Origin of the sequence: Shewanella sp. AS16, assembly GCF_021412365.1 — a bacterium.
Taxonomy (GTDB): domain Bacteria; phylum Pseudomonadota; class Gammaproteobacteria; order Enterobacterales; family Shewanellaceae; genus Shewanella; species Shewanella salipaludis.
The window spans coordinates 519043-634385 of the sequence record NZ_JAKCLK010000002.1; the positions used below are offsets into that span (position 1 = coordinate 519043).

The window sequence follows — 115343 nt, forward strand, 5'->3', positions numbered from 1 at the left end:
AGGTGGACAGATTCAGCTTCGAGGCCAGTGCGGATCAATGGGCGCTCTACTCGGCCGCCGAAGACATGGCTCTGGATGTCAGCAAGGTCTATATCAACTATCTGCGCACCGAGCAGGTGTTGACCCTGGCGGAAAAGAACCTCAAGAGCCATCAGGATATCTATGCCCAGATCAAACAGAGAACGGATTCTGGCCTGGGTTCGGTGGCCGACTTATCCCAGATCACCGGGCGTTTGGCGCGGGCCAATGCCAATGTCATAGCGGCGCGCAATAATCTCTATGATGCCAAGGCCCAGTTCATCCGGGTCGTTGAACTGCCACCCGAGAGCCTGATCACCCCGGTACCTGATGCGGATATGCTGCCCAAAGACATAGCCGAAAGCATGCAACTGGCACAGGAAAATCATCCCATACTCAAATCGGCCGCCAGCGACATTCGCGCCGCCGAACAGGAAAAATCCTCGGCCCAGAGCAACTACTATCCCAAGGTCACCCTGGAGCTCAGCGGCAACTGGAACAACGATATCAATGGCGAGGACGGTGAGAGCCTCATCGCCAGCCAGAATGTCGGTGGCTATCACAACGATCTGCTCGCCATGGTGCGGGTGAAGTACAACCTGTTCGCCGGTGGTAAGGATCTGGCGAGGGAAAAAGAAACCGCCTACAAGCTGGGCGAAGCAAAGGAAATCCGCCAACGCGCGCAGCGCCAGGTGATCGAAGGCGTCAACCTGGCCTGGAATGCCTATGAGTTGCTGGCCCCCCAGAAAGGCTATATTCGCGAGCATGTCGTGGCGGCAAAGGACACCCAAACCGCCTATGCCCAGCAGTTCAACCTGGGGCAACGCACCCTGCTCGACTTGCTCGACACAGAGAATGAACTGTTCGAGGCCCGCAAGGATTACCTGCAGGCCGAATACGATGAAATCATCGCCAAGTATCGGGTACTCAATGCCACAGGGCGACTGCTCGACTCATTGAGAGTGACCCGGCCACAGGTCTGGCTCGGAGAACGCCACTACGAGGGAGGGGTAGCACAATGAAAACCTGCATTCTAATCTTAGGCATCATCTTGCTCTCGGCCTGCTCGATGCGCGACATGGCCTCAATGGATGAGCCAACAACCCAGCTCAAAGATCTGCAAGATCTCGACAAAGACGGCGTCATCGAAGCCAGAGAGAGATGCGCCGAGACTTACCCCGGAGCCAGTATAGATAACTATGGCTGCGGCAGGGTAAAAGAAATCAATGAACGTCAGGAGCTGAAGATACTGTTCGCCAATGACTCTTTCTACATAGACCCCAAATATCATGGGCAGATAGAAAAAATTGCCGCCTTCATGGAGCAATACCCCAATACCAAGGTCACCATAGAAGGCCATTGCAGCAAGACAGGCTCTTACGAGCACAACATGAGCCTGTCGCAGAACCGAGCCAATGCTGTCACCCAGGTACTGGCACAGAAGTTCGGCATAGATCCCGGACGGCTGACGGCGATAGGTTATGGCTATGACAGGCCGGTCGACCCGACACACACCCAATTGGCGCATACCCGCAACCGCAGGGTGATCGCCGCAGTCACAGGCAGCGACAGTGCTGCCGACATGAAATGGACCATATACACAGTCGATGGGCCAATAAAATAAGGAAGCAAGACAACAGGCCATGGAAGCCAAACTGAGTGGTCTCAATTATGTGAGGCGAGTCTGCCATCTGAGCTTGCTGGCATCGGCTCTGGCCGCCTCGTACCTGTATGGCGCACCGCTACAGCAACTCGATGCCAATAGCATAATCTCGACACTCGAAGCTCGTTATGGCGCCAGGGCCGGCAACCGGGCCAGGACCTGGTTCAAGATAGTCAACCAGGCGAAAGGCCTGGATGAAAGGTCCCAATTGCTTGAAGTGAATAATTTTTTCAATCTGTTTCATTTCATCGACGATATCAAGCTCTGGGGCGAGTCCAACTATTGGGCGACCCCCATGGAGTTTATCGGTGCCAATGGCGGGGATTGCGAGGACTTTTCCATCGCCAAGTATTTCACCCTGCTGCAATTGGGGGTGCCGGAGGACAAGATGCGGCTCACTATGGTTAAAGCCACCACTATCAACCAATACCACATGGTGCTGGCGTACTATGAGACCCCCTCCTCTGTCCCCCTGGTCCTGGACAACTTGAATCCTGTCATCCAGCCGGCGACCGCACGACGGGACTTGCTGCCGGTATACAGCTTCAATGGTAAACAATTATGGCTGAACAAAGAAAAGGGGCGCGGGGCCTTGGCCGGCTCCTCCACCAGACTCGAGAAATGGAATGATCTCAACTATAGATTAGGCCTCAAGCGACTCAAGCTGCCTAAACTAAGACAGGAGTAGCCACAAAAATGACACTGTTCAGAGAGATATACTCACTGCTATTTACCCTCTTCCTGCTCATAGTCGCCAGTTTGGGCTATGTACAGTTTACCGAAACCCAAGACTTTCTGACCAAGCAGATGGAATCGGACCTTAACAACGCCAGTAACTCACTCGGCTTGATGTTGGTCCCCGCACTCGAAACAGGCGATACGGCAGCGGCGGAAACCCTGGTGAATGTGATTTTCGAAGGCGGTTACTATCAGAACATCAAGCTGACCTGGCTGGTGGATGGCAAACAGCAGGAATGGCATAACAGCATCCGCATAGAAGATACCCCCCAGTGGTTTCTCGATCTGCACCTGTTCGACACCATAAAGAAGGAAAGCACCATCACCTCCGGCTGGCTGCAGCTGGCCAAGCTCGAAATTACCGCCCATCCCGGCTTCGGCTATCATGAACTGTGGCGCATCATCTCGAATACGCTCATCGCCTTCTCGCTGCTCTTTCTGGTCGCCATACTCTTCGCCAGGATAGGGCTGGGCTGGATATTGAAACCCTTGCATACCATCTCGGACCACGCCAGGGATGTGGCCCGGCGCCAGTTCAGCCCGGATATGCCACTGCCCAGAACCTCGGAACTCAAGGAGGTGGTACAGGCTTTTAACAGCATGTCGGCACAATTGAAGCAGGTATTCGACTCCCTCGACGATGAAATAGCCACCCTGAGGAAAAAGACCTTGGTAGATCAGGTTTCAGGTCTTCCCAACAGACAATACATGGTCAGTCGCCTGAATGGCTGGTTGAATGAACCCAGCAATGGCGCCCTGTTTCTGGCCAGGCTCGACTGCCTGGAAGAAATCCACAACAGATACGGCTACCAGATCAGGGATGAGACCATACGCCTGATGTCGATCCAATTTAAGGCGCAACTCGACGACATAGCCCCATCCCTCATCGCCAGGATCTCTGCGGTTGAATTCGCCTTCTTGGTGACCAATGTCGAGTACGAAAAACTCAATAAGTATCTGGAAACCTTGATCCGCACCATCAACCAGGAAATAACCAAAGCCGACTGTAAGCCCAATGAGCATTACGCTATCGGCATAGCCGAGCGTATCGAGCTGACGACCGTCACGGATATCATGGCCCAGGCCGACAATGCATTGCAGAATGCGCTGCAGAATAACAAGGTATATCAATGGCATTCTATTCACGAACAACAAATTTTCACCCGCGAACAGTGGCGCGCCAAGCTCAACAGCGCCATCAACGACAAACAATTTCAGTTCAGGTGGCAGCCCGTGTTGCGCACCGACACAGGCGCCATTTCCCAGCGAGAACTCTATTGCCAATTGCAGCTCGGGGATAAATTGGTCCATGCGGGGCAGTTCATGCCTTACGTGGATTTGCTCTCCCTGGGCTCGCAGCTCGATAAATGCCTGATCCAGGCCCTGGGCGAGCATGATGTCTTTGCCCACAATCCCGAACCCGTGGCCATCAACCTGACTCTGGAAAGCATCATCTCGCCCCAGTTTCATGCCTGGCTCGATGAATTTCTCCGTACCTCGGCGCATACCAAACACATCTGCTTCGAGATCCCCGAACTCGGGGTATTCAGTGATGCGGACGCCTGCCAAACCCTCTGCGACATCATCAGAAAGCATGGGGCTAAATTCGGTATAGATCACTTCGGCCGTCAGTTCGGCTCCATGTCTTATTTGCAAAAACTCAGGCCCAACTATGTCAAGCTGGATCAATCCTTCGCCTACTATGACGAGCATCAGCAAAACAGCGAGTTATGTCGGGCCTTGATTAACGTCGCCAAGGGCTTGGACATAGAAGTGATAGTCACGGGGATCCAGGAAAAAATTCAGCTCGAACGCTTCGCCGAGTTGAGAATCGACGCCTATCAAGGTTACATAGCGCCACCGATACAGCTGGAACTCGATGCCGCCGAGGACATGTACGCCAACACGGTTAACAATGGCTGACGAGGAAGCTGTCGTGAAATGGTCGGCCAGGCCGTCATGAAGAGTGAGGATTCGAACTGCTGTGGTTTGAGTCCAACTCAGGCACAAAGCCAGCAACAAAAAAGCCTTCGATTTCTCGAGGGCTTCATTGTAAAAATGGTCGGCCAGGCCGTCATTGAGAGTGAGGATTCGAACTGCTGTGGCTTGCTCACAACTCAGAAATAAAGTCAGACACAAAATCAGAGACAAAGCCAGCAACAAAAAAGCCTCCAATTTATCGAGGGCTTCATAGTAAAAATGGTCGGCCAGGCCCTCATGAAGAGTGAGGATTCGAACTGCTGTTGTTTGAGTCCAACTCAGGCACAAAATCAGAAACAAAAAAGCCTCCGATTTCTCGAGGGCTTCATAGTAAAAATGGTCGGCCAGGCCCTCATGAAGAGTGAGGATTCGAACTGCTGTTGTTTGAGTCCAACTCAGGCACAAAATCAGAAACAAAAAAGCCTCCGATTTCTCGAAGGCTTCATAGTAAAAATGGTCGGCCAGGCCCTCATAAAGAGTGAGGATTCGAACTGCTGTTGTTTGAGTCCAACTCAGGCACAAAACCAGAAACAAAAAAGCCTCCGATTTCTCGAAGGCTTTATTGTAAATAATGGTCGGTGATAGAGGATTCGAACCTCTGACCCTCTGGTCCCAAACCAGATGCGCTACCGGGCTGCGCTAATCACCGTAAATGATTCAGCTATTTATTTAGTCATGGCTAAATTCGCTAGATGAGGCGAAGAAAGTGGTCGGTGATAGAGGATTCGAACCTCTGACCCTCTGGTCCCAAACCAGATGCGCTACCGGGCTGCGCTAATCACCGAAGATATTGCTGTTGAAAAATGGGGTGACTGATGGGGCTCGAACCCACGACAACCGGAATCACAATCCGGGACTCTACCAACTGAGCTACAATCACCACTGTATTTTTCCTACCAACCAAGCCGACTAGATCCAGCTGGTGCGCCCAGAAGGATTCGAACCTTCGGCCTCACCCTCCGGAGGGGTGCGCTCTATCCAGCTGAGCTATGGGCGCTCGCCTTGGTTAGCGCCGCATATACTATGGATTATTTGCCTTTGCGTCTACAGCTATTTTGCTTTTTTTAACCGTTCGCTCAAGAATTGTCACATTTCAACACTTTAAACTTAGTCAAACATCGGACTAGCGCCAAAAAAATGGCTTGGGCTTGTGTGTTTTTTGTGCTAAATATACGTATTGCCATAAATTACTAAAATTTAACATAAATGGGCGTCATGTTTAGGGATGAAACTATCGAGCCTCTTACCTGTGAGGCTGAACGGTTACATAAAAGGATTCGCCGCTTAAAGCGTTTAGCTGGTAAGTATAAGCGTGCAGAAATCATTCAGAATGCCTTGTTGGAGATATCTAACATCGCCGCTAAGGCTTCCTCGCCAGAAGACTTTTATGCCGGAGTGCATAAGCACCTGCAGAAACTCATCCCCGCCGACAATTTCTTCATTTCGACCCTGAATCCCCACACGGGACAACTGGAAATCCCCTTCTTCGCCGACGAGAAAGATGCCCACCCGGCTCAGCTCTTTTCCGAAGAATCGCTCTCGGCAACGCTGCACCAGGGATTGACCGGGTATGTGTTCCGTACCGGCCGGCCTTTGCTATGTGACGAAGACAAGTTCAACCAGCTATTGGCTGCCGAGGAGATAGTGAGCCTGGGCTCCGCCTGCCATCAATGGCTGGGGGTGCCCATATACGAAAACGAGGCTGTCTGTGGCGTGCTGGTCGTGCAAAGCTACGACACCCAGAAAACCTATGGCGAGATAGAACTCGAGCTGATGGCCTTCATCTGCCACCATATCGCCGGGGTACAGGAACGCTTGCGTCATCAGGAGCATCTGGAGCAAGCCATAACACAGAGGACCAAAGAACTCAGTCTGGCCTATGACAAGCTGAAGCAGGAAGTTCATGAACGGCGCCGGGCCGAACGGCTCCAGCGCTCCTTATTCGAAATCGCCGCCTTGGCCACCTCCAGGATAGACAGCCTGGAGTTCTATGCCCAACTGCACCATGTGCTCAGCCACCTCTTGCCCGCCAATAACTGCTACATAGCCCTGCTCGACGAAGATAAGGCGCAGCTGACCTTTCCTTTCTATGTGTCACAACTCGGGCTCTCCGCTCCGGACAGTCGTCCCGTCAGTGATGGCCTGGCCGAATATGTACTCAAACATAAACGCCCGCTGAAACTGGAGCAGCAGGATATTCAAGCCCTGATAGCCGCGGGCGAACTCTATGCCGAGTCACCGGATCTGAATCAAACCCAGGACATGCACCAATGGATAGGGATTCCCCTGTTTATTCATGAGCAGGTGCGCGGGGCGCTGACCATTTACAGTTTTACACCGACCCAAACCTACCAGGTAAAAGATCTCGAATTGCTGACCTTTGTTTCCCAGCACATAGGCGCGGCGATAGAACGCAAGCTCTCGGCCGAATCATTGCAGCGCAGCTATCAGGAGCTGGAGGAGAAAGTCACCGCCAGAACCCAGGCCCTGGCGGCGCTGAATCAAAACCTGGTAAAAGAAATCAGCCAAAGGCGCAAGGTCGAGGCACAGCTGACCCACGACGCTAAACATGACACCCTGACCTCCCTGCCAAACAGGGCCATGTTCATGGAAAGACTCAACCAGGCGATCAAACATGTCCGCCGCCATGGATTGGATCGCTTCGCCCTGCTGTTTATCGATCTCGATCGCTTCAAGCTGATCAACGACACCCTGGGCCACGTGGAGGGGGATCGTTTCCTCATTGAAACCGCCAAACGCCTGAAGGCCTGCATAAGGGACAACGATACCCTGGCCCGCCTCGGCGGCGATGAGTTTGTCGTCTTGCTCGACAGCATACACAGCGCCGCGGACACGGAAGAAGTCGCGGAACGCATCTTGAGTGCGCTCTCCCAGCCTTACCGTCTCGGAAACCAATCATTCGGCTCGAGCGCCAGCATAGGCATAGCCCTCAGCAGCAATGGCAATCGCAGATCCGACACCAGTGAGTCCATGCTCAGCGACGCCGACGCCGCCATGTATCAAGCCAAATCCAAGGGCAAAGGCTGTTATGTTATTTTCGATGATGAGTCGCACCAGGAACTGCTCCATGAGGTCGCCCTGGAAAATGAGCTGAGGCAGGCCATAGCCGAAGACAAGCTCCAGCTCAGCTACTTGCCCATCTTTGACATGCCCAGCGGGACGGTGACCGCCATAGAACCCAGGCTCTTCTGGCAACACCCCAGGTTAGGCAAGCTCAAGCAGGCCAGGCTCAAAGATATCGCCGAGCAATGCAACATGATCATCGAGCTGGATAAATACATGCTCATGCTGCTGGCGCGGGAATACCCTGCCCTCCAGGTCCACCTTGGGTATGAACCTCAGCTGCACCTGGCCATTTCCAGCCAGCATCTGAAACATAAACACGCACTGCGCAGCCTGAAAAACACCCTCAAGCAGTGCGGCTTGCCCCTAGGTCAACTGCTGCTGTTCTTCAATGAGCAGGCCCTGGTGCAGGATACCCAAACCCATATCAATGCCTTCGAATTCCTGAAAAAACTGGAGCTTAAGCTGGGGATCAATGGCTATGGCAGCGGTTATAGTGCCAGCCACAACCTGCTCTTTCTGCCTATCGACGCCCTCAAGCTGGATGCCAACATCACCACACACCTGACCGGCGAACATCAAATCAAACTGCTCAAGATCTATTGGCAGACGGCCCAGACCCTCGACCTCAAGATCTACGCCGATGGCATTAGCTGCGAACAACAACAACGCCAGCTGACGGCGCTGGGTTACAACCAGGGACAAGGGCCCCTGCTCGGCAAGGTCTTCAGCTTACCCGTCCAGACACAGCAGGTATGCGCCTGAAGCCTGGCAACAAAAGCCATTTAGCATCAATCAATTAGAAACAATTATTTCTTGAACATGTCTCTCAGGCTGGAAATGTTTGCCTTGCCCGTCTGCATCCGCTCCTGCTCCGTCTGCTGTGGCTTGCGATTCTCCCAAATCACATCGTCCTGGGGCAGCTCCAGCAGGAAGCGGCTCGGCTCGCAGCGCATGGTCTCACCGAACTGACGCCGCTCGCGACAGAGGGTAAACCAGAGCTCACGCTGCGCCCGGGTGATGCCCACATAGGCCAGACGCCGCTCTTCATCGACATTGTCTTCATCTATGCTGGTTTGATGGGGCAAGATCCGCTCCTCTGTGCCGACCATGAACACGAAGGGGAACTCCAGCCCCTTGGAGGCGTGCAGTGTCATCAGCTGCACCTGATCGCCGCCCTCGTCTTCGCTGTTGCGCTCCATCATGTCTCTCAGGGTCAGCCGGGTGACCACCTCGGGCAAGGTCATGGGCTCATCCAGCTCATCGCCCTGCAGCATCTCTGTCACCCAGCGGTACAGCTCGGAGATATTCTTCATCCGCATCTCGGCCGCCTTGGCGCTGGTGCTGGTCTCGTAAAGATAATCTTCATAGTTGATCTTGCGGATCAGCTGCTTGACCGCTTCCACCGGCTCGCCACGCTCGGCACTCTCGCCCGTATCCACTATGAAACGCCCGAACTCATACAGGGACGCCATCGCCGCCGGCGCCAGGTAATGATTCAGCTCAGGCTCGAAGATGGCGGCGAACATGGAGATATGTTTCTCATTGGCGAAGGTGCCCAGCCGTTCCAGGGTCGCAGGCCCCAGGCCGCGCTTGGGCAGGTTGACTATCCGCAGGAAGGCGTTGTCATCGTCCGGATTCACCACCAGCTTGAGATAGCCCATGATGTCCTTGATCTCGGCGCGGGCGAAGAAGGAAGTGCCGCCGCTGAGCTTATAGGGAATACGGTTGGTCATCAGCGCCCGCTCCAGCAGCCGCGACTGATGGTTGCCGCGATAGAGGATGGCGTAATCGCCGAACTGGGTGCGACCGACAAACTTATGTCGCACTATCTCGGCCACCACACGTTCGGCCTCCTGCTCCTCGTTGGCGGCGATCAGCACCCGCAGCGGCTCACCGTAGGCCAGCTCACTGAACAGCGCCTTATCGTACACATGGGGATTGTTGGCGATCAGTATGTTGGCCGAGCGCAATATTCGCTGGCTGGAGCGATAATTCTGTTCCAGCTTGATGAGTTTCAGCCTGGGGAAATCTGTCCCCAGCAGCACCAGGTTCTGGGGTTTGGCACCGCGCCAGGAGTAGATGGACTGATCGTCATCGCCCACCACGGTAAAACGGGCACGCTCGCCCACCAGCAACTTCACCATCTCGTACTGGCTGGTGTTGGTGTCCTGATATTCATCCACCAGCAGATACTGGATGCGGGTCTGCCAGCGGGTGCGCACCTCTTCGTTATGCCTGAGCAACAGGGTCGGCAAGAGGATGAGATCGTCGAAATCGAGCGCATTATAGGCCTTCATGTGCTGGGCATAACGCTGGTACAGCATGGCAAACAGCTGCTGCTGTTCGTCTTTGGCTATCTTGCGCGCCTGCTCGGGCACCACAAGTCCGCCCTTCCAGTTGGAAATGCAACCGGCCAGGGCCTTGAGCAAGTCCTTGTCTTCATCCAGCTCGTTCTGGGTCAATTCCTTGAGCAGCGCCAAGGTATCCTGATCGTCGAACAGGGAGAAACCCGGCTTGAGTCCCAATACCTTATGCTCGCGCTTGATGATCTCCAGCCCCAGGGTGTGGAAGGTGGAGATCCACAGGCCGCGGGCCTCCTTGCGCCCCATGGACTGGGCCACCCGCTCCTTCATCTCGCGGGCCGCCTTGTTGGTGAAGGTGACGGCGGCGATATTGCGCGCCTTATAGCCACACTTCTCCACCAGGTAGGCTATTTTATTGATGATCACCCGGGTCTTGCCGCTGCCTGCACCCGCCAGCACCAGACAGGGGCCGGAAACATAGTGAACTGCATCATTTTGCGCTGGGTTAAGCTTCATCTCTAAACAACATCCACCTGAAACACGGGAAAGGCTGGATGATAACAGAAGCACCACTTCTTAGGCGATAACTCCCTGGCTTACACTCGGTCGGCGCACAGGGTTTTGGAAAACCCCGGCCCTGGAGTACAATCTAACTATTGAGCCCACCAGCCAAAAGTCATTAGCGGAGTCCACCATGATCAACCCGAAAAAAATCGAAGAAGTTGCCCGTCAACTGAGCGAAAACCTGCCAAGCGGCCTGAAGCAATTTGCCGGTGAATTCGAAGAGCGCAGCAAACAGGTGCTGCAACATCAATTGCTGAAACTGGATCTGGTCTCACGGGAAGAATTCGAAGTACAGCAACATGTGCTGCTCAAGACCCGCGAAAAATTGGAAGCCCTGCAACATCAGGTCAATGAGCTGGAAAAACGCCTGCTGGAAGACAAGTAAGCTCGGCGAGTAGCTAAGCGCAGCCCCGAATAGAGCACTCAGGCTTGCCAACGCAAGGACGAGTGCTTTTTTTAGGCCTCTCGCGCCGGGCATCTTCCCACCAAAGCCAATTTACAGAACGGCACACCATAAAAAGCCATCATTTCGCCACAATTGATCATCGGCTTGCCCCGACTTTCACCGTAGAAACTGTTTTAATAGCTCCCGTCGCCGCCACCCAGGCCTGACAGCAGGACGCCTCCTATTGACTTCTTTCTTATTCCTGCCGATGACTTGGGTGGCAGCGGCACCAACTTAGGGTTACAGACCCGCTAATCAGCATCCTCTCTGTAACCACTCGCAAAGCGTTCAGTTCACCCTTGAAGGCCCCGGCAGCAGGATTTTTGTTGCCGGGATTTTTTTATGGAATTTTTATGGAATTTGTATAAAAAAGACCCTGAGCCATTTTTTATCGAAAAGCTCAGCCTGACCCGGCTAAATCATTTACACTCTGGTGTTTTCATTATTTACCTCATCATAGCAGCAGGTTGGATTCAGTCAGGGAGAGCAGACTCTGAAACGACTCGACTTAAATTTACTGCCAGTATTGGAAATCTTACTGGAAGAGCAGAGTGTCACAGCGGCGGCATCCAGATTGCACCTGAGCCAGTCTGCCGTCAGCAAACAGCTCACCCGGTTGCGGGAGATCTTCGATGATCCCCTGTTCGAGCGCACTGCCTACGGCCTGAGGCCGACACCCAAGGCCATCGCCCTGGGACCGGAGCTGCGTTCATGCCTGCAACAACTGGCGCAATTCACCCGCCCGGACAAGTTCGAGCCGGAATTGAGCCGGCGGCAATTCCGGCTGCACTTGGTGGAAACCGCCTATTCGCTGACCTTTCCCTTCTTCATGCCCAAACTGCTGGCCCAAGCACCCGGCATCAGCCTCAACAGCCAGACCCTGGCGCTGGACAGCATGGATAAACTGCAGCGCTGCGAGATAGATCTCGCCATCGTCTGCCGCGAGTGGGATCCGCGCTCTCCCCTGCATATCAGCCATATCCCGGACGACATGAGGTACCTGGAGTTGGTGCGGGATCATCCGGTATGCCTGCTGAGACGCGATCATCCGGCGCTGGCCCAAAGCTGGAATTTGACCAGCTTCCTGCGCTACCGTCATCTGCAGGTCGCCTTCGGCGGCATAGAACATTGGTTGCTCGATGAGGTATTGCAGCTCGAGGGCTACAGGCGGGATATTGCCGTCAACATGACGGATTTCCAGAGTGCACTGACCTTATGCGAGCAGAGTGATCTCATACTCTGCGCGCCGGCCAAATATGCCACCCTGATGGCCAAGGCGTATGCCTTAACCCATTTACCCGTGCCCGTCAGCCTGGTGCCCGGCGCCTACCTCTTGATGTGGCATAGGCACTTCGAACTGGATCCCAGCCATAAATGGTTGCGGGAACTCATAGCCGCCAGTGTGCCACGCCAGACCGGGGCAGAGCTCCCGAGCTAAACTAGCCCAGCACTTCTTCCAGTGCCCGCAGGCATAGGGAAATATTCTCCCGTCTGGCGCCATAACCAAACATTTTTACCCGGTAAGAAAAGATCCTGAGCTGAGTCCATCGGTCGCTGACTCATTGTTCACCAAGATCTTGACGCACTAAAAGCACATTACTATCAAATGGTTAGTTGATAACATGCTAAAGATTTGACCTTTCCCCCAGATTTAACACCATAACGAATGTGAGATTTCCGATTACGCTAGTAACCAGGAGATCTGACAATGAAGAAGAAACGTTTTACGGAAGAGCAAATCATCTGTGCCCTCAAGGAGCATGAATCCGGCTGCAAGGTCGAAGACATTTGCCGGCGTTACGGCATTGCCCAAGGCACCTTTTATCGCTGGAAATCCAAGTACGGTGGCATGGAAGTTAGCGACGCCAAGCGCCTGAAAGAACTGGAAAGCGAAAACACTAAGCTGAAAAAACTGTTGGCTGAAGCCATGTTGGATAATGCTGTGTTGAAAGATGTCGTCTCAAAAAAGTGGTGACGCCAGCGGCTAAAAAAGCCGTGGTTAGTCTGGCGAAGACAATACACAACCTGAGTGAGAGACGGGCCTGCCTGCTGTTTTGCATCAGCAGGACGGCAGCGCGTTATGTTGGTATTTGTCGGGATGATGAGGCCGTTAAATCCCGCTTGAAAGAGTTGGCAGTGCGCTATCCGCGCTATGGTTACTTGCTGCTACATGGCTTGCTCAAGGCGGAAGGTCTGGTCGAGAACAAGAAGTGTACCTACCGGTTGTATACCGAATTGGGCCTCCAAGTTCGTACCAAGCAGCGTAAGAAGCTGATACGCCCCCGCATTCCCATATCGTTACCCAATGGTATCAACGAACGCTGGTCGATGGACTTCGTTTCAGATCAATTGGCAAGTGGCAGACGCTTCCGGGTACTCAATGTCGTCGATGACTACAGTCGTGAATGCATCGGACAGCTTGCCGACGTGTCACTCTCTGGCGAGCAGGTATCGCGTTTCTTGAAGCAACTAATAGCACAGCGTCAACGCCCGCAATCGATAGTCTGTGATAACGGCCCCGAGTTTACCAGTAAGGTGATGTTCTTCTGGTCAAAGTCGCAGGACGTAAAACTGAGCTTCATCCAGCCGGGTAAGCCAACACAAAACGCCTTCGTAGAAAGTTTTAACGGTAAGTTTCGGGATGCCTGTCTCAACCAACATTGGTTTAGGGATTTGCACGAAGCAAGGCAAGAAATAGCGCATTGGCGGACACATTACAATGAAGTGCGCCCGCACAGCTCACTGAATTATCTGCCACCAAGTGAGTTTGCAAAACGGGTGGCATAATGAAGGAATTCTCACAGGATGACTGGTACTAATACAGGGGAAAGATCAGATTGAGTGCACGAGAATCATGATAAAGACCAGTCGTCGCAAAAACGCCCCTCGTACACAGAGATTAATCACGTTACAAATTTATCTGGCATAAATTTAACCAGCTTTAGTTGCCCCCCATCTGTTAAAAAAGGGGGAGTCTCATGGATAAGACTATTTTAGAGGAGGGTTACTGAAGGGCGTGCTTTCGACATCAACCAACTGGCTGTGATCATGGCACGCCTCGACAGGCAAAAGGCGATAACTCAAAGCCTGATCGATGGTTTACGAATTTCAAAAGTTATGGCAGTCCTTATGGTTAACAAGGCCAAAGTAAACCACTGCATTATTTCTCTGACAAAATTCGGAGAACATTGGTTGTGTGAGAATTCAATCTAGTATCGCAGCTATCGCCATACCATAACCTGACTTTTCTCCCTGACAGCTGAGCCGCCATGAGTGCACTATACATTCTGTTTTTGCTATCAGCATTAGCAGCTTTAACTGCCCAACTATCGACAACACAATTCGGCGTATAAGCCGAACCTCCACTTGTGACTAAGTATATTTCATCAAAATCACCATACACATAAATTTCATTTATACTGAGGGGATTGGACCACCCGGAAGCTAACACTGTAAAAGTTGATAATGACAGCAAAAATACAAAAACTTTTATCATAATTATATTAACCTAATGACTCTTAACCAGAATGAAATCGACTTATTATCTAGTATAAAACCTTATATTTATATGGGAATTATAATAGCATCAACAACACACGAATTCAATTTAGAATTGTTACAATACCTTAGAAACACACTCGTATTAGCATTCCATGACTCGCAGTCGCCAGCGTAATTGTAAGACAGTGCCACAATATTACCGGTCATTTTCGCTGCCAATAGTGCAGGGTGTTGTTGTAAAAATACGTGAACCTTTTGCAAGCTTTGCGAACAGACTCTATAGCACTCCACTTGAACCGACACAATATGAGAAAGTCCAAACATCATATCAGCAATTGACCTGAATATAACAAAGCGTTGGCCAACCGGGGTTCAACCAATTCAAGTTGAGACTGGCTATCTTAAGCGGCAAGGTCGATTTTCAGCACCAGATGATAATTATCGTCGCGGCTGTATTGTGATGGCGTCAACCCAACTACGCTTGCCGGTTTTGGCAGGTGTATTGCCCGACTCAGCCACCACTGAACCCAGCATGTAGGTGTGCCGGTAGTAAACCGCATTCGTCGAAGCAGACCAACTGAGAACATAACTGCCATCCGCCTGCATACTCCCTATGCTGCGGCTGCCTGGCTCCAAGGGGGCTCCAGGGCCACAGATGACGAGGCGCGGGCTGCTGAAACGATGCTTAACCCAGCACTTCCTCCAGCGCCCGCAGGCATAGGGAAATATTCTCCCGCCTGGCGCCATAACCCATCAGACCTATGCGCCAGGCCTTGCCGGCGAGCGCCCCCAGGCCGGCACCTATCTCCAGGTTATAGTCGTTGAGCAGACGCTGGCGCACCAAGGCGTCGTCCACCCCTGCGGGGATATACACGGCATTGAGTTGCGGCAGGCGCGCGGCCTCCTCGACCACGAACTCTAGCCCGAGTCGCTCCAGCCCCTGACGCAGGACAGAGTGCATCTCGGCATGGCGTTGCCAGGCCTGTTGCAGCCCCTCGAGTGCCAGTAAACGTAAGGATTCATGCAGCGCATAGAGGGCATTGACCGGCGCCGTATGGTGATAGCTGCGCTTGGCGCCCATATCACTGCCCCAATAGCCCATCACCAGGCTCTGATCCAGAAACCAGCTCTGCACCTGCGTCTTGCGGCTGCGCAGTTTTGCCACCGCCGCCGGCGAGAAAGACAGGGGTGACAAGCCGGGCACGCAGGACAAACATTTCTGGCTGCCGGAATAGATGGCATCTATGCCCCAGTCATCGACCCTGAGTTCGACCCCGCCAAGGGAGGTCACGGCATCGACGATCGACAGACAGCCATGCTCCCTGGCCAAGCCACACAGGGTCTTGGCATCGGACAGGGCACCCGTGCTGGTCTCGGCATGGACGAAGGCCAGGAACTTGGCATCCGGGTGTGCCCTGAGCGCCGCCTCGACCGCCTCTGGGTCGACAGGGGTGCCCCAGTCGTTATCGACCACCACTGCCACCGCGCCGACCCGCTCGACATTCTGGCGCATGCGCTCGCCGAACACCCCGTTACGACAGACTATGACCTTCTCACCCGGCTCCACCAGGTTGACGAAACAGGCCTCCATGCCGGCACTGCCGGGGGCCGAGACCGCCAGCGTCATCTCGTTGCTGGTTTGAAAGGCGTATTGGATCAGACGCTTGAGCTCATCCATCATGCCGACAAACAGGGGATCCAGATGCCCTACCGTGGGCCTGGCCTGGGCCGCCAGCACCTGGGGGTAGACATCCGATGGTCCTGGGCCCATCAGGATGCGGCGGGGCGGATTGAAGGCGTGAACCTCAGGGGCTTGCAATAGCTGTGCTGGTAACATCATGTCTCCTTGGGCGTGCAAGTTAGCGGGTGGTTATGGTCATGGTTATGGATCATGGCTATGGCTGCTGGTTAGCTCGACTCTTGCAGCCGGGGCGAGCACGGCATTGCCGCGCTCCCGGGCGAAAATAAGAGTAAAAGCTCAAATACACTAGCATGAAAAAAGCACTATGGCGCCCGGCACTAGCTATTATCTGCGCCATGCTCCGCGCCATGGCCCGAGTTCAGGAACAATCTATAGGCCGGGCTCTGGGTTTCTTCCTGGTAGACGAACCCGAGTTCGGTGAGAAACTGCTGGAAGGCCAACGCATCCGCCGCCGGTACCTCGAAGCCGGCCAACACCCTGCCGAAGGCCGCCCCATGGTTACGGTAATGAAACAGGCTGATGTTCCACTGGCTCTGCAGCGTGGTTAAAAATTGCAGCAGCGCGCCCGGATGCTCGGGAAATTCGAAGCTGAATAAGCGCTCCTGCAATGGCTCGGGCGGATGACCGCCGACCATGTAGCGCACATGCAACTTGGCGGTCTCGTCCCTGGACAGATCCTGCACTTCGAAACCGTTGGCCTCCAAGGTGGCGATGATCTCGGCCAGCTCACCCTGGCCCCGACTCAGACGAATACCGGCGAACACCACCGCCTGCTCCCGACTGCTGAAGCGATAGTTAAACTCTGTCATTACCCGCTTATCCAGCAGCTCACAGAAACGCAGAAAACTGCCGGGACGCTCGGGCACCTTCACCGCCAGCACAGCTTCCTTATGCTCGCCCAGCTCGCAACGCTCGGATACATACCTGAGGCTATGGAAGTTGACGTTGGCACCGCTGAGGATCGCCGCCACCTTCTCGCCCTTGCCATCGGCGCCCAGATACTTCTTCAAGCCGGCCAGCGACAGGGCGCCGGCGGGTTCGGCTATGGCGCGGGTATCCTCGAAAATATCCTTCACCGCAGCGCAGATCTCATCCGAAGTGACTGTGATCACCCCATCGACAAACTCCCGCGCCAGCCTGAAGGGTTCGGCGCCTATGCGCTTGACCGCCACCCCATCGGCAAACAAGCCGACCTGAGGCAGGGTCACTGGTTCACCGGCCTCGAGTGCCGCCTGCAGACAGGCGGCATCCTCCGGCTCGACGCCGATGATCTTCACCCCGGGCAACACCGCCTTGTAATAGGCGGCAATGCCGGCGATCAGGCCACCGCCGCCGACGGGCACGAAGATCACTTCCAGATCCCGCTGTTGCTGCAGCAGCTCCTGGGCTATGGTGCCCTGGCCGGCGATCACCGCCTCGTCGTCGAACGGTGCTATATAGACCCGACCCTCGTCCCTTGCCAGCTGCATGGCATGGTCGTTGGCCTGATCGAAACCCTGACCATGCAGCAGCACATTACCCCCCAGGCGGCGCACCGCATCGACCTTGATATCCGGGGTGGTGGAGGGCATGACGATCACAGCGTCCAGACCCCGCGCCGCCGCCGACATGGCCACCCCCTGGGCATGATTACCCGCCGAGGCACACACCACCCCCAGCGCGCATTTCTCCTGACTCAGGGCGGCGATGCGATTGTAGGCGCCGCGCAGCTTGAAGGAATGCACGGGTTGCAGGTCTTCCCGCTTGAGGAACACCTGGCAACCCAGGCGCGCCGACAACTTGTTCAGGCTCGACAGGGGCGTGACCCTGGCCACCTCATACACGGAAGACAGGAGGATTTTTTGCAGATAGTACTGGGCCAAATCCAGCGCCGCCTGTGCCGTGTTTTTCTGGGGGAAGGATGCCAACATACTAGTACTCCAACTTGCTGCGATCCCGCACCGCGCCCTTGTCGGCACTGGTGGCGAGCAAGGCATAGGCTTTCAGCGCCAGCGACACATAACGCTGCCGTCCCACAGGCTTCCACGCCAGCGGCCCCAAGGCCTGCATGGCCTCACGGCGCCGAGCCAGCTCGGCGTCCGCCACCACCAGCTTGATGCTGCGGCGGGGAATGTCTATCTCTATTCGGTCGCCATTCTCTATCAGGGCTATGGTGCCTCCGGCCGCGGCTTCGGGGGACACATGGCCGATGGACAGGCCCGAAGTGCCACCGGAGAAACGCCCGTCTGTGATGAGGGCGCAGGCCTTGCCCAGGCCGCGGGACTTGAGGTAACTGGTGGGATAGAGCATTTCCTGCATCCCGGGTCCGCCCTTGGGGCCCTCGTAGCGGATCACCACCACATCGCCGGCAACCACTTCGCCGCCGAGGATGCCTGCGACTGCGTCATCCTGGCTCTCGTACACCCGCGCCCTGCCGACGAAGCTCAGGTTGTCGGCATCCACCCCGGCGGTTTTGACTATGCAGCCATTCTCGGCCAGGTTGCCGGACAACACCGCCAGCCCGCCTTCCTGACTGAAGGCGAACTCGCGGCTGCGAATACAGCCCGCCTGCCTGTCGTCATCCACCGACGGCCAACGGCAATCCTGGCTGAACGCCTTGGTGGTGGGAATGCCGGCGGGGCCGGCGCTGAAGAAGTGCCTCACAGCCGGATCTTGGCTCTGGGCTATGTCGTACCTGGCCAGCACAGATCCCAGGTTGCCGCCCTCGTCCGCCGCCACATGGTAAACATCCGTATGCAGCAGCCCGGCCCTGTCGAGCTCCCCCAGGATCCCCATCACGCCGCCGGCCCTATGCACATCCTCCATATGATACTCAGGGGTCGAGGGTGCCACCTTGCACAGGTGTGGCACCCGGCGTGACATCCTGTCTATATCCGCCATGGTGAAATCCACCTCGGCCTCCTGGGCCGCCGCCAGCAGGTGCAGCACGGTATTGGAGGAGCCGCCCATGGCGATATCCAATGCCATGGCATTCTCGAATGCCTTGAGATTGGCTATGTTGCGCGGCAATGCCGAGGCATCGTCATCCAGATAATAACGCTTGGCCAGCGCCATCACCCGGCGGCCGGCCTCGAGGAACAGCTCCCGCCGGTCGGCATGGGTCGCCAACATGGAGCCATTGCCGGGCAGAGACAGACCCAAGGCTTCGGTCAGACAGTTCATCGAGTTGGCGGTGAACATGCCGGAACAGGAGCCACAGGTGGGGCAGGCACTGCGTTCAATCTTCTCGCTGTCTTCATCCGATACCTTGTCGTCGGCGGCCGCCACCATGGCATCGACCAGATCCAACTTGATCAGCTTATCCGACAGCTTGGTCTTGCCCGCTTCCATGGGGCCACCGGAAACGAACACCACGGGAATATTCAGTCGCAGCGCCGCCATCAGCATGCCTGGGGTGATCTTGTCGCAGTTGGAGATACACACAAGCGCATCGGCACAGTGGGCATTGACCATATACTCGACGCTGTCGGCGATCAGCTCCCGCGACGGCAGGCTGTAGAGCATGCCGCCATGCCCCATGGCGATGCCGTCATCCACTGCTATGGTATTGAACTCCTTGGCGATACCGCCGGCCTCTTCGATGGCGCCGGCCACCAGGGAACCCATGTCCTTGAGGTGCACATGTCCTGGTACGAACTGGGTGAAGGAGTTGGCTATGGCTATGATGGGCTTGCCGAAATCACCATCCTTGACCCCGGTGGCACGCCACAGGGCGCGGGCACCGGCCATGTTGCGGCCTTCTGTACTGGTAGCTGAACGTAATTTAGGCATTGCGACTGTCCTTTTAATTCTGAAAATGTGAGGGCTGACCCGGGCGTTGCCTGTTACAGCGGTTCCAGCCAGCCCCATTTATCCTGGGTTTCACCGTTGAACAGGCCGAAAAAGGCGCTCTGTATCCTGCGGGTCACAGGGCCACGTTTGCCCTCACCCACCTGCAGCCTGTCCACGCTGCGCACCGGCACTATTTCCGCGGCAGTGCCTGTCATGAAAATCTCGTCGGCAACATAGAGGAACTCCCGCGCCATCGGCTCCTCGACCACCTCATAACCTAAGTCTTTCGCCAGGCTAATGATAGTGTCTCTGGTGATCCCCATGAGGATCGCCGCCGTCGCCGGCGGGGTATAGAGCTTATTCTTCTTCACCACGAACAGGTTGGCGCCGGCGCCTTCGCTGACCAGGCCATTGACATCCAGGGCTATGCCTTCATGGAAACCGTTGCGCTTGGCCTCGGTGGAGATCTGCAGCGAAGACAAATAATTTCCCCCCGCCTTGGCCCCCGTGGGTATGGTGTTGGGTGCCAGCCGTTGCCAGGAGGTCACGGCCACATCCACCCCGGCTTCCATGCTGTCCTCACCCAAGTAAGCCCCCCAGGGGAAGGCCGCCACCACCATGTCGCAATCCACGCCCTGCGGCGGGGTGATCCCCATGCCCACATCGCCGATAAACACCAGGGGGCGAACATAGGCACTGGGCAAGCCGTTATGCACAACCGCGTCACGGCAGGCCTGCATCACCTCATCGAAACTGTAGGGCAGCTGCATGCGGTAGATCTTGGCCGAGTCGAACAGGCGCTGCACATGATCGGTCAGCCGGAATCCCGCCGGCCCCAGATGGGTATCGTAGACCCTGATGCCCTCGAACACGGAAGTGCCATAATGCAGCGCGTGGGACATGACATGCACCTTGGCATCGCCCCAGGGCATGATCTCGCCGTTAAACCAAATCCACTCAGCTTGTTTTGCAGCCATACTAACCTCTTTCTATTGGACTATTGGGCACAGACGTTATGGGATAAAGCTGCGGCCGGGATGACCCGGCATTGGGTGACATCTATCAGCTTGTTCAGCTGATTGCTCAGCAATTCTATGGCGCGCTCGGCATCCACCATGATATCCAGCGACAGGCTGGCATCTTCGTTGATGCGCATCTGCAGTTGGGTGACTGTAAAGCCACGATGGCGTGTTACCCTCAGCACCCGCTCCAACACCTCGGGACGCTGCTGCATTGTTAGTTCCAGTGAGTGCCTCATGTGCGTGTCTCCTTTTGGTCCATAGTGTTGTTGCCGGCCCATTGCAGAAGCTGCAGGGGCCAGGGGGTAAGGGCATAAGCCAGTGCCTGTGAGAGCTTCATGTGCGCGTCTCCGGCTCATCCATCATCTCGCTGTTGCAAGCCCCGGGTGGTACCAAGGGCCAGACGTTGAAGGCATCGTCTATCGCCACGTGCAGCAGATAAGGCCCCTGGGCGGTCAGCATCTGCTCCAGCGCCTGTTCGACCTCATCGGCAGACGTGATGCTGCGCCCCGGGATGTCGAAGGCCGAGGCCATCAGCACGAAATCCGGGTTATCCGACAGATCTGTCTCGCTGTACCTCTCCTCGAAGAACAACTGTTGCCACTGCTTCACCATGCCGAGCTTCTGGTTGTCGAGCAGCAAGATCTTCACCGGCAGCCGGCGCCGCTTGATGGTGGTCAGCTCCTGCACATTCATCATGAAGGAGCCATCCCCTGACACCAGCACCACTGTCGCCCCTGGGCGGGCCATCTGGGCACCAATCGCCGCAGGCAAGCCGAAGCCCATGGTACCAAGCCCAGCGCTCGACAGATGATCCTCGGGGCGGCGGAACCACATATGCTGCGCCACCCACATCTGATGTTGGCCCACGTCACAGCTGACGACGCTGTCCTGGGGCAGCTTGTTGGCCAGGCGCCTTAACATGGCGGGGGCATAGATGAGCTTGCCCGGATGCCGATAGTCCCATCTATGCTTGCGCGCCAGATGTTCCACCTCGGCCTGCCAGGGCGTGATGTTCAGCGGCATGGCCAGCGCCGGCAAGATCTGCCGCAGATCGCCGGCGATGGCGACGTCCGCCCGGCGCAGCTTGCCGAGTTCGGCGGCATCTATGTCCAGATGTATGACCTTGGCCTTGGGAGCGAAGCTGGCCAGCTTGCCCGTCACCCTGTCATCGAATCTGGCGCCGACCACCAGCAAGAGATCGCAGTCCTGTACCGCCAGATTGGCCGCCTTGCCGCCGTGCATGCCGAGCATGCCGAGATACCCAGGGGTGTCGTGGGCTATGGCGCCCAGTCCCTTGAGGGTGGCCACAGACGGCAGGCCCGTCAGCCGGATCAGGTCGCGCAGCTGCTCGACTGCGCCGGCCATGCCGACCCCGCCGCCGACATAGAGGATCGGCTGGCGGGCCTGGGCCAACAAGTGCCTCGCCGCCTCGAGGTCACCCGCCTCGGCCCTGGGCTCGTTAACTATCGCCAGCAGAGGCGTGCGGTATTCCAGCTCGGCGAGCTGGATATCCTTGGGGATATCGACCAGCACAGGGCCCGGACGTCCGGAGGCGGCGATCGCGAACGCCTGGTACAAGGTGGGGATCAGCTCGTCTATCCGGGTGACCATGAAGCTATGCTTGGTACAGGACAGTGACATGCCGAGCACATCTATTTCCTGGAAGGCATCCGTGCCTATGACAGAGGTGGATACCTGGCCCGTGATGGCCACCAGGGGCACTGAGTCGAGCAGGGCATCGGCCAGTGAGGTGATGAGATTGGTGGCCCCGGGACCCGAGGTGGCGAAGCAGACCCCCGTCTTGCCACTGGCCCTGGCATAGCCCAGGGCGGCGAAGGCGGCGCCCTGCTCGTGGCGGCTCAGCAGGTGTTCGACCGGCGCACCATAGAGGGCGTCGTAGAGTGGCATGATGGCACCGCCCGGATAACCGAATACCGTGGTCACGCCATGGGCCGCCAACACCTTTATGACTGCGTCTGCGCCTCGTATCATCTGCCCTGGTTCCATATGTTTTCTCTCGTTTTCCAAAATGTTATTGCCGCTGAGTTGCCGTTGCTTGCCGTACCCAGGGCCAAGTTTCGGCCCCTGAAACGAAAGAACCCCCCGGTCCTTGCGGAGCGGGGGGTTCTTTGAAACTTCTAAACCTTTAGGTCTGTCTGTTTGCCATGCGCCGCCCCCGCTGCGATTTAATAATCACCACGGTAATAATCACGAGGAGGAGCTTGGCAGCCTGGTTAAACATGAATAACAGTGTCCTATGGGTATTGAGTTTGGGTTTGAATTCGTTGTCGTCCAGGTTAATGGCCCGGATGCGAGCTATTAGCTTTACCATGAAGCGAACAACAAACACAATCAAAATGTCTTATCGTTAAAAAAATTCAGCGTCCTTGCCGAGACAATGCAAAACAACAACAAAATCGAACCTGACGCATGCCATATAGGAGTTCATGTCGAACCGCTCCTGTGCAAACTTAATGTCTTGTCGTTAGCCTGCCGGGCAGGCCGCTGAGTTAAATCAACAAAATACGCTATCAATGATTGTCGACGATACGTTTCATGTCCGTCATATAGCCGCGTAATTCGGCGCCTATGTATTCCACCCCGGTATGACGAATGGCATCATTCACCTGGATGAGGCGCAAATTATCCACGCCGTTGCCGCTGTCCTGCAGGCCGGCACCCAGGAACTCGGGTGACATGGCGTTGACATAGTCGCGCAGCAAGGGCACGGCCGCATGGTTGAACAGGTAACAACCGTATTCCGCAGTATCTGAAATCACCACATTCATCTCGTACAAACGCTTACGGGCTATGGTGTTGGCGATCAGCGGCGTCTCGTGCAGCGACTCGTAATAGGCTGATTCTTCGACTATTCCGGCGGCAACCATGGTATCGAAGGCCAACTCGACCCCGGCCTTGATCATGGCCACCAGGAAGATGCCCTTATCGAAATAGCTCTGCTCCTCTATGTGCTCGCTCGATACCGGGGCTTGCTCGAAACCCGTCTCGGCGGTTTCGGCGCGCCAGCGCAGCAGGTTGGCATCGTCGTTGGCCCAATCGGCCATCATGGTGCGGGAAAATTCGCCGCTGATGATGTCGTCCATGTGCTTCTCGAACAGGGGCGCCAGTATGCCTTTCAAGTCTTCGGCCATGTCGAAGGCCCGGATCTTGGCCGGATTGGACAGCCTGTCCATCATGTTGGTGATGCCGCCATGTTTGAGGGCTTCCGTCACTGTTTCCCAGCCCTGCTGGATCAACTTGGCGGCATAGCCGGGTTCAACCCCATCGGCAAGCATCTTCTCGTAGCCCAGGATGGCACCCGTCTGCAACATGCCGCAGAGTATGGTCTGCTCCCCCATCAAGTCTGACTTCACTTCGGCGATGAAAGACGAGTGCAACACCCCGGCCCTGTCGCCGCCGGTGGCGCTGGCATAGGCCTTGGCGATCTCCAGGCCATCGCCGCGGGAGTCGTTCTCCGGATGCACGGCGATCAGTGTCGGCACGCCGAAGCCGCGCTTGTATTCTTCCCGCACCTCGGTGCCGGGACACTTGGGCGCCACCATAATGACTGTGATGTCTTCACGCACCTGCATGCCTTCCTCGACTATGTTGAAGCCGTGGGAATAGGCCAGGGTCGCGCCTTGTTTCATCAGCGGCATCACGGCATTGACCACATTGGAATGCTGCTTGTCCGGGGTCAGGTTGAGCACCAGATCTGCGTCCGGCACCAGGGCTTCGAAGGTGCCGACCCGAAAACCATTGTCCGTGGCCTGCCGCCATGAGGCCCGCTGCTGGGCTATGGCCTCGGGGCGCAGGGCGAAGGCGATGTTCAGCCCTGAGTCACGCATGTTCAGCCCCTGGTTCAGGCCCTGGGCACCACAGCCCAGGATGACTATGTTCCAGTCTTTGATATAGTCGCAACCCTTGGCGAATTCGCTGCGGTCCATGAAACGGCACTGTGCCAGCTGGGCTAATTGTTGACGTAAGTTCAGAGAGTTAAAATAGTTAGCCATCTGATACACCACCTTAAAGTCAGAAATTTGGGACTCAATCTACCTGGCTCATGACCGGGCTAAATTGTGATTGGACTCACTATAGTTCATGGCTTTAATTGCGGAAAATGATATATTCGGAATCTGATATTGCGTTTTTGGCAACATGTCTCGTCGGCACTCAGGCGCGAGTCATGACGGGAACTCTATGGATATTCGCTCACTCAAGCTCTACCTGCATCTCTGTGACAGCCTGCATTTCGCCCGCACCGCGGAGCAGATGCATGTCAGCCCTTCGACTCTCAGCCGGGCCCTGCAACGCCTGGAAGAGGAAGTCGGCACCCAGCTGCTGCAACGGGATAACCGCAGCGTGTCACTCACCAATGCCGGACTCGAGTTTCGCCGCTTTGCCGAGCAGACCCTGAGCCAGTGGCTGACCCTGAAGACCCGCATAGATCCGCACCAGGACTTGCTGCATGGAAAGTTGAACATCTATTGCTCGGTCACCGCCGCCTACAGCCATCTGCCCGGATTGCTGGACAGGTTTCGCCGCGAACAGCCGTTGGTGGAAATCAACCTGACGACGGGTGATGCCGCCAACGCCTTGACCCAGATACAGCAACAAAAGGCCGATATCGCCATCGCCGCCCTGCCGGATCCCTTCCCCGCCAGCCTGCACTTCGCCAAGATAGAGGAAGTGCCCCTGGTCATCATAGGCCCGACCATCCACTGCCGGGTACAGCAACAGCTGGGCGAGTCTGAGATAGACTGGGGCAACCTGCCCTTCATCATTCCGGACCATGGTCCCGGCAGGCGCAGGGCGGACAACTGGTTCAAGCAGATGGGCATAGAGGCCAAGATCTACGCCCAGGTCTCGGGCCAGGAGGCTATGACCTCCATGGTGGCCCTTGGCTGTGGTGTCAGCATCACCCCGGATGTGGTTGTGCATAACAGCCCGGTCAGGGATAGGCTGCAGCTGGTGCCTTCGCCCGTGGCCATTCCCGCCTTCGAGCTGGGTTGTTGCTGTAAGCAGAAGCGGCTGGACGACCCCATAATAGCGGCGTTCCTCGCCGTGGTCTGAGGCTCGGCTCCTGTTAACAGCTAAATCTTGCTTGCCCGCCGGACCAGGATCACTGCGCCTTATCCAGGGCATCGAGACGGGTCACCAGCAACTGATCTACCCTGTAGGCATCTATGTCCACCACCTCGAACTTGTAACCTGCATAGTTAACGAAATCTGTGCGTTTGGGGATCTTACGCAGCATATACATCATGAAACCCGCTATGGTCTCGTAGTTCTGGCTATGGGGGAACTCCTCTATGCCGAAGGCGCGCATCACGTCGGTTATCGGCGTCACCCCGTCCACCAGCCAGGAGTTGGCGTCGCGGGCGATGATCTGCTCTTCGCTCTCGTGCAGCGACCAAGCCCCCATCACGGCACGCTGCAGATCGTTGGTGGTCACTATCCCGACCACCAGGGCATACTCGTTCATCACCACGGCAAAGTCGGCGCGGCTGTTCTTGAAGTATTCCATCGACTCGGACAGGCTCAGGCTGTCGGGAATGATCAGGGTATTGTGCACCAGGCTACTGCCCTCCAGGCTGATCTGCTCGCCGTTGATCACCCGGATCAACAGCTCCTTGGCATCGACCACGCCCTTGACTGTGTCCAGCTGGCCGTCGCAGACCAGGAACTTGGTATGGGGCGCCTCGGTGATCTTGCGCCTTATGTCCTCTTCACTGTCCTGCAACAGAAAATACACCAGGCTGTCCCGCGCCGTCATGGCTGAAGTAACAGAAACCGTTTGCATTTCAAACACATTCTCCATCATCTGCTGATCGCCTCTGTCCAGCACGCCGGCCTCGGCGCCGGCATTCATCACGGCATAAATATCGTCCGAGGTGATCTCATCGTTGCGTGCTGTGGGGATATGCAGCAACTTGAACAGGCCATTGGCCAGGCCGTTGAACAACCACACCAGTGGCCTGAGCACTGTGATGCACCAGGACATGGGGGCCACCAAGCGCAGCGCCACCCACTCTGGCATCGCCATGGCGACGCGTTTGGGCATGAGATCCGCCAGCAGGATAAACAGACTGGTGACCAGCACGAAAGACAGGAGGAAGCTCAGTTGGCCGAGCCAGGGATCGGCCAGCCAAGGCTGCAACAGGGCAATGAAATGGGGCCTGAAGGCGGACTCGCCGACGATACCGCCCATGATGGCGACGGCATTGAGACCTATCTGCACCACAGTGAAGAAACTGCCGGGATGGGCCTGCAGTTGCAGCACCCGCTCGGCCCGCACGTCGCCCTCATCGGCCAACTGCCGCAAACGTATCTTGCGCGACGCCGCCAGGGCGATCTCCGACATGGAGAAGAAGCAGCTGGCACCGACCAGGCATAGGATCACCAACAGGTTATCGAACAGAGTCATGGAACACCTTATTTAACAATACAGCTGATGAGCTGACTTAAGACAGCGCTCGCCAAGGCAGCAACAGGACGGCTCCGGCCGCGCCAGTACCCAGGTTCAAGTCTAGCGGCCGACAGTCGTGGCCGGGTTATTATATCCGCTTGTTGCCATTGGGAAAGCCCCGCGGCATCTGTCATGGCCGTCAGCGCCACTATTCGCCCCCATGGCCGGGCCCAAGGCAGGAGCGCCAATAGCTGCTAGACTCAAATTATCTTCCAAAACAAAAGGATTTGTTGATGGCTATCGCCTGTGTCACCACCCGCGCCAGCGCCGGCGTCGAGGCACCGGAAGTCAAGGTGGAAGTGCATCTGAGCAATGGCCTGCCCGCCTTCAATCTGGTTGGCCTGCCCGAGGCCTCGGTCAAGGAAGCCAGGGAGCGGGTCCGCAGCGCCCTGATCAACGCAGGCTTCGAATTCCCGACACGCAGGATCACGGTCAACCTGGCACCGGCCGATCTGCCCAAACAGGGCGGCCGCTACGACTTGCCGATCGCCATAGGGATACTCGCCGCCTCGGGGCAAGTGCCGCTCCAGAGCCTGAAGGAGATGGAGTTTATCGGTGAGCTGGCGCTGTCCGGCCATATCCGCTACTGCCAAGGCCTGTTGCCGGCGATACTGGCGGCCAAGCGTCAGGGGCATGGGCTGATCATGCCCCTGGATAACCGCCATGATGCCGAACTGGTCGGCTATGGGGCGGTCCGCTTCGCCGCCCACCTGCAGAACCTGAGCGCCTGCCTGCAGGGACAGACTCGGCTGCCCGGCATCAGCAGCCGCCTGGAATGGCTGCCCCCCGAGCCACAAGCCCCCCAGCCCTGCCTGAGCGAAGTGCTGGGCCAGTACCAGGCCAAGCAAGCGCTGGAGATCGCCGCCGCCGGCAACCATAACCTGTTGATGCTGGGGCCGCCCGGTACAGGCAAGACGATGCTCGCCAGCCGCATCATGCCTCTGCTGCCGCCACTCAACTACGACGAGGCACTGGAGGTCGCGGCCCTGCATTCTGTGGCCGGACTGGACATCAAGCCCGAGGATTTCCTGCGCCGGCCCTTCCGTTCGCCCCACCACACCAGCTCGGCCATCTCCCTGGTCGGCGGCGGCAGCATCCCCAAACCGGGGGAGATCTCCCTGGCGCACAGAGGCGTGTTATTTCTCGACGAAATTGCCGAGTTCCCCCGCAAGGTGCTCGACTGCCTGCGCGAGCCGATGGAGACGGGCGAAGTGGTGATCTCCCGCGCCGCCGCCAAACTCACCTTCGCTAGCCGCTTTCAGCTGATTGCCGCCATGAACCCCAGCCCCTGCGGCGATGCCGACAGCCAGTCCAGGGCCACCCCGGAGCAGATCCAGCGCTATCTGGCCCGCCTGTCCGGGCCCTTCCTCGACCGCTTCGACCTGACCATAGAAGTGCCCAGGCTGCCCCAGGGCACCCTGACTCAGACGGCGCAGCAGGGGGAAAACAGCCAAGTGATCGCCGCCAGGGTCAAGCGGGCCAGGGACATTCAGTTAGGCCGCCAGGGGAGGCTGAACAGCGAGCTGACCGGCACTCAGCTCAAGCAATTCAGCGGCCTGTCCGGGGCGGATCTGCTGTTTCTCGAACAGAGCGTGGTGAAACTCGGGCTGTCGGTGCGCAGCTTTCACCGGCTGCAGCGCGTCGCCCGCACCATAGCAGATCTGCAACAGGAGCCCAGGGCGCAGCGCAGCCATTTGGCCCAGGCCCTGGGTTACCGGGCCATGGACAGGTTGCTGGCCCGGCTGGCACAACAATAACACCCGGATCTCCCCCTGCCGAAAAAGCGCTACAGCCTGGCGGACACTCGACTCTGTCCGCAGGGCGAGCGGACAGTCGCAACGGACAGGGCTCAGGTTTAACAGCGGACAGGAAAATATATAATCAATTGAAATTTAATAATAAATATTTTTGGCACGCTTACTGCTATCTGTACAGCGAAGGTATCACTGTGACATCCATCCGGGATATCGCCAGGGCCAGAGGGCCAAGCCAAGCTACAAGGAGTCAGTAATGAAAACATACATCACCCTGCTGCTAGTCAGCATCTTATCCGCCATGGGCACCATGGCCCATGCTACAACCGCCGAGGTTCTCCTTGCAGAACCTGCAAGGATGACACCCCCAGGTTCATTCCTGAGCGTGGCCCTGGAGCAAGCCGCATCAAACCACGACAAACAGCAACTGGAGGCAGCAATAGACGGGCTGCTGGCACAGACTGGGAAATTGAGCGACGAGATACTGAGTCAACACCAGGCCCAACTTGCCTCGGACCCGGCGCCAGATGCGCTGGCCTTTAACCTGAACTGTATCTAGGCCGCCCCGTGGCCCTGGATAAAGCCGGCTGACACTAAACAGATACACAGAAATCGCACTTTGACACAGGCATTTAGACTTAGGCATTTAGACATAGGCATTTAGACTTGGGCACTTTAATACAGGCACTTAGACTTAGGCATTTTGATACAGGCACTTTGACAAAAGCACTTTGAGTTAGACGCCTTGTTTGGCATGCTGCTCCGGTTACAGTAAGATTTTTGTTTCTGGTTGTCATGACTCAAGCGGGCAATCGAGTGGCGGCCCTTAACCTTATGCCATGTGCTGAAAATTCGGGAAAATAGATGAAGTGTAAGTTAGTGGATGTGTTCACCAATACCAGGCTCACGGGCAATGGACTGACGATTTTCTACGATTTCGATGAGCTGACGGCTGCGCAAATGCAGGCCCTGACCCGGGAGATGCGCCAATTCGAATCTATCTTTCTGACTGCTGTCGATGGCAGGTATAGGGCGAAAATCTTCACAGTGGAGGAAGAGCTCGACTTCGCAGGACACCCGCTCATAGGGTTGGCATACCATTTACATGAAGAGTTCGGAGCGGCTCCTGCCCATCAATGGTCGGTCGAGCTGAATCACACCAGCGTATTGCTCACAAGCTCGGTCACAGAGGGGGCATTTAGCGCCACCATGGCTCAGGGTCGGCCCGACTTCATCAAGACGCTCAGCCCAGAGGAAGCCTCTGTCTTGTATGGGGCGCTGAACCTGGGCGAAGCGCACAGGACCAGCCAGGCTGCCGAGGCGATCTCAACCGGCCTGCCCTACATAATACTGCCTGTGACCCATGGCCTGGAAGACATAGAGTTCAAGGTGGCGAACCTGGAACCCCTGCTGGAGAAACATGGCGCCAAGTTTCTCTATGCGCTGGATATCAATAGCCTAGAAGGCAGAACCTGGGATAACTGTGGCAAGGTTGAAGACGTAGCGACCGGCAGTGCCGCCGGCCCGGTTGCCGCTTACCTGCATAAGCACGCACTGCTCGAGAGCAATGAGCTTATCATACGCCAAGGGCGATTCGTGGGAAGACCCAGCGAAATAGCCGTCAGTCTGGAGTGTGACGCCAACGGGATCAGCAAGATTAACGTCAGCGGTAATGTGGTCAAAGTCGCCGACATGCACTTGGTCTGACAAGCTGCAACATAAGGCATTGGCTTAGGCAACTTGCACGCCTCCTCCGGCACAAGTCAGCATATGAATGCCCCAACATAGCTGAACCTGAGATTGAGCCCGGAGCCGACACCGAGTAACATAGGCCTCCCTTTTTTGTCAGGAGAGTTGCATGCGGGCATTATTAATACGAGTCAGGGGCTGGATCGCCTTCTGTGGATACGTGGTGAATACCCTGTTCTGGGTCATGCCTATCTTCGTCATCAGCCTGTTCAAACTCATTCCCGTCACGCCGCTGCGCACCGGCTGCAGTTATCTGCTGGATCATTGCGCCAGCGCCTGGATCAGCGTCAATACCCTCATTGAAAAGCTATTCCACCCGGTCGACATACGTTTCTCCGGTGACACGCATTTCTCCACCCAGGAGTGGTACATGGTGATCGCCAACCATCAGTCCTGGGTCGATATCCTGATACTGCAACGACTGCTGAACCATAAGATCCCTTTCCTCAAGTTCTTCCTCAAGCAACAGCTACTGTATGTGCCTGTGCTGGGGCTGGCCTGGTGGGCCCTGGATTTTCCTTTCATGCGCCGCTACAGCACGGCCCAATTGAAGAAAAATCCCAAACTCAAGGGCAAGGATATAGAGATCACCCGTAAGGCCTGTGCCAAGTTCAAGCATAAGCCCGTCAGTGTGATGAATTTTGTCGAGGGCACCCGCTTCAGCCAAGCCAAACACAGCAAGCAAGGCTCGCCCTATCGGCATCTGCTGAAACCCAAGGCCGGCGGCATGGCCTTCGCCCTCTCGGCCATGGGTGAGCAGATCCATAAACTGGTCGATGTCACCATCTACTACCCGGGCAAGGTGCCCAGCTTCTGGGAGTATATCTGTGGCGATCTGAGTCGCGTCTATGTCGATGTGAAGATCACCGACATAGCCCAGGAGATGCGCGGCGATTACATGAACGACAGACAATTCAAGATAGGCTTTCAGGAGCAGCTCAATCTTTTGTGGCAGCGCAAAGATGCCCTCTTGAGTCAATATGCCGAGCAGGCGGGCAAGCAAACAGAGGATAGCGCCAAGCATGTTTAGTTTTCTTCCCGGCCCAATCGTATTTTTACTCAGCCTCAGTCTGCTGATCATCAACACTGTCCTGTGGAGCTGCCTGATCAGCCTGGGGGGCATAGTCAAGTTCCTGCTGCCGATCAAGCCACTGCAACTGGGGATCACGGCGCTGATGAACCGCTGCATGTGGGCCTGGGCCAGCTGCAACGGCGGCATACTGTTTCTGATCGCCAAGATAGAATGGGATGTCCAGGGGCTGGATGAGCTGGACAAGCATGGCTGGTACCTGCTGATCAGCAACCACCTCAGTGGTTTCGACATAGCAGCCCAAACTTACCTGCTGCGTAACCATATTCCCATGTTGAAGTTCTTTCTCAAGAAGGAGCTGCTGTATGTGCCCTTGATGGGCCTGGGTTGCTGGGCACTGGACATGCCCTTCATGAACAGAACCAGTCCGGCCAAGTTGAAGAAGAATCCCAAGCTCAGGGGTAAAGATCTGGCGACCACCCGCCGCGCCTGCGAGAAATTCAAACACATGCCGACGTCGATCATCAACTATGTCGAAGGCAGCCGCTTCACCGAAGACAAGCGCCGGCGCCAGAACTCGCCATACCGCTACCTACTGCGGCCCAAGGCCGGCGGCATCGCCTTCACCCTCTCGGCCATGGGGGAGCAATTCACCAAGGTGCTCGATATCACCCTTGTGTATCCGGACGCCCCCAAGGACATACTCTTCGGGGTCATGAGCGGTAAGGTCAACAAGATAGTGGTGAGGATCCAAGCCCTGCCGGTGCCCAGAGTCGACGACAAGCGCTATTTCAGCGATCCCGAGTACAGGGTCGATTTTCAGCGCTGGCTCAACCAACTCTGGGCCGATAAAGATCGCCTGATCCACCAGATACTGCAACAACACACCGCCCCAGTGCCGGCAACTGAGCCGGCAGCAGAGCCGGAAAAACAGCCGGCGAAAGCCCCGAAAGAATAACGCCAATGCGGCGCCTGCATAGGCGCCGCCTTGCATGCCCTTCCAACCTCATACATTCCTCCCTTCCCTGCAGCTCAGGCATACCGAGCCCGCGCCGGCCCCAAGTTCATGCCATCCGGTTGGCAAATGCCATTGAGTTCGACCAGACTGACAGAGCCACAGGCCCAAGTCTGAGCCCAAGCAAATAGGCCAGACGAGCGGGCAACAGCCCATGAGTCAAGACAGCGCAACAGGGAGCATAAGCCATGTCAGCCAATGTGGAAGCCAACGTCCGCCCCAAGCCGGATCCCGTGCTGGTGGATATCGCCGACTATGTCTGTGACTATAAAATCGACAGCCGGGAGGCCTACCACACGGCCCGTTACTGCCTGATGGATAGCCTGGGCTGCGGCCTGTTGGCGCTGCGTTTCCCCGAATGCACCAAGCACCTGGGGCCACTTGTGCCTGGCACTCTTGTGCCATGCGGGGTGCGGGTACCTGGAACCCAGTTGCTGCTGGATCCCGTCAAGGCGGCCTGGGACATAGGCGCCTGCATCCGCTGGCTCGACTACAACGACACCTGGCTGGCGGCGGAATGGGGCCATCCCTCGGACAATCTGGGCGCCATCCTGGCGGTCGCCGACCATGTGTCGCAGCAGCGCGTCGGCCAGGGCAAGCCCGGGCTGAGCATGAGAGAGGTGCTGACCTATATGATCAAGGCTCACGAAATCCAGGGGATACTGGCGCTGGAGAATAGTTTCAACCGTGTCGGCCTGGATCACGTGCTGCTGGTCAAGGTGGCCTCGACCGCGGTAGTGACCCATATGCTGGGCGGCACCAAGGCGCAGATCATCGACGCCCTCTCCCAGGCCTGGGTCGATGGCCAGTCGCTGCGCACCTACCGCCACGCGCCGAACGCCGGCTCGCGCAAGTCCTGGGCCTCCGGCGATGCAGCCTCCCGGGCCGTGCGCCTGGCGATGCTGACCATGACGGGCGAGATGGGTTATCCGAGCGCCCTGAGCGCCCCAAGATGGGGCTTCTGCGATGTGCTGTTCGAGGGCAAACGCCTGCAAGTCACCCGCCCCTACGCCAGCTATGTGATGGAAAACATACTGTTCAAGGTCGCTTACCCGGCGGAGTTTCACGCCCAAACTGCGGTCGAGTGTGCCCTCATGCTCCATCCACAAGTCCAGACGCGCCTGGAGGAGATAGCTAAGATAGTCCTGTCTACTCAAGAATCGGCGCTACGCATCATCTCCAAACGCGGCCCGCTACATAACCCGGCCGATCGCGATCACTGTCTGCAGTACATGGTGGCCATCCCACTGCTCTACGGCAGCCTGAGCGCAGAGCACTATGAAGACGCTGTCGCCGCCGATCCGCGCATCGACGCGCTGCGCGCCAAGATGCGGGTCGAGGAAGACAAGGGTTACAGCGAGGACTACCTGGACCCGCAAAAACGCAGCATAGCCAACGCAGTGCAGATCTTCTTCAAGGACGGCAGCGCGACCGAGAAGGTCGAAGTGCACTACCCCCTGGGCCATAGGCGCCGCCGTGCCGAAGCCATTCCCTTGCTGGAAAGTAAGTTCAGGCATAACCTGGCGAGCCGTTTTGCCGCCAAACGCAGCGGCGAAATCTTCGACCTCTGCCACCGGCAGACGCGGCTGGAAAATACCCTGGTGCATGAATTTATGGCTCTGCTGTACGTCTAGCCCTGTGTCCCAGCCGGTCCCAGAGATGGGCCTGTCAGCCCGGCGCCAGCCGGGGCAAGATTTGTGACAAATTTCACTAAACCTTTAGCCAGTACAGTTATAAGAGTGTTAATATTGCCCCACTTAGGTACTAAGAGTACCGACTCCATGATGACTATCTTATAGATAGCGACAACAAGATGTCTCCACCAAGAGACTCATTCGGATAGAGGCGAATTTGGGACAGCCAGCTAGCCCGCTCGTGCGCACATTCCTGTATTTTCATGTTCTGCTGTCGTGGGCCTTTCTGGCCCTGTATGCGCCGGCTGCCGCCGCCGCTCCAGTGCTGCCATCCGTATTAAAATTTGAACACCTTACCAGTCAGGATGGCCTGAACCAAAATACCATTACCAGCCTGTTCATGGATAAGGCCGGCATGTTATGGGCCGGTACCCAGGATGGGCTGCATAGCTATAATGGCAATGATTTCCAGGTGTTCCTGCATTCCTCCCAAGACCCTGACAGCATTTCGGAAAGCTATGTCACGGACATAATCCAGGACGGCGATGGCTTCCTCTGGGTGGCAACCCTGAGCCATGGCCTCAATCGGCTCGATCTCAACACGGGCAAATTCCAGCACTTCGATAAGGCCCAGGGCCTGAATGACCCCAGAGTTACCAAGCTCGGCGTGACAGGCGACACCCTGTGGATAGGCACGGAAACGGGCCTGTATGCCCTGTCACTCCACAACAACAGCATCAAACAACTGGAGCTGGGCAATAGCCAAACACCCAAGATCACCAGTTTGGCCAATGCCGCCAACACCTACCTGCTGGTTGGCACTCAAGAGGACGGCGCCTTCGCCATCAGCAGCAACAAGATCACCCAGCTGGGGTTGCCACAAGGGCTGGCGGTGAACCAGATCCGCGCGACCTCTCTCTATTCAGTCTGGTTCGCGCTCAAGAATCAGCTGTGGCACTACAGCCTGGAAACCCAACAAGCCGAGCTCGTCTGGCAACAAACGCCCTCGGCGACCGACGTTGCCAACATAAACGACTTCTCCGTCTCGGCAACCGGGGTCATATGGGCCATAAGTCCAGGCAAGGGGCTGATACAGATAGATAATGCCGGCACCCATTTGCATGTCAAATACCATATGAATGCCCCGCAACGCGGCTCCAGTCTCAGCGACAGCAACATGAGCCGCCTGTTGCTGGACAACTCAGGCACCCTGTGGATTGGTGGCCTCTATTCCGGCATAGACAGGGTTAGCCTGGATAAGCAGCACTTTGAGTATTTCTTCGAAAACAACAACATAAACCCACGCCAGAACAATAATATCCGCGCCCTGTTTCGCGCCGCCAACGGCGATCTCTGGATAGGCACGGATGGCGGGGGATTGAAGAGCCTGCCCCATGACGGCGACGACTACCTGCATCACAACGCCCTGTTTGCCAAGGCACTCGGGCTGCAGGAAACGGAACTCAAACTGATCATCCGCGACATAGCCCAGGACAGGCAGGGACGGCTATGGTTCGCCAGCAATTATGGTGTCGCCGTCCTGGCTCCCGACGGCGACTTCAGGCTGCTTTCCCTGGAGGAAAACAGCCTGGGGCGGCAGCAGGACGAGCTGGTGCGCAATCTGGAATTCGACGCCGAGGGCCGGCTCTGGGTCGCCACCGCCAAGGAGCTGTATGTCAAGCCTGCGGACAGGGACGAATTCAGGCAATTCTCTTTCGCCTCCCTGCCGGAATTCGATGCCGAAACCAATCAAATCATAGTCATCAGGGCCTTGGGGAGTCGCCTCTGGCTCGGCACCTTCAATGGCCTCATCAGCCTGGATCCCGACACGGGCGCCGGCCGCATGTTCCACCAAGAAGACGATCCCAACCTGGGCCTGAGCAACGACAGAATACGCGACATAATCCAGGCCAGAAACGGGGATATCTGGGTTGCCAGCCATGGCGGCCTGAGTCGCCTGCGACCACAGGCCGAGGGCTATAAATTTACGCACTATAACGGTGCCCAGGGACTGCCGAGCGATACCGTCTATGCCATGCTCGAAGACAGGCAGGGCGACATCTGGCTCAGCAGCAACGCCGGCATCAGCAGATTATCTCCGGATGGCAGTATCATCACCTTCAATGAGCTCGAAGGCCTGCAGGCACTGGAATACAATGGCGCCGTCGCCATGGCCGATGACAACGGCGATCTCTGGTTTGGTGGCATACGCGGCATCAACAGGTTCAATCCGGCCCGGATCCCCTCACACAGGACGGCGACCCGGCCAACGCTGACAGGCTACAAGATAGCAGGTCACGCCCATCGCTTACTCGACCTGAGTCGACCACCCGTCATAGAGATGCAATTTGACGATCAGGTGATAGGCTTCGAGGTGGGCTCACTGGATTTCAGCTACCCGGGTCAGTACCTATTCGGCTACCGACTCGAAGGTTTCGACAGTCAATGGCACACGTTGCACAACACGTCTGAGATCACCTACACCAACCTGCCTCCGGGAGACTACACCCTGAGGGTGCGTCAGGGCCTGCAATACAATGCCCCGGGGGATGAAGCCCTGGAAGTGAAACTCAAGGTGCTGGCGCCTTTCTACCTCACCAAGCTGGCCTATGGCCTCTACTGGCTGACAGGATTCGCCCTGCTGCTGGGTTTCAGCCTGCTGCAACGCAGGAAACGCCTGCGCCAGAGGGAGTTCGAAACCAGCATCAGGGCGTCGGAGGAGCGGCTGAAGCTGGCACTCTGGGCCTCGGGGGACGGCATGTGGGACTGGAGCATCTCCAAGGACCAGGTTTACCGCACCAACATGGCACCTCTTTCGGCCTATGGCAGCGGCACTCAAACCCTGATAGACAATATTTATCCCGAAGACAGGGCCAGGGTAAGACAGGCCCTGACAGATCACCTGGAGGGGAAATCGGCGTTCTACGAGGCCGAATATCGTATAGAGCAACAGCCGGGAGAATTAATCTGGCTGCTGGATCGCGGCAAGGTGGTCGAAACCGATGGCAATCGGCAACCTGTGCGCATGGCCGGCACCCATAAAGACATCACCAGCCGCAAGCTGACAGAGAATGAGCTCAGATTGTCATCCCAGGTGTTGCAGAGCATGAACGAGGCCGTGGTGGTCGGCGATCTCAATTTCAGGATCTGCTCGGTCAATCCGGCCTTCAGCGCCATCACAGGCTTCAGCCAGCAGGAGGTCTATAACCAGCACTTCCTCTTCCTGGCGCTGGGCAAGAGGCAACGCCAGAGCTACCTGAATATCGAGCGTCAGTTGTTGCGCCACAAGCACTGGGCCGGTGAGATCAAGATACGCACCCGTAACCGCAAGAGCATCCTCATCTGGCTGGAGATCAACCAGGTCATAGACAACAAGGGGGAGACCAGCCACTTCGTCGCGGTATTTACCGATATCACAGATCGCAAGAAGGCCGAGGAAGATCTGCGCTTCCTCGCCAGCTTCGACACCCTCACTGGCCTGCCCAACCGCACCCTGTTTCAGGACAGACTGAACCATGCCATAACCCAGGCCCACAGGGCCGGCACCATAGTGGCACTCTTCTTCCTGGATCTCGACAGATTCAAGCATGTCAACGACTCCATGGGCCACCATGTCGGCGACATGCTGCTCAAGTCGGTCGCCCTCAGGCTGCAAAACGCCATCAGGGAAGGCGACACTGTCGCCCGTCTGGGCGGCGACGAATTCACCATCATACTCGAGGGCATCAACCAGGCAAAAGCCGCCACAGTGGTGGCCGAGAAAGTGTTGCGGGCATTCCAGGCGCCTTTCCTGCTCGATGACAACACTGTGACCATCTCGCCTTCCATAGGCATCAGCCTGTATCCCAACGACGCGGATAACAGCGCCGCCCTGATCAAGTATGCAGATACCGCCATGTATCATGCCAAGGCATCGGGCCGCAACAACTTCCAATTCTACACCAGCAGCCTGAACGAATATGCGGTGCGCCATGTCCAGCTCGAAGCCGGCCTGAAGCTGGCCATACAGCGCAACGAGTTCCATCTGGTTTATCAGCCCAAGTTCAATGTCATAGACGGCACCCTCAGCGGACTGGAAGCCCTGCTGCGCTGGGAAAGCCCTGAGTTGGGCAACATCTCACCGGCGGAGTTTATCCCGCTGGCCGAGGAAACCGGCATCATCACCCAGATAGGCCAGTGGGCCATACACCATGCCTGCAGCCAGTTGGCCAGCTGGCATGAGCAGGGTTATACCAATGTCGCGGTGGCGGTGAACCTGTCGGCCAGACAGCTCAAGGCCGACATCATCTCCACCATAGAAGTCGCGCTGGCGGTTTCCGGCCTGGCAGCGAGTGCGCTGGAATTGGAACTGACCGAGTCCATGATCATGGCAACCCCCCAGGATTCGGTCGCCATTCTGACTCAGCTCAAGGCCCTGGGGCTCAGCATAGCGGTAGACGACTTCGGCACCGGCTATTCCAGCCTGAGTTACCTCAAGCGTCTGCCGCTGGATACCCTCAAGATAGATCGTGAGTTTGTCAGGGATATTTCCAATGATCCTGATGATGCGGCGATCACCAGCGCCATCATAGCCCTGGCCCATAGCCTGGATCTCAAGGTAGTGGCCGAAGGGGTGGAAACCCAGGAGCAGCTCAACTTCCTCGCCGGAGAAGGTTGTGATCAGGTACAGGGCTTCCTGTTCAGCCGGCCACTGCCGGCAAGCCAATGCCTGGAGCTATTCAAGGCGGGTAAATGGTGACCAAGGCACTGCGCAGCCAAATCAAGGCACTGCACAGCCAAGACAAAGCGCAGCCAATAATAAAGGCTCCCTCGGGAGCCTTTATTATTAGGTTGCTTGATGGCACATGAGCCAGGTGTTCAGCCCTGTCGGCGTTCGACCTTCTGCACCCAACCCGGCGGCGCGGCCACCAGGCCCTTCTGCATGTCGGTATAGAGACGATACAGTCTCAGGGTATGTTCTCCCACCTCGCCGTTCCCCACAGTGACGACACGGCCATCTTCGAAGATATAGGAACCCACGGGTGACACCACGGCGGCGGTGCCGAAGCCGCCGGCCTCGATGATCTCCCCCGCCTCTATGTCGGCAATGAACTTATCCAGCATCACAGTTTCCTGGCGCACTTCACAGCCGAGCAATTCACCCAGCTCCAGCATGGACTGGGAGGTAATGGACTTGAGTATGGTATCTGTGAAGCTCGGGATGATCACTGTGCCATCTTTGAGGATGTGGAAGTGGTTCATGGCGCCGACTTCTTCTATCTGTTGATTGCTGACATCCAGGTAGAGCACCTGCGCCGCGCCATAGGCAGCGGCGGCCTTGCCGGCCCGCAGGGAGGCGGCATAGTTGCCCGCAGCCTTGGAAGCGCCCGTGCCACCGGAAACCGCACGGTGGAATTGCTTGCTGATGAGCAAACGGATCGCCTGGTTGACCCCGGCAGAATAATAGGCACCGCTTGGGCTCAGGATGACGCAGAAAGTATATTGGTTGCTCGGGCTGACAGACAGTCTGTCTTCGGTGGCGAAGATGAATGGCCGGATATAGAGACAAGCCCCCTCTTGCATAGGGAACCAGAGGCGATCCACGTCTATGAGGGCGTTGATCGCCGCCAATTGCATCTGCTCAGGAAGATCCGGGATACAGACGATCTCGGCCGAACGGTTCATGCGCTCGGCATTCTTGTTGAGGCGGAAGGTATAGATCTCACCGTCCTCATGCATGAAGGCCTTGGCGCCCTCGAAGATAGACTGACCGTAATGCAGCGACATGGCGCCCGGCGCCATCTCGAATGGCCCATAGGGCACTATCCGGGGATCCTGCCACTGACCATCACGGTAATCCATCAGAAACATATGATCTGTCCTGAGGTTGCCGAAACCCACGTTGCCCTCGGGCCGGAATGGTTCAGTACGGCGCTCTGACGCGGGTTTTAAATTATATTTTATATCCATGACATACCACCTTGAAGACTGAGCAAGCAGACTAGGGAGCGACAAGGCTAAAGTCAAGTGTGAGCCGCCCCCAGGGCCGGCAGTGGCGGTAATATTTCTATACGCAGCCGCGACGGCATCCCGGCCTGCGCCTCACTCGAGCCAATCGGCCACCGCCTGCAACGGGCGGCCATCGGCTTCAATCCAGGCCACCCAGGCCAGGCGGCCCGCAGCGGCAATCTTGGGGATGGCAAACAGCTCGGGCTGCAGCCTGGCGTGAAAACGGTTGCCGCCCGCTGCAGGGGCCAGCCGGGTGTAGTTCAGCACTATGAAGTCCTGCTGCAAGCGCTTGTGGCTGTTCTCACCCCGCTCCACCTTGGTAATGAACCCGGATCCCACCAAGGCCAGCTGCAAGCTGTACTCAGGCCCATGGGTCGAGCCTTGGGTCGCTGCCGGCGTTGGTGTGAAACTCGCCCTCAGCTCGTCGCCGTCAATGCTTAACCTGAGCCGTCCCACCTGCTCCCCTCGCGCCCCGGGCAGGGCTCTATCGCCACCGAACCAGCCGCGCCATTCCCGACCGTCGATCACAAACTGCGGGGTATACACCTGCCGGCTATGCAAGCGTTCCAGGTGCTCATACTGCCGCCGGCTGAAGCTCCTGTCCCCAAAGGGGTCCTGCCAGCCCAGGTAGTCCCAATAGGTCACATGGAAGGCCAACGGAAAATAGTGCCGCCATAAGTCGGGCTCGGCGCCGAACGCATTCAACCAGGCCTCGGCCGGCGGACAGCTGCTGCAGCCCTGGGAGGTAAAAAGCTCTATGACATGGGGCCTGAAATCCTGGCTGAGCTTGTCGAAGCTGTGCAACGACTGGGCCAGCGGCGCCGTGCATAAGAGGCAGAATATCAGTGGCAACACGGACTTCATCATGGTGTTTCTCCTTGCTATAGCATAGGAGACCCGCAATTGCCTCTGTGCTATTCAAGCACCATGATGAGCAGATGCCGCCTATTTCAAGGCGGCGACAACCGACACTTCCACCCTGTACTCTGGCTCGGCAATGGCCGCCTGCACACACGCTCTCGCCGGGGCATGCCCCTCGGCCAGCCAGGCATCCCAGACGGCATTCATGGCGTCGTAATCGGCCATGTCTTTCAGGTAAATGGTCGCCGACAGCAACCGCTCGCGGGAACTGCCCGCCTGGCGCAACAGGCCGTCGACTTCCTCCAGCATGCTCTGGGTCTGCGCCTCTATGCCCTGGTGCTTATCCTTGGCCACCTGACCACAGAGATACACAGTGCCATTGTGGATCACTGCACTGCTCATTCTCTTGCCTGTTCCCAGTCTCACTATATCCATGTTGTCTTCTCCAGGTTTTAGAGGCTAAGCCTCTGATTTATTTTGATGAAAATATCAAGCTATGATCAAGCCGACGCCAGGGTCCATAGTAGCGCTTAGCCAATGCCAGACTCAAAACGACCATAGAGACACAGCTCAGCCACACCCAGCCGGCGCCCATGCCGACATTGAGCAATTGATACCCCAACAGCGCCGCAACCGCGGCAATCAGGACGAAGGGCAGCTGGCTCACGACATGCTCGTGGGGCTCACAACCACTGCTGGTGGCACTGAGCACGCTGGTATCGGAAATCGGCGAGCAGTGATCGCCAAACACAGAGCCGGCCATCACGGCGCTGAGGGCGGGGAGCAGCATTCCCGGTGCCACCGCCGCGGCGATTTCACTGCCTATGGGGATCATGATGGCGAAGGTGCCCCAGCTCGAGCCGGTGGCGAAGGCCATCAGGGCGCACAGGAGGAACATCCCCGCCAGCAACAGCTGGCTCGACAGATAGAGCTCGGCCCAACCGGCGAGCAGGCTGGCCACCCCGAGGTCCCGGATCACCGCCCCTATCATCCAGGTGAACAAGAGTATGGCGATGGCATAGAGGATGAGCCTGAAGCCAAGGGCCAGATCCCGCCACAGTAGGCTCAGGCTGCGCCCTGTGCCCTTGAGCATGGCCAGGGTCAGCAGGCAGGCCAGCAGACTCGCATCACGCATGGCAGCGCCTATGTCCGCCTTGGCCAGCCAGAGGCTCAGATCCCAGCCCGCCACCTGACGGGCACCCGAGCAGAGGGTCAGAACCATGGCGCCCCCCAGCAGGGTCAAGATGGGAACTCCCAGCAACCAGGGATTGGCCTTGGCCGCAGCGCCGGATTGACTCTCGGCCTGGAGGCGGAGCTTTTCCCAGCCAGGCATGGCCCTGGACTTGGGCTTGGGGAACCCCATACCCGACCAGGCGGCCCAAGCGGCGATGCCCAGGGTCAGGACCGCATAGAAATTGACTTGCGCCATCTGCAGGAAGGCGCTCAACGGGGTGACGGGCAAGAAGCCGATCCCCGCCAGCAGGGCCATGACGTACGGCCCCCAGGTGGAGAAAGGCAGCAGGGCGCACAGGGGCGAAGCGGTCGAGTCCACCAGATAAGCCAGCTGGCGCCGACTTATGCCGTATCTGTCCACCAGGGGCTGGCACACGTGGCCGACGGCCAGGCAACTGAAGATGCCGTCGATAAACACCAGCCACCCCAGGAGCACTATGCCGATACGCGCCTGGGGTTCACGACGAACCCTGAGATACAGCCACTGTCCCAGCGCCTCGACGGCGCCGCCCCGGGCCAGCAGCTGGGTCATCATGCCGAGCAATGCCATGGCCGCCAACACGTTGAGGTGCCACTGCTGCCAGGCCCCGGCGGCATAAAATTGCTGGCTCAGTATCTGCCACAGATAGGCAATCCCGGCGAGGGGCTGCCAGTCGGCGAGCAACAGGCTGCCGCAGAGGACTCCCGCCCCCAGGGCGAGCAGGGTGCGCCTGAGCGTCAGGGCCAACAGTAAGGTCAATACCAAGGGCAACAGCGAAACCAGACTGGCTTGCATCCGGCACTCCAAATAGGAAATAACGACAAGAATACTAACGAGTTAGCAACAAGTGCAAAAGAAAAGCCGTCGACCCGGCATTTAATGTTTATTTTTTGAGCTGTCAGTCATTCGCCCTATTCCCTAAGCGGCGCCGACTGCTAGAATCACAACCCCATCCGAAAACCATAAGGACTCCCCATGAGCCTTGAATTACTGTCCAAGCTGGAAACGAAAATCCAGGCAGCACTCGACACCATAGAGCTCTTGAAAATGGAGCTGGAAGAAGAGAAGCAAAAGAGTCATACCCTGAGTGAGCAAAACCAACAGCTGCAACAGGAACTCAGTTCCTGGAACGAGAAAGTCACAGGTCTTGTTGGCTTGCTGAACAGCGAAATCTAAACCGTTTTCGTTTGATGTGTCTGGGTTGTAAGCAGCCCATTCAATTCAAGAATGGCCTGCTTAACCTTAGGCAGGCTGCTTCTCGGTAACACAAATTTGCCGTTATCGAATTCGAGTCTCCCCAAATCCGCCACCCAGATAGCCCCTTTCAAGAAAATGCGCACATGCTTCACGATAAGCTTTGGCGCGTACACGGGAAAAGTTCTCACAGTACCTCCGACATACAGCTTGTTATTCTTTGTCTCAAAGACTCAGACCCGCAGTCGGCCTCCAGAGTTTCCCCCAGGGGGTGATTTGGTGAAAATAAAATCCCCGTTAAGACTAACCAATTGATTATAAAAGCAACAAACAACAGCTAAGTTTAACCGTGTCGTAAAGATGTCACTTGCCAATAAATTGACGCCCTGCTACATTTAAGCTGTTACTCAGGGTAAAACTGAGCCCTATGGCTCTACTGCCGTACTTCTTGCGACCAGGAGGTACGGTTTTTTTTGCCTGAGATTCAAGAATATGCCGGCAGAAAATAAAAAAGGAGCCATTCGGCTCCTTCATCTCGGGGACGTACGTCCTTACTTGGTCGTCAGGTAGAGAGCGATGTCTATCGCCTCGTCATAGGACTTGATAGCGCCGGTTTCGACCCTGTACTTGCCGTTGACTATCAGTGTCGGCACCCCGGATACCTTGGCATTTTCGGCCGCACGGCGCATTTTCGCAATCTGCGCATTCACCATGAAGGAGTTGGCGGCGGCGTCGAAGTCTTTGGCCGCGACCCCGTTGGCAACGAACAGGGCACGGATATCCTCACGCTTGGTGAAGTGCTGCTTCTTCTCGTGGATGGCGCTGAACAGGGCGGCATCCATGGTCTTCTCCACATTCAACTGATGGGCGACAGCGAAGGCACGCGACATTTCCGGGCCCATTTCCCGGCCGATGAAATCCACATGCGACTGATTGAAGGTGACGTTCTTCGGTATCCTGGCTTCCAGCTTAGGCAGGGCCGTCTTGGAGAAACGATAGCAGTGGGGGCAATAGAAAGAGAAGAACTCGGTGATCTCGGGTTTGCTGGTGCCAGGACCATCGTTGATCACTGTGTAATGCACGCCTTCCTGATAATCGACGGCCAGTGCAGCCATGGGTGCCAGCAACAGGGCGGCAGCCATCAATAGTACTTTTTTCATGGGTATTCCTTTATTCAACTGGGCAATAATAGGCTTATCGCGTTCGAGATTAACACATTACGTTTTTCGAGTGTATCTCAAGCCGAGAGTTCAATTTCAGGCTAACAAATACCTGGCTCCAACTCTGCTGTTAGTAAGGCAACAGGCTCAAGGGTGGCTCATCCAGCGCCGCCAACTGTTCCTTGAAGGCCAATATCTGCTGCTCCCAATACTTGTCCTCGGCGAACCAGGGAAAGTTGGCCGGGAAGGCAGGATCTTGCCAACGGCGACTGATCCAGGCGTTATAGTGCACCATGCGCAGGGCCCGCAACGGCTCGATCAGCACCAGCTGGCGTGTGTCGAAATCACAGAACTCCCCGTAGGCTTCGAGCAAGATCTCCAGCTGCAGCTGGCATTGGCGGCGATCCCCTGTCAGCATCATCCACAGATCCTGAATCGCCGGCCCCATACGGGCATCGTCGAGATCCACAAACCCTGGGCCCTCTGGGGTCCAGAGTATGTTGCCCGGATGCAGATCCCCGTGCAGTCTTATGCCGGGAAAATCCTGCCCTTGCCAGATGGCCGTCGCCTTGGCCAGCACCTGCTCGACCACAGTGAAGAAAGCCAGCTGCAAATTAACAGGCACATGCCCCGAGCGTTTCAACCAGTCCAGCGACGCCTGGCCGAGGATCTCCGGGGTGAGCGGCTCTCGATAGACGAAACTGCCCTGAGCCGCATATTGATGAATGCGGCCGATGAAACGGCCGACGGCCTCCAATTGGTCGAGATTATCCACCTCGAAGGCCCTGCCGCCGATGGACGGAAACAGGGTGAAACGGAACCCCTCATGGGTATGCAGTGTCTTGCCATTCAATATGACGGGGATGGCGATAGGCACGTCCTGAGCCGCCAATGCCAAGGCGTAATCATGCTCCTCCTGGATCTGGGCATCGCTCCAGCGCTCGGGGCGATAAAACTTCACCACATAGCGCCGGCCGCGATCACAGCGAAACTGGTAGACCCGGTTCTCATAGCTGTTCAGGGCCACCAGGCCTGTCTCAGGATAGATACCCAGGCCTTCTATGGCGTCCAGGATGAGATCCGGCGTCAATGCCTGGAAATGAAAGCCTGCACCCGTGTTATTGTCCTGCATTCTGTGCCGCCTTCAGATGGGGTTTGAGCAGTTGTGCCAGATAGGCCAACACCTCGAAATCGCTATCCCGCTCGACGCTGAGCCAACAGATATCGCCATAAAATTCATAATTAAGCCACACGGGGCATGACTCGAAATCGAGCAGCCACTGATGTCTGTCCGCTCCCCATTGGCGCTCACGCACCTTGGCGTCCAGAGCCAACGCCAGCGGCTCGGCAAACTCACCGAAACGCTCGAAGTCGACCTCGGCCGTGATCGCCAGGCTAAGGGAGCCCCTGTCCAATTGCACCGTCTTTATGTTCATTTCCACCTCTCAGGCTTAACTGCTGCAGGACATGATCAGCCCCTGACCCCATTCCGGCGGCCGTTTGGCAAAGGCTTCATGTTCCGGCTGCTCATCGAATGGTCGGCGCAGCAATTGGTGCAAGACAGTCAGAGGCCCAGTGTCCCCCGCCTCGACGGCAACAATCGCCTCCTGCGCCAGATAATTACGCAAGATATATTTGGGATTCACCCTGTTGCGCTCGGCCTGCCAGCGGGGCACATCGGCAACCTGTCCCAGCCGGGCCTGGTAACGGCCAAACCAGCTATCGAAGGCCGCCAGATTGATGAAGTCATCCCTCAGGGGCGAGTGTTTGCAGCCAGGGTCCAGGCTGCCGAAGCGGCGCCAGGTATTGGTGTAATCCAGTTGATTCTGCTCCATCAACACAGTCAATTCACCGACTAGCTGCAGATCCGTCTCATCCTGCTGCGTCTGGTTATCCGCCCCAGGCGTCAGTCCCAGCTTGGCACGCATCAGCTGCAGATAGTGCTGCACCAACTCACCCTGATAGCTGTTGAGCGCGGCAATCAAGTCATCGGACGGGATCAGCGGCGTCAGCGCCTGGGCCAGACGCTGCAGGTTCCACAGGCCGATACCAGGTTGCTGGCCGAAGGCATAGCGTCCCTCGGGATCCGAATGGTTGCAGATGAAGTCTTCCTTGAAGGTATCCAGGAAGGCGAAGGGACCGAAATCGAAACTGTCCCCCAAGATAGACATGTTGTCTGTGTTCATCACCCCATGGGCGAAGCCCACGGCCTGCCAATGGGCGACCAGCCGGGCGGTATCGCGCACCACCTGCCGGAACCAGGCACGATATCCGGCGGCATCACAGCTCAAATGCGGATAATGCTGCTCCAGGGTAAAGTTCAGCAACTGGGTCAGCTTGGCGGCGGCGCCGCGTTCACTGTGGCAGAAATACTCGAAATGACCGAAGCGGATATGGCTGCGGGCCAGGCGTACCGTGATGGCGGCACTCTCCTGGGTTTCACGCCACACAGGCAAGTCCGAGCCTATCACGGCCAGGGCGCGGGTGGTCGGCACCTGCAGATGATGCAGGGCTTCGGACACCAGAAACTCACGCACGGCGGAGCGCATCACGGCGCGGCCATCCCCCTGACGTGAATAAGGTGTGGGACCGGCGCCCTTGAGTGCCACATCCCAGGCGCCATCCGGGCCCATGGCTTCGCCCAGGATGATGGAACGACCGTCACCCAGCCTGGGGGAATAACCGCCAAACTGATGGCCACTGTAGACCTGAGCATAGTAACGGGCGCCTTCCAGCTTGGCGTTACCGGCCAAGCCCTGCAGCAAACTGTCATCGGGCTGCTGCAGCCCGATCAACTGTGCCGCATCCTGACTCCAGGCCAGCCAATGGGGATTGCTCAAGCCGAGCGGCTGCACCTGGGAGTAGAAACCCGGTAACTGGGTGAAAAAATCTTGCTTAAACCGCATCTTGTGTTCCATTTACTGACTGACACTCCGACATTGAAGCCGTTTCTGCTCGTTGAAAGCGCAACGTTCGCCACAGAGATAGCTGCCGACACCGCTGTCGCTCAAACGCAACAGGCCCCTGGCCTTGCTGCGACATTGCGCCAGATCTTCATAATAACCCGCTATCGCCTCCGGGTTAACTGCCTCGGCGGGCAGCTCGGCCCGTTCTGGATAATAGAATAGGGTCCATTCTGGCGTCCGGGTGCATGCGGGAAGGCTGGCGACAGCGACCCACAGGAAGAAAATTCCATACCACCAGCCAACTCGTCTCATGCCGCCCGCCCCGTCCAAACCATGAAAAATAAAAAAAGCGAACCTAAGTTCGCTTCTTGCAAATCCAGTCGCCTCAGATTCTACACTGCCGGCGCCCGTGAGTTTACCGCTTTTATTGCGCCGCCTTGAGTTTTGCCTTCTCTATCCTGGCTATGCGTCCCTCGAAACCTGTCACAGTGCCGTCACTCAAGCCATGCTGCTGTGCCTGTTGGCATAGCTCTATGGCGGTATCGAAACGGCCGCTGTCGTTGAGCAGGGTAGCCAACTGCATGAATCCCTGTCCCTTCTGTTCGACTCCAGGCATCTGCTTTTGCAACTCGGCGAAGACTTGCACATAGTCCGTCGCCAGGTTGGCACCAAAATTCAGATAGTCGGCTTGTTTACGCTGCTTATAGCACTCGCCCAGGGCGCCGAGCAGCGCCTGATGCTTGAGCTGCACGCTCGTCGCCGCCTCATAGTCGCTCATGGCCTGGGTCAGCTGGGGACCGGCCCAGCTCAGGTCGACGCCGGCCGCCGCTGCCGGCTCGGCCTTCACTTCAGGTGCAGCTTCGGCTGCAGGAGCCGGCTCGGGTTCAGGCGTTGGCTCGGATTCAGGCATTGCCTCGGGTGCAGCTGCCGCGGCTGCCACTTCTGTTGCTGCTTCCGCTTCCGGCTCGGGGGCCGGCTCCGCGCTTATTTCTGCCGCCACTTCGGTTGTACTTGTTTGGGGCGCGGCCTGCTCTATCTCTGGCTGGGCTGCCTCGCTCTCTGGCTGGGCGAGCGACTCGACAGTTTCTGCCGCTGTTTTCCGGGCCTCCGGCTTAATGTCACGCTGCTGCTCTTCTCTCGCCAGACGCTGGGTACGGCGGTACAGATACACACCGATAACAACGAGCAAAAAAATAATTATAATTTTCATCGTATTCACCATTGAATGGCCCCATGGACCAAGTATATTCGTAACCTCATTTCCAAACCTGTGGCGACAGGAAACACCACACTCACACGAGCCAATAACGAGCAAAGATTAAGCGCTATTAATAGAGCATACTCTCAGTGTAAATCAAGTGTTTATACATTATTTTCCGCTTGAGTACCAAATACATCCCCAAAGCACTATTTTTGCAAACCCAGGGACTAATTCCTTGGATTACCTGACGGGCCAGGCTGCCCGGCGTCAAAATCCACTGCCATGGCATCCTTGATATCGCCAAGACTGCCAGGGAGGCTGCTGCGGCAAAGGCCCCGCCCCCTGCCGGGTGCCAGGCATGGACACAAACAACTGAACCTCTGCTGACGCACACGGCCTCGGATAAACAAAATTAATTTGCAGCCGCTATTATCCCTGCTATAACAAAGACGCGAGGTATAGATGAACGAATTCAGCGACTTTTTCCTGCAGGCTTACTGGTGGCTTTCCCTGCTAGGGGGACTGCATTGCCTGCTGTTGGCATTCTATATCCGGCATATCTATCGCCGCGCCTTCGACAGCCGCCATCTGCTGGCCAACATCTTCAACTTGATCGCCCTGTATTTCTTCACCGGCATGTTGACCCGGGAAAACAGTCCCATTCCCCTGCACCTCTTGATGACCCTGTTCATTCCCGTGTATTTCCTGCTCATGCCCTCCCTCTATCTCTACTGCAAGCGTTTATTGGGATTGAACAAACAGGCATCTGGATTATCCTGGCACTTCTTGCCCGCCCTGATCGCCATGTTGTCGGTCACAGTCGCCCTGCTGGCCAATATCGACCTCACAAGTAAAGCGGCGTTCATCCGCATCTCCAGCTTGGGAAACCTGGGGCATTTCAATGTGCTTGGCGCCGTGCTCGTTGGGCTCTTGACCCTGCAGACAGGCCTCTATGCCCTCGCCATCATCTTCATGTTGGTCGACTATAAATCCAGCCAAGCCAGGCGCCATAAGGATGAGTTCAAGGAGATCAAGTTTCGCTGGTTGCTGGTGCTGACCCTGGGCGTATTGGTGAACTGGCTGATCCGTGCCCTGTTGGTGATCTTGCCCTTCTATTTCGGCGATCAGCTCTCGACCCTGTCCCTGGCGGTGACCCGCCTGAGCATGCTGCTGACTGTCTATATCCTGGTGCTCTATGGCCTGAAGCAGATCACTCAGGTGGCCTATCTCAGGGGGCTGATGAGTGCCAGCAAAGAGGGCCCCCCCAAGGAGCTGGCACAGGTGCTGAGCCGGGAGGAATTCAACTACCTGCAGACTGTGTTGGAGGAAACAGACACAGACAATGGCGCCGCTCCCGAGGATAAGGAATAACGCGCCGGGCCAAGCCCATTCCTGCTACTTAGCTGAACTCTGGCTGACCCCGGCTCATTTAGGGCTGTCTTTTCGGCTGCCCGGGGGTAAGCTTATTCAGGTCAACCCACGTTTTTTTGGAGACTCGTATGAAAGGTTTTTACTCAAGTGCCGTCATCTGCTGCAGCCTGCTTATCGGCATGCTGCTCGCACCCATGGCGAGCGCGGCCGACAGTTACACTGAAGCTCTGCAACGTTTTCAGCAAGCCCAGGAGACCCAAAGGTTTTTCAACAACGCCTACGGTTACGCCCTCTTCCCCACGGTTGGCAAAGGCGGCTTCGGCATAGGCGCCGCCTATGGCAAGGGGCGGGTCTTTCAGGGGGGCGTGTATCGGGGAGACTCGAGCCTGACCCAGCTATCCATAGGCTTCCAGCTCGGCGGTCAGGCCTACAGCGAACTCATCTTCTTCAAGGATGCCAAGGCCTATAACGACTTCACCGGCGGCAGTTTCGAGTTTGGTGCCCAGGCATCAGCAGTCGCCATCAATCTCGGCGCCAACGCCCAGGCAGGCACTACGGGTAACTCGGCCGGCGCCGGGCAGGCGGGCGCCGACAATGATGCCGCCAAAGCCTCCTATATCAATGGCATGGCAGTCTTTACCATGGCCAAGGGCGGGCTGATGTTCGAAGCCGCCCTGGCGGGACAGTCCTTCACCTTCGAGGCCAAATAAGCCGGTCCCGTCCATAACAGCGACCGACGAGAAGCCAATAGGGGCGGTCCAATTGCGATCGCCCCTTTCATTCCCGGCTCAGCCCAGCGACATTCCCTGAACCCTGGCAAGCCGCGCGCTCAGGCGTTCGACCAAGAGACGAAGCACCAGGGGGAGCTGCTGCCGATAGCCATGCAGGGCATAGACTCGGCGCGATGGCCCGGCATAGTCGGGCAACACGCGCTGCAGACGACCTTCGGCCAGCGCCGCGGCGACAAACACACTAGAAACCAAGGCAATGCCGGCGCCGCAGAGGGCGCTATTCACAGCCCCCAGGGAAGTGTTGACCCTCAGCAGTCGGCTGCATAAAAATGGCTGCCATTGGCAGCCATTTTTTGAGTTTTCCGGGCTAAGCGCCTTCTTTGTCGGTCTTATCTGGACTTATTTGGACTCATCTGGACTTGTTTGGGCTTGGCGGCCCTGGGCTTATTGCCGTTGGACTGGCCTCCCTGCGACTTGGCTGCCTGCTGCTGTTTCGCAAGGGCGCTGCCGAACGGTGCCTTGGCGCCTGGCCTGGCCGGCTTCTTGTTAGCATCCGACTTCTTGCTAACATCCGGCTTCTTGTTAGCATCCTGCTTTTTGTTAACATCATGCTTGGCTGTGATGCCGGCACCTTTCTTGCCCTGGCCCTGGCGATCGGCGAACTGATCGGCGCTGAAACGGGTGAAGGCCTTCTGGCCTTTACCGGCCGCGGCGCCCTTTTGCCACTTCTCGTTGCGGGACTCGGCCGGTACCAACTGCCCCGGACCATTGCCTATCAGATCTTCCCGGCCCATGGCGATCAAGCCTTCGCGGATCAGCGGCCAGCCTGCCGGGTCGTGATAACGCAGCAAGGCCTTATGCAACCGGCGCTGACGGCCCTTCTTGGGCACGCTCACCTGCTCGCTGTCATGCTTGACATTTTTCAACGAATTCAGCTCAGTATGATAAATAGTGGTCGCATTCGCCATGGGTGAAGGATAGAAGTTCTGCACCTGATCCAGCCTGAATTTCTGCCCCTTGAGCCAGAGCGCCAGGTTCACCATGTCCTCATCCGTGGTACCCGGATGGGCCGAGATGAAGTAAGGGATCAGGAACTGTTCCTTGCCCGCTTCCTTGGAATACTTATCGAACAGTTCCTTGAACTTGTCGTAGGTACCCATGCCCGGCTTCATCATCTTGCTGAGCGGCCCTTCTTCGGTATGCTCGGGGGCGATCTTCAAATAGCCGCCCACATGGTGCTGCACCAGCTCCTTGACATAGCGCGGGTCTTCGATGGCCAGATCGTAACGCACCCCTGAGGCGATCAGGATTTTCTTGATCCCTGGCACATCCCTGGCGGCACGGTACAAGTCTATGGTGTGCTGGTGATCTGTGTCCAGGTGGCCGCAGATGGAGGGGAACACACAGGAGAGGCGACGACAGGTCTTCTCGGCCTTTTCGCTCTTGCAACCCAGCCGATACATGTTGGCGGTCGGGCCGCCGAGATCCGAGATAACCCCGGTGAAGCCAGGTACCTTATCCTGAATATCCTTGATTTCCTTGACTATGGATTCCTGCGAGCGACTCTGGATGATGCGGCCCTCATGCTCGGTAATGGAGCAGAAGGAACAGCCACCGAAGCAGCCGCGCATTATGTTGATCGAGGTCTTGATCATGTCATAGGCAGGGATCTTGGCCTTGCCATACACAGGATGGGGCACCCGCTGATAGGGCAAGTCGAAGACAGCATCCATCTCATCTGTATTGAGCGGCCAGGCCGGCGGATTGACCCATACGGCCCTGTCGCCATGGGGCTGAAACAGGGCGCGGGCACAACCCGGGTTCTGCTCCTGATGCAGGATACGCGAGGCGTGGGCATAGAGGAATTTGTCTTCCGCAACCTTCTCAAACGCCGGCAGCAGCACATAGGTTTTTTCCCATGGCTTGGGCCTGGGCGGCTGCACGCTGATGGCCTTGGGAGCCTCGTTATCGAAAATCTTCACCTCCGAGGGACCCGAGAGATTCTGACAGCCCACATCGTCGCCGCCATAGGGATTGGGCAGGGGCTCTATCTTATGCAGCTGATCCAGCTTGCGTGAATCCATGCCGCGCCATTCGGCCAGCGGCTGCTTACGGATCACGGCTGTGCCGCGGACATCGTGGAGTTCGGTCACTGCTTCACCCGCCGCCAGGCGTCGTGCCACTTCGGCCAGCGGCCGCTCGGCATTGCCATAGATGAGCAAGTCGGCCTTGGCATCGAAGATCACGCTGCGGCGCACCTTGTCCGACCAATAGTCATAGTGGGCGATGCGGCGCAGGCTGGCTTCTATGCCGCCGATCACCACAGGCACCTCCTTGAAGGCTTCCTTACAACGCTGGGTATACACGGTCACGGCACGATCCGGACGCTTGCCGCCCACGTTGTCCGGCGTGTAGGCATCGTCCGAACGCAGGCGTCTGTCGGCTGTGTAGCGGTTGATCATAGAGTCCATGTTGCCTGCGGTCACGCCGAAGAAGAGGTTCGGCCGCCCCAGCTGCATGAAGGCCTCTTTGCTCGACCAATCCGGTTGGGCAATGATGCCGACCCTATAACCTTGGGCCTCGAGCATGCGGCCGATCACTGCCATGCCGAAGCTGGGGTGGTCCACATAGGCATCACCCGTGACTATGATGATGTCACAGCTATCCCAGCCCAGCTTATCCATTTCCTTGCGGGACATGGGCAAGAAGGGGGCTGTGCCGTAGCATTCGGCCCAAAATTTAGGATAACTGAAAAGTGTCGATTCAACTTGCATGCATTCAACCCGAGAGTCTGAGATCACCTGGAGACGACAGGCTAACCCGGCATCCATTTAAAGGACGCGGAGTATAGCAGGCTCCAGATCATAAGTGTGACTAAAAAAGCAACAATTGCCGGCTTTTTTGCCCGGGACGGCCCGGGTGCCAGGGAGGTTCCAGATCCCATGGGCACCCAAGCCGGTCATAGCAAACGGCGGCAGGTTATGCCAGTGTCGCCATGGAGATGACTAGGTTAATCACCACCAGGGTCAGGATCACAGTCCAGGTCAGCAGGACTCCCCAGAAGCGACCGAAGTGATAACCGCCGCGGCCCAGATTCAGGCCTATCACATGCAGCAGACGGGCGACCAACCAGAGGGAACCCAAGGTATGCAGGTAGTGCTGCGACAGGCCATTGGCCTCCGCCAGCATCAGCAGCAGCAGCGCCATGGGGGCATTTTCGAGCAGGTTAGCGTGCACCCGAATCGCCAACTCCAGCGCGGCGTTATCCGCACTCCCCAGGCCAATCTTGAGCTTACGTCTGAGCCTGACCACCCTGTAAGCCAACACTAGGAACAACAAACCGGTTAAGCCGGCGTACAAACCCGATACCATCAACGACATCTCTACTCCCTGGCAGCAGTTAAAAGACCAATATATCCCGCCATAGACAAAATAAGGCATTTTATTTTACTTAAGCCTAAAAGCCGTTAACCTTTGACGGCAAGATAGGTTAATATGCGCGCGAATTCCCACTTCCATACAGTGAACCGCCCAAGTGGACAACCAAGAGTTTTTAGAAAAACGCCGATTTATCATAAAGCTAGGCAAGGCATTGCACAAGTTTGGCACCCCGGCCTACCGCCTGGAGGCGCATCTGCAGACAGTGTCCGCGACCCTGGGCATGGCCGGCTATTTTCTGATCTCGCCGACGGCCATGACCTTCGTGTTGCAACATGACACAGATCAGGAATACAACCATGTCGCCCGTGTCAAACCCGGAGAGCTGGATCTGGGCTCGCTGGCCCGTACCGACGAACTGGTCGATGAACTGACCTCGGGCAAACGCACCCTGGCCGAAGCACTGGAACGCCTGGAAGAAATTGCCAACAAACCCAATCCCTATGGTTCGCTGCTGACCTGGCTGTCATTCGGCAGTTCGGCGGGGGCCTTCGCCATGCTGATGGGAACCAGCTGGAACGACGTCTTCTGGTCCGCCCTGCTGGGGCTCCTGGTCTATGGCCTGGTGTACCGGGCCGAGCATTCCAAACGCATGGCCGAAACGCTCGAACCGCTGGCGGCGATCGTCTGCGCCATCTGTGCCTGCGCCATTGCCACCTTCGACCCTTATATCAACCTGCCCGTGGTGATCCTCTCGGGCATCATCATCTTTATTCCCGGCCTGGCCTTGACCCTGGGGCTGGCCGAACTGGCGGCAAGAGACTTGATCTCTGGCACGGCGCGCATCATGGACGCCGTCATGTTGCTGTTTAAACTCTATTTCGGCGCCGTGCTCGGCATGGCGATCGGCAAGGCCTTGTTCGGCGAGGCGCTGCATCTGGATCCCGCAGCCTTGCCGCGCTGGGCCATTTGGTCGGCCGTGCCCATATTGTCCATGGCCCTGGTGATCATCTTCAAGGCCAGGTTGAAGGATTCTCCCTGGGGTGTGCTGGCCGGGATAGTCGCCTTCTTCTCCGCCATGCTCGGCGGCATCTATCTGGGTGAGTCTATCGGGATCTTCTTCGGCGCCTTGACCGTCGGCATCTACTCCAACCTGTTCGCCCGCTGGATGAAGGCCCCTGCCTCCATCGCCCTGCTGCAGGGCATAGTGATACTTGTGCCCGGCAGCAAGACCTACATAGGCCTCAACGCGCTGATCTCGGGGGAGACCATGCTGAACCAGGCACACATAGGCTCGCAGATCTTCCTTATCTTCATGTCGCTCATCGCCGGCCTAATCTTCGCCAATGTGGCAGTCCCCCCACGCAGAACACTCTAACTCACTGGTTTAGTTATCGAACCGGCGCATGGAGCGCGCCTGCCCCCCAGAGGTTGTGGACTTATTTACTGACCCAGCTTGACTATTGCGTCATTCCTATGTGTTATTAAATTGTCATCTTCGGGCGTGAATCCACTCCCGAGGCTCAATGGATTTGGGGGTAGCCGGATGCAGAAAACCGAGTGCTGTGTTTGCCCGTTACTTCTCTGTGTGCTGATACAGGGGCATGCGGTTGCACAGCCGAGTCAGCCGGAGCCGCCCCAAAGCTCAATTTCAACCCAAACCCCTGCCTCAACCTCAACCTCAACCTCAACCACCAAAGTCGCCGGCAAAATAGTCGTAGTCAATCACGCTATTTTCGATGAATCCCGGCCCGATGCCTTCTTCATTCACAGATGGGCCAATTATCTGCATATCAATACCCGCGACTTCGTGGTGCTCAACAAGCTGCCCTTCAAGGAAGGCGACCGAGTCACCCAGAAAGATCTCGATGAGGCCCAACGCCTGCTGCGGGCCGAGCCTTACTTCAGAGATGCCAGGCTCAGTTTTACCCCAAAAGATCCGGCGGTTGCAGGCCTGCCGGCGGAACAGGCTGTGTTGATCGAAACCTGGGATAACTGGTCACTCCTGCCCACGATAAACTTCAGCAGCAACGGGGGCGAGAGTAAATACTCAGTGGGGATGAAAGAAGACAACCTGCTGGGGCTGGGGGTGCGCACCCGGGTCAAGTATCAGTCAGATGCCGAGCGCAGCGGCTATCAATTTGCCTTCGAGACCCCACTCAATGTCATTCCCTACTCGACCCTGAGTGCCGATTTTCATGACAACAGCGATGGTCAGGCAACCCATGTGAGTTTCCTCAAGCCATTCCACACCCTGGACAGCCGGGATCTGTATGGGGTCGAGTTTCTGGATGAGCGCCGCATAGACACCCTGAAACAAAATGGCAAAGACATCAATGAATTCGACCATGCCATCGATTATCTGAATCTGAGCTACGGCCGACTGCTCAGCAAAGAAAATGCCCATCTGTCGCGCTTCATCCTGGGTGCGACCCGGGACAAGCATGAATTTGACAACATTGCCGACTATCCCGACTCGCCACTGCCCAGGGACCGGGATTTCCTCTACCCTTGGGTGGCCTATGAATATCTGCACGATGATTTCAGGGTGTTGAATAATGTGCATCTCATCAGCACCAATGAAGATTTCAACCTGGGCTGGCACCACTATGTCCAGCTGGGACTGGAACTCCAGGACACCAGAGACGGCCTGCCGGGCCTCCACCTCGACTGGCGCACCCAGAGAGGCTACCAGGATAGGCAAGAATTATTGTTGCTGGAATTTCTCGGCGCCGCCCTGTTCAACACCCGGCAGAAAGATTTCTACAACCTCAGTGCCCAGGCCGAGTATTTTTACCATATCAGCCCCAAGTGGACGGCTTATTCCAAGGCCAGACTGAGCAGCTCCAGGCATAATTTTCTGGACAATACCTTCGCCCTCGGCGATGAAACCGGCGTTCGGGGCTATCCCAACGACTATCAGCACGGCGACAATCAATGGCTGTTCACCCAGGAATTACGCTACTACCCCAACATCAACCTGTATCAGCTCGCCGAGCTGGGCTGGGCCGCCTTCATAGATGTTGGCCAGGCCCTCGGCGGCCCGGATGACAACAACGAGACCTCGGGCCCCATAGGCAGCCTGGGCATAGGTGCCCGCCTCTATTCCTCCCACTCCAGCTATGGCAATGTCGCCCACATAGACTTGACCTTCCCCTTCACCCAGGGCGACGAAGTCAACGGCTGGGGCTGGCGGGTACTGGTGCGCACCCGCTTCTGATGCCAACCGGCGCGGCAACTCACGCCAATATGTCCATATAAAGTTGGTTATTGGATATGAAAATACCCCGCCAGGCGGGGTATTTTTATCGTATCTCAACAGTCTTGTTGGCCTCTGCCCAACACTCGCAGTCGTCTTCGGCGGTTAAGGCGCGGGAGTCACACTCCCGGTGTTAATGGAACTTACGGCGCCACGCCACAGGCAAGAGAAGCAGAGCAAAATAACCCAAACTGCCACCACCCGATGAATCCTTGGTCGTGACATTGACTGCCACTGGCGCACTGGTAGACAGGCCCATTGAATCTGTCGCATTAATCAGGGCTACGGTTTTACCCCCGGCAGTGCTGCTGCCGGTGATCACGCCGGCGGCACTCAGACTGAGCCCAGAAGGCAAGCCGACAGCCGAATAACTCAGGCTCTGCCCGTCTGCATCAGAAAAGGCCCCGGCGATATTAACCGAAATGGTCTCGCCTTCAGCCACAGAGATGTCGCCCAACCTGCTCACCTTAGGCGCAGAGTTAACCTGGATATTGGCCGAGAGTAATGCCTGTGCCCCCAGGCTGTCGGTGACGCTAACCTGTACCCTATACTCACCGGCCTCGGCTAACTTGCCGGAAATAATGCCATGGGTGTCGACAGCAAGTGGACTCTGTCCCTCTTTGGCAAAGGTAAAGCTATTACCTTCCGGATCTGAAACATAGTCAGCCAAATTGAGCATGATATTCTCGGCAGGGTTGATCCAGTATTTGGGTATATCGGCAATCAATGGCGCAACGTTCGCATAATAGGGAACGGATAACTCCAGTGTCATATTACCGCTGTCTGTCACTACGACATTAACATCGCCAGAACTGCTGTACTTGGTCTCCAACGTCAGCATGCCGGCATCACTGAGAGTGGCATCCGCAGGAAGATTGTCAGCACTGAAGGAAAGCACATCCTCAAGATCGGCATCGAACACGTAGTCGGCAAGATTAATCTCTTTCTTCTCACCTTCATTGGCCAACACCGGCAGTATTGCTGTGGCTTGCACCGGGCTGGAAGAGAAATCGGCGACCATGAGGCCGTAACTGGCATAATTGAGACGGACACCCACTATTGCCTGTTGCTTCAAACCGTCACCATGAACAATATTGAAATGCTCAAAATTGGATATCCCATAGTCTTCCGCCGTCGACTGAGTCAACACCTTCCAACTGCCGCTGTCGCGATCTATTCCGTAAGTGAACAAGCTACCGTAACTTGTACTATAGGCGTAGTCTTGAGATACGAAAGACAAATTATCAACCTCAAGATTGGCAACGAATGACGTAGACATAAATGACAGGCTGGCATCTGAATTGACTTTATAGCTGCTGACTGTAGTGCTGCTGATGAAATAAATGGCATTTCCGTTTATGACAACCCTGGCATTGCCTGGTACTGAGCCGGATAAGTCATGCCCTTCATCCAAGTCAACATCTTGATTATTTGTGTCCAGATCTACCCAGTAGAATTTACTGTTATTTGCATCCCAAAAGAATGGTTTCCCGGCTATCGACGCGAACTGTCTTCCATAAGGGTAAGAGCCGCCTAAAAGAGAAGCATCCAGAGTATCTATTAAAGAGGCATTATCTTCGCTGTCCAGGCTGAAGAAGCCATAATTTCCGGAATCAAGCTGGAACATAGCAAAATTGTTCGCTTTGTCGAAAAAGACCATGTCACTGTTATAATATAAAGCATTGCCTGCGGAATTGAGGGATTTGACGTCCCCTGTCACTGTACCATCGGCAGCAACAGTCAACACCATATAGTCTTGCTCGCGCCAACTGCTATCGTCAGAGAACTGTCTTCCGGTAATAAATATCTTGTTGCCGGAAACAGATATGCCTCTTATCTGTGGATTCGCAGTGGCTGCTACACCAAGTTCACTCCAGCCGGCAGAAAAGCTAGATTTATCGGCGCTGCCATCCGACTTTACCGTAGCAACGCCCTGGCTGTTAACAACAACAACCAGGCCCAATGTCTCGATAAACACCTTATGGCTGGCATATTCGGACAGCTTAGGCAGGTTCTGCTCTCCATCTGCAATACTGTTTTTCACGGCGTAATCGTAGGCATTATCCCCTTTCATATATAAGTTAAGCTTGTCACCATCGTTTATCCAACCGACATTCTCACCCTGCACTATGGTGTTCAGGTCCACACCGATTTCTGCCTTGGCGTTCAATGAAAAAGATGGCGTGGCACCATCATTGAAGTCATATAACTCAACATTGCTGCTATATTTTTGAACGAGCAGTTTGCCCTCTACCCAGCGATAATTGTTTGATGAAAGATAGGTATTGAAAGCATCATAGGTGCTGGTTTGATACTTCAGGGAAGTTGTTTTTGAATCAAGATGGTAAACATTGATATTGCCGTTTTCTACATAGAAAATATTGTTGGTTGCCGCATCATATTCAATTTTTTGTATGGATTGACTACTGTAGCTGCCACTTCTCGGTAAGCGGGAGAATTCTGTGAATACCTTGGTAGCAGGGTTAAACTTATACGCCACCAGCGGATCTGTTACCGAGTAACTCTCTCCCCGTCCAGCAACCAACAACATGTCATGGGGTTCATCAAACTTCACGTCGTATATTCTGCTCGGTATATTATCGTCAGCATCCAGCGTTGCTATCCCGGTCAGAGCACCTGTCGAGGAGTCTCTGGCAGCGATGGCAAGCCATCTGCCATATGACCCCTTGAAGAACAGGTAATTACCGCTATCTGACAACACAACAGTGCCATTGTCAGACATCTTCTTGTCACCGATTGAGTCGTAACTGTATTTTTCAACCCACTTTTTCTCTGTCGCATCAAATGCCATTACGACTAACTTACTTTCCGAGTTGGCGATATAGCTCACATATAAATAATTGCCATCGTTACTCATTTCAATGCTGTAGTTAGGGTATTCAGTCGCTCCCGGAACAAGCTGTTTACCAAAATAGCTGATGGTATTGTCTTTATTTGCCAGAAAAGTATGAATGTATGTCGATTCTTTTCCTACCACAACTCGGCCACCGGCATAAATTGTTTCAATATTATGAATGCCGCCTTCTTCAATCATGCTACCGCTGGAGACGGCAAGCTGGTGTTGCATCTGGGCTTTGATGGCCTCGGTTTGACTCTCATCAAAAATCACCGCGTGAGCCTTGAGTGGCGCCAATAGGCTAAGCAAGGTAAGAACAAAATGCGATTTACGCTTCAACATATAGTCAACTTCCATTTATCAGTAAAACAGTCCAAAAAATACATTTGCATATCTGGTATGATTATTAAACTTCAAACCCTATTCTTTGCTTAAATTGCTGCATGTTTTCTTACTTGCGGCCATGCAGCACTCACTCGCCGATACTAAGGTGAACGAGCACGAGCTTTCAGGAATTAAAACGAAATGGGAATAAAATATTTTGCGCGACAATGTAATGAAATGATTGTAAAAAATCAACTCAAAACAACATTTTAATTACATTTGTATTGTACATATCAGTTACTTTCTTGCCATATGGAGTGTGAGCATTCATATCCAGCCCACACACTCTCAAGTTCCGGCTAATAAAAAGCCCACCTGTCATCAGCCAAGCGAGCTTTTTGTGGACGGACAATCACGATCTCCGCAGCTTGACCCACTTCTGACAGAACTTGCGGCTCAGTTGGGAAAGAGGGGCCACTGCTATTTCAGTGAAAAATAGATGTCCGTTATCAATTCATGCTCCGCGACTTCGGGGAAAAAATTGATGTAGTGGAAGTAAAGCGGAAAATCGCGCAGCTCCTCACCACTCTTGGGTAACCACTCGCGGTAGAACTGGTAAATCTTGTCATCCATCTGCTCGTGTGGGCCATGATGACGAATCACGGCGCAGCGCCCCCCGGGGATCTCCTTAGTGACCACCCGATACTCGTTGTCAGCGACGTCTTGACTGACCGAACCGCAGATATCGAAGCGGAAAGCCTCGGGAGCCACGTTATTGGGATCGTTGTAGGGAATACCTAGGGTCTGGCTGCTGGTGACCGGCGACTCCTTACTCTGCTTGCGCCAGGCAATAAATTGCTGAATCGATTGGTTCAGGGATGTGGGGCAGCCTTGGTGTTCGAGGGCTGCGATTTTAATGGCATCGCGTTGGGTTAATGTTACCTTCACTTTATCTCTCCTTGTCAGTTTGACCTTGGCATATTGTTGGCTCCAGTGCGCCCATTCGGGGGTTAACCTGAATTGAGATGGTGTCTGGGCAAATACATTCTTGAAGGCTCTGGAAAACGATTCGCTATTCTCGAAACCTGCATCGAAAGCTATGTCGGTGATCCTGAGTTCCGGATGAAAAACCAAGCGGTATGAAGCACGCTTGAGTCGCATCATTGAAATGTACTTGCCCACATTTATGCCGGTAAACACCTGAAATTGACGATGGAAATGATATTTAGAGCAGTGCGCAACCTCACTGAGTCGCTCCAGTGTCAGAGGTTTATCCAGATGTTGCCCTATGTAATCGCATACGGCTTCGATTCTGGCGCAGTAAACTTGGTTTGCCTGTTTATTCATATCCATCTCTTCTCAAGTGCCAAGTCATTCTGCAACCTGAAGACAATCACTACCTGACAGATATTGCTCAATCCTGGCCGACAGTACAAACCTAATTAACGGCCCGCAAGATTCGGCTGGCCGCTAGCGGCCGGTCTGCATGAAAACCTGCATGTGATACCCGAGCGCTCATGCAGACCTTTTTAAGAAACTGAAGCCGGCAGCGTTTTGCCGTCTTGTGCGGCGACACGGCGAATCAGGCATCGGCTTCGGGCTTATAAGCGGGGAAAGGGAAAGATCACTGGATGTCGAAATAGGCATCCCCGGGTGCGCTGTGACGCTGTGGCGCCAAAGCATCCATACATACGCAAACGCACACAAAACATGCACAAAAGCCCACCCGGGTGTGCTCATCGGCATTCAAGCCACTACATATCGCTCGCCAATAGCGGCTCAAGCTTCTGCAGTTTAATCTGTTGCATCATGGGCTCAATAGCGGCTTCGGCATCCTTATACCAAGGTTTGGTATTGTCGGACATGTTGGGAGTGAGGGTAAAGTCGGCCATCAGGTACCAACCTGACTCCAATAGGCAAGCGTAAACATATTGTTTTTTAATGTCTCTGACTCTCAGCTCTATATACCGTACCCATTCAACCTGATTAAAGTTAAATACCTCATATTCGGTGATCTTAGGATAGCCACGATTTCGCATCTTTTTGGAGATGAGTTCTTGTTTTTCCTCTTCGGTGAAGGGCGTCGCCCGTCTGGCAGAGTGCGCTTCGACCTCATTGATAATTTTGGTATTTGAACCTAGAGCATATTTGCCTACTACGGGTGAGTTGTAGTAGCCATTATACTGTTCCAATAAGGCCTGCCCCAGCTCCGCAGCACTCTTAGGTGGAAGCTGAGCTGGATCTAATTTTCCCAGTATCAGGTTTAAGCGTAAATCCCCCTGCTCACCACGAAAAGGCGTTTGTACCAAGGGCCAGAAATACCAATACGCCTCATGTAAAGGAATATATTTTGAGTGGGCTATTTGCCGATAATTATCCTCAAACCAATTAGCTTGCTCCAAGGGATAGTTGACTATCTTGGCTCTGGGAGGCTTAGGCGGATTACACACGGGCAACTGAAATGACAGCTTGAACTGCTCACCCAAGTAGTAGCTTTCAGTATACGTCTGATTAAAATCTGGGCCACCGCGATAGCGGCGCAATAATTTCAGGATCTCGTTCATAAAGGCTACTGTGCCGCCAACAGATTATCGCTCGCCAATAGCGGCTCAAGCTTCTGCAGTTTAATCTGTTGCATCATGGGCTCAATAGCGGCTTCGGCATCCTTATACCAAGGTTTGGTATTGTCGGACATGTTGGTACTGAGGGTAAATTCGGCCATCAGATACCAACCATCTTTAAGTAGGCAGGAATATACGTATTGTTTATTCATTTTTTGGGTTAGTACTTCAATATATCGTACCCACTCAATCTGATTAAAGTTAAACACCTTATACTCAGTGAGCATGGGGTAGCCGCGATTTCGCATTTTTTTGGAGATGAGTTCTTGTTTTTCCTCTTCGGTGAAAGGCGATGCGCGTCTGGCGGAATGCGCTTCGACCTCATTGATAATTTTGGTATTCAAACCCGCGCCAGTTTCCTCATTGGGCTCGGCATTATAGTAACCGTTATACTGATCCAATAATGCCTGCCCCAGTTCCGCAGCATTTTGAGGCTGTGGTTGAGTTGGATCCAATTTTCCCAGTGTCAGATTTAAGCGTAAATCCCCCTGTTCACCACGAAAAGGTGTTTGTATCAAGGGCCAGAAATACCAATAAACCTCATGCAAAGGTATGTATTTTTGGTGCCATAGTTGGGAACAATTCTCCTCAAACCAATTAGCTTGCTCCAATGGATAGTTGACTATCTTGGCTCTGGGAGGCTTAGGCGGATTACACACGGGCAACTGAAATGACAGCTTGAACTGCTCACCCAAGTAGTAACTTTCTGTGAAAGTCTGATGAAAATCTGGGCCACCGCGATAGCGGCGCAATAATTTCAGTAGCTTATTCATAAAGACTATGGTGCCGCCAACAAGTTATCGCTCGCCAGCAACTCAAGCTTCTGCAGCTTAATCTGCTGCATCATAGGCTCAATAGCGGCTTCGGCATCCTTATACCAAGATTTGGTATTGTCGGACATGTTGGTACTGAGGGTAAATTTCGCCATCAGATACCAACCATCCTTTAGTAGACAGGCATACCTGTATCGCTTATTCATTTTCCTAGTTATTACTTCTGTATATCGCACCCACTCTGTCTGGTTAAAATTGAATATTCTATACTCAGTAATATAAGGGTAGCCGTTACTTTCCATGATTAAATCGATTTGTTCTTGCTTTTCCTCTTCGGTGAAAGGCGTCGCCCGTCTGGCGGAATGCGCTTCGACCTCATTGATAATTTTGGTATTCAAACCCGCGCCAGTTTCTTCATTGGGCTCGGCATTATAGTAACCATTATACTGATCCAATAATGCCTGCCCAAGTTCCGCAGCATTCTTAGGGGAAGGCAGGTTAGGATCTAACTTTCCCAGTGTCAGATTTAAGCGTAAATCCCCCTGCTCACCGCGAAAAGGCGTTGGTACCAGAGGCCAGAAATACCAGAATGTCTCATGAATAGATATGTATTTTTGGTGCCATAATTGGGAACAATTCTCCTCAAACCAATTAGCTTGCTCCAAGGGATAATTGACTATCTTGGCTCTGGGGGGCTTAGGCGGATTGCACACGGGCAACTGAAATGACAGCTTGAACTGCTCACCCAAATAGCAGCTTTCAGTATACGTCTGATGAAAATCTGGGCCACCGCGATAGCGGCGCAATAATTTACGTAGTAGTGTCATATAGCCGCCTTATGGGGTGAATATTGATCCTTGGCTCATAAGTTATCATCTAAGTGTGTTTTTCCATGTATTTTAAAACATCATTGGCACGCCTGTGATTTCCAGCAAAGCGCAACTGAGCATGATAGGACTCCAGGCCCAAGAAAGGCAGGGTATGAGGGCTGGTCGTCTCGGTGCCGAGGAAGGTTAGGCCCATAAACTTCAGACTGCGGGCCAGACTGCTGGGCGAAAGATCATTGGTCCCCGCCAGATTCGGCACTATATCGAAGGGGTTACTGCGTTCATTGACGACAGTCATGCCTATTGCTGTCGCGGCTTGCTTTAACCTGGGCAGCCAGGCCCCAGGAGAATGCACAACGACTCGATGGCAAGTTAAGGCACTGGTATAGCTTTTACGGTATTCCTCCAGGGCGGCGCTGAAAATGATCGCCCCCTGACTATGCACCACCCACTTGGTTTTTTGGCCTTTCTGTTGCGTCTGTTGCAAAATAGCCGCTAAGTGCTGGGCATTCTGTGACTTGGTACCTTGGCGCTTATCGAATACACATTCGACCACATCGTAGAACATGCGATCCGTGGGATTGTGGAACAAGGTATAGGTTTTAAAATCATCCTCAGGATAGGCTACATCTAAGTGAGTCCCCATCAACCATCTAGCCTTATCGAGTTCATTTTGCATGCCATTAACTGCGGCATGCTGGGTGCTGACTGCCGAAGTTGGCTCAGGCAGCCCCCAGGTGTCTTTCACTTTATCTAAATCATCGCTATCCCAAGCACCATTGAAATTTATCGCACCAGGAATCCTATTTATCTTATACAGCATATTCCTTTCGAGGCTATGTCTCGTCTTGGCCCCCGTAACACTTCTATCGAAATAAATATCGTGAATGATAACTTGGCCGTTGGCACCAATTTTATAGTCAATCAAATAATGATAGGACTGGAATTGCTCCTTGCTGCGCCACAGGCGTTTAAAGGGGAGCTTGCTGTGTTTGATTGAGCTGCAACTGCCGGGATTGTTACAGACATGAGCGATCTCTTTCACTACCTTGCGCTGATCGAAGTGATTGAGATTTGCCAGCATGGCCAAAGCTTGCTGGGTAATGAAAATGCGGGCGCTTTTTAAACTGATGGGGTCGCAAGCTATGCCATATGCCTGCGCGGTTTCGGCGTCTAAGCCAGTGTAATCGAATGCGGTTGTTTTCCCTGAATGCTTCCAAGCCATAGTAATTTACTCCATGTAATCCATTAAGTGCGACATATTAATGAATAATTTTCGGTAAATCCAACGTTAATGCCTAATAAAGAGTCAGGACCGCCACATCACGCCTGCCTCCCCTATGTCAAAGGAAGACCCCCTTCTCCACGGAATACGCAGATAAGAATGCCGTGGCGACACAAGTGATGATGGCGCAGACTCAGAGGCGCATATATGTACCATCTGAGCCGTCAGGCGATTTTAGCCGTGGGTGTCGTGCAGGGATGCACTAATGTCGTGATGACAGGGATGTCATCGGGCAACCTTTCGTACTGCTCTTATTTCAGGTGCATCAGTGACACGCCGGCTCTTGATCTCAAAAGAGTCATCCTTGTAGGCTCGACGGCGACATCTGCTGACCAAGGAGGGGCGAATGTCGCGATGGCAGGGATGCCATGGAGCGACCATGTCGCCAACGGTCACTGGCGCAACAGTGCCAGTCTGGTGTCCCCATTAGCACCCGGGAAACTGTCGAACTATGAATTGCCGATAGTTTGCCCGCAAAAATATTGTGGATGTTCTATCTCTCGGCTCAACTGAAGCCAAAAGCGACAGCGTTTTTCTGTCTTGTATAGAGACCCGATCATGACCGCACGGCTGTCGGCATTAGTGTCATAAATCACCTGCCGTGAGCTTATGCACTGTTACACCAGTGACACGCCGTGAACTCCTCCCTGAGGGCTCGACGGCGACATCCATGTCGCCAACGGTCACTGGCGCAACAGTGCCTGTTTGGTGCCCTCATTGGCATCAGAGCCACTGTGAAATTTGCGACTCTTTGACCAATTTATCGCAAGAAGTGTTATGGATGTCTCATCTCTTTTGCTGGATGTAAGTCTGCAGGAGGACGCCTGCCAAATCTATCGGGAGAATGCAGCAGAAAATTTGGCTGGTCTTCGTCACATGGCACTTAACATGCTGCGCGCCGAAACAACCAAGATCAGCGTGCCGATGAAGCAGAAACGCTGCATGATGAAAACCGACTTCCTAGAACGCGTATTATTAGCCGGTTTTGCCTCTATGGCCAATTAACGCACACTCATGCGGATGCCCTGGCCCTATCCTAGTGTACACATTGCCACTGAAGTAATTATAAAATTGTGTTCTTCGCTCATTTTCTCGCAAGAAGTGTTATGGACGTCTCACCTCTTTTTTGGCTGTCCTTTCTCTTGTTTTTTGGTGGCCATTATATTTCCTCGCCACTCAACAAACTCTAATTTAACATTTTATTATTTGCAGTATAAATAACAATAGAGTCAGTGCTAAAAAAGTCGGAATCATCAGTCAACATATGAGAAAAACCTTCTTTAATCATGATTTGACATAAAAAGGCGTCATACGGATCTAATATTGAATTGTTTAAATTATTGTGAACATCGTCAACGAAACCTTTATCTAATTTAGAAGGTATACATTCCGAAACAGATGTAATACCTTGCCAAGCCATGAAAATTTCTTTCAGAACTTTCTCTCTCTCCTCAGGAATCCTCCTAAACTCTTTCTTTGAAACATTATGATTTACCTTGCTTACATACCTTTTGTATTCTATAGTTTCTATTAAATGTGCCAATTCTGAATATGATAGAGGACAATGATATAACGTTGCTCCTTTATCTAGGACTTTCTCTATGAACTGAGGATATTTTTCTATTTGGTATCTTCGAGGTGCATCTGCATTACACATTTCATTAGAAGATGCATAAGTAAACCAAAACCAAACATTTGTATCAACAAAAATTTTATCAGTTCTTTCAGGTCGATATGTGACTATATCAATAACATCACTCATATTCGTCACCTACATCAGCATCTTTTATAGCTTGTGAAAAAGAATTCTTATTTTTATAGAAATTTATTGCATTTGAAATAACATGATTTAATAAATCTCGGCCTACATCGCTTAAATTTTCCACGTTCAATCTTTGTAACAGTGTATTCACATCAACATCTTTAAGCAATAAACCAATTGATGCATTGAAAAATGGTGAAGCAAATAGCTCCACTTTATTAAAATCGAGTTCCACCCCCTCTCCTTTAATTACTTTAGATGAAATTTTAGAGTATAACTTTGTTCCACTTTGTAAAGATATTGCATTCTTTCCAACGATATCAAAAACAACTATTCTATTCATTTCAATCCACCTTAATAGAACTTATGCTGCTCATTTACACTTTCAGAAAACAACCTATAATGTCGATTGTCACAATTAATTTGAATGCTAACCATTGTCCCATTAAATTCATACTTATTTTCTGAAATTTTGTAAGGTTCTCCTTTAGAAGAAATAGCACTAACGCCATTACTATAAACCCTAATGACCCCTAAGTTAAGCTTTACAAATTCATGAAGCAAATCAAACCCCAAACCCCTAGGCATATCAATACCTTGGCTATCAGTCCTCGTGGAATTCCCTCTCATCAAAGCCCAATTCATCGCTTCTTTTTCATCTGTTATACCAGGATTAGCATTTCTAACATTTGTAATAATACCTGGACCAAAGTCAACCACGCTTAAATTAAGCTTCCGTTCTTTTTTATCATATTGACCACAGCTATAGACACCTAGCTGCCTAATATTCTGGATCGATGTCCCGTGTCCATAAGCATTCATGAATATTTCAAAAATACGACTAACTATAGCCTCTTTCAACCTAGGAGTAATGCTAAGTTTTTCTGCTGACAGCCACTTTTCATTAAGATGGAATGCAATTTCATCTGCATCAAGAAGGCTATTGTGTTGTCTATACCCTATATAATCACCTGATTTATAGCCTTGGAAATTTTCTTGAGTAAAATGATTCAAGAAATTATTTTCAATGAGTTGATTTGAAATCAATTCACTCATTGAATCAACTTTAAACATAACACCAGCAGAATATAATGCTTTACTTCCAATTACTCCTCCAATACTTCGTGACGCTAAGGAGTTCTGATAATTTACAAATTGTGCAAGCCCCCCTAAAATGACAACACCATTATGATCTATTCTTGCGCAGCCCTTGAAATCAAAATCAAAATGTTGTTTAGGATTATCAAATACTTCATTCGCAATCTTAAAAATTTGATTGTATCCTCGCTCATCATCCCTTATGGTGGGAATATTTATAATTTTCTTAACCATAAAATCTGTGAACCCTTTACGAAAAACACATCGCAATATATCAAATTTAACGACTTTAAATCAATGTCTTATTGTAATAAAGGCAAAAACCAGAGTTAATTAGACATTTTTCTGCCACCCTCTTGAATTCGGTGCTTCCTAAATACATGAACCTTTTGCAATCATTTTAATCAAATCTTGTAAGCACGCCACAGGATTTGACGCTACATGGGAAAATCTAAGCATCGCATCAGAAATTGGCCTGAACATAACAAAACACTAACCAACAGTAGAGCAAGGACATCCACGACTCTCTTGTAAGCACATAGCCAGAAGAGTGCACTCGATTCCCCATCGAAGCGGCCGAAAGGCGTTGGAGCAGATGAGTGTGAGCGAGGCATGGATGCCGAGCTAGCCTCAGGTGAGCCAGGGATGGCGAATATGAGGCGATAGCTCAGATGCCCATAAGCCTGAGGGGCTCTCCGCTTCGTCGGGGCGTCATGGTGGATGCAAGGAGGATAGGACGAGCAGTCCTCCTTGCTCGGGTGTGGGGTGAAGCCCCACGACTTTGACTTTCATTTAAAGAGCAAACGAAGTTTGCACAACCTTCTCAACCGCAAGGCCGCAATCATCCCAAACAAGGTGTGGATGTCCAAGCCGCCAACTAAACCCCCAGAAAACCACATCCCTTTTAGAATGCAATTTCAGCGTGCATGGGGTGACATGGATGCCCGATAAGCCGAACGAATAACAGACAACAAAATACCGCATCCCTTTCGGAATGCAGTTTCTGCATGCATGAGGTGGCATTGATGCCCGATAAGCCGAACGAATCACAGCAAACAAAAAGCCCGTTTGTCTTTCGACAAACGGGCTTTTTGTTGAATGAGGTGAGTTGGCCGATAAGCCGGGTCCTGTCTTGGACAGTCATTCATCTAGGCCTGCAATCGCTCACAGGCTCAAGCGACCTACCCGGTTCCAACGCGAGCCACGCATTAACTTACCTAAGTAAGTACTGGAACCCTATTTGGTCTTGCTCCGGGTGGAGTTTACCTTGCTACGGACTGTTGCCAGCCGCACGGTGCGCTCTTACCGCACCCTTTCACCCTTACCGACCCGATAAATCGGGCAGGCGGTCTGCTCTCTGTTGCACTTGTCGTCGGTTCACACCGCCCAGGCGTTACCTGGCACCCTGCTCTGTGGAGCCCGGACTTTCCTCCCCGTTCTTGCGAACGCGGCGACTGTCTGGCCAACTCGGCGCGGATTATAGCCTAAGCACCCGGCAGGCACCAGACTAAATCTGCGCCGCCGCGGGATTGGCACTAGAGGCCGACTTCGAGGCCGTACTTATACAGGGCATTCTTCTTCACCCCGTGGATCTGCGCCGCCAATGCCGCCGCCTTCTTCAGCGGCAGTTCCCCGCACAGGAGTTTGAGGCTATTGATGGCGACCGTGGGCAGAGCTTCATCGTCACTCAAATGAAAGCCATGCACCATGAGGACAATTTCCCCCTTCTGCTGATTGGGATCCGCACTGACTTTCTCGAGCACCTCGGACACCTGGCCACAGAGGAACGTCTCGAAGGTCTTGGTCACCTCCCGCGCCATCACCACTTGCCTGTCGCCGCCCAGGACCTCGACCATGGTCGTCAGGCTGTGTTCTATGCGATGGGGCGACTCGTAGAAGATCAGCGTGCGCGGGTCTTCCTTCAGGGCCAGTAACTTATCGGCACGGGCCTTCTCTTTCGATGGCAGAAAACCTTCGAAGCTGAATCTGTCCGACGGCAGGCCCGAGGCACTGAGCGCCGTAATGGCGGCGCAGGGGCCTGGCAGGGGGATCACATTGAAACCCGACTCGCGCACATGGCTCACCAGATGGTAGCCGGGATCTGAGATCAGCGGTGTGCCGGCATCGGAAATCAAGGCCACCGACTGACCTGCGGCCAGCTGCTCGACTATCCACTGGGCCCGGGCACGCTCGTTATGGTCATGCAGCGCCGTGGTTCTGGTGTCTATGCCGAAATGACTCAACAGCTTGCCGCTGTGGCGGGTATCTTCACAGGCGATCAATGAGACCCCCTGCAGCACCTCTATGGCCCGAGAACTCATGTCCCCCAAATTGCCTATGGGAGTGGGAACTATGTACAGTGCGACCGTCTGGTCCATATCTACCTCTGTGGGATAACGCCGAGACTTTCGCCAAGGGTCATAGAAGGTTAAACTAGTGCCAGCATCTTACCAGAGTGAAGCCCAGTGTTAAAAAGCCTGAATACAACTAAGTTTATTTCTGTGGCCATTTTATCGGTTGTTTTGTTCGGTTGTGGCACCAGGACACAAGTCCCAACGGCCCCCAAGGCCGTCTCCTTAGCCTCAGCACCACAGCAACCGAGCCACTATCTGGCCGAGGCCGCCAGGACCCAGGAAGCCGAATCCAAGGCCCGCTATCTGTTGTTGGCGGCCCATGCCTACATCAATGGCGGCAATTACGCCGCGGCCCAACAGCTACTGGAGGCGATGAAGACGCGGCAGATGCAAAGCCAGAGTCTGTTGGCCGAACATGCCTATCTCACCGCCAGGGTGCTGGAACAGACGGCCACCGCCGGCGCCGCCCTCGCCATCCTCGACTACCCAGACGGCTGGAGCCTGCCCAATTGGCAGCGAGCGGCCTACCACCAATTCAAGGCCAGGCTCTATCAACAAGACAAACAGCCCATCGAACAGGTGCGTGAGCTCACCCGGCTGAGCCGCTATCTGCCGGCCCAGCAACAGGCCGAAGTCAACGACAAGCTATGGCAGGCATTGCAGCCCTTGCAGGAACAAGTGCTGGAGCGAGTCGCCCGCGACGACAAGGACCCCGACTTCAGCGGCTGGTTGCAACTGGCCTACATAGTCAAGCACTTCGCCGTCGAGCCCAGCCAACTGGTCGGCTCCCTGGGCGAATGGCAACAAAGGCACCCCGGTCATCCGGCGGCGATGAAATTGCCTTCGGATCTCGACCGGGCGCTGAATACCAAACCCTTCCACCCAGGGAATGTCGCCGTCCTGTTGCCCCTGAGCGGCGCCAGAGCCAACATAGCCTATGCCATCAGGCAGGGCATACTCAGCAGCTACCTGGCGGAAGCCGACTCTGACATGGCGATCAATTTCTTCGATACCGCGGAAGGCGCGGCCCAGGCCTACCAGGCGGCGGTAGCAGGCGGCGCCGAATTTATCATAGGCCCGCTGCTGCAAACGGAAATCGACGAACTGCATGGCCTGGCGGCCCAAGACAGCCCCAAGGTGCCACAACTCTTTCTCAATCAGACGGATAAATTCACGCCCAGCCCAGAGCAGTTTTATTTCGCCTTGTCACCGGCCCAGGAGGCCATGGATGCGGCCGAGAAACTCTACCAGGATGGCATCACCACTCCCCTGCTGCTGGCCAGCAACGATGCCATAGGCCAACGCATGGCCCAGAGCTTCGGCCAGACCTGGCAACGGCTGACGGGCAAGCAGGCGGAAGTGCATTTCTACGATGCCGGCGATCAGATGAAACTCACGGTCCGGGAAGCCCTCGGCGTCAAGGACAGTCAGGCGAGGATCGCCCGCATCAAGGCGTTGATCGGCAATAAAACCGAGGCCGACTTCCGTTCCCGCCGGGATATAGACGCCATCTATATGCTCTCCTCGGCCCAGGATCTGGCGCTGCTCAAGCCCTTCATAGACGTCAACTTCAGCGTGTTTGCCGAGCCTGTGCCTCTGTATACCTCCAGCCGCAGCCGACAGGACATAGACACCAGGCAGGCGCAGGAATTGAATAATCTGGTGGTCAGCGATATCCCCTGGCTCCTGGCCAACAGCGACGAACGCCAAAGGGTAGCGGCCCTCTGGCCCGGCTGGAATAATAGCCAGAAGCGCCTCTACAGCATGGGCTATGATGCCCTGCAACTTGTGGGGCGGTTGGCGCAGATGCGCGCCTTCCCCGGTTATCAATTCAGCGGCCGCAGTGGCAACCTTTCGGTGGCGGACGATGGTATAATCCAGCGCCGCCTCAGCTGGGCCCGTTACCTGCGAGGCCATTTACGACCGCTATGACTCAGGGACAGCAGGCGGAACTGGCGGCCAAGGCCTATCTGCAGCGGCAGGGATTGCACTTCATAGCCCAAAATGTACGCTATCCCTTCGGTGAAATAGATCTGGTGATGCGCGCCGGAGAATACTGGGTCTTCGTCGAGGTGAAATACCGCGCCCGGCAGCACTATGGTGGCGCCCTCAATGCCCTGAGCCAGGCACAGATAGCCAGGATACGCAGGGCCGCCAGCCATTATCTGCAACTGCATAATATAGATGCCCCTTGTCGCTTCGACCTGATAGCCTTCGATGCCGATGAGGTACAGTGGTTGGTCGATGCCTTCTGAAACCAACAGGCCTGGCGCCAAACAGCATTTTACTATCCATGCCTCAACTCCTGCCCGGAGATATGGCATGATAACAACCTTTATCGTAGAAGGATTTATTCATGTTAGAACGTATCAAAGACAGTTTCACCGAGTCTATCCAAACCAAGATCGATGCAGCTGAAGCCTTGCCCGAGTCCATTGCCAAGGCGGCCGAGATGATGGTGCACTGTCTTTTAGGCGGCAACAAGATCCTTGCCTGTGGCAACGGGGGCAGCGCAGGTGATGCGCAGCATTTTTCCGCCGAGCTGCTCAACCGCTATGAAGTCGAACGCCCGCCACTGCCGGCCATTTCCCTGTCGACCGACACTTCGACCATCACAGCCATAGCCAACGACTACAGCTATGATGAGATCTTCTCCAAGCAGATCCTGGCCCTGGGCCAGCCCGGCGACATACTGCTGGCGATCTCCACCAGTGGCAACTCTGGCAATGTGATCAAGGCCATGGAGGCGGCATTGAGCCGTGACATGACCATAGTCGCGCTGACGGGCAAGGATGGCGGCGCCATGGCGGGCTTCCTGAGCGTTGGCGATGTCGAGATCCGCGTCCCCTCCAATGTCACAGCCAGGATCCAGGAAGTGCATCTGCTGGTGATCCACTGCCTGTGTGACAACATAGACCGCACCCTGTTTCCCCAGGACGAGCAACAATGATCAAGCTGGTACCCTTCGTTGCGTTGCTGGCGTTGCTGCAAGGCTGCGCCGGTGCCGTGATGGTGGGCGCCGTCGGCGGGGCCATGATGGCCAACGACGAACGCAGCGTGTCGACCCAGCTCAGCGACACCAATGCGGATTTCCAGATCTCCAGCGCCTTGCTGGCCCAGGAAGACATCAAGAACCAGACCAATGTCACAGGCGTGGTGATGAATGGCAATGTGCTGCTGATAGGCCAGGCGCCCAATTCCATGCTCAGGGACAAAATAGTCAACACAGTGCTCGGGCTCAAACTGGGTGGCAAGCTGCATAACCAGATCCGCATCGGCAATCCCATCTCCTTCACCACCCGCAGCAACGACACCTGGGTCACCACCAAGGTCAAGGGGCGCATGCTCAATGAGAAGGGCCTGGATGTCACCCGCATCAAGGTGATCACGGAGAATGGCGAGGTGTTCCTGCTGGGACTGGTCGACAGGGCCCAGGCCGAACTGGCGGTCGACATCGCCCGCAACACAGCCGGGGTACGCAAGGTTATCAAGGTCTTCGAGTATAGCGAACCCTAGCCACGCATGAGGCAAACCTCAGCAGCGCACCCGCATAGGGGCCTCCCGGCACGCGCCATAAAAAAAACCGACCCTTGGGTCGGTTTTTTTAGGGGCAGACAAGCTCGGCCATTACACCAGCAGGCCTATCTTCTCATAGACTTTCTTCAACGTGACTTCGGCGCGGGCCTGGGCCTTCTCGGCACCGTCGCGCATCACCAGATCGAGAAACGCCCTGTCGGCCCTGAACTCCTGGAACCTGGCCTGCAAGGGCTCCAGCATGGCAACCACGGCATCGGCGGTGGCCGACTTCAGGTGGCCATACATCTTGCCCTCGAACTCTGCCTCTATGCTGGCGATGCTCTGGCCCGAAGTGCCTGAGATCAGGCTCAGCAGGTTGGACACCCCAGGCTTATTCTCGACATCGAAACGCACCACGGGCGGCTCTTCGCTGTCGGTCATGGCCTTCTTGATCTTCTTGGTAATGACCTTAGGATCTTCCAGCAGACCTATGATGTTGTTGCGGTTTTCATCAGACTTGGACATCTTCTTCAGGGGATCCTGCAGTGACATCACCTTGGCGCCGAACTCGGGAATGAAAGGCTCGGGAATGGTGAAGGTCTCACCGTAGACATTGTTGAAACGGGTGGCAATATCCCGGGTCAATTCCAGATGCTGCTTCTGATCCTGGCCGACCGGGATCTCGTTGGCCTGGTACAGCAAGATGTCCGCCGCCATCAGCACCGGGTAAGCGAACAGGCCAACGTTGATGTTGCTGGCATACTTCTGGGATTTATCCTTGAACTGGGTCATGCGGTTGAGCTCGCCCATCTGGGCATAGCAGTTCAGCGCCCAGCCCAGCTGGGTATGCTGTGGCACCTGTGACTGGATAAATACAGTGCTCTTCTTGGGATCGACGCCGCAGGCCAGATACAAGGCCAGGGTATCCAGGCAGGCTTCACGCAGCGACAACGGATCCTGACGCACTGTGATGGCGTGCAGGTCCACCACACAATAGAGGCAATCATGACTGTCTTGCATGGCGACCCACTGACGCAATGCCCCCATATAATTACCTATGGTTAATTCACCCGACGGCTGGGCGCCGCTGAGTACTATGGGTTTGCTCACCTGAGGGTTTGTCATACGTCTAATTGCTCCATTGCACCCGAATCGAACAGGATCCGGGTCAGAATATCATTAAATTGATCACACACGGCATCTGGGCCGCAAAGCCTGATATCTTCACCGTAGTTGTAACCATAGGTCAAGCCGATTGAGGCGATTCCGGCCGCTTTGGCCGCAAAAATATCGTTGTTGGAATCCCCTACCATCAGGAGTTGGCTCTTTTCGAGACGCCATTCGTGCAACACATGCTGCAACGGCAGGGGATCCGGCTTCATCCGCTCGAGGGAATCGCCGCCAAATACCAGCGAGAAGAAGCCCTCCAAACCAAAGCCCCGCAACAGGGCGACGGCGAACTCATAGGGCTTGTTGGTCACCAGCGCCAGCCGGTAGCCGGCCGTGCTGAGTTGTGCCAGGGTGTCATAAACGCCGTCATACAGGCGACTATGGCGTTGCAGATGCAAACCATAATGACGCATGAAGACGGGCATGGCCGCATCGAGACTCGACTCGGACACGGTGTGCCCCAGCGCCCGACTCATGGCCCTGTGCATCAGGGTGCGGGCGCCATTGCCCACCCAAAGGCGCACATCCGCCTCGCTGCAAGGCGCCAGCCCCAGCTCCTCCAGGGTCGCCCGGGTGGCGGCGGCCAGATCTGGCACGCTGTCGACTAAGGTACCGTCCAGATCTAAGGCTATCGCCTCGAGTCGCGTCCAGTCAACCACGGCTTAAGAGGCCACCTTGGCCAGCTCGGCACGCATCTGGTCGATCACCGCCTTGTAGTCCGGCTTGCCGAAGATGGCCGAGCCGGCGACAAACATGTCGGCACCGGCGGCGGCGATCTCGGCTATGTTGTCGACCTTGACGCCACCGTCTATCTCCAGGCGTATGTCGAAGCCGCTGGCATCGATGCGCGCCCGCACCTGGCGCAGTTTTTCCAGGGTCGATGGGATGAAGGACTGACCGCCGAAGCCTGGGTTGACCGACATCAGCAAGATCACATCCAGTTTATCCATCACATGGTCCAAATAGTGCAGCGGCGTGCTGGGGTTGAACACCAGGCCCGCCTTACAGCCGGATTCCTTGATCAGCTGCAGGCTGCGATCCAGATGCTCACTCGCTTCGGGATGGAAGGTAATGATCGAGGCTCCCGCCTTGGCAAAATCCGGAATGATCCTGTCGACCGGCTTCACCATGAGGTGCACATCTATGTCGGCCTTGATGCCATAGTCACGCAGCGCCTGGCATACCATGGGGCCCATGGTCAGGTTCGGCACATAGTGATTGTCCATCACATCGAAGTGGATCACGTCGGCACCCGCATCCAGCACGGTGTTAACATCATCCCCCAGGCGGGCGAAATCGGCAGACAGAATGGAGGGAGCGATCAGGAATGGGCGCATAGTAGACTCATGGCAAGTGAATAAGAAGTCGCCTATTTTACCCTCAGCTTGCGGCAGGCTCTATAGTAAAAGGGCTTTTTTGCGACAAATCATCGACTCACTCCCTGGTCGCAGACCCGGACAGCCGAGGATGATAAATTTTTGTTCATAAACTGAACTGATTTGTTATAATCGGGCGGCTCACATGAGCGCTGATAGCTGTAATGAGGAAGTGAAGGCGATGAAAGGACAACAAATGAATGCGGCAGGAAGTCAGCATGAAGCCGGAATGAAGAAGCCCGGACTCAAATCGCTGCTGGCATCGACGGCGTTGCTGCTGGGCACCACAGCCTTGGGGATCAACGCCTTGACCCCGGATCCAAGCACCTCGGCCTGCGTCTGCAGTGGCGACACAACCTACAATGACAGCCTGCCCAGCAGCCATCCCAACAACCGCTGTGCCAACCAGGGCCAGGGGTTAAGCTGGGTCAGCTGGTTAACCGGCAGCAATCGCTCCAACCAGGCCCACTTCGTGGATCTGCTGGAACTGCTCCACGGCCACACGGACAAACCGCTGGAAAATATCACCCCCAACAGCCAGAAGAATTTCTGATGCTGCGGCGCTTATGGCAGGTCTTCTGCAGCACCCTGGCGGCCTTCTTCGGGGTACAGACAGACGCCAAGCGGGTGCGCGACTTTCAACAAAGCTCGCCGCTGGCCTTCATCATCATGGGCATTGTCATGGCGCTGGTCCTGGTCATGACCCTGATCTTCATAGTGCAGCAGGTGCTCGCCTGAGCCGTTAGCTTAGGCCGCTCTCCCTCTCATTCGACCCGGTTTGCAATCGGGCTTTCAACCCCAACCGGCTCTTCTTCCAGGTAATAGGCCTTGTCATAGAGTGCCATCAATTCGTCGACCTTGTTGCGGCCACCGCCATTCTGGCTGATGTTGCGCTGTACCTGGATCTTCCCCAGGCGGGCACCATGGTACAACTCCCGGGTCAAGGGGATATCATGGTTGCTGATGAGCACGGGAATGCCCTTGTCCAACGCCGTGTGGCGGGACTTGCGGGCCAGCAGGGCCTGATCGTCCAGGCTGAAACCGGCACCGACATAGGTGGTGAAACTGGCGGTCGTCGACAGCGGCGCATAAGGCGGGTCGCAGTAGATCACATCGCCCAGGCGGGTCATGCCGAAAGCCTCTTCATAGCCTATGCAGCGAAACTCAGCCTTCTGCGCTTTTTCCGAGAAGGCCCAGATTTCCTGCTCGGGGAAATAGGGCTTCTTGTAGGAACCGAATGGCACATTGAAGCCGCCCTTGCGGTTATAACGGCATAAGCCGTTGAAACCATGGCGGTTCAAATACAGGAAATAGACGGAGCGGGTAAAAGGATCTTTGCTGCGATTGAAGCCGTCGCGGATGCGATAGTAGGCTTCCTTGTCATTCATCTCGGCAACAAACAAGGCCCTGGCGGCATCTATATAAGCCTGGGGACGCTGCTGCACTATCTGGTAGAGATTGATCAGATCCTGATTGATATCACACAGCAGGTAGCTGGGATAATCCGTGTTGAGGAACACTGAGCCTGCACCTACGAAAGGCTCCACCAGGCGCTCCCCCCTGGGCAGATAATCGGCCAACGCATCAACCAGTTTAAATTTTCCACCCGCCCATTTGAGGAAGGCTCTTTGTTTTTTACTCATTTAAATTGATGAATGCCAGGCAAAAAGAAGGCCACGATTGTACTCTGTTTATTGCGGGATTTCACCGTCTGTCGCCACTTGTTGCACTTCATATTCGCCCAGGTCCGCCCAGGGCCGCGGCCAAGGCGCTTCGAATCGGTAGCGTTGCACCAGCCTTTGGGCGGCGAGATTCGCCGCCGCCATGTCGTCGAAACTCCCCATGAAGATGAGCCAGCGCTTGCGATACTTGCCCAGGTAGATCTCTTTCTCCGCCGCCAACTGGTGCATCACGGGGGCCAAGGACTCGCGCTTGGTCATGCTGGCCAGCTGCAGCGTGTAGCCCTTCCTGACCTTGGACTGCCCCTGGGTCCGGCCGCGCTGCGCCTTGATTAACTCTATGGGGCGCTGTGGCCGGGCGATCGCCGCCGCCTCTACCGCGACCGGCGCCGCCGCCAAGGCCGGCTCGACAGTCTGCACTTCTGCCTCGGCCGTGTTCTCCTGCGCCCGGCTCGATACGGGCGCGGCTGCTTGGTCGGCGCGCGCTGCAGCTTCTGGAATTACAGCTTCTGGGGTTGCAGCCTGCGCCTCTATGACCTGGGTATCGCCGGCATCGACATTGGCATCGGCATCGACATCGGCATCGGCATCGGCATCGGCATCGGCGGAGAATAGGCCTCCTCCAGCCAGCGCCAACGGGCTCGGCCGGGCCGCCGCTGCATCCCCCTGGGGCGCCAGGATAGCTTGCCCGTAACGGCGCAACTCAGGGTAACCCGCCTGACCCGGCGCGACGCCCTCCGCCGGCCGAGGCTCGCCGCCGATGAACCAGTAGAGCCCGGCCGTCAAAGCGAGCAGCACCGCCAGCAAGCCGGCCAGATGCCAGCCGCGCCACTTGGCTTGCGGGCTTGGGGCGTCATTCAAGGCCAGCTCCAGCAAGGTCACCACCTCGCCCGGGGTGCCCGACTGGCGCTCCAGCTGGGCCCTGATGATGTCGCGGGGGGCGAACGGTGTCTGGCCGCTGCGGATCAACAGGCTCCGGTACAGGGCCTCCCGCTCTATCGGCCCCAGGGGCTCGACCCCCACGGGCAGCAGCAGCTTACGCTGCGGCTCCGGCAGCTGCGCCATCAATTCATCGAGAAATGCCGGCGCCACTGTCAGGGTCAGGGCGATCGCCTTGCCGGCACATTTGAGTTGGCTGAGTATGATACATTCGGCCCACAGGGTCATGGGCAGCAGATGTGCATCGTCTATGATGATATGCAGGGGTTTGCCGAGCGAAGCTGTGACCCGCAACAGGGTGTCGGCCAGAGGCACTTCGTCGTCGAACAGGGGGGAGGATATCAGCTGTACCAAGATCTTGCGGCGGATCTCGGCGCTGTCGGCATGCATGGGGCAAGTGACCAGGGCGGAATTATAATCATCGAACTCGGTCGCCAGTGCTGTGACCAGGGTCGTTTTACCCGCGCCCCGGGCACCACTGAGCACCAGCAGCTGCTCGCTGTAACTGGCAATATGGTGCAGCCTCTGTACCATGGCCTCCTGGGATGGAAGCAGGACCAAATCATGAAATGTCACCGAGCCACCACATAGTCTTTATCGACTGCGGATAACCTGCTCGAGCACGGCTTCATCCACCCGACTGAAGACATCCGCCCGACCCAGGGCCTGGGGCAGTACCAGCCTGAGCTGCCCACCCAAGACTTTCTTATCGCGCCGCATATGTTTAATGAAACTGTCGAAATCCATGGATTCCGGTGCCTGTACCGGCAGATCGAATGCCCGCATCAGCGCCATGATGCGCTGTACCACTGCCTCGTCGAGCAGTTCCAGCCTGGCCGCCGTCTTGGCCGCCAGTACTGTGCCGGCGGCCACGGCTTCGCCATGCAACCAATTGCCATAGCCCATCTCGGCCTCTATGGCATGGCCGAAGGTATGTCCCAGATTCAACAGGGCCCTGACGCCTTGTTCCGTCTCATCCTGGGCGACGACCTCGGCCTTGATCTCGCAACAACGTGCTATGGCATATTCCAGCGCCGCCGTATCCAGGGCCTTCAGGGCCCCGACATTGGCCTCGAGCCAGAGGAAGAAATCCCCATCCCACATGATGCCGTACTTGATGACTTCGGCCATGCCGGCGGCGAATTCCCGCGCCGGCAAGCTCTCGAGACAATCCGTGTCTATCAGCACCAGTTGGGGCTGATAGAAGGCGCCTATCATGTTCTTGCCGAGGGGATGATTGACCGCGGTTTTGCCGCCAACCGAAGAGTCGACCTGGGAAAGCAGCGTGGTGGGGATCTGAATAAAGTCTATGCCGCGCTGATAGCAGGCGGCGGCGAAGCCTGTCATGTCACCTATGACACCACCGCCCAGCGCCACCAACACAGAATCCCTGGCATAATTTTGCTGCAACAGGGCGGCAAAGATATGTTCCAGATGGGTCAGATCTTTATATTGCTCGCCGTCCGGGAGCAATACCGAGTTCACCTCACCGAATGACGCCATCAGGGCCCTTAACCTTTCCAGGTACAGGGGCGCTATGGTGTCATTGGTGACTATGAGGATGCGTTTGTTAGCCAGGTAGCGAGACAAGAGCTCGCTGTCATTCATCAAATTCTGGCCAATATAAATGGGATAACTGCGTATACCTAAATCGACCCGAATTTGCTTCATTCTCTCTGCCTAAAAACCTAATTGCTCGATAATCTGATTTGCAACGATTTTTGCGCTCTGCTCGTCGGTCTTGACGATCACATCGGCAATTTCTTCGTACAGTGGGTTACGGACCTCTGCGAGATTCTCCAACACTTCCCGAGGGTCATCCACCTGCAATAATGGGCGTCGCTTGTCTCTTTGGGTACGAGCGACCTGTTTGTCGATAGTGGTTTCCAGGTACACCACAATCCCACGAGCAGAAAGATGATTACGGATATCTTTGCTCTGTACCGAACCGCCACCCGTGGCGAGTACGATACCTTGCTTTTCGGACAAGTCGGCGATGACCTGAGCTTCACGACGACGGAAGCCTTCTTCACCTTCGACGTCGAACACCCAGGCGATATCAGCACCCGTGCGTTGCTCAATCTCTTGATCTGAATCGTGGAATTCTAAATGCAGCATTTGCGCCAGATGGCGACCTATGGTGCTTTTACCTGCGCCCATAGGGCCTACCAGAAAAATATTACGTTTTTCAGCCATTTCTTTTACGTCTGGATCTTATGAAAAGTATGCCTATATCGACTCACAATCAAGCCGACCTAATTTGTTACCTTGCTCTTATGAGACTTGACCGTGGATTATCTCAGTTTAGGGCTAGGGCTGGCAAGTGATGTGCGCCATTAATCCTAAGATATTGTACGCCTTAAACACTAAAACCAGCAAAGGTTGCTGGTTTTAGTCGATGGGGAGCAAGGGGTTAAATTTTTTCGGACACGATTTTCGGGGTCACGAAAATAAGCAATTCCTGGCGCTCATTCTGATCCGTGGTGTTCCTGAACAGGAAACCCAGAAATGGGATATCGCCCAGTACCGGCACCTTGCTCACCCGGCTGATCAGATTTTGCTGGTAGATGCCGCCCAAGACTATGGTCTCGCCATTGTTCACCAACACCTGGGTGCCTATCCTCTGGGTATCTATGGACACCGCCTGTCCCAGCGGGGTATCGACGCTCTTGCCCTGGGAGTCCTGGGTGATTTCCAGATCCAGTATCACTCTGTTGTCCGGGGTGATCTGTGGTGTGACCCTCAGTGACAGCACCGCCTTCTTGAAGCTGACCGAGGTGGCACCGCTGGAGGTGGACTCCACATAGGGGATCTCGACCCCTTGTTCTATGTAGGCCGATTTCTGGTTCGAGGTAGTGATCCGCGGACTGGCGATGATCTCGCCCTTGTTTTCCTGCTCCAGTGCACTCAGTTCCATGTCCAGTATGGTGCCGTCGGCCAACTTGGCCACATGAAAGGCGATGCTGGCCGGGTTAGCCACGGCGGCCGGCAGGTTGACATTGAGGCGATCCCCGGCCGCCGGTACCACACCGTTGGCTATCTGCTCGGCGCCACTCAGGCTGCCCGAGGTGCCTTTGCTGCCCTGTTGATCCGTGACCCCCCAACGTATGCCCAGGTCCTCGGACACATCGTCCTTGACCGTCACCATGCGGGACTCGATCAACACCTGGCGGATAGGTATGTCCAGCACCTTGGTCAACTCGTGAATATTTTCCAGGATCTCGGCGGTATCTTTCACCAACAGCGTATTGGTACGTTCATCCACTGCGACACTGCCACGGCTGGACAGCAGGCTGGAGTCGGCGCTCTTGAGCAGTTCGGCGATATCCACCGCCTTGGCGTAGTTGATCTGCAGGTATTCGGAATAGAGGGGCAGGAGTTCCTTCACCTCCTGCTTATTCTTCAGCTCCTGACTCTCGCGGATCGCCAGCTCTTCGCTGGGGGCCACCATGAGAATGTTGCCTTGAATGCGTTTATCCAGGCCCTTGGTTTGCAGGATCAGATCCAGTGCCTGGTCCCATGGCACATCGTCGAGCCTGAGGGTGATATCCCCCTCCACAGTGTCGCTGGTGACCAGGTTCAGGTCGTTGTAGTCTGCGATGATCTGCAGCACGGTACGCACCGAGATATTCTGGAAGTTCAGCGACAGGGACTTGCCCGAATAGTGCTTCTCATCCTTGGCGACGCTCTCCCGCTGGGACTCATTCATGCTCAGCTTGAAGACATTACCCTCCTGCTGCGACTGGTACTCATAGTTGCCGTCAATATCCAGCAGAATGCGGGTGGTCGCCTCGTCCTTAAAGGTCTCGAAGCTTTTCACCTGGGTGGCAAAGTCCTGCACGTCCATCACGTAGAGCATGTCCGGGTCTATGTCGGTATTGTAGAATTTCACTTCCAGCTTGGCGCCGACCTGGGACACGTCGGCCGCGACGGTGCGATTGTTCAAGGCGACCAAGAGCTCACCGCCACCCTCGGCATTGCGGCGAAAATCTATGCTCTTGACGCTGTTGACGAAGGGATTATCCGTTTGCGCCGAGCTGAGCTGGGTATCGTTGACCGTCAGCCGGTAGCTGTTGCCTACCACTCTGCCCTGATAGGGCCTGACCTTGTCCAGGTCGACGCCGACCTTGAGCCGGGTATCTGCCTGGATGAGCGTCACTTGCTTGACCCCGGCCTGGCCTATGGGCAGCTCTGTCTTGCGCAGATCCGACTGGCTGTCGTCGAAGCTCAGCACTATCCCGGCCGGCGATGCCTTGACCTCGACGGCTGGCGGGGTCAGCGGTTGCGCAAACACCAACTCGAGTTCGAGTTGGTGATCGATAATGCTGTGATACTTGACATCCACCAGGCTATTGGCCGCCATGGCAGTCGGCAACACGCCCAAAAATAATACCGCTCCGATCACAGTCTGCAACAGACGAGACACTGTGAATGGAGTTTTTATCGCGGCAGAAGATTTCATTATTACCTCATCCTTCGCTTGTTATTCTCCGGTTAATTCCATGCTGCTGGTGCGCTCGCTCCAACAGCCGGAACCATCCGGAATTAATTCTATGATTTCGACATTTTGAGGCGTCACTTTAGTAATTCGGCCCTGGTACAGACCGAGATAATCCCCGTTGCCCATACGATAAACGCTGCCGTCACTGGTTTCAATCAAGGCCCATATAAGATTCGCTTCACTCAAGGTGCCACGCATCTTCAGATTATCCAACGCATAAGTTTCCAATTTACCCTTATGGCGCTTTAAATCCGGCTGTAAACAATCCGTACGCTGACCCAGGACTTCCTCGGTCAATTCTCTCGAAGGCGGTACGAAAGGACTGCGCATTAACTGCGCCTGATAAGCAAAATGCTCAAATTTGGGTGGCGCTTTCAATGGCGGAATATGGGCCACATGTTGTGCCTTGGTTGTGGTAACAAATAGCTCCAAATCGCTGCGATCGCCAACACAGGCGGTCAAAAAAAAGCAACTGAATATCCACACAGGGAGAAACTTCATTATTTTTTCCCCTTGGTGGTCTGGGTTAATTCAACCCCTTCACGGAAACGATAGGTCTTGGCTAAAATATCCATGACCAGATTATCGTCCTTGTCACGCTTGATCGCAAAATCATGCAGACTGACGATTCGGGGCAATTTGGCGACACCGCTGACCATGCTCCCAAGTTCATGGTAACCGCCTTCGACCGACATTTTTATCGGAAACTCGGTATAAAAATCCCGCTGAATTTCAGATTCCCAATCTATGCTGCGGATCTTCAAGCCTGCATCTGTTGCCACAAAGGTCAGATCGTCCAGCAGGCCGGGCATTTCATTCTCCGACGGCAGCATTTTCAACAGCTCGGCGAACTGGGCCTCCAGCACCACCAACTGCTCCCGATACAGCTTGAGATTCGCCGCCAGACGATACTTGTTGGCAAAGTCTTCCCTCAATTGGATTTCTTTATCCTGCTCGGCATTGAGTACGTCTATCGCATCTGACATGAAGAAAAAATACCCGCCGACCAGCACTATCAGGGCAAGAAAACCGGCGAATACGACTTTAACCTGGCGCGGCCAGCCGCCAATATTATCAAAGTCGATATCATTGAATTGGCTCAGATCGAGTTTCATTGACTCGCTCCCTTGGTCGCTGCCGCATCGGATACTGCGGTATTATCATTCACTGTCACCCTCAGACTAAACCTTTGTAACTGCCGCAAGGCTTCGTTCTGTGTCACTATGGACTGCATGCTGGGCTCGGTGAGCCAGGTGGAGGCTTTAATCTTGCGCATCATGTTGGCCACATTGTTATTGGATTCGCTGCGGCCTTCTATCCACAATAAACTGCCTTTCTTTTCGACGCTGGAAAGATAAATTCCCGGTGGTACTATGCGTACCAATTCATCCAAAACATGGGTGGGTAAATTACGGGACTGTTGCAGATTTAAAATAATATCCGTGCGTCTTTCTATATCTTTTTTACGCTTATTTATTTCCCTTATTTCGGCGATCTGTGTTTCCAACAATTGAATTTCAGATTGCAAATAACCATTACGGGATCTTTGATTTTCAGTCATCATATCGATCAGACTCAAAACCAAATAAACGACAATGACGGCCCCTAAAAAAACCATGGCCAAGACACCGAAATAGTCGCGTTTTTGTTTTTCCCTGGCTTCATCACGCCAGGGTAAAAGATTTATGTTCGCCATTGAGCATAACTCCTGAGCGCCAGACCACAAGCGACCATGTATTTATTACTGTTGGGCTCCAGCGTTTGCCTCACGGCCTCGCTGGCTTGCAGACAACCCAGGAAGGGATCTGCCACCACAGTCGGGATCCCAAGTTCATTGGCCAGCAAATTGGCCAACCCTTCCAGTTTAGCCGAGCCGCCACACAGCAGCATGGCACTCACCTTCTCCTTGCCGCTGGAGGTGGTATAGATTTGCAGGGTACGCTTGATCTGCTGCAACAGCTGGGTCTGAAAGGGAGCCAGGACCTCCAGCAAATAGTTCCTGGGCAAATCCCCCTCCAACTTGGCTTTCTCCGCCTGTTCATAGGGCATGCCATAGAAGGAAGCGATGGCCTGGGTGTATTGATCGCCGCCAAACGCCTGCTCACGAATGAAGCTGGTTTCCCCCTCCTCGACCACGGAAAAAGTCACCATGCCGGCGCCTATGTCGACCAAGGCCACGGCCTGACGCTGCGCTTCGGGCAGCTGCCCCAGCACCAACTCGGCCGCCCGCCCCAGGGCATAGGCCTCCACATCGACCACCTTGGCCTCGACACCTATCCCTTCCAGGGCATCCAGCCTGGCATCGATATTCTCGGTGCGGCAGGCGCTCAACAGCACGTCCACCTTGGTCGGGTCCGTGCTGTTAACATTCAGGGTTTCGAAGTCTATGCTGACTTCATCGAGCGAATAGGGGATCAGGTTATCGGCTTCTATCTCTATCTGAGCCTCCTTCTCTTCCTCACTCAGGGCGGCATCCATATAGATGACCTTGGTCATCACCGCCGAGCCGGACACGGCGACGGCGGCGTACTTGACGCTCTTGGGAAACTTGGCCTTCACCTGGCGCAGACAGTCGATCACCGCATCCACATCGCGAATGTCATGATCTGTTACCGCGCCCTTCTTCACAGGCACAGCGGCATGGTTCAGCACCTTATAACCATCGGCCGTCTTGCTCAGCAGTATCGCTTTAACTTCATGGGAACCTATATCGATTCCCATCATCTGCGGGGCCTGACGCTTCCATAAATTTGAAAGCATAATCGGGATCACTTTTATTAAAAATTTAAGAAGAGATTAGCACAAAATCAATTTGTTAATGACATTTGTATTAGATGTTTTTGCATTTTACAACTGCTATTTTTTTGACTAATAATCGATATTTTTTTGACGCCATGTTTTTGCTTCACCAAGGGGGATTCGCCTTATATACTGTTGCTCCTGGTTAAATATTTGGAACAATCTGGTGAAGTGGTTAAAACGTATAATTATCGCACTATTCAGTCTGGCCTTGTTAGGCATAGGCGCCATCGCGGCGGCGTACTTTTATGTTTTGCCCGATCTGCCGGATGTGGCGACCCTGAAGTCGGTCAAGCTGCAAACGCCACTGCGTATCTACAGCCATGACGGCAAGCTCATCTCCCAGTTCGGTGAGAAGCGCCGCATTCCGCTGAAATTGGCCGATGTCCCCAAGCCGCTGTTGCAGGCTTTCATCGCCACCGAGGATAACCGTTTCTACGAGCATAACGGCATAGATCCCATAGGCGTCGTCAGGGCGGCGCTGGTCATGTTAACCACGGGCGAGAAGAAACAGGGTGCCAGTACCATCACGATGCAGGTGGCGCGCAACTTCTTCCTCACCCGCGACAAGACCATAATTCGTAAGGTAAAAGAGATCTTCATCTCACTGCATATAGAGCAACTGCTGACCAAGGATGAAATCCTCGAGCTCTATATCAACCGCATCTACCTGGGGCAGCGAGCCTACGGCGTCGGCGCGGCCGCTCAGGTCTATTATGGCAAAGAAGTGCAAGACCTGACACTGGCGGAGATGGCAGTCATAGCTGGTATGCCCAAGGCACCCTCGACCATGAACCCCATCACCTCACCATCCAGGGCGCTCAACCGGCGCAATACAGTGTTGATGCGGATGCACGAAGTCGGCTACATCAACCAGAGCGAATACCAGGAAGCACTGCAGCAACCCATCACCGCCAAGTACCACGGCGCCGAGCTGGATCTCTATTCCCCCTATGTGGCCGAGATGGCCAGGGACTACATGGTGCAGAAATACGGTGAAGAGGAAGCCTATACCGGCGGCTACAACGTCTACACCACCCTGGACTCTGGGTTGCAGCTGTTGGCACAGGAGGCGCTGCGAGACAATGTGTATGCCTATGACGAGCGCCATGGTTATCGTGGGGCCGCCGCCGTGTTATGGACGGACACTCAGTTGCCGCAGGAAGCCATAATCTCAGCATTGGCCAAGATTGCCCCGATTCAGGGCATCTACCCGGCCGCGGTGATTGCCGTCGGGGAGCAGGATGCCCAGGTACTCAATGCCGCCGGCGAGACCCAAACCCTGGATTGGGCCGGACTCAGGTGGGCCAGGCCATTCATTTCCGACAAGCGTCAGGGCACCCCACCCAAGCGGGCCACTGACATACTCAAGGTAGGCGAACGCATCTGGGTGCGCGACAACGGCCAATACCTGCAGCTGTCGCAGCTGCCACAGGTGGCCAGCGCCACAGTGTCGCTGGACCCCATGACGGGCGCCATTCGCACCCTGGCCGGCGGCTACAGCTTCAGCCAGAGCCAATACAACAGGGTGACCCAGGCCAAGCGCCAGTTGGGCTCCAACATCAAGCCCTTCATCTATGCGGCGGCATTGGAGAAGGACTATACCCTGGCGACCCTGATCAACAACGCCCCCATCAACAAGCCCGACACCCGTCAGGGCACCGCCTGGCGGCCGAAGAATTCACCCGATATCTATGGTGGACCGACCCGGCTCAAGGTAGGCCTGGCCCAATCGATCAACGTGATGTCGGTCAGAACCCTGAGGCATGTCGGCCTGAATGCCGTCATCGCCGAACTGACCAAGTTTGGTTTCGATCCCGACGACCTGCCCAGAAACGAATCCCTGGCGCTCGGCTCGGCGTCTGTGACCCCGCTGCAGGTCGCCACCGCCTTCAACACCTTCGCCAACGGCGGCTATCTGGTCGAGCCTTACTACATAGACAGAGTAGAAGACGCCTATGGCAACCCGGTCGAACAGGCCTCGCCGGCGCTGGCCTGTCAGCCACCCGCCGCGACCGAGGCGCCCGAGGCAGAAGCAGATCCTTTTGCCCAGCTGGCGGCCGAGTCGCTGCCCGGCTCAGGGGTTCCCGCCACTGAGCCAGCAAGCCAGGACGATACCGCGGCCCAATGCGGCGCCCCAGGCGCGCGTTACGCCCCCCAAGTCATCTCGGAGCAGACGGCGTTTCTGATCACCAGTGCGCTCAAGAGCGTGATCTGGGGCGGCGGCGACTGGAGCAAGGGCACGGGTTGGAATGGCACCGCCTGGCGTGCGGCCAGGCTGATCAAACGCCATGACATAGCCGGCAAGACGGGGACCACCAACGAGTCCCGCGATACCTGGTTCAGTGGTTTCAATCCGACTCTCACCAGCACCTTCTGGGTCGGCTTCGACGATCATGGCCGGGAACTGGGCCGGGTCAGCTGGGATCCCGGCGCCGCCAAAGATCAGATCTCAGGTGCCGAAGCCGGTGCCAAGACGGCGGGGCCAGGCTGGAATGAATTCATGCTCCATGCCCTAGATGGCACCCAGGAAATCGCCGGCATCCCGCCCAAGGGGCTGGTGTCCGTGCGCATAGATCTGGCGACGGGTAAACTCAGCCGCAAGACAGATCACACCAGCGAGTTCGAGTACTTCATCTCAGGTACCGAACCCAAGGAATACATCACCGAAGGCCAGGACGACAGCAACATCTTCATCGCCACCCCGGAAGAAGATCTGTTCCAGTAATCGGCCTTGGGACGGCAAATCCAGGCCACAAAAAAGCGCGATTGAATCGCGCTTTTTTTATGCTTGCTCGCCAGCCTTACTTGGCCCGCTTGGCCGCCAGTGCCTGTTGCACCTGCTTGGCCGCCAGTGCCTGTTGCACCTGCTTGACCGCCGTACCGCCCAACACGTCACGCTTGCCCAGGCAGGCTGCTATGGTCAGATGCGGATACACATCCTCGGCGATAACAGCGGCAAACTCCTGCAACTCGGCCAGGGGCAGCGCCTCTATCGGCTTTTGGGCCGCGATGGCATGCACTACCACCTCACCCACCACATGGTGCGCCTCACGGAATGGCATCCCCTTGGCAACCAGGTAATCGGCCAGCTCGGTGGCGTTGGCATAGCCTTGCTGCGCCGCCAACAGCGCATTGGCCCTGTTGACCTTGAGACCATCGAGCACCAGGACCGCCATCTCCAGACAGATGCCCCAGCTGTCGACCACATCGAACAGGCCTTCCTTGTCTTCCTGCATGTCCTTGTTATAGGCCAGCGGCAGCGCCTTCATAGTAGTCAGTATGCCCACAAGATTGCCGTAGACACGCCCCGTCTTGCCGCGGATAAGCTCCAGCGCATCCGGATTCTTCTTCTGCGGCATCAAGGATGAGCCTGAGGTCACCCGATCGCTGAGCTCGATGAAATTGGCTTCGCCCGAGTTGAAGAAGATCAGGTCTTCCGCCATCCGGCTCAGGTGCATCATGCCGATGGACGCCGCGCCGCAGAGTTCGACCACATGATCCCTGTCCGAGACGCTGTCGAGACTGTTGAGGGTCGGCGCGGCGAAGTTCAATGCCGTCGCCAGCGCATGCCTGTCTATGGCATAGGCGGTGCCCGCCAGTGCACCCGAACCCAATGGGCAAGTGTTGGCGCGCTTGAGGGCGTCCTGCATCCGTCCCAGGTCGCGCTCGAACATCTCCACATAGGCCAGGCACCAATGACCGAAGGTCACGGGCTGGGCCCGCTGCAGGTGGGTGTAGCCGGGCATGACGGCGTCGAGTTCCCGCTCGGCCAGCGCCAACAGGGCGCCGTGCAGCGCCTGCAAGCCTGCTATCAGGGCCGCGCCTTCGGTCTGACACCAGAGCTTGAGATCCGTCGCCACCTGATCGTTGCGCGACCGCCCAGTGTGCAGCTTCTTGCCCAAGTCACCGACGCTGGCGATCAGTTGCTGCTCGACGAAGCTGTGAATGTCCTCGGCGCCCGAGGCCAGAATGAGCTCCGGGTTAGCGCTCACTTCGGCGAGCAAGTCCCGCAGCGCCTGTTGCAAGCGGCTGCACTCGTCCTGGGTCAGGACCCCGGCCTGGGTAATGGCGGCGGCCCAGGCGATGGAACCCTGCACATCCTGCTCGAACAGCCGATAATCCACGGGCAAAGAATCGTTGAAAAGTTTGAACAGCGCGCTGGTTTCGCCGCTGAATCTGCCACCCCATAAGGCCATGCTGAATCCCTCTTGTTGCTGCGATTGCAATCTAGAAAAAAAGGGGCGCCAGGCGCCCACTCGAGTTTAGTCGTCTATCCTACTTGGCATTCATGGCCCTGATGCGGCTGGCCAGGGAATACAGGCGGATGAAGCCTTCGGCATGTTTCTGATCATAGACCTGATCTTCACCGAAGGTGGCGAAGGCCTCGGAATACAGGCTATTGGGTGAGCGCTTCTTCACCGCAGTGGCCTGGCCCTTGTAGAGCTTGATGACCACTTCGCCGTTGACCGATTCGGCCAGCGACTCGGACGCCGCCAGCAAGGACTTGCACAGCGGGGTGAACCAGCGGCCGTCATACACCAGGTGGGCCATCTGCGCCGCCACCTGCTCACGCCAGTCGCGGCTGGTCTTGTCCAGCACCAGCTCTTCTATGGCGCGCAGCGCGGCAAACATCACGGTGCCGCCCGGGGTCTCGTAGCAGCCGCGGGACTTCATGCCCACCAAGCGGTTCTCGGTAATGTCGACCCGGCCGACGCCATGGGCCGCGGCGATGGCGTTGAGCTTCATCAGCGCACCATAGGGGCTCAGGGCTTCGCCATTGACCTTGATGATGCGGCCCTTTTCGACGTCCAGCGACACATACTCGGCTTCGTTGGGGGCATCCTCGGGGGCCACTGTCAGGGTCCATACCCCTTTACTCGGCTCGTTCCAGGGATCTTCCAGCTCGCCGCCCTCGTGGGAGATATGCCAGGCGTTGGCATCACGGCTGTAGATCTTGGTCAGGGACGCCGTGGTCTTGATGTTGCGTGCGGCCAGGTAGGCGAGCAAGTCTTCACGGCTCTGCATTTCCCACTCACGCCAGGGGGCTATCACTTTCAAGTCCGGCGCCAGGGCGGCGAAGCACCCTTCGAAGCGCACCTGATCGTTGCCCTTGCCGGTACAACCATGACACAGGGCGTCGGCGCCCACCTTGCGGGCCACTTCCACCTGGGCCTTGGCTATGATGGGCCGCGCCATGGAGGTGCCGAGCAGATAAGTGCCTTCGTAGATGGCCCCTGTGGCTATGGTGGGGTAGATATAGTCGGCGACAAACTCTTCCTTGAGATCCACTATGTGACACTCGGAGGCGCCGGAGGCCAACGCCTTCTCCGTCAAGCCCACCAGCTCCTCTTCGCCCTGGCCCACGTCGGCGCAGAAGGCGACTATCTCACAGTTGTCATAGTTCTCTTTCAACCAGGGAATGATGGCCGAGGTGTCCAGGCCACCGGAATAGGCCAAAACGACTTTTTTAACGCCAGCGTGTGCTTTTTCTGTAGACATCTTACTTTCCTAATTCCTGTGTCCCTCGGGAGGCGACACGAGTTGATCTCTGTTTTAACTTAGCTTAAAAGTGTCACTAAAACTGCATTTTGTGCATGCATCCGATTCTCTGCCTGTTGCAGTATCAGGGACGCAGGACCATCCATCACCTCATCCGTGACCTCCACCCCTCGGTGCGCCGGCAGGCAATGCATGAAACAGCTGGCCCCGGCCTTGGCCATCAGGGCGGCGTTGACCTGATAGGGACTGAACTTGGCCTTGATGTCGGTCAAGGCGGTACTGTCGCCCATGGAAATCCAGGTATCAGTATAGATGGCGTCATGGCCTTCAATCGCCTCTATGTCCGAGGTCAGGGTCAGCTTGCCGCCGTATTGCTGCGCCAGGGTCTGGGCCTGAGCCACCATGTAGCCATCGGGGAAATGCCCAGCAGGACAGATGACTGTCATCTGCGCCCCCTGAATCGCGGCCCCAAACATCAGCGAGGTGGTGACATTGTTGCCGTCACCCACATAGGCCAGCTTCACCTTGCTGACGTCGTCGAAGCGTTCGGACAAGGTCAGAAAATCGGCCAGCGCCTGACAGGGATGGTAGAGATCCGACAGGGCGTTGATCACAGGTACCCTGCCATGTTTGGCCAGGCCTTCTATGCTGGTGTGGGAAAAGGTTCTGGCCACTATGGCATCGGCCCAGCACGACAGGTTGGCGGCGAAATCTGCTACCGATTCACGCTTGCCCAGGGCACCATTTTGTTGATCCAGGTAGAGGCAATGACCACCCAGCTTGTTGATGCCTATGTCGAAGCTCACCCTGGTACGCAGCGATGGCTTCTCGAACAGCATCACCACGCTCTTGCCATCCAAGGCATGGCGATATTGGCCAGGATCCGCCTTGATCTTCTTCGCCAGCGCCAACAGGGCCAAGAGTTCGTCCTGGGTTAAATCTTGAATCGATAGTAAATGCTTCATCCAGCCTCTCCTAAGGTTGTATTTGAGTTCCTACGGCTTCACCCCTGGCCAGGGCCAGCAATTGTTCGGCATCGCGCCAGGAGGCCACTTGTACCGCCTGGCCCATGCTTTGGGCGACTTCCAGGGCGGCCTCGACTTTGACCTTCATGCCTTTCTCTATCACCCCCTGCTGCACCAGATGTTGGATCTGCGCCTGATCCAGGCTGGGGATCAGCTGGCCCTTGCCGTCCAGCACCCCGGAGACGTCGGACAGGAGTACCAGCTTGCCGCCCACCAGCTTGGCCAACACAGTCGCCGCCTGATCCGCGTTGACGTTGAGCATCTGTCCCTGGTCCGTCATGGCGATCGAGCTGCAGATGGGCAGCCAGCCCTGGGACAGGATGAACTTGAGATAAGTGGCGTCTCCGGGCGCCACCTCACCGACGAACCCCAGACGCTCGTCCTTGATTCTGGCGCTCACGGTATTGCCGTCGGCCAGGCTCATGCCGACACAGGTGATGCCGGCCTGGGTCGCCGCCCCCTGCAGTATCTTGTTGCAGGTGCCCGCCAGCGCCCCGACGACTATGGGGATCTGCTCGGCCGGGGTCACCCTCAGGCCATCCAGCTTGATGGTTTCCATGCCGTTGGCGGCCAGTTGCTGATCCACCAGCACGCCACCGCCATGCACTACTATGACTTGCTGGCCCTGGGCCAGGATCTGCGCCGCGGTCCGCATCAGTCGCGCCATGCCCATCTCACACTGCAACAGGGCACCGCCCACTTTGAGCACTAATACAGGTTTGTTTGTCGTCATCTCAATACTCTCTTAATCCCATTCTCAAACTGACTGTCTGCCACTCTTCCGCTCAGGCTGCATGGCCGCCTAGAGAGCGAAATGTAGCTTGATGCATTGCAACGCCTGACTGGCGGCGCCTTTCATCAGATTGTCTATCGCGCTGGCGACCACCAGGTAACCGCTGGCGGCGTCGAACTTCCATCCCAGATGACAGTTGGGGGTATGCACCACGTCATCGAGTTTGGGGAACTGGTTATGTTTGACAGTCACCAGGGGGGCCGTGTCATACACGCCATAGGCGCTGGCGATGTCGGCCTCTGTGGTACCCGGCTTGAGCTGTACCGTTATGGTCGCCAGAATGCCGCGTTTGAAGTTGCCCAGATGCGGGGTGAAGATGACTTCCTGGCCCAGGTGGGTGGCGATTTCCGGCTGATGCCTGTGGCCAAGCACGCCGTAAGGGGTCAGGCTGACCTCGCAGAAGCTGGTATGCAGCTGCGCCTTGCGCCCGGCGCCCGTGACGCCGCTGACGGCATTGATCACAGGCCGGGCAGGGCCGAGCAGCGCGGCTAACGGCTTGAGTGCCGTCAGGGAGGCGGTCGGGTAGCAACCCGGCACGGCAATCATGCGACTGGCGGCTATCTGCGGCGCATTCCATTCGGCCAGACCATAAACCGCCTCGGCCAATACCTCGGGATGCGTATGCTCGAAGCCATACCACTTGGGGTATTGGGCCGTGTCGGCGAACCTGTAGGCACCGCTGAGATCGAATACCGCCAGACCCTGTTCATAGAACCAGGCGGCCAATTCCAGGCTGACGGCATGCTCTGTGGCCAATACTACGGCATCGGCCTCATCGAGGATTTTTGCCTTGGCCTCTGCTGCCAGCGGGGACAGACAGAGATCTATGTGGCTGTAAACAGGGTAAAGATCCGCCAGGGGCCGCCCCTTGTCCAGGCTGTTTTCCGAGACATAGAGCCCCTGAATCGCCAGCTCAGGCTCGGCATCTATCAGGGAAGTGATCTGGGCGCCCGTGTAACCACTGGCGCCTATAATGGCGATATTTTTCATAGCGTTTAACTTTTCAAAACCAAATAAAAAGAATGGGTTAAAGATGGGCACAATTCAAGTTCGGGCCTCAATCTGCCCTATATCTGCCCTATGCCATAAAGATGTCACTATCGTCGTGGATAGTGTTGCGGCGCTTCCCAGATTTTGATCCCCATGGGAGTGCCGCCCTGGATGGGCTCACACCTTGCTTGATACCTGGCTGGATACCACACGCTTTGATACATAGTTAGGCTCACATCACAAACTTGCAAACAGGGCTCGACTCAACAGACGGCCAGACTAACACAAAACACTAGTTATGCAATATCTGTGAATATATATTTTAAAATATCACATCGACCAGCCTGAAGCAGATCCGAAAATGCCTCATATAACACATGACCTTAGTAAGTATAAAAAAGTTATAAACCGGGAGCTGAGCCCCAAAATCAGATGTGAGTAAGGATGCAAAGCCGCGCAGCCCAGGGCGGCACAGGATTGCCGCCACAGGATGGCGACCTCAAGATGACAAAAACTCATGCGGCCCCAAGATATCCAAGGTTGACCCTGGGGCCCGGGTCTGGGTATTGTGCCTAACCTGGATCTCGACAATAAGCACTTGAGCTTTACTACTCTGGAGTCACTATGGCAGATATGTACGCGTCTTTAAGATCGAATGTAGGCAACCTGGGACAGATACTGGGCGACACCATGCGTACCCATCTGGGCGAGGCCTTCCTCGAGAAAGTCGAGCAGATAAGGCAGCTGGCCAAGCGCTCGCGCCAGGGGGATGAAGCCGCCAGGGAACAGATGCTGGCCCTGCTGACCGCCCTGCCGGATGAAGAGTTGGTCCCCTTCGCCAAGGCCTTCAACCAATTTCTCAACCTGGCCAATCTGGCCGAACAGTTCCATACCATCAGCCGCGACTGTGATGAACTGGTATGCGTGCCGGATCCCGTCGAGCAGTTGCTCGGGCGTCTGCTCCAGGGGCAAACGGATCAGGCCAGGATGCTGGAGTGCCTCGAGAGTTTAGATATAGATCTGGTGCTGACGGCCCACCCGACCGAAATCTCCCGTCGCACCCTGATCCAGAAATATGCCGCCATAGTCGATTGCCTCGCCCAGCAGGAAAACAACCAGCTGTCGGCGCGGGAGAAGGCGCAGCTCACCCTGAGGCTGAGGCAACTCATAGCCCAGATCTGGCATACCAATGAGATCCGCAGCGAACGCCCGACCCCGGTCGACGAGGCCCGCTGGGGCCTGAGCACCATAGAAGCCTCGCTGTGGCAGGCGGTGCCCGACTTCCTGCGCCAACTCAACGATCAGGTGGAGGAACGCACGGGCAAGCAACTGCCAACGGACATGGCACCGGTGCGCTTCTCCAGCTGGATGGGCGGCGATCGCGACGGCAACCCCTTCGTCACCGCCAAGGTGACTCAGGAAGTCCTGTACCGCAATCGCCATGCCGCCGCCAGGCTCTACCTGAAAGACATACTGGCCCTGGTGAACGAATTATCCATGGAAGAGGCCAGCCCTGAGCTGCTGGCCTGCACGGGCGAGAGCCGCGAGCCCTACCGGGATCTGCTGCGCGGCCTGAGGCAGAAACTGCGCAACACGCTGGATTATCTCGCCGCCCGCCTCGAAGGCCACAGTGTCGAGGTCGATGAAGCGACCCTGATCTGGCAGGAGAGGGATCTCAAGGCACCACTTGAGCTCATGTACCGCAGCCTATGCGACTCGGGCATGCGCCTGATCGCCAATGGTCTGCTGCTGGACATACTCAGGCGCATCGCCTGCTTCGGCATACATATGCTGCGGCTGGACATACGCCAGGATGCCGGCCGTCATGGCGACGTCATAGCCGAACTCACCCGCTATCTGGGCATGGGGGACTATGGTCACTGGGACGAGACAGAGAAACAGGCCTTCCTGCTGCGGGAATTGACCAATCGCCGCCCCCTGCTGCCGGTCAACTGGCAGCCATCTGCCGAGGTCGCCGAGGTGCTGGACACCTGTCGCCTGGTCGCCAAACATCCCGCCAGGGCCCTGGGCTCCTATGTGATCTCCATGGCGAGCAAGCCCTCGGATGTGCTGGCCGTGCTGCTGTTGCTCAAGGAAACCGGCTGCAGCCATCCCATGCGGGTGGTGCCCCTGTTCGAGACCCTGAGCGATCTCAACAACGCCGCCGATTGCATCACGGCGCTGCTCAAGCTCGACTGGTATCGCGGCTACACCCAGGGTATGCAGGAAGTCATGATAGGCTATTCCGACTCGGCCAAGGATGCCGGGGTGATGGCCGCCGCCTGGGCCCAATACAGTGCCCAGGAACAACTGGTGGCCGTGTGCAAGCAGGCCGGGGTCAAGCTGACCCTGTTCCATGGCCGGGGCGGCAGCATAGGCCGTGGCGGCGGTCCGGCGCATGAGGCTATCCTGTCGCAACCCCCCGGCTCGGTCGATGGCCGTATCAGGGTAACTGAGCAGGGCGAGATGATCCGCTTCAAGTTCGGCCTGCCCAAGCTGGCGGTCCAGAGCCTGGCGCTCTACACCTCGGCCGTGTTGGAGGCGACCCTGTTGCCCCCACCCGCACCCAAGCAGGAGTGGCGCGACTGCATGCAGCGGATCGCCGCCGAATCCGTCACCTCCTATCGCGCCATAGTGAGGGAAGAGCCCGATTTCGTCGCCTATTTCCGCGCCGCCACCCCTGAAGTCGAGCTGGGACAGCTGCCGCTGGGCAGTCGTCCGGCCAAGCGCAGGGTCGATGGCGGCATAGAGAGCCTGCGTGCCATTCCCTGGATCTTCGCCTGGTCGCAGAACCGACTCATGCTGCCGGCCTGGCTCGGTGCCGGCGAGGCACTGCAGGCGGCGGCGGATAGGGGCGAGTTGCCGCTGTTGCAGGAGATGGAACGTCAATGGCCCTTCTTCAACACCCGCATCTCCATGTTGGAGATGGTCTACGCCAAGGCGGAGCCTAACCTGGCACGCTATTACGAGGCCTGCCTGGTGCCCAAGGCGCTGCACCACCTGGGCGAGACCCTGAGGAACAGGCTGGAACTCGGAATTAAGGCCGTGTTGACCCTGACCCGGTCCGACAGCCTGATGGCACACACACCCTGGAATCGCGAGTCGGTGAAGCTGCGCAACCCTTACATAGATCCGCTGAATTTCCTCCAGACCGAACTGCTGGCCCGTACCCGCAAACACAGCGCCGACTCCCCCGCGTCCGAGCATGTGCAACTGGCACTCATGTTGACCATTGCCGGGGTCGCGGCGGGCATGAGAAACACAGGATGATGACGCGACTCAAGCGGCTCCTGAGGCTGACATCGGCCTGGCTCCCCCTGGCGCTGCTTTTGGGACTGAGTGGCTGTGCCAGCCAATACAGCGTCAGCCAACGCGAGGTGGAGCAATACCTGAACAGGGAGATCCACTTCGAGGTCACAGAAGGCAGCGGCCCCATCAAGGTCGACATACGCCTCAACGACATAAGGGTCACCCTGGGTCATAAGCCGGATACCATGGCGGTGACCGCCATGACCCGGCTGTCGCTGCACACCCCGCTGTTTCCGCTCAGGGCCAGCCTGAGTGCCAGCTTCGAGGCCAAACCTTGGTACGACAGCCAGAGCCATGGGGTGTATCTGAGGGACTTGAATCTGGTGGGGGTCGAGTCCAGTCCCAAGGATCTGGGTCAGGCCCTCAGCCGGGCGACGCCGCAACTCATGAGTTTCCTGCGTCACTATCTCGAGACCCAACCCGTGTATGTCCTGGATACCAAAGACAGCAATCAGGCGCTGATGGCCAAGATGGCCAAGAGCCTGGAGGTCCAGCCCGGCAAGCTGGTGTTGCAACTCAAGTAACAGGCCAGGCTCCGCCCCGCCCAGAGCCGGCGACAACCCGGACATACAAAAAAGCCTTCCACCAGTGGAAGGCTTTTTCAGCCAAGGGCATTACTTCTTGAATCTTTCCATGGTGCCATAGTCCACTATCACCGCCTGCTCCAGCAGCTCACGCCGCAGCATGTCCAGGGCCACGGCCGCACTCAGGCTGCGCACCAGCTCCCGCGAGCGCCGCGGCAGCTTGAGCATCTGGCTGTAGACGCCGTTGCGGGTCGCCAGCGCTATGGCCACAGTGCCGACCGGCTTGTCTTCTGTGCCGCCATCCGGGCCGGCGACGCCACTGGTGGCCAAGGCAAAATCACTGTCCAGCAGCATGCGCGCCCCCTGTGCCATCTCGGCGACCGTGGCTATGGAAACGGCGCCATAATCGTCCAAGGTGGCGGGATTGACCCCGAGCACCTTGACCTTGGACTCGTTGCTATAGGTCACCAGCCCCTGATGCAGATAGGATGAACTGCCGGGAAAGGCCACCAACTCGCTGGTGAGCATGCCCCCAGTGCAGGACTCGGCCAGGCTCAGGCTGAGCCCCGAGCCCTTGAGTCTGTGGTGAACCTCTTCGGCCAGCGTCGCCCTGTCTTCGGCCACTACCGCCGTGCCCAACACCAGCCTGATATGATTGGTCACCCTGGGCAACAGGCCTATCGCCTTGTCGCCTCTGGCGAAAATCTTGATCTCTATGTGGGGCATGGAGGAGCGGTAGCCCAGGCTGATGCCCTCCGGCAGCTCCAGGGGTTGCAGCTTATCCGCCAACGCCGACTCCCCCTGCCCCAGGGTCAGCAGCTTCTTCACCGCCACCTTGGTGTCCAGGCCAAATTCCTCTTGCAGGAAGGGGATAAACTCCTCCTCGACCATGTGTTTGAATTCGAACGGCACCCCTGGGGTGAAAAACAGCCAGGCACGGTTGAGCCTAACTCTGAAGCCGCAGGCGGTACCCACAGGATTATCCACCATGACGGCGGACTCGGGCAACATGGCCTGCTTGAGATTGCTGGCCGGCATGGCCCTGTTATGACGCTCGAACCAGCCGGTCAGGCGCTCACGCCACTCGGCATTCTCCACCAGGGGTTCCCCCTTGGCCTTGGCCATGGCCAGCGCCGACAAATCATCGCTGGTCGGCCCCAGGCCGCCGTTGACCAAGATCACATCCGCATGCAGGCTGCGCTCCTGGAATACCGCCACCAGATCCTCCAGGCGATCCCCCACTGTCATCCGGCGTTGCATCTCGACGCCGTGATCCATCAGGGCCGCGGCCACCCAGGCGGCATTGGTGTCCAGTATCTGGCCGGCGAGCACCTCTTCACCGGTGCAAATCATTTCTAACTTCATCCCAACTCCTCAGGGTGAATCCCAAATCCGTGCCTCAAACTTAAGGACTTAAGCTTGGCCTTTGCCCTAAGGTAATGGCGCCAAAGGGGAATAGCAAGACAGATACCCAGGGCCGGCAGCCAGGGCTGTAGTCGCAGCTTGCCAGCGGCCTCCCCTGGCGCCGGTCGCGTTAACGCAAGGCATGTTTCTCGGCAGCAGCTTGGCCAGTATTGCTATTCCTCTTATTCCAAGGTTCTCTTATTCCAACATCCTCTAGGCCGGCGAAGCTCTTATTCATTCCAGGAGTCACTGGCGGGGTTAAATAGCCGATACCGGCACCTATGGATATTATCCATGGCCACTGTTACCCTGACTCAGGTTATTTGGGTTACCCCAGACTGCGTAGAATAATTAAAGGGACAGTTAATAATGAAGATTAAGAAAGTATTGAAATGGACCGGCATAGGTTTGGGTTCTGTGCTGCTGCTTGGCGCCAGTTTCGCTTATCACGAGTGGACCGCAGACAAACCCTATTTTGCCAACAACTTCTACAATCGCGCATTCCTCAAGTTTGTGCTCAAGAGCCCGGAATCACTCACTTCCATGGGATTGCTGGATCAAATAGGCATCCATGGCCACAACGCCGACTGGGATGACAACTCGCTGGCCGCCGGCGATGAACAACTCAATTTCCTCGATGAGATCTATCTTGGCCTGAATAATTATCCCGACGCCGAGTTGCCCCAAAACGAACTCATTACCAAGAAGGTGGTCATGGAGCTGTTGGGCGATCCTGTGAAACAACGTAAGTTTCGCTACTACGACTATCCGGTTAATCAATTATTTGGCCTGCAAAACCAAATACCGCGTTTTCTCGATACTTTTCACAGCGTCAAGAGTGCACAGGATGCGACCTACTATATTGCCCGTTTATCCAAAATAGACACCAAGCTTAAGCAAAATATGCAAGGCCTGGTGAAACGCGAAGAACTGGGCATCATTCCGCCCACCTTTGTGATAGACAAGTCCATCGAGATCATGAAGAATTTTGTCGAGCAACCCGCGGAGGAAAACGTCCTCTATGCTTCCTTCAAGGACAAACTCGACAAAGTCACAGACATGAGCCAGCAAACGCGCGCAGACTTTCTGAGCCAGGCGGCGACCGAGATTGAGCAGAGCGTCTATCCAGGCTACCAGAGCTATATCGACTACTTTACCCGGCTGCGCAGTAAATCCAACACGGATGCCGGCGTCTGGAAATTCCCCGACGGCGCAGAGTATTACAACTACCTGCTGCGCACCAATACCACCACCGACATGACAGCCGACGAAATCCACAAAATAGGACTGGCGGAAGTCGAGCGCATTCAAGCCGAAATAGTCGGCATTATGGCTGCCCAGGGTTACGACACCAGCGTCGGCTTCAAGGCCCTGATAGATCAACTAAGCGCAGAAGAGCGTTTCTACTACAGCGACGATGACGCGGGTCGCCAGCAAATATTGACCGACTATGAAAGCATCATCGAGGAGGTCAACGATGGCCTGGGCGATGCCTTCAATATCCGCCCCGCAGCCAAGGTGGTGGTCAAACGGGTACCCGAGTTTTCGGAAAAAACCGCCCCTGGCGCCTATTACAACGGCCCCTCAATGGACGGCTCGCGCCCAGGCATGTTCTACGCCAACCTGTATGACGTGAAAGCCACGCCCAAATACAGCATGCGCACCCTGGCCTATCACGAGGCGGTACCAGGGCATCACTTTCAGATCGCCATTCAAAATGAACTGCAAGACATCCCCATGATCCGCACCCAGGCCAGCTTTACCGCCTATGCCGAGGGTTGGGCCCTGTATGCTGAGCGCCTGGCCTGGGAATTGGGTTTCCAAAAAGACCCATACGACAACATAGGGCGTTTGCAGGCCGAGCTATTCCGCGGCGTGCGCCTGGTGGTCGACACAGGCATTCACGCCAAGCGCTGGACCCGTGAACAGGCCATAAAGTACATGCTCGACAACACTGGCATGGCCGAATCCGATGTCACCGCCGAGATAGAACGCTACATAGTGATGCCGGCGCAAGCCACCGCCTACAAGGTGGGCATGATGGAAATCCTGCGCCTGCGCAGCGAAGCCCAGGCCGCCCTCGGCGATAAATTCAACCTGCGCGACTTCCATGACGTAGTGTTGAAGAATGGCCCAGTCCCCCTCACCCTCCTGCGGGAGCTGGTGATGGATTACATCAAGACCAAACAAGACGCAGCGCTCGGCTAACAGTCAGCCATATTCCCCTGGGCCAGAAACAATTCTGGCCCAGGGTTGCCAGCCAAGTTCCATTCCCCAAACTATTCCCCCAAGTGGTGGACAAGCCAGCAGCCTTGTGGCACTCAATTCCCTCTCGGCCGGCCTTTGATGTAAACCTAGGGGCCGGAAGCCCACGACTTTCTCGGCCGTGAGGCCGTTGTTCAGCATTGATACTCTCGGTAGAGAACTGCATTGCTCACTCTGCATATTGTTTCTGCAAGTGAGTTTGCAACCCATCACCTGCCGTGGGCCTGCGCACTGTTACACCAGTGACACGCAGCAAGTTCATCCCTGAATGCTCTGCGGCGAAGTCCCTTTCGCCGAAGGTCACTGGTGCAACAGTGCCCTCTCTGGTGTTCCTCCTCGACTTTTGAATTCGCACAGAGGTCACTAGCGGCAACCATAGCCACAGAAAACGCCACTCCCCCTTCGGAGTTGCCGAAAAAGGTTGGACGCTTTCGATTAAACAAAAAGGCGTGAACGAGGCATGGATGCCGAGTTAGCCTCAGGTGAGCCAGGGGCTAGAGGAGATTGCTGTTGCGCCCCTATTGGTCGGCTCTTGATTTAAACCTAGGGGCTGAAAGCCCACGACTTTCTCGGCCAAAAGCCGAAGCAAGTCACTCCCCAGGGGGACGCCAACAGGTTCTGCTGCTATGCAGCCCAGTTTCGGCTTATAATCGGCCGTCACTTTGTTCACTCTCAGGTCCAGCATGTTTCATATCGCACTATTCGAGCCAGAAATCGCCCCCAATACCGGCAACATCATCCGCTTATGCGCCAATAACGGCTGTCAGTTGCATCTGATCGAGCCCCTGGGTTTCGATCTGGAGGAGAAGAAGCTGCGCCGCGCCGGGCTGGATTATGGCGATCTGACCCGGGTCAGCCGCCATAAAGACTTCGACGCCTTCCTTGAGGCCATGGGCGACAGGCGCATCATGGCCTGCACCACCAAGGGCAGCAGGCCGCACACTGAGCTGAGCTATGTCGCCGGCGATGTATTGCTGTTCGGCCCCGAGACCCGCGGCCTGCCGATGGAAATCATAGCCTCCATCCCGGCCGAGCAGCGGCTGAAGATCCCCATGGTCGCCAGCAGCCGCAGCCTGAACCTGTCCAACGCCGTGGCCATCATCAGCTACGAGGCCTGGCGCCAGTTGGATTTTGCCGGCTCGCTCTAGCCTGGCACACGCATGCCACCTGACCCTTGGCATTCCCCGGGCGTTACCGTGGATTCTTGGGGGTTACCGCGGATTCTTGAGCTTGGGCGCGACATAATGGCTGATCACCGGCTTGCTCCCGGGCAGCAATAACCCCAGGATCTGCTGCTGCAAGGCGCGCATGTCGCCCGTTACCCGCTCGTGCTGCCGCAGGTGAGCGAGCCAGGAGTCATCGTTGAAAGATTCGATGAAATGCCCAGGCGACTCAGCATCCTGATACAGGCCCCAGGAAAATGCGCCATTCTGGCGCCTGAGCTTGCCCAGGGCGGCCACCAGCGCCTGAAACTCAGGGACCCTATCCGGCGGCAACTCATACTCTATGGTCACCAGTACCGGGCCGGCATCATGGCTCAGGGCATCGTTGCTCGGCGCCGAGGGCCAATGCATGGAAGGGCTCAAGTCGAGCTCCTCCATGCCGCCAAGGTGCCAGCGCCGGGTCAAGATCACAGAGAGCAGCGCGCCGACCGAGGCCAAGGTCAGAGACTGGCTTAGGCTCAACAGCTCGGCCAGCTTGCCCCAGACCAGGCTGCCCAGCGCCATGGAACCCATGAAGACACACATGAACAGGGCCAATCCCCGGGAGCGCACCCAATTGGGCAACGCCAGCTGCGCCGTGACTTGCAGGGATGAGAGCACAGTCAACCAGGCGACACCGCTCAAGGCCATCACAAGTGCCAGGACCGGCAAGTGCTGCAGGGTCGCCAGGCCATACAGGCAGCCGGCATAGAGCAGGCTCGCCAGCGTCACCAGCAGGTTGCGGGAAAGCCTCAGCCTGAGTCTGGGCAACACCAGGGCGCCGCAAACTGCGCCTGCACCGACGGCGGCAACCAAGAGGCCGAAGCTCTGGGGCCCGCCGTCCGGCAGCCGCTTGGCCACCAAAGGCAGGAGCGCCCAGGCAGCACTGGCAAACAGGGCGAAACCCACCCCTCTTATGGCCGCGGCCTGCAATGCCGGCGCATGCCTGGCGAAACGCAGCCCGGAGCGCATGGCGCCCAGCATCCTCTCGGCGGGCAGTTGGCTGACGGCCGGCCGCCGTTGCCATCCAGTCAATACCCAGATCACCCCAAGATAGGAAACGGCATTGAGGGCGAATACGGCGCCGCTGCCGGCAAACGAAACTATGACGCCGGCGAGTGCCGGGCCTATGGCCCTGGCGACATTGATCCCCATGCTGTTGAGGGCGATGGCGGATGGCAGCGCCTCGCGGGGCACCAACTCGGGCACTATGGCCGCCCAAGCCGGCATCAGCATGGCCGAGCCTATCCCCATGGCGAAGGTCATGCCGACCAGCAGCCAAGGGGTGATGACCCCCAGCTGCGTCACCAGAGCCAGGCTGCCGGTCACTATGACCATGAACAGCTGCACCAGGATCAGGTGACGGCGCCGATCTACGATGTCCGCCAGGGCCCCGGCCGGCAATGCCAGCAGGAATATCGGCAAGCTGGTCGCAGTCTGCACCCAGGCGACCATCAGCGCCGATGACGACAACTGGGTCATCAGCCAGCCGGCGCCTATGTCATGCATCCAGGTGCCTATGTTGGACGCCAGAGTGGCTATCCAGAGCGCCCGAAACACTGGGATACCCAAGGGCGCCCAGGCCGAGCCGCCGGCCGTCTCCCCGGACGCCTGCCCCTTAGTTCCCGCCATGCTTGAGACTCCGCCCGCTATTCGGGCAGAGGAATGAATTCCTCTGCATCACCCGGCACCTTGGGAAAACGTCCCGCCTGCCAGTCCCGTTTGGCCTGCTCTATTCGCTCCTTGCGACTGGAGACGAAGTTCCACTCTATGTGACGCTGACCCAAGCTTTCCCCGCCTATGATGGCGATACGGGACTCCTCCACGGCCTCCACCACCACCCCGGCGGCACTGGAAAACACCGCCATGGAATGCAGCGGCAACAGCGTGTCGCGCGCCTTGAGCTCGCCGTAGGCCACATAGAGGCCGCGCTCGGCGGCATCCGGCAGCAGCAGCGACTGCCCCGCCTGCAGATGCGCCTCCAGGTATAAGGTTTCGGCATAGGTTTTCACCGGCGACGTGACCCCGTAGGCCGTGCCCATCATCACCCGCACAGGCACCCCGGCCACTGTGACCGAGGGGATCTCGGCATTCGGATAATGGTAGAAGGCAGGCTCAATTTCCTCACACGCCTGCGGCAACGCCAGCCACAGCTGCAGGCCATGCAGCCTATGGGGCACACGCCGCACTTCGGGGCGCTCCCGCTCCGAATGCACCAGGCCACTGCCGGCCACCATCAAGTTGATGTCGCCCGGACGGATCGCCTGCACGCTGCCGAGGGAGTCACGGTGCAAAATTTCCCCCTCGAACAGATAGGTCACAGTGGCGAGATTGATATGCGGATGCGGCCGCACATTGATGCCCTCACCGGCGGGAAACTGCGCCGGCCCCATATGATCGAAGAAGATCCAGGGGCCGATCATCTTACGTTCCGTCGTCGGCAGTGAACGGCGCACCGAAAAACCGCCCAGGTCTTTGTCTCTGGGCCGAATGAGCAGCTCTATTGCCCCGCAGCCGGAAAGCAGCTCACACTCGAGTTCGGGTTGTCTCACTGTATTACTCATAGTCGCCTTCTCCTGTCGTAGTAAGCCCACATACCAGCAGCCATTCATGGCTATCCGCCCGAGGCCGTCTACCCCGGCGCCATGGAAGCGGCAAACTTGCCATGCCCTGGGCATGCGCAAAATACCTCATGGGTCATGCGCCAAGGTGCCGGTTAAGCTTAGATGAGGAGTGCCGATAGCACTAGCAGGCCCATGGACTGATACCTGGCCCATGCATGAGCTTGAGAGCGACATAAAAGTAGAGCCTGCAATTGCAGGCTCTATCTCATTGACGCGTCAGCCGAAGTGGCATGGGTGATCGGTCTGGGCTAACCGCCAAAACCCGCGGCCTTGATGTCGACCCGGGTCACTTCGCCGTACTTGGCCGCTATCTTGGCTATCTTGTCGGCATTGCCTATCAGCACGTATTGCAGATTGTGCTGGGGGAAATAGGTATTCACCAGACGCCGGGTTTCTTCCAGAGTCAAGCCATCCACCTTGGCCTGGAACTCGTTGATGAAACTGTCGTCGAAACCGTACAGCGCCATGTCGGACAGCAGGCCGGCCAACTGGCCACTGGTTTCGAACTTGGGCGGGAACTGTCCCTTGACGTAGGCCTTGGCCGAATCCAGCGTCTGCTGATCTATGCCCTGTTGCCACAGACGGGCATAGGTTTTCAGCGCCAGGTCTATGGCTTCCTGGGTGGAAGCCTGCTTGGTGAAGGTGCTGATCTGGAACAGGCCTGCATGGGCATAAGGAACGAAACCCGAGCGGGCGCCATAGGTCAGGCCACTGTTCACCCTCAGCTCGTCGTTGAGCCAGGAAGTGAAGCGCCCACCGAGAATGGTGTTGACCACAGTCAGTCCCACATAGTCCGGGTTACTGCGGTTTATCCCTGGGCCCCCTATGAGGAAGGTTGTCTCTATGGCATCCCCCTTGTCGACCAGCAAGACCTTAGACTTGTCCAGCGATGGCAGCTGTGCGAGCTCGGGTTGCACCAGTTCCCTGGTATTTTTCCAGCCGGCGAAAGCCTTTTTCAGTCTGGCTTTCATCTGTGCCGGGTCGAAGTCGCCGACCACGCTGATGCTGGTATTCTGTGGCTGATAGTAGCTCTTGTGGAAGGCCCGCAGCTGAGACAGGCTCAGTCCGGCCAGGGATTCGCGGGTCCCGGAAGCCGCATTGCCATAGGGATGGGTACCGAACACCAGCTTGTTGAAGTAGCGGCCGATCACGGCACGCGGGCTCTCCTTGTCCTGGGACAGGCCGGCGATTTCGCGCTCACGCAGCTTGTCAAATTCGGCATAGTCGAAATTCGGACTCAGGAGCACGGTGGCGAACAGGGGCAACATCTTGTCGGTATCCTTGGCCATGAAGTCGGCGCTCAGATAGCTGCCTTCCATGCCGGCTTCGGCCTGCAGGCTGGCACCCAGGGAGTCGACCGTCTGTTCTATCTCGGCCTTGGATTTGCCGCCCGAACCCAACAGCAGCCATTGGGAGGTCATGTGTGCCACCCCGGCCTTGGTGTCGTTGATCGCGCCGGCGCGCACCATGGCATTCAGGGTCACCAATGGCACTTCGGTTTGCGGCATAAGGTAGAAACTCAGGCCATTATCCAGGGTGAATTTTTCATACGCAGGCATGCTGAAGCTGCCGGTATCGACCAGGCTGGAGCCGGCATGTTTCTGGGTGGCGGCACAGCCTGCCAGGGTCAGGCTGCCGGCGAGCAACAAGGCGCCAACGATGCGAGTCTGGCTGAATATCTGTGTGACTCGGCTCATAGGTCTGCCTCCTCGGTAGCGGCCAGCACTGCAACAGTACGATTCGCCTTGGTTAAGTAAGTCTGGGCGACACGCTGGATGTCGGCCGGGGTCAGCTGGTTGTAGGCCCTGGGGGCATTGAACAACTTGTCATAGCTGCCGAAATACAGCTCATAGGTGCCTAAGGTGTTGGCCTTGCCGTTGATGGTTTCCATGGCATGGTAAAATTCCATCAGCTTGATGTTTTTGACCTTTTCCAACTCGTTCCTGGTCACGCCGTCACGGGCTATGGCCTTGATCTGGGTAAGCAAAGCCTGTTCCAGCTTGGTGGCGGCAACGCCCGGGCTGGCAACGCCCATGATGTAAAACAGGTTGGGATCCAAGGACATGGGCAGGTAAGCCTCCGCCTCCAGCGCCACTTGCTTGTCGACCAGGCCACGATACAGGCGCGAGCTCTTGCCTTGACTCAGGATGGCACTGAGCAGATCCAGCGCATAGTAATCTGCATCCGAACTGGCAGGCACATGATAGGCCAGCATCACATTTGGGGTGCTCACCGAGGCCTTCTGTACGAAGACCCTGCGTTCACCCTTCTGCTGAGGTTCGACCGTTCTGACTCTGGCGGGCGGCGCCTGTGCCGGGATCGGGGCCAGGTATTTATCCGCCAGGCGTTTGACTTCGTCGAACTTAACATCGCCGGATACCACCATCACAGCGTTGTTGGGCGCATAGTAGGTCTTGTGGTACTGCACCAGATCGTCCAGGGTCCAGGCGGCAATATCGGATTCATGGCCTATCACAGGCCAGCTGTAGGGATGAGCCCTGAAGGCAACGCCCTTGAGCTCTTCCTGCAGGGTACGCCAGTTGGAGTTTTCCAGCCCTGTGGTGCGCTCGGAGGCGACGACACCGCGCTCACTGTCGACCATGGTCTGGTTAATATCCAGGTTGGCGATGCGATCTGCTTCCAGATCGAACATGGTTTCCAGGGCATTGGCGGGGAACCAGTCCGTATAGACTGTCATGTTCTCCGTGGTGTAGGCGTTGTTCGCCCCACCCGCGGCCTCCATGGTGCGGTCGAACATCTTGGGACCGTATTTCTTCGAGCCGTTGAACATCATATGTTCGAAGAAATGCGAGATACCCGTGATCCCCGGCACTTCGTTGCGGGATCCCACCTTCCAGAATAGGTACATGTTGGCGTTGGGAATGGATCCATCCTCCAATACCATGATCTTCATGCCGTTATCCAGAGTAAAACTCTGAATGTCGGCGGCCGTGGTCGCCTGGGCCGCGCCAGGGGCCGCTAGCAGCCCCATGGACAGCAACAGGGCGCTGAAACTGAATTTCATTGTATTCGCTCCTTGCGATAAAAGCCCTATGAGAAGATAATTCCCCAATTAAATCAAGAACAATTACCTAATCTTCTCCAAGTATTTTGTAAGCTCAGATTACCCTGAGCGGCAAAAGGGCACGGCGGCCGGTATTCAGGGCCTGGCACCCAATGCCGTCATGGCCACCTTGGTCATGGCCTCGACCCCCACCCTGAGCGCCGCCTCGTCCACATAGAACTCGGGCGAATGGTTGCTGGCGGCCGTCTTGGGATCCTGACCCTCGGGAGTCACGCCGAGGAAGAAGAACATCCCCGGGGCCTCCAGAGCATAGTAGGCAAAATCCTCGGCGCCCGTGATAAGCCCAGGCTCTATCAGCCTGGCATCCCCCACCACGGAGGCGAGTACCGGCTTCATCTGCGCCACCAGTTCAGGGTTGTTGACCAGCACAGGATAGCCCTGGTGGATCTCCGTGGTGGCACTGGCGCCAACGCTCTTGGCCAGCAGGCTGCTCATCTCGGCCAGTTTCAGCTTAATATCGGCCCGCATCTGCTGATCGAAGCTGCGGATAGTGCCTATCAGCTCGACCTTGTCGGGGATGATGTTGGAACGTATGCCGCCGTTGATCGCGCCGAAGCTGACCACGGCCGGCGCCTTGGTGACATCCACCTGGCGGCTGATGATGGTCTGGACGCCATTGATTATCTGGGCCGAGGCCACTATGGGATCGACGCCATTCCAGGGCCTGGAGCCATGGGTCTGGCGGCCGGTGACTTCTATGGTGAAGGAATCCTCACTCGCCATCGCCGGACCGGCACGCACCCCTATGACCCCGCTTGGCAAGCTGGAGGTCACATGCATGCCAAACACCTGTTGGGGTTTACGCTCGGCAAACAGCCCCTCTTTGAGCATCAGCTCGGCGCCACCTTCTTCGCCCTCGGGCGCCCCTTCCTCCGCCGGCTGGAAGATAAACATCACATCGCCCGCCAAACTGTCTTTAAGCTGCACCAGGTTCTCGGCCACCCCCATCAGCATGGCCACATGGGTGTCGTGGCCACAGGCATGCATCACCCCCACGCTCTGGCCACGGTAGGAATCTGTCGCCTTGGAGGCGAAGGGCAAGTCCACTTTCTCTGTCACCGGCAGGGCATCCATGTCGGCACGCAGGGCGATCAGCGGACCGGGTTTGCCGCCATGGAGCATGGCCACCACCCCTGTGTGTGCCACCCCTGTCTGCACCTCGAGTCCCAAGCTGCGCAGGTGTGTTGCTATCAGCTTGCCGGTGCGAAACTCACGATTGGATAACTCAGGATGTTGATGCAGATCCCGGCGCCATTGGATCACCTTTGACTCTATCTCCAGCGCCAGTTGTTTCGCATCCGTGGCCCAAGCCGGCAAGGCATAGCCGGCGGAGGAGAGCAAGAGAGTGGCGCCGAGCAGGCGAGCGTTAGCAGTTAAATCCATAATGAACCCCCTGTGAGTCAGCTTATCTTGCTCTAAGCTACAGGGGGAACGGCCAATTGTTAATTCTTTTTTATTAACGGCATAGGTGACTCGCGAGCGCCAGGCGCAGCCGGCCTTAGCCTGGCTTATGCAGAAACACCACGTCCGCCTCGACTATCTCCAGCCGCCAGCCCAGTTGCGCCGCCAGCCATTCGAAACTGGCAACCGAGTAGAAGTTAATATGGGTGGGATCGTTCTTATAGTGCCAGCGGCCGAAGGCTTCCTGGCTCAATACCCGCTTGGTCATCACCGCCAGGACGCCACCCCGGGCCAACAGGCCGTCGAGCAGCGTCAGCAGCGCCGCCGCATCTGCCACATGCTCTATCACCTCGGTCAGGGTGACGAAATCGTAGCTGCGCTCCAGCAGGGCATCATTCCTGGCATAGTAGAGATCATAATTGCTCATCTCGAAACCTGCCTCCTGCGCCATCCGGCTGAGGACGGCGCCCTCGCCGCAGCCAAAATCCAGCCCCCTGGCACCCGGGGACAGGCGCGTCAGCAGCGGATTCAGGGTTCTGGCGAGAAAGCGCCGGTAGCCAGGATCATCCAGCCAATTGTCATGCTTGTCGTATTCGGCCTTCTCCTCAGCGGCAGACAGATGATAGCCGGCGGGCACGGACACCAGCTGGCAGCGGCGACATTGGAAGTAAGCTCTGCGCTTATCCCGATGGAATAAGTGTGAGTCCATGCCATGGCATAGGGGGCAGATCGGCGCTGCAGCTTGAGTAACTGAGTCCTGGGGTTCTGAGGCATTCAGGCTCATCTAGTCTTGGGCTCCAAAATAGCTTTGGGCTCAGGGATTTTCCTGTCTTTAGCGGCCGCTTCCCTGGCCTGCTGCAGATATTTTTGCTCCCTGTCGGCTCTGGTCTCGAATTGCCGGCGGGCTTTCTGTTGCTGCTCGGCTTCCCAGCCGTCACCGCGTTGCCTGGCCTGGATCTTGGCCTCCCTGGCCTGGGTCTCTTCCGCCGCCTGCTTGGCCTTGGCGAGCTGTTGCTGCTCCAGGCTAAGGGAATCCTGGCGTGCCTTATCCGCTATCTGCTGCAGGCTGGGCCGCTCGGTCGCCGCGACCCCAAGGGTCATCAGGCTCATCAAGAGAACACTCAAGATCTTGCCCACAGGCTTCTCCATAGATTTTTTCATAGGTTTTTCCATAGATTTCTCCATAGATTTATTCGGCAACATATTCACGCCCCATGCACGGGTCGTGCATGCATGACGCCATTCAAGCGGCGCACTAGTCTTCATAACGTGCCCGCACCTGTGGCGGCATGGCCGCCAGTCGGTGATCCACCATGGCATCTAAGGCCTCGAACAAGGGCTTCACCTCCAGCCCGGGTTCGAGCGCGCGCAACATATGGGCCGCCGCTTCCAGGGTCGACAGACTGTCGCTGCGACTGGCCTTGCGGATACGGTAGTTGGAACTCTGCTCGAGATCCAGATGCAAAGCCGGATACTGCTGCAACCAGGGATTGAGCTGCAGCAGGCGAAACGCCTTGCGCCAGGTGCCGTCGAGCAACAACAAGACGCAGTCGGCGGCCGGGGCGGCCTGTTGCACCTGCACGCTCTTTTCCGAGGGATAGACCAGATACACGGGCCTTTCGAGCCGCGCCAGGTCCAGACGCAGTTCGGCAAAATCCTCTGGCGTCTCACCCACATAGACCAAGGTCTGGGGAATGACCAGGCTCAAGAGGCGCACACTGTTCTTGGCATGCCCTACCTCACTCGGATGCTGCAACACCAGCAAGCGGGTCTTGGGCTGCAGCGGCCGTATGCTGGCACAGACACAGGCACTCTGGGGATAATGGCAGACAGAGCAATAACGACGAGACAAATGGGCACCCGCAAAATTAGATTAATCTGCCGCAGTATAGCGCCCCCAGGCCCGATAAAAAAAGCCTGCAGCCTGGGGTTAACAGGATGCAGGCTAAGGTGATGCTCTGGCGGTCCGGGCCAGCCGGACATAATTAGGTACTAAGGCAAACTATCCCTGGGCCAGCTGTTCCTGGTGCCAATGGTCGAAGCGGCTCAGGGCCATCATGGCCAACAAGAGCGCCGCCAGTACTCCCATCACCAAGGCCACGGCGAAGGGTGCCGTCAGCCCGGTTTGCTGCACCAGCGCGGTCAACAGCGAGGCACCACTCATCTGAATGAAGCCGAGCATGGCGGTCGCAGTGCCGGCCCTTTCACCGAAGGCCGACAGCGCCATGCTGGTCGCAGGCCCGAGCAACAGGGCGAAGCCTATGCATAACAGCATCATGGGCAGCATGAACCCGAAGGCCGCCGCCATGCCGGCACTCGGGCCCCAGGCTTGCACCAGCAGCTGGATAAGCGCAGATGAGACCAGGATAGCCAGTGCCAAGATCACCGTGGGTCTGTTGCCCAATCTGTGGATCACCCAGGGCGCGGTGAAGCAGGCGGCTATGTTGACGGCGGCATTGAGGCCAAACAGGCCACTGAAGGCCAGCTCAGACAGGCCCAGGTGGCCTATCAGCCACAGCGGCGAGTAAGACACATAGGTGAGGATGGCAGCCATGGCGACCATGCAGGCCAGGGCATAGAAAAGGAAATGCCGGTCCAGCAGCACAGGCTTATAACTGGCCCAACGGTACAGGGGGCCGCTGCTGACGGTATTGGCCGGCCGCGTCTCGGGGAAACGATAGCCCACCAACAGCAGCATCACCACGGCATACAGGCTCATAAACAGGAAGGTAGAGCGCCAGCCGAATTGCAATGCCAGCAAGCCCCCCAAGGTCGGGGCCAACGCCGGGATCACGCAAATGGCGCCATTGAGGTAGCTGTAGATGCGGGCGCCCTCCTTGGAAGAATAACAGTCACGCACCGCACTGAAGACCACTATGGAAGTGGAACAGGCCGCCAGTCCCTGCAGCACCCTGGCCAGTTGCAGCCAATGGAATTCGACGGCGGCGGCCGCCAACAGGCTGCTGGCACCATAGAGCAAGACGCCGAACAGGGCTATAGGACGGCGGCCGAATCTGTCTGCCAGCGGGCCTATCAATATCTGTCCCAGGCCCATGGCACCGAGAAACAGCACCAGGGTCGACTGCACCTGGCTGGCGGAGACGGCAAACTCGGCCGCCATGGTCGGCATGGAAGGCAGGTAAATATCTATGGCCAGGGGGCTCAACAACACCAGAGACATCAGAATAGGAAGCAAATTGCGCCGCATTGTTTCTCTCAACTCATTAGAAATACATAAATCAGGCGCAGATGTTAACCAGTTCAAGGTATGAATAGAAATGGTATAATTTCCGAAGTGAATTTCCCTTAAGGAATATCTATGAATCTGGATAACCTTGCGCGTGTCGATCTCAACCTGCTGGTGATACTGCAGGTGTTGCTGGAGGAGCAGAGTGTCACCCGTGCCGCCAAGCGGCTGCACCTGAGCCAATCGACGCTGAGCAAGAGTCTCAACCGGCTGCGGGATACCCTAGGCGACCCCTTATTCCAGCGTACCGCCCACGGCCTGAAGCCGACATCGCACGCCCTGCTGCTGGGCCAGAAGCTGCCCTCAGTGTTGCAAAGCCTGTATCAGTTGTCGCTGCCACCTACCTTCGAGCCTGCCGACAGCAGCCGTCAGTTCTCCTTCGCC

Annotated in this window: 93 protein-coding genes, 4 tRNA genes, 1 other RNA gene and 1 pseudogene (2 of these 99 only partly in view); 34 read left to right on the top strand and 65 right to left on the bottom strand. The window is 56.1% G+C overall.

All coding sequences use genetic code 11. The features are described from left to right. The 4 genes in view from LZP73_RS07065 to LZP73_RS07080 are tightly spaced (at most 19 nt apart) and all read left to right on the top strand, a layout consistent with a single transcriptional unit that may run on beyond the window. A protein-coding gene (locus LZP73_RS07065; protein ID WP_442800724.1) for a TolC family outer membrane protein crosses the window boundary here: on the top strand, positions 1 to 1040 show its 3' portion. 310 nt of this gene lie to the left of the window's left edge; 1040 of the gene's 1350 nt are visible here — the last part of the coding sequence; its start codon lies beyond the left edge, outside the window; its stop codon occupies positions 1038 to 1040. Further along, positions 1037 to 1642: an OmpA family protein gene (locus LZP73_RS07070; protein WP_234233754.1), complete on the top strand. Its 606-nt coding sequence runs from the start codon at positions 1037 to 1039 to the stop codon at positions 1640 to 1642. The genes LZP73_RS07065 and LZP73_RS07070 overlap by 4 nt, the downstream gene beginning before the upstream one ends. Positions 1643 to 1661: 19 nt before the next feature. Continuing rightward, positions 1662 to 2369, top strand: coding sequence for a transglutaminase-like cysteine peptidase (locus tag LZP73_RS07075; RefSeq protein WP_234233756.1), 708 nt, complete (start codon positions 1662 to 1664; stop codon positions 2367 to 2369). An 8-nt stretch (positions 2370 to 2377) separates the two neighbouring features. Continuing rightward, positions 2378 to 4342 carry a bifunctional diguanylate cyclase/phosphodiesterase gene (locus LZP73_RS07080; protein ID WP_234233758.1) on the top strand — a complete coding sequence of 655 codons (1965 nt, stop codon included), beginning with the start codon at positions 2378 to 2380 and terminating at the stop codon, positions 4340 to 4342. A 629-nt stretch (positions 4343 to 4971) separates the two neighbouring features. On the opposite strand, the gene LZP73_RS07085 is transcribed toward LZP73_RS07080, so the two are convergent. The 4 genes from LZP73_RS07085 to LZP73_RS07100 all read right to left on the bottom strand — a co-directional run bounded on the left by LZP73_RS07085 (position 4972) and on the right by LZP73_RS07100 (position 5396). Next, positions 4972 to 5048 (bottom strand) — tRNA-Pro (locus tag LZP73_RS07085). A gap of 58 nt (positions 5049 to 5106) precedes the next feature. Further along, positions 5107 to 5183, bottom strand: a tRNA-Pro gene (locus LZP73_RS07090). 20 nt (positions 5184 to 5203) lie between these two features. Continuing rightward, positions 5204 to 5279, bottom strand: a tRNA-His gene (locus LZP73_RS07095). 40 nt (positions 5280 to 5319) lie between these two features. Further along, positions 5320 to 5396: transfer RNA gene (locus tag LZP73_RS07100), tRNA-Arg, on the bottom strand. A gap of 218 nt (positions 5397 to 5614) precedes the next feature. Between LZP73_RS07100 and LZP73_RS07105 the strand changes: the two genes are divergently transcribed. Continuing rightward, positions 5615 to 8248, top strand: coding sequence for a sensor domain-containing diguanylate cyclase (locus tag LZP73_RS07105; protein WP_234233760.1), 2634 nt, complete (start codon positions 5615 to 5617; stop codon positions 8246 to 8248). Between the two features lie 44 nt (positions 8249 to 8292). On the opposite strand, the gene rep is transcribed toward LZP73_RS07105, so the two are convergent. Next, positions 8293 to 10305: a DNA helicase Rep gene (gene rep, locus LZP73_RS07110; protein WP_169563826.1), complete on the bottom strand. Its 2013-nt coding sequence runs from the start codon at positions 10303 to 10305 to the stop codon at positions 8293 to 8295. A gap of 178 nt (positions 10306 to 10483) precedes the next feature. Here rep and ubiK point away from each other — a divergent pair, with 178 nt between their 5' ends. The 3 genes from ubiK (at position 10484) to LZP73_RS07125 (ending at position 13585) form a co-directional block, all read left to right on the top strand. Beyond that, the gene (gene ubiK / locus LZP73_RS07115; RefSeq protein WP_169563825.1) at positions 10484 to 10738 is read left to right on the top strand and encodes a ubiquinone biosynthesis accessory factor UbiK; all 255 of its coding nucleotides are present in this window, start codon (positions 10484 to 10486) and stop codon (positions 10736 to 10738) included. A 553-nt stretch (positions 10739 to 11291) separates the two neighbouring features. Further along, positions 11292 to 12236, top strand: a complete 945-nt coding sequence (locus LZP73_RS07120; protein WP_234234246.1) for a LysR family transcriptional regulator — start codon at positions 11292 to 11294, stop codon at positions 12234 to 12236. Between the two features lie 270 nt (positions 12237 to 12506). After that, positions 12507 to 13585, top strand: a protein-coding gene (locus tag LZP73_RS07125; protein WP_234233762.1) for an IS3 family transposase whose coding sequence is annotated in 2 segments (ribosomal slippage) — positions 12507 to 12759 and positions 12759 to 13585 — 1080 coding nt in all. Because the reading frame shifts where the segments join, the coding sequence is not laid out codon by codon here. A 1399-nt stretch (positions 13586 to 14984) separates the two neighbouring features. Here the strand turns inward: LZP73_RS07125 and LZP73_RS07130 are convergent. From LZP73_RS07130 to ilvC, 7 genes are all read right to left on the bottom strand, one after another. After that, complete coding sequence (locus LZP73_RS07130; RefSeq protein WP_234234248.1) at positions 14985 to 16136, bottom strand: pyridoxal-phosphate-dependent aminotransferase family protein; 1152 nt, start codon at positions 16134 to 16136, stop codon at positions 14985 to 14987. 182 nt (positions 16137 to 16318) lie between these two features. Next, complete coding sequence (gene ilvA, locus LZP73_RS07135) at positions 16319 to 17911, bottom strand: threonine ammonia-lyase, biosynthetic (protein ID WP_234233764.1); 1593 nt, start codon at positions 17909 to 17911, stop codon at positions 16319 to 16321. Position 17912: 1 nt separating this feature from the next. Then, positions 17913 to 19772: a dihydroxy-acid dehydratase gene (gene ilvD, locus LZP73_RS07140; protein ID WP_234233766.1), complete on the bottom strand. Its 1860-nt coding sequence runs from the start codon at positions 19770 to 19772 to the stop codon at positions 17913 to 17915. Between the two features lie 53 nt (positions 19773 to 19825). Beyond that, positions 19826 to 20749 (bottom strand): branched-chain amino acid transaminase, encoded by a 924-nt coding sequence (locus LZP73_RS07145; RefSeq protein WP_234233768.1) that lies wholly within the window; start codon positions 20747 to 20749, stop codon positions 19826 to 19828. A 20-nt stretch (positions 20750 to 20769) separates the two neighbouring features. After that, a complete protein-coding gene (gene ilvM, locus LZP73_RS07150) occupies positions 20770 to 21030 on the bottom strand; it encodes an acetolactate synthase 2 small subunit (protein ID WP_234233770.1) in 261 nt (86 codons plus the stop codon). A gap of 97 nt (positions 21031 to 21127) precedes the next feature. Then, positions 21128 to 22801: an acetolactate synthase 2 catalytic subunit gene (gene ilvG / locus LZP73_RS07155; RefSeq protein ID WP_234233772.1), complete on the bottom strand. Its 1674-nt coding sequence runs from the start codon at positions 22799 to 22801 to the stop codon at positions 21128 to 21130. A 524-nt stretch (positions 22802 to 23325) separates the two neighbouring features. Next, the gene (gene ilvC / locus LZP73_RS07160; RefSeq protein WP_234233773.1) at positions 23326 to 24807 is read right to left on the bottom strand and encodes a ketol-acid reductoisomerase; all 1482 of its coding nucleotides are present in this window, start codon (positions 24805 to 24807) and stop codon (positions 23326 to 23328) included. Positions 24808 to 24994: 187 nt separating this feature from the next. On the opposite strand from ilvC, the gene ilvY reads away from it, so the two are divergent. Beyond that, positions 24995 to 25867: an HTH-type transcriptional activator IlvY gene (ilvY, locus tag LZP73_RS07165; protein ID WP_234233774.1), complete on the top strand. Its 873-nt coding sequence runs from the start codon at positions 24995 to 24997 to the stop codon at positions 25865 to 25867. Between the two features lie 49 nt (positions 25868 to 25916). On the opposite strand, the gene LZP73_RS07170 is transcribed toward ilvY, so the two are convergent. Further along, the gene (locus LZP73_RS07170) at positions 25917 to 27221 is read right to left on the bottom strand and encodes a hemolysin family protein (protein WP_234233775.1); all 1305 of its coding nucleotides are present in this window, start codon (positions 27219 to 27221) and stop codon (positions 25917 to 25919) included. 275 nt (positions 27222 to 27496) lie between these two features. Between LZP73_RS07170 and LZP73_RS07175 the strand changes: the two genes are divergently transcribed. From LZP73_RS07175 to LZP73_RS07205, 7 genes are all read left to right on the top strand, one after another. Next, positions 27497 to 29020, top strand: coding sequence for a YifB family Mg chelatase-like AAA ATPase (locus LZP73_RS07175; protein WP_234233776.1), 1524 nt, complete (start codon positions 27497 to 27499; stop codon positions 29018 to 29020). A gap of 253 nt (positions 29021 to 29273) precedes the next feature. Beyond that, positions 29274 to 29576, top strand: coding sequence for a hypothetical protein (locus tag LZP73_RS07180; RefSeq protein ID WP_234233777.1), 303 nt, complete (start codon positions 29274 to 29276; stop codon positions 29574 to 29576). A gap of 305 nt (positions 29577 to 29881) precedes the next feature. Further along, positions 29882 to 30724 (top strand): PhzF family phenazine biosynthesis protein, encoded by an 843-nt coding sequence (locus tag LZP73_RS07185; RefSeq protein ID WP_234233778.1) that lies wholly within the window; start codon positions 29882 to 29884, stop codon positions 30722 to 30724. Positions 30725 to 30875: 151 nt separating this feature from the next. Beyond that, positions 30876 to 31796: an acyltransferase gene (locus LZP73_RS07190; RefSeq protein WP_234233780.1), complete on the top strand. Its 921-nt coding sequence runs from the start codon at positions 30876 to 30878 to the stop codon at positions 31794 to 31796. Beyond that, the gene (locus LZP73_RS07195) at positions 31789 to 32754 is read left to right on the top strand and encodes an acyltransferase (RefSeq protein ID WP_234233782.1); all 966 of its coding nucleotides are present in this window, start codon (positions 31789 to 31791) and stop codon (positions 32752 to 32754) included. Before LZP73_RS07190 ends, LZP73_RS07195 begins: the two co-directional genes overlap by 8 nt. A 245-nt stretch (positions 32755 to 32999) precedes the next feature. Then, the gene (locus tag LZP73_RS07200) at positions 33000 to 34445 is read left to right on the top strand and encodes a bifunctional 2-methylcitrate dehydratase/aconitate hydratase (RefSeq protein ID WP_234233784.1); all 1446 of its coding nucleotides are present in this window, start codon (positions 33000 to 33002) and stop codon (positions 34443 to 34445) included. A gap of 241 nt (positions 34446 to 34686) precedes the next feature. Beyond that, positions 34687 to 39183 carry an EAL domain-containing protein gene (locus LZP73_RS07205; protein ID WP_442800718.1) on the top strand — a complete coding sequence of 1499 codons (4497 nt, stop codon included), beginning with the start codon at positions 34687 to 34689 and terminating at the stop codon, positions 39181 to 39183. Positions 39184 to 39302: 119 nt separating this feature from the next. Here the strand turns inward: LZP73_RS07205 and LZP73_RS07210 are convergent, their stop codons facing one another. From LZP73_RS07210 to LZP73_RS07225, 4 genes are all read right to left on the bottom strand, one after another. Next, positions 39303 to 40394, bottom strand: a complete 1092-nt coding sequence (locus LZP73_RS07210; RefSeq protein WP_234233786.1) for a branched-chain amino acid aminotransferase — start codon at positions 40392 to 40394, stop codon at positions 39303 to 39305. Between the two features lie 132 nt (positions 40395 to 40526). Further along, on the bottom strand, positions 40527 to 41300 hold the full coding sequence (locus tag LZP73_RS07215) for a DUF1223 domain-containing protein (RefSeq protein ID WP_234233788.1): 774 nt from the start codon (positions 41298 to 41300) through the stop codon (positions 40527 to 40529). A 78-nt stretch (positions 41301 to 41378) separates the two neighbouring features. Then, the gene (locus LZP73_RS07220) at positions 41379 to 41729 is read right to left on the bottom strand and encodes a RidA family protein (protein WP_234233790.1); all 351 of its coding nucleotides are present in this window, start codon (positions 41727 to 41729) and stop codon (positions 41379 to 41381) included. Positions 41730 to 41766: 37 nt separating this feature from the next. Further along, positions 41767 to 43302 carry a Na+/H+ antiporter NhaC family protein gene (locus tag LZP73_RS07225; protein WP_234233792.1) on the bottom strand — a complete coding sequence of 512 codons (1536 nt, stop codon included), beginning with the start codon at positions 43300 to 43302 and terminating at the stop codon, positions 41767 to 41769. A gap of 180 nt (positions 43303 to 43482) precedes the next feature. Here LZP73_RS07225 and zapB point away from each other — a divergent pair, with 180 nt between their 5' ends. Next, positions 43483 to 43683 (top strand): cell division protein ZapB, encoded by a 201-nt coding sequence (gene zapB / locus LZP73_RS07230; RefSeq protein WP_169563807.1) that lies wholly within the window; start codon positions 43483 to 43485, stop codon positions 43681 to 43683. Here zapB and LZP73_RS07235 read toward each other — a convergent pair. From LZP73_RS07235 to LZP73_RS07265, 7 genes are all read right to left on the bottom strand, one after another. Beyond that, positions 43680 to 43892, bottom strand: a complete 213-nt coding sequence (locus tag LZP73_RS07235; RefSeq protein WP_234233794.1) for a DUF1107 domain-containing protein — start codon at positions 43890 to 43892, stop codon at positions 43680 to 43682. The genes zapB and LZP73_RS07235 overlap by 4 nt on opposite strands. Positions 43893 to 44252: 360 nt before the next feature. Beyond that, entirely contained in the window at positions 44253 to 44861 is a 609-nt protein-coding gene (locus tag LZP73_RS07240; RefSeq protein WP_234233796.1) for a thiol:disulfide interchange protein DsbA/DsbL, read from the bottom strand. A gap of 130 nt (positions 44862 to 44991) precedes the next feature. After that, entirely contained in the window at positions 44992 to 45993 is a 1002-nt protein-coding gene (locus LZP73_RS07245; protein ID WP_234233798.1) for a serine/threonine protein kinase, read from the bottom strand. After that, on the bottom strand, positions 45980 to 46297 hold the full coding sequence (locus LZP73_RS07250) for a DUF3630 family protein (protein WP_234233799.1): 318 nt from the start codon (positions 46295 to 46297) through the stop codon (positions 45980 to 45982). The genes LZP73_RS07245 and LZP73_RS07250 overlap by 14 nt, the downstream gene beginning before the upstream one ends. Positions 46298 to 46312: 15 nt before the next feature. After that, a complete protein-coding gene (locus tag LZP73_RS07255) occupies positions 46313 to 47767 on the bottom strand; it encodes a protein adenylyltransferase SelO (protein ID WP_234233800.1) in 1455 nt (484 codons plus the stop codon). Positions 47768 to 47779: 12 nt separating this feature from the next. Then, complete coding sequence (locus LZP73_RS07260; protein WP_234233802.1) at positions 47780 to 48079, bottom strand: hypothetical protein; 300 nt, start codon at positions 48077 to 48079, stop codon at positions 47780 to 47782. A gap of 112 nt (positions 48080 to 48191) precedes the next feature. Continuing rightward, complete coding sequence (locus tag LZP73_RS07265; RefSeq protein WP_234233805.1) at positions 48192 to 48977, bottom strand: hypothetical protein; 786 nt, start codon at positions 48975 to 48977, stop codon at positions 48192 to 48194. Between the two features lie 453 nt (positions 48978 to 49430). Between LZP73_RS07265 and LZP73_RS07270 the strand changes: the two genes are divergently transcribed. Continuing rightward, positions 49431 to 50339, top strand: a complete 909-nt coding sequence (locus LZP73_RS07270) for a hypothetical protein (RefSeq protein ID WP_234233806.1) — start codon at positions 49431 to 49433, stop codon at positions 50337 to 50339. A 128-nt stretch (positions 50340 to 50467) separates the two neighbouring features. Continuing rightward, a complete protein-coding gene (locus LZP73_RS07275; protein ID WP_234233808.1) occupies positions 50468 to 51049 on the top strand; it encodes a YSC84-related protein in 582 nt (193 codons plus the stop codon). A gap of 78 nt (positions 51050 to 51127) precedes the next feature. Here the strand turns inward: LZP73_RS07275 and LZP73_RS07280 are convergent, their stop codons facing one another. From LZP73_RS07280 to LZP73_RS07290, 3 genes are all read right to left on the bottom strand, one after another. Then, positions 51128 to 51463 carry a LysR substrate-binding domain-containing protein gene (locus LZP73_RS07280; protein WP_326490336.1) on the bottom strand — a complete coding sequence of 112 codons (336 nt, stop codon included), beginning with the start codon at positions 51461 to 51463 and terminating at the stop codon, positions 51128 to 51130. After that, the gene (locus LZP73_RS07285; RefSeq protein WP_234233812.1) at positions 51460 to 53844 is read right to left on the bottom strand and encodes a YgiQ family radical SAM protein; all 2385 of its coding nucleotides are present in this window, start codon (positions 53842 to 53844) and stop codon (positions 51460 to 51462) included. Before LZP73_RS07285 ends, LZP73_RS07280 begins: the two co-directional genes overlap by 4 nt. Positions 53845 to 54049: 205 nt before the next feature. After that, positions 54050 to 54451, bottom strand: coding sequence for an MAPEG family protein (locus tag LZP73_RS07290; RefSeq protein ID WP_234233814.1), 402 nt, complete (start codon positions 54449 to 54451; stop codon positions 54050 to 54052). Positions 54452 to 54605: 154 nt separating this feature from the next. Here LZP73_RS07290 and LZP73_RS07295 point away from each other — a divergent pair, with 154 nt between their 5' ends. Together LZP73_RS07295 and LZP73_RS07300 are read left to right on the top strand one after the other, a co-directional pair. Continuing rightward, positions 54606 to 55826, top strand: coding sequence for a threonine/serine ThrE exporter family protein (locus tag LZP73_RS07295; RefSeq protein ID WP_234233817.1), 1221 nt, complete (start codon positions 54606 to 54608; stop codon positions 55824 to 55826). Positions 55827 to 55994: 168 nt separating this feature from the next. Continuing rightward, positions 55995 to 57668 carry a ShlB/FhaC/HecB family hemolysin secretion/activation protein gene (locus tag LZP73_RS07300; protein WP_234233819.1) on the top strand — a complete coding sequence of 558 codons (1674 nt, stop codon included), beginning with the start codon at positions 55995 to 55997 and terminating at the stop codon, positions 57666 to 57668. A 172-nt stretch (positions 57669 to 57840) separates the two neighbouring features. Here the strand turns inward: LZP73_RS07300 and LZP73_RS07305 are convergent, their stop codons facing one another. The 6 genes from LZP73_RS07305 to LZP73_RS07330 all read right to left on the bottom strand — a co-directional run bounded on the left by LZP73_RS07305 (position 57841) and on the right by LZP73_RS07330 (position 66334). Next, positions 57841 to 60906 carry a putative Ig domain-containing protein gene (locus LZP73_RS07305; protein ID WP_234233821.1) on the bottom strand — a complete coding sequence of 1022 codons (3066 nt, stop codon included), beginning with the start codon at positions 60904 to 60906 and terminating at the stop codon, positions 57841 to 57843. Between the two features lie 462 nt (positions 60907 to 61368). Continuing rightward, on the bottom strand, positions 61369 to 62235 hold the full coding sequence (locus LZP73_RS07310; RefSeq protein WP_234233823.1) for an AraC family transcriptional regulator: 867 nt from the start codon (positions 62233 to 62235) through the stop codon (positions 61369 to 61371). Between the two features lie 407 nt (positions 62236 to 62642). Further along, entirely contained in the window at positions 62643 to 63452 is an 810-nt protein-coding gene (locus tag LZP73_RS07315) for a hypothetical protein (protein WP_234233825.1), read from the bottom strand. Positions 63453 to 63457: 5 nt separating this feature from the next. Next, on the bottom strand, positions 63458 to 64282 hold the full coding sequence (locus LZP73_RS07320) for a hypothetical protein (protein WP_234233827.1): 825 nt from the start codon (positions 64280 to 64282) through the stop codon (positions 63458 to 63460). A gap of 5 nt (positions 64283 to 64287) precedes the next feature. Next, entirely contained in the window at positions 64288 to 65109 is an 822-nt protein-coding gene (locus LZP73_RS07325) for a hypothetical protein (RefSeq protein WP_234233829.1), read from the bottom strand. A 49-nt stretch (positions 65110 to 65158) separates the two neighbouring features. Further along, entirely contained in the window at positions 65159 to 66334 is a 1176-nt protein-coding gene (locus LZP73_RS07330) for a hypothetical protein (protein ID WP_234233831.1), read from the bottom strand. 855 nt (positions 66335 to 67189) lie between these two features. On the opposite strand from LZP73_RS07330, the pseudogene LZP73_RS07335 reads away from it, so the two are divergent. Further along, positions 67190 to 67399, top strand: a pseudogene (locus LZP73_RS07335) (transposase); the annotation flags it as partial. A 181-nt stretch (positions 67400 to 67580) separates the two neighbouring features. Here the strand turns inward: LZP73_RS07335 and LZP73_RS07340 are convergent. The 5 genes from LZP73_RS07340 to rsmI form a co-directional block, all read right to left on the bottom strand. Further along, a complete protein-coding gene (locus LZP73_RS07340; protein WP_234233834.1) occupies positions 67581 to 68156 on the bottom strand; it encodes a PIN domain-containing protein in 576 nt (191 codons plus the stop codon). After that, entirely contained in the window at positions 68149 to 68499 is a 351-nt protein-coding gene (locus LZP73_RS07345; protein ID WP_234233836.1) for an STAS-like domain-containing protein, read from the bottom strand. The genes LZP73_RS07340 and LZP73_RS07345 overlap by 8 nt, the downstream gene beginning before the upstream one ends. An 11-nt stretch (positions 68500 to 68510) precedes the next feature. Then, positions 68511 to 69488: a hypothetical protein gene (locus tag LZP73_RS07350; RefSeq protein ID WP_234233838.1), complete on the bottom strand. Its 978-nt coding sequence runs from the start codon at positions 69486 to 69488 to the stop codon at positions 68511 to 68513. An 866-nt stretch (positions 69489 to 70354) separates the two neighbouring features. Continuing rightward, an RNA gene (gene rnpB / locus LZP73_RS07355) (RNase P RNA component class A) lies at positions 70355 to 70724 on the bottom strand. 65 nt (positions 70725 to 70789) lie between these two features. After that, positions 70790 to 71632, bottom strand: a complete 843-nt coding sequence (gene rsmI, locus LZP73_RS07360) for a 16S rRNA (cytidine(1402)-2'-O)-methyltransferase (protein WP_234233840.1) — start codon at positions 71630 to 71632, stop codon at positions 70790 to 70792. An 87-nt stretch (positions 71633 to 71719) separates the two neighbouring features. Between rsmI and LZP73_RS07365 the strand changes: the two genes are divergently transcribed. The 4 genes from LZP73_RS07365 (at position 71720) to LZP73_RS07380 (ending at position 75124) form a co-directional block, all read left to right on the top strand. Further along, the gene (locus LZP73_RS07365) at positions 71720 to 73540 is read left to right on the top strand and encodes a penicillin-binding protein activator (protein WP_234233842.1); all 1821 of its coding nucleotides are present in this window, start codon (positions 71720 to 71722) and stop codon (positions 73538 to 73540) included. Next, a complete protein-coding gene (locus tag LZP73_RS07370; RefSeq protein ID WP_234233844.1) occupies positions 73537 to 73863 on the top strand; it encodes a YraN family protein in 327 nt (108 codons plus the stop codon). Before LZP73_RS07365 ends, LZP73_RS07370 begins: the two co-directional genes overlap by 4 nt. A gap of 101 nt (positions 73864 to 73964) precedes the next feature. Then, complete coding sequence (locus LZP73_RS07375; protein ID WP_169563785.1) at positions 73965 to 74558, top strand: phosphoheptose isomerase; 594 nt, start codon at positions 73965 to 73967, stop codon at positions 74556 to 74558. Beyond that, complete coding sequence (locus LZP73_RS07380) at positions 74555 to 75124, top strand: BON domain-containing protein (RefSeq protein ID WP_234233846.1); 570 nt, start codon at positions 74555 to 74557, stop codon at positions 75122 to 75124. Before LZP73_RS07375 ends, LZP73_RS07380 begins: the two co-directional genes overlap by 4 nt. Positions 75125 to 75235: 111 nt before the next feature. On the opposite strand, the gene trpS is transcribed toward LZP73_RS07380, so the two are convergent. The 3 genes from trpS to rpe are packed head-to-tail and all read right to left on the bottom strand — an operon-like array spanning position 75236 to position 77631. Beyond that, positions 75236 to 76234 (bottom strand): tryptophan--tRNA ligase, encoded by a 999-nt coding sequence (gene trpS / locus LZP73_RS07385; protein ID WP_234234252.1) that lies wholly within the window; start codon positions 76232 to 76234, stop codon positions 75236 to 75238. A gap of 11 nt (positions 76235 to 76245) precedes the next feature. Beyond that, entirely contained in the window at positions 76246 to 76953 is a 708-nt protein-coding gene (locus tag LZP73_RS07390) for a phosphoglycolate phosphatase (RefSeq protein WP_234233849.1), read from the bottom strand. A 3-nt stretch (positions 76954 to 76956) separates the two neighbouring features. Further along, complete coding sequence (gene rpe / locus LZP73_RS07395) at positions 76957 to 77631, bottom strand: ribulose-phosphate 3-epimerase (protein WP_234233850.1); 675 nt, start codon at positions 77629 to 77631, stop codon at positions 76957 to 76959. A gap of 235 nt (positions 77632 to 77866) precedes the next feature. Here rpe and LZP73_RS07400 point away from each other — a divergent pair, with 235 nt between their 5' ends. Both LZP73_RS07400 and LZP73_RS07405 read left to right on the top strand, forming a co-directional pair. After that, positions 77867 to 78223 carry a hypothetical protein gene (locus tag LZP73_RS07400; protein ID WP_234234254.1) on the top strand — a complete coding sequence of 119 codons (357 nt, stop codon included), beginning with the start codon at positions 77867 to 77869 and terminating at the stop codon, positions 78221 to 78223. Continuing rightward, on the top strand, positions 78223 to 78408 hold the full coding sequence (locus LZP73_RS07405; RefSeq protein ID WP_234233851.1) for a DUF2970 domain-containing protein: 186 nt from the start codon (positions 78223 to 78225) through the stop codon (positions 78406 to 78408). Before LZP73_RS07400 ends, LZP73_RS07405 begins: the two co-directional genes overlap by 1 nt. A gap of 26 nt (positions 78409 to 78434) precedes the next feature. Here the strand turns inward: LZP73_RS07405 and LZP73_RS07410 are convergent, their stop codons facing one another. The 9 genes from LZP73_RS07410 to LZP73_RS07450 form a co-directional block, all read right to left on the bottom strand. After that, positions 78435 to 79313 carry a Dam family site-specific DNA-(adenine-N6)-methyltransferase gene (locus tag LZP73_RS07410; RefSeq protein WP_234233852.1) on the bottom strand — a complete coding sequence of 293 codons (879 nt, stop codon included), beginning with the start codon at positions 79311 to 79313 and terminating at the stop codon, positions 78435 to 78437. A 48-nt stretch (positions 79314 to 79361) separates the two neighbouring features. Next, positions 79362 to 80864 carry an ATP-binding protein gene (locus LZP73_RS07415; protein WP_234233853.1) on the bottom strand — a complete coding sequence of 501 codons (1503 nt, stop codon included), beginning with the start codon at positions 80862 to 80864 and terminating at the stop codon, positions 79362 to 79364. Between the two features lie 18 nt (positions 80865 to 80882). Then, positions 80883 to 81959: a 3-dehydroquinate synthase gene (gene aroB, locus LZP73_RS07420; protein WP_234233854.1), complete on the bottom strand. Its 1077-nt coding sequence runs from the start codon at positions 81957 to 81959 to the stop codon at positions 80883 to 80885. Between the two features lie 9 nt (positions 81960 to 81968). Next, positions 81969 to 82484 (bottom strand): shikimate kinase AroK, encoded by a 516-nt coding sequence (gene aroK / locus LZP73_RS07425; RefSeq protein WP_169563776.1) that lies wholly within the window; start codon positions 82482 to 82484, stop codon positions 81969 to 81971. Between the two features lie 217 nt (positions 82485 to 82701). Further along, positions 82702 to 84750, bottom strand: coding sequence for a type IV pilus secretin PilQ (locus tag LZP73_RS07430; protein WP_234233855.1), 2049 nt, complete (start codon positions 84748 to 84750; stop codon positions 82702 to 82704). A gap of 21 nt (positions 84751 to 84771) precedes the next feature. After that, complete coding sequence (locus LZP73_RS07435) at positions 84772 to 85290, bottom strand: pilus assembly protein PilP (protein WP_169563774.1); 519 nt, start codon at positions 85288 to 85290, stop codon at positions 84772 to 84774. Then, positions 85290 to 85904 (bottom strand): type 4a pilus biogenesis protein PilO, encoded by a 615-nt coding sequence (locus tag LZP73_RS07440; RefSeq protein WP_234233856.1) that lies wholly within the window; start codon positions 85902 to 85904, stop codon positions 85290 to 85292. The genes LZP73_RS07435 and LZP73_RS07440 overlap by 1 nt, the downstream gene beginning before the upstream one ends. Next, complete coding sequence (locus LZP73_RS07445) at positions 85901 to 86485, bottom strand: PilN domain-containing protein (RefSeq protein ID WP_234233859.1); 585 nt, start codon at positions 86483 to 86485, stop codon at positions 85901 to 85903. Before LZP73_RS07445 ends, LZP73_RS07440 begins: the two co-directional genes overlap by 4 nt. Further along, positions 86473 to 87549 (bottom strand): pilus assembly protein PilM, encoded by a 1077-nt coding sequence (locus tag LZP73_RS07450; protein WP_234233860.1) that lies wholly within the window; start codon positions 87547 to 87549, stop codon positions 86473 to 86475. The genes LZP73_RS07445 and LZP73_RS07450 overlap by 13 nt, the downstream gene beginning before the upstream one ends. 205 nt (positions 87550 to 87754) lie before the next feature. On the opposite strand from LZP73_RS07450, the gene LZP73_RS07455 reads away from it, so the two are divergent. After that, complete coding sequence (locus LZP73_RS07455; protein ID WP_234233862.1) at positions 87755 to 90316, top strand: penicillin-binding protein 1A; 2562 nt, start codon at positions 87755 to 87757, stop codon at positions 90314 to 90316. A gap of 76 nt (positions 90317 to 90392) precedes the next feature. Here LZP73_RS07455 and argH read toward each other — a convergent pair whose 3' ends face one another. The 5 genes from argH to argC all read right to left on the bottom strand — a co-directional run bounded on the left by argH (position 90393) and on the right by argC (position 95898). After that, the gene (gene argH, locus LZP73_RS07460) at positions 90393 to 91787 is read right to left on the bottom strand and encodes an argininosuccinate lyase (protein ID WP_234233864.1); all 1395 of its coding nucleotides are present in this window, start codon (positions 91785 to 91787) and stop codon (positions 90393 to 90395) included. A gap of 79 nt (positions 91788 to 91866) precedes the next feature. Then, positions 91867 to 93090 carry an argininosuccinate synthase gene (locus tag LZP73_RS07465; protein ID WP_234233866.1) on the bottom strand — a complete coding sequence of 408 codons (1224 nt, stop codon included), beginning with the start codon at positions 93088 to 93090 and terminating at the stop codon, positions 91867 to 91869. Positions 93091 to 93149: 59 nt separating this feature from the next. Then, a complete protein-coding gene (locus tag LZP73_RS07470) occupies positions 93150 to 94055 on the bottom strand; it encodes an ornithine carbamoyltransferase (protein WP_234233868.1) in 906 nt (301 codons plus the stop codon). Positions 94056 to 94065: 10 nt separating this feature from the next. Then, positions 94066 to 94848: an acetylglutamate kinase gene (gene argB, locus LZP73_RS07475; protein ID WP_234233870.1), complete on the bottom strand. Its 783-nt coding sequence runs from the start codon at positions 94846 to 94848 to the stop codon at positions 94066 to 94068. A 69-nt stretch (positions 94849 to 94917) separates the two neighbouring features. Further along, positions 94918 to 95898: an N-acetyl-gamma-glutamyl-phosphate reductase gene (argC, locus tag LZP73_RS07480; RefSeq protein ID WP_234233871.1), complete on the bottom strand. Its 981-nt coding sequence runs from the start codon at positions 95896 to 95898 to the stop codon at positions 94918 to 94920. Between the two features lie 624 nt (positions 95899 to 96522). On the opposite strand from argC, the gene ppc reads away from it, so the two are divergent. Together ppc and LZP73_RS07490 are read left to right on the top strand one after the other, a co-directional pair. Further along, entirely contained in the window at positions 96523 to 99168 is a 2646-nt protein-coding gene (gene ppc / locus LZP73_RS07485) for a phosphoenolpyruvate carboxylase (RefSeq protein WP_234233872.1), read from the top strand. Next, complete coding sequence (locus LZP73_RS07490; RefSeq protein WP_234233873.1) at positions 99165 to 99731, top strand: DUF1439 domain-containing protein; 567 nt, start codon at positions 99165 to 99167, stop codon at positions 99729 to 99731. The genes ppc and LZP73_RS07490 overlap by 4 nt, the downstream gene beginning before the upstream one ends. Before the next feature lie 90 nt (positions 99732 to 99821). On the opposite strand, the gene LZP73_RS07495 is transcribed toward LZP73_RS07490, so the two are convergent. Next, positions 99822 to 101096: a CinA family nicotinamide mononucleotide deamidase-related protein gene (locus LZP73_RS07495; RefSeq protein WP_234233874.1), complete on the bottom strand. Its 1275-nt coding sequence runs from the start codon at positions 101094 to 101096 to the stop codon at positions 99822 to 99824. 408 nt (positions 101097 to 101504) lie between these two features. On the opposite strand from LZP73_RS07495, the gene LZP73_RS07500 reads away from it, so the two are divergent. Together LZP73_RS07500 and LZP73_RS07505 are read left to right on the top strand one after the other, a co-directional pair. After that, positions 101505 to 103343: a DUF885 domain-containing protein gene (locus tag LZP73_RS07500; RefSeq protein WP_234233875.1), complete on the top strand. Its 1839-nt coding sequence runs from the start codon at positions 101505 to 101507 to the stop codon at positions 103341 to 103343. A 740-nt stretch (positions 103344 to 104083) separates the two neighbouring features. Then, positions 104084 to 104548, top strand: coding sequence for a tRNA (cytidine(34)-2'-O)-methyltransferase (locus LZP73_RS07505; RefSeq protein ID WP_234233876.1), 465 nt, complete (start codon positions 104084 to 104086; stop codon positions 104546 to 104548). A 63-nt stretch (positions 104549 to 104611) separates the two neighbouring features. Here LZP73_RS07505 and LZP73_RS07510 read toward each other — a convergent pair whose 3' ends face one another. The 9 genes from LZP73_RS07510 to LZP73_RS07550 all read right to left on the bottom strand — a co-directional run bounded on the left by LZP73_RS07510 (position 104612) and on the right by LZP73_RS07550 (position 114920). Then, a complete protein-coding gene (locus LZP73_RS07510; protein WP_234233877.1) occupies positions 104612 to 106234 on the bottom strand; it encodes an MFS transporter in 1623 nt (540 codons plus the stop codon). Between the two features lie 17 nt (positions 106235 to 106251). Continuing rightward, complete coding sequence (locus LZP73_RS07515; protein WP_234233879.1) at positions 106252 to 107166, bottom strand: pirin family protein; 915 nt, start codon at positions 107164 to 107166, stop codon at positions 106252 to 106254. Positions 107167 to 107474: 308 nt separating this feature from the next. Beyond that, positions 107475 to 108923, bottom strand: a complete 1449-nt coding sequence (locus LZP73_RS07520) for a M16 family metallopeptidase (RefSeq protein ID WP_234233881.1) — start codon at positions 108921 to 108923, stop codon at positions 107475 to 107477. Next, positions 108920 to 110251: a M16 family metallopeptidase gene (locus tag LZP73_RS07525; RefSeq protein ID WP_234233883.1), complete on the bottom strand. Its 1332-nt coding sequence runs from the start codon at positions 110249 to 110251 to the stop codon at positions 108920 to 108922. Before LZP73_RS07525 ends, LZP73_RS07520 begins: the two co-directional genes overlap by 4 nt. Before the next feature lie 135 nt (positions 110252 to 110386). After that, a complete protein-coding gene (locus LZP73_RS07530) occupies positions 110387 to 111694 on the bottom strand; it encodes an amidohydrolase (RefSeq protein WP_234233885.1) in 1308 nt (435 codons plus the stop codon). A gap of 115 nt (positions 111695 to 111809) precedes the next feature. Next, positions 111810 to 112496 (bottom strand): class I SAM-dependent methyltransferase, encoded by a 687-nt coding sequence (locus LZP73_RS07535; protein ID WP_234233887.1) that lies wholly within the window; start codon positions 112494 to 112496, stop codon positions 111810 to 111812. Further along, positions 112493 to 112873 (bottom strand): hypothetical protein, encoded by a 381-nt coding sequence (locus LZP73_RS07540; protein WP_234233888.1) that lies wholly within the window; start codon positions 112871 to 112873, stop codon positions 112493 to 112495. The genes LZP73_RS07535 and LZP73_RS07540 overlap by 4 nt, the downstream gene beginning before the upstream one ends. A gap of 94 nt (positions 112874 to 112967) precedes the next feature. Next, positions 112968 to 113564, bottom strand: coding sequence for a tRNA-uridine aminocarboxypropyltransferase (locus LZP73_RS07545; RefSeq protein WP_234233889.1), 597 nt, complete (start codon positions 113562 to 113564; stop codon positions 112968 to 112970). Positions 113565 to 113714: 150 nt separating this feature from the next. Next, complete coding sequence (locus LZP73_RS07550; RefSeq protein WP_234233890.1) at positions 113715 to 114920, bottom strand: multidrug effflux MFS transporter; 1206 nt, start codon at positions 114918 to 114920, stop codon at positions 113715 to 113717. 111 nt (positions 114921 to 115031) lie between these two features. Between LZP73_RS07550 and LZP73_RS07555 the strand changes: the two genes are divergently transcribed. Continuing rightward, positions 115032 to 115343, top strand: partial view of a LysR family transcriptional regulator gene (locus LZP73_RS07555; RefSeq protein ID WP_234233891.1) — the start only. The gene runs 669 nt beyond the window's last position; 312 of the gene's 981 nt are visible here — the first part of the coding sequence; its start codon is at positions 115032 to 115034; its stop codon lies off the right edge, out of view.

What these genes read in the sequence shown, in the direction of transcription:
- LZP73_RS07070 (WP_234233754.1), top strand. Translation starts at nt 1,037, where the DNA reads ATGAAAACCTGCATTCTAATCTTAGGCATCATCTTGCTCTCGGCCTGC.
- LZP73_RS07075 (WP_234233756.1), top strand. Translation starts at nt 1,662, where the DNA reads ATGGAAGCCAAACTGAGTGGTCTCAATTATGTGAGGCGAGTCTGCCAT.
- LZP73_RS07080 (WP_234233758.1), top strand. Translation starts at nt 2,378, where the DNA reads ATGACACTGTTCAGAGAGATATACTCACTGCTATTTACCCTCTTCCTG.
- LZP73_RS07105 (WP_234233760.1), top strand. Translation starts at nt 5,615, where the DNA reads ATGTTTAGGGATGAAACTATCGAGCCTCTTACCTGTGAGGCTGAACGG.
- rep (WP_169563826.1), bottom strand. Translation starts at nt 10,305, where the DNA reads ATGAAGCTTAACCCAGCGCAAAATGATGCAGTTCACTATGTTTCCGGC.
- ubiK (WP_169563825.1), top strand. Translation starts at nt 10,484, where the DNA reads ATGATCAACCCGAAAAAAATCGAAGAAGTTGCCCGTCAACTGAGCGAA.
- LZP73_RS07130 (WP_234234248.1), bottom strand. Translation starts at nt 16,136, where the DNA reads ATGTTACCAGCACAGCTATTGCAAGCCCCTGAGGTTCACGCCTTCAAT.
- ilvA (WP_234233764.1), bottom strand. Translation starts at nt 17,911, where the DNA reads ATGTTGGCATCCTTCCCCCAGAAAAACACGGCACAGGCGGCGCTGGAT.
- ilvD (WP_234233766.1), bottom strand. Translation starts at nt 19,772, where the DNA reads ATGCCTAAATTACGTTCAGCTACCAGTACAGAAGGCCGCAACATGGCC.
- LZP73_RS07145 (WP_234233768.1), bottom strand. Translation starts at nt 20,749, where the DNA reads ATGGCTGCAAAACAAGCTGAGTGGATTTGGTTTAACGGCGAGATCATG.
- ilvM (WP_234233770.1), bottom strand. Translation starts at nt 21,030, where the DNA reads ATGAGGCACTCACTGGAACTAACAATGCAGCAGCGTCCCGAGGTGTTG.
- ilvG (WP_234233772.1), bottom strand. Translation starts at nt 22,801, where the DNA reads ATGGAACCAGGGCAGATGATACGAGGCGCAGACGCAGTCATAAAGGTG.
- ilvC (WP_234233773.1), bottom strand. Translation starts at nt 24,807, where the DNA reads ATGGCTAACTATTTTAACTCTCTGAACTTACGTCAACAATTAGCCCAG.
- ilvY (WP_234233774.1), top strand. Translation starts at nt 24,995, where the DNA reads ATGGATATTCGCTCACTCAAGCTCTACCTGCATCTCTGTGACAGCCTG.
- LZP73_RS07170 (WP_234233775.1), bottom strand. Translation starts at nt 27,221, where the DNA reads ATGACTCTGTTCGATAACCTGTTGGTGATCCTATGCCTGGTCGGTGCC.
- LZP73_RS07175 (WP_234233776.1), top strand. Translation starts at nt 27,497, where the DNA reads ATGGCTATCGCCTGTGTCACCACCCGCGCCAGCGCCGGCGTCGAGGCA.
- LZP73_RS07180 (WP_234233777.1), top strand. Translation starts at nt 29,274, where the DNA reads ATGAAAACATACATCACCCTGCTGCTAGTCAGCATCTTATCCGCCATG.
- LZP73_RS07185 (WP_234233778.1), top strand. Translation starts at nt 29,882, where the DNA reads ATGAAGTGTAAGTTAGTGGATGTGTTCACCAATACCAGGCTCACGGGC.
- LZP73_RS07190 (WP_234233780.1), top strand. Translation starts at nt 30,876, where the DNA reads ATGCGGGCATTATTAATACGAGTCAGGGGCTGGATCGCCTTCTGTGGA.
- LZP73_RS07195 (WP_234233782.1), top strand. Translation starts at nt 31,789, where the DNA reads ATGTTTAGTTTTCTTCCCGGCCCAATCGTATTTTTACTCAGCCTCAGT.
- LZP73_RS07200 (WP_234233784.1), top strand. Translation starts at nt 33,000, where the DNA reads ATGTCAGCCAATGTGGAAGCCAACGTCCGCCCCAAGCCGGATCCCGTG.
- LZP73_RS07210 (WP_234233786.1), bottom strand. Translation starts at nt 40,394, where the DNA reads ATGGATATAAAATATAATTTAAAACCCGCGTCAGAGCGCCGTACTGAA.
- LZP73_RS07215 (WP_234233788.1), bottom strand. Translation starts at nt 41,300, where the DNA reads ATGATGAAGTCCGTGTTGCCACTGATATTCTGCCTCTTATGCACGGCG.
- LZP73_RS07220 (WP_234233790.1), bottom strand. Translation starts at nt 41,729, where the DNA reads ATGGATATAGTGAGACTGGGAACAGGCAAGAGAATGAGCAGTGCAGTG.
- LZP73_RS07225 (WP_234233792.1), bottom strand. Translation starts at nt 43,302, where the DNA reads ATGCAAGCCAGTCTGGTTTCGCTGTTGCCCTTGGTATTGACCTTACTG.
- zapB (WP_169563807.1), top strand. Translation starts at nt 43,483, where the DNA reads ATGAGCCTTGAATTACTGTCCAAGCTGGAAACGAAAATCCAGGCAGCA.
- LZP73_RS07240 (WP_234233796.1), bottom strand. Translation starts at nt 44,861, where the DNA reads ATGAAAAAAGTACTATTGATGGCTGCCGCCCTGTTGCTGGCACCCATG.
- LZP73_RS07245 (WP_234233798.1), bottom strand. Translation starts at nt 45,993, where the DNA reads ATGCAGGACAATAACACGGGTGCAGGCTTTCATTTCCAGGCATTGACG.
- LZP73_RS07250 (WP_234233799.1), bottom strand. Translation starts at nt 46,297, where the DNA reads ATGAACATAAAGACGGTGCAATTGGACAGGGGCTCCCTTAGCCTGGCG.
- LZP73_RS07255 (WP_234233800.1), bottom strand. Translation starts at nt 47,767, where the DNA reads ATGCGGTTTAAGCAAGATTTTTTCACCCAGTTACCGGGTTTCTACTCC.
- LZP73_RS07260 (WP_234233802.1), bottom strand. Translation starts at nt 48,079, where the DNA reads ATGAGACGAGTTGGCTGGTGGTATGGAATTTTCTTCCTGTGGGTCGCT.
- LZP73_RS07265 (WP_234233805.1), bottom strand. Translation starts at nt 48,977, where the DNA reads ATGAAAATTATAATTATTTTTTTGCTCGTTGTTATCGGTGTGTATCTG.
- LZP73_RS07270 (WP_234233806.1), top strand. Translation starts at nt 49,431, where the DNA reads ATGAACGAATTCAGCGACTTTTTCCTGCAGGCTTACTGGTGGCTTTCC.
- LZP73_RS07275 (WP_234233808.1), top strand. Translation starts at nt 50,468, where the DNA reads ATGAAAGGTTTTTACTCAAGTGCCGTCATCTGCTGCAGCCTGCTTATC.
- LZP73_RS07285 (WP_234233812.1), bottom strand. Translation starts at nt 53,844, where the DNA reads ATGCAAGTTGAATCGACACTTTTCAGTTATCCTAAATTTTGGGCCGAA.
- LZP73_RS07290 (WP_234233814.1), bottom strand. Translation starts at nt 54,451, where the DNA reads ATGTCGTTGATGGTATCGGGTTTGTACGCCGGCTTAACCGGTTTGTTG.
- LZP73_RS07300 (WP_234233819.1), top strand. Translation starts at nt 55,995, where the DNA reads ATGCAGAAAACCGAGTGCTGTGTTTGCCCGTTACTTCTCTGTGTGCTG.
- LZP73_RS07305 (WP_234233821.1), bottom strand. Translation starts at nt 60,906, where the DNA reads ATGTTGAAGCGTAAATCGCATTTTGTTCTTACCTTGCTTAGCCTATTG.
- LZP73_RS07310 (WP_234233823.1), bottom strand. Translation starts at nt 62,235, where the DNA reads ATGAATAAACAGGCAAACCAAGTTTACTGCGCCAGAATCGAAGCCGTA.
- LZP73_RS07315 (WP_234233825.1), bottom strand. Translation starts at nt 63,452, where the DNA reads ATGAACGAGATCCTGAAATTATTGCGCCGCTATCGCGGTGGCCCAGAT.
- LZP73_RS07320 (WP_234233827.1), bottom strand. Translation starts at nt 64,282, where the DNA reads ATGAATAAGCTACTGAAATTATTGCGCCGCTATCGCGGTGGCCCAGAT.
- LZP73_RS07325 (WP_234233829.1), bottom strand. Translation starts at nt 65,109, where the DNA reads ATGACACTACTACGTAAATTATTGCGCCGCTATCGCGGTGGCCCAGAT.
- LZP73_RS07330 (WP_234233831.1), bottom strand. Translation starts at nt 66,334, where the DNA reads ATGGCTTGGAAGCATTCAGGGAAAACAACCGCATTCGATTACACTGGC.
- LZP73_RS07340 (WP_234233834.1), bottom strand. Translation starts at nt 68,156, where the DNA reads ATGAGTGATGTTATTGATATAGTCACATATCGACCTGAAAGAACTGAT.
- LZP73_RS07345 (WP_234233836.1), bottom strand. Translation starts at nt 68,499, where the DNA reads ATGAATAGAATAGTTGTTTTTGATATCGTTGGAAAGAATGCAATATCT.
- LZP73_RS07350 (WP_234233838.1), bottom strand. Translation starts at nt 69,488, where the DNA reads ATGGTTAAGAAAATTATAAATATTCCCACCATAAGGGATGATGAGCGA.
- rsmI (WP_234233840.1), bottom strand. Translation starts at nt 71,632, where the DNA reads ATGGACCAGACGGTCGCACTGTACATAGTTCCCACTCCCATAGGCAAT.
- LZP73_RS07370 (WP_234233844.1), top strand. Translation starts at nt 73,537, where the DNA reads ATGACTCAGGGACAGCAGGCGGAACTGGCGGCCAAGGCCTATCTGCAG.
- LZP73_RS07375 (WP_169563785.1), top strand. Translation starts at nt 73,965, where the DNA reads ATGTTAGAACGTATCAAAGACAGTTTCACCGAGTCTATCCAAACCAAG.
- LZP73_RS07380 (WP_234233846.1), top strand. Translation starts at nt 74,555, where the DNA reads ATGATCAAGCTGGTACCCTTCGTTGCGTTGCTGGCGTTGCTGCAAGGC.
- rpe (WP_234233850.1), bottom strand. Translation starts at nt 77,631, where the DNA reads ATGCGCCCATTCCTGATCGCTCCCTCCATTCTGTCTGCCGATTTCGCC.
- LZP73_RS07400 (WP_234234254.1), top strand. Translation starts at nt 77,867, where the DNA reads ATGAATGCGGCAGGAAGTCAGCATGAAGCCGGAATGAAGAAGCCCGGA.
- LZP73_RS07405 (WP_234233851.1), top strand. Translation starts at nt 78,223, where the DNA reads ATGCTGCGGCGCTTATGGCAGGTCTTCTGCAGCACCCTGGCGGCCTTC.
- LZP73_RS07410 (WP_234233852.1), bottom strand. Translation starts at nt 79,313, where the DNA reads ATGAGTAAAAAACAAAGAGCCTTCCTCAAATGGGCGGGTGGAAAATTT.
- aroB (WP_234233854.1), bottom strand. Translation starts at nt 81,959, where the DNA reads ATGAAGCAAATTCGGGTCGATTTAGGTATACGCAGTTATCCCATTTAT.
- aroK (WP_169563776.1), bottom strand. Translation starts at nt 82,484, where the DNA reads ATGGCTGAAAAACGTAATATTTTTCTGGTAGGCCCTATGGGCGCAGGT.
- LZP73_RS07430 (WP_234233855.1), bottom strand. Translation starts at nt 84,750, where the DNA reads ATGAAATCTTCTGCCGCGATAAAAACTCCATTCACAGTGTCTCGTCTG.
- LZP73_RS07435 (WP_169563774.1), bottom strand. Translation starts at nt 85,290, where the DNA reads ATGAAGTTTCTCCCTGTGTGGATATTCAGTTGCTTTTTTTTGACCGCC.
- LZP73_RS07440 (WP_234233856.1), bottom strand. Translation starts at nt 85,904, where the DNA reads ATGAAACTCGATCTGAGCCAATTCAATGATATCGACTTTGATAATATT.
- LZP73_RS07445 (WP_234233859.1), bottom strand. Translation starts at nt 86,485, where the DNA reads ATGGCGAACATAAATCTTTTACCCTGGCGTGATGAAGCCAGGGAAAAA.
- LZP73_RS07450 (WP_234233860.1), bottom strand. Translation starts at nt 87,549, where the DNA reads ATGCTTTCAAATTTATGGAAGCGTCAGGCCCCGCAGATGATGGGAATC.
- argH (WP_234233864.1), bottom strand. Translation starts at nt 91,787, where the DNA reads ATGGCCTTATGGGGTGGCAGATTCAGCGGCGAAACCAGCGCGCTGTTC.
- LZP73_RS07465 (WP_234233866.1), bottom strand. Translation starts at nt 93,090, where the DNA reads ATGTCTACAGAAAAAGCACACGCTGGCGTTAAAAAAGTCGTTTTGGCC.
- LZP73_RS07470 (WP_234233868.1), bottom strand. Translation starts at nt 94,055, where the DNA reads ATGAAGCATTTACTATCGATTCAAGATTTAACCCAGGACGAACTCTTG.
- argB (WP_234233870.1), bottom strand. Translation starts at nt 94,848, where the DNA reads ATGACGACAAACAAACCTGTATTAGTGCTCAAAGTGGGCGGTGCCCTG.
- argC (WP_234233871.1), bottom strand. Translation starts at nt 95,898, where the DNA reads ATGAAAAATATCGCCATTATAGGCGCCAGTGGTTACACGGGCGCCCAG.
- ppc (WP_234233872.1), top strand. Translation starts at nt 96,523, where the DNA reads ATGGCAGATATGTACGCGTCTTTAAGATCGAATGTAGGCAACCTGGGA.
- LZP73_RS07490 (WP_234233873.1), top strand. Translation starts at nt 99,165, where the DNA reads ATGATGACGCGACTCAAGCGGCTCCTGAGGCTGACATCGGCCTGGCTC.
- LZP73_RS07495 (WP_234233874.1), bottom strand. Translation starts at nt 101,096, where the DNA reads ATGAAGTTAGAAATGATTTGCACCGGTGAAGAGGTGCTCGCCGGCCAG.
- LZP73_RS07500 (WP_234233875.1), top strand. Translation starts at nt 101,505, where the DNA reads ATGAAGATTAAGAAAGTATTGAAATGGACCGGCATAGGTTTGGGTTCT.
- LZP73_RS07505 (WP_234233876.1), top strand. Translation starts at nt 104,084, where the DNA reads ATGTTTCATATCGCACTATTCGAGCCAGAAATCGCCCCCAATACCGGC.
- LZP73_RS07510 (WP_234233877.1), bottom strand. Translation starts at nt 106,234, where the DNA reads ATGGCGGGAACTAAGGGGCAGGCGTCCGGGGAGACGGCCGGCGGCTCG.
- LZP73_RS07515 (WP_234233879.1), bottom strand. Translation starts at nt 107,166, where the DNA reads ATGAGTAATACAGTGAGACAACCCGAACTCGAGTGTGAGCTGCTTTCC.
- LZP73_RS07520 (WP_234233881.1), bottom strand. Translation starts at nt 108,923, where the DNA reads ATGAGCCGAGTCACACAGATATTCAGCCAGACTCGCATCGTTGGCGCC.
- LZP73_RS07525 (WP_234233883.1), bottom strand. Translation starts at nt 110,251, where the DNA reads ATGAAATTCAGTTTCAGCGCCCTGTTGCTGTCCATGGGGCTGCTAGCG.
- LZP73_RS07530 (WP_234233885.1), bottom strand. Translation starts at nt 111,694, where the DNA reads ATGGATTTAACTGCTAACGCTCGCCTGCTCGGCGCCACTCTCTTGCTC.
- LZP73_RS07535 (WP_234233887.1), bottom strand. Translation starts at nt 112,496, where the DNA reads ATGAGCCTGAATGCCTCAGAACCCCAGGACTCAGTTACTCAAGCTGCA.
- LZP73_RS07540 (WP_234233888.1), bottom strand. Translation starts at nt 112,873, where the DNA reads ATGAAAAAATCTATGGAGAAGCCTGTGGGCAAGATCTTGAGTGTTCTC.
- LZP73_RS07550 (WP_234233890.1), bottom strand. Translation starts at nt 114,920, where the DNA reads ATGCGGCGCAATTTGCTTCCTATTCTGATGTCTCTGGTGTTGTTGAGC.